General features: G+C 38.9%; 102 protein-coding genes, 1 tRNA gene, 2 pseudogenes and 1 riboswitch (2 of these 106 running past the window's edge). Of the genes and pseudogenes, 50 read left to right on the top strand and 55 right to left on the bottom strand.

The window, feature by feature from the left end; translation table 11 throughout:
• The 6 genes and pseudogenes from trpD to P3L37_RS09360 form a co-directional block, all read left to right on the top strand.
• A pseudogene (trpD, locus tag P3L37_RS09385) lies at positions 1 to 592 on the top strand (bifunctional anthranilate synthase glutamate amidotransferase component TrpG/anthranilate phosphoribosyltransferase TrpD); it begins 1,043 nt to the left of the window's first position.
• Position 593: 1 nt separating this feature from the next.
• Positions 594 to 1,970: a bifunctional indole-3-glycerol-phosphate synthase TrpC/phosphoribosylanthranilate isomerase TrpF gene (gene trpCF, locus P3L37_RS09380; RefSeq protein WP_110731955.1), complete on the top strand. Its 1,377-nt coding sequence runs from the start codon at positions 594 to 596 to the stop codon at positions 1,968 to 1,970.
• A gap of 63 nt (positions 1,971 to 2,033) precedes the next feature.
• The gene (gene trpB / locus P3L37_RS09375; protein WP_109912279.1) at positions 2,034 to 3,224 is read left to right on the top strand and encodes a tryptophan synthase subunit beta; all 1,191 of its coding nucleotides are present in this window, start codon (positions 2,034 to 2,036) and stop codon (positions 3,222 to 3,224) included.
• Positions 3,224 to 4,030 carry a tryptophan synthase subunit alpha gene (gene trpA / locus P3L37_RS09370; RefSeq protein WP_004911094.1) on the top strand — a complete coding sequence of 269 codons (807 nt, stop codon included), beginning with the start codon at positions 3,224 to 3,226 and terminating at the stop codon, positions 4,028 to 4,030. The genes trpB and trpA overlap by 1 nt, the downstream gene beginning before the upstream one ends.
• Positions 4,031 to 4,519: 489 nt before the next feature.
• Entirely contained in the window at positions 4,520 to 6,673 is a 2,154-nt protein-coding gene (locus P3L37_RS09365) for a filamentous hemagglutinin N-terminal domain-containing protein (protein ID WP_109913216.1), read from the top strand.
• A gap of 528 nt (positions 6,674 to 7,201) precedes the next feature.
• The gene (locus P3L37_RS09360) at positions 7,202 to 8,878 is read left to right on the top strand and encodes a ShlB/FhaC/HecB family hemolysin secretion/activation protein (protein ID WP_109913217.1); all 1,677 of its coding nucleotides are present in this window, start codon (positions 7,202 to 7,204) and stop codon (positions 8,876 to 8,878) included.
• A gap of 343 nt (positions 8,879 to 9,221) precedes the next feature.
• On the opposite strand, the gene ompW is transcribed toward P3L37_RS09360, so the two are convergent.
• Positions 9,222 to 9,857: an outer membrane protein OmpW gene (gene ompW / locus P3L37_RS09355; RefSeq protein WP_109913218.1), complete on the bottom strand. Its 636-nt coding sequence runs from the start codon at positions 9,855 to 9,857 to the stop codon at positions 9,222 to 9,224.
• A gap of 404 nt (positions 9,858 to 10,261) precedes the next feature.
• Between ompW and P3L37_RS09350 the strand changes: the two genes are divergently transcribed.
• A complete protein-coding gene (locus tag P3L37_RS09350) occupies positions 10,262 to 11,014 on the top strand; it encodes a YciC family protein (protein WP_109913219.1) in 753 nt (250 codons plus the stop codon).
• 104 nt (positions 11,015 to 11,118) lie between these two features.
• Here P3L37_RS09350 and P3L37_RS09345 read toward each other — a convergent pair whose 3' ends face one another.
• Positions 11,119 to 12,921: a SulP family inorganic anion transporter gene (locus P3L37_RS09345; protein ID WP_004911111.1), complete on the bottom strand. Its 1,803-nt coding sequence runs from the start codon at positions 12,919 to 12,921 to the stop codon at positions 11,119 to 11,121.
• Positions 12,922 to 13,146: 225 nt separating this feature from the next.
• On the opposite strand from P3L37_RS09345, the gene P3L37_RS09340 reads away from it, so the two are divergent.
• Positions 13,147 to 13,704: a septation protein A gene (locus P3L37_RS09340; protein ID WP_109913220.1), complete on the top strand. Its 558-nt coding sequence runs from the start codon at positions 13,147 to 13,149 to the stop codon at positions 13,702 to 13,704.
• 59 nt (positions 13,705 to 13,763) lie between these two features.
• On the opposite strand, the gene P3L37_RS09335 is transcribed toward P3L37_RS09340, so the two are convergent.
• A complete protein-coding gene (locus P3L37_RS09335; RefSeq protein ID WP_004911118.1) occupies positions 13,764 to 13,961 on the bottom strand; it encodes a YqaE/Pmp3 family membrane protein in 198 nt (65 codons plus the stop codon).
• 289 nt (positions 13,962 to 14,250) lie between these two features.
• On the opposite strand from P3L37_RS09335, the gene yciA reads away from it, so the two are divergent.
• The gene (gene yciA, locus P3L37_RS09330) at positions 14,251 to 14,679 is read left to right on the top strand and encodes an acyl-CoA thioester hydrolase YciA (protein ID WP_004911119.1); all 429 of its coding nucleotides are present in this window, start codon (positions 14,251 to 14,253) and stop codon (positions 14,677 to 14,679) included.
• A gap of 86 nt (positions 14,680 to 14,765) precedes the next feature.
• Here the strand turns inward: yciA and P3L37_RS09325 are convergent, their stop codons facing one another.
• Together P3L37_RS09325 and P3L37_RS09320 are read right to left on the bottom strand one after the other, a co-directional pair.
• On the bottom strand, positions 14,766 to 15,485 hold the full coding sequence (locus P3L37_RS09325) for a TonB family protein (protein ID WP_004911122.1): 720 nt from the start codon (positions 15,483 to 15,485) through the stop codon (positions 14,766 to 14,768).
• Positions 15,486 to 15,611: 126 nt separating this feature from the next.
• Positions 15,612 to 15,785: a YciY family protein gene (locus tag P3L37_RS09320; protein ID WP_004254127.1), complete on the bottom strand. Its 174-nt coding sequence runs from the start codon at positions 15,783 to 15,785 to the stop codon at positions 15,612 to 15,614.
• 289 nt (positions 15,786 to 16,074) lie between these two features.
• Between P3L37_RS09320 and cls the strand changes: the two genes are divergently transcribed.
• On the top strand, positions 16,075 to 17,535 hold the full coding sequence (gene cls / locus P3L37_RS09315) for a cardiolipin synthase (RefSeq protein ID WP_109913222.1): 1,461 nt from the start codon (positions 16,075 to 16,077) through the stop codon (positions 17,533 to 17,535).
• A gap of 22 nt (positions 17,536 to 17,557) precedes the next feature.
• Entirely contained in the window at positions 17,558 to 17,890 is a 333-nt protein-coding gene (locus tag P3L37_RS09310; protein ID WP_004911124.1) for an HI1450 family dsDNA-mimic protein, read from the top strand.
• A gap of 79 nt (positions 17,891 to 17,969) precedes the next feature.
• On the opposite strand, the gene oppF is transcribed toward P3L37_RS09310, so the two are convergent.
• The 7 genes from oppF to P3L37_RS09275 form a co-directional block, all read right to left on the bottom strand.
• Positions 17,970 to 18,971, bottom strand: coding sequence for a murein tripeptide/oligopeptide ABC transporter ATP binding protein OppF (oppF, locus tag P3L37_RS09305; RefSeq protein ID WP_272667383.1), 1,002 nt, complete (start codon positions 18,969 to 18,971; stop codon positions 17,970 to 17,972).
• Entirely contained in the window at positions 18,968 to 19,957 is a 990-nt protein-coding gene (locus P3L37_RS09300) for an ABC transporter ATP-binding protein (RefSeq protein WP_004911130.1), read from the bottom strand. Before P3L37_RS09300 ends, oppF begins: the two co-directional genes overlap by 4 nt.
• 10 nt (positions 19,958 to 19,967) lie before the next feature.
• Positions 19,968 to 20,876 carry an oligopeptide ABC transporter permease OppC gene (gene oppC, locus P3L37_RS09295; RefSeq protein WP_004911132.1) on the bottom strand — a complete coding sequence of 303 codons (909 nt, stop codon included), beginning with the start codon at positions 20,874 to 20,876 and terminating at the stop codon, positions 19,968 to 19,970.
• Positions 20,877 to 20,890: 14 nt separating this feature from the next.
• Positions 20,891 to 21,811: an oligopeptide ABC transporter permease OppB gene (gene oppB / locus P3L37_RS09290; protein ID WP_004254116.1), complete on the bottom strand. Its 921-nt coding sequence runs from the start codon at positions 21,809 to 21,811 to the stop codon at positions 20,891 to 20,893.
• Between the two features lie 71 nt (positions 21,812 to 21,882).
• Positions 21,883 to 23,523, bottom strand: a complete 1,641-nt coding sequence (gene oppA, locus P3L37_RS09285; RefSeq protein WP_210782523.1) for an oligopeptide ABC transporter substrate-binding protein OppA — start codon at positions 23,521 to 23,523, stop codon at positions 21,883 to 21,885.
• A gap of 92 nt (positions 23,524 to 23,615) precedes the next feature.
• Positions 23,616 to 25,229: an ABC transporter substrate-binding protein gene (locus P3L37_RS09280; protein WP_051128890.1), complete on the bottom strand. Its 1,614-nt coding sequence runs from the start codon at positions 25,227 to 25,229 to the stop codon at positions 23,616 to 23,618.
• A gap of 527 nt (positions 25,230 to 25,756) precedes the next feature.
• Positions 25,757 to 26,401: a YchE family NAAT transporter gene (locus P3L37_RS09275; protein ID WP_004254112.1), complete on the bottom strand. Its 645-nt coding sequence runs from the start codon at positions 26,399 to 26,401 to the stop codon at positions 25,757 to 25,759.
• 482 nt (positions 26,402 to 26,883) lie between these two features.
• Here P3L37_RS09275 and adhE point away from each other — a divergent pair, with 482 nt between their 5' ends.
• Positions 26,884 to 29,589: a bifunctional acetaldehyde-CoA/alcohol dehydrogenase gene (gene adhE, locus P3L37_RS09270; protein WP_109913226.1), complete on the top strand. Its 2,706-nt coding sequence runs from the start codon at positions 26,884 to 26,886 to the stop codon at positions 29,587 to 29,589.
• Between the two features lie 198 nt (positions 29,590 to 29,787).
• Here adhE and P3L37_RS09265 read toward each other — a convergent pair whose 3' ends face one another.
• Entirely contained in the window at positions 29,788 to 30,417 is a 630-nt protein-coding gene (locus tag P3L37_RS09265) for a thymidine kinase (RefSeq protein WP_109913227.1), read from the bottom strand.
• Between the two features lie 532 nt (positions 30,418 to 30,949).
• On the opposite strand from P3L37_RS09265, the gene hns reads away from it, so the two are divergent.
• On the top strand, positions 30,950 to 31,360 hold the full coding sequence (hns, locus tag P3L37_RS09260; protein ID WP_004254106.1) for a histone-like nucleoid-structuring protein H-NS: 411 nt from the start codon (positions 30,950 to 30,952) through the stop codon (positions 31,358 to 31,360).
• Positions 31,361 to 31,824: 464 nt separating this feature from the next.
• On the opposite strand, the gene galU is transcribed toward hns, so the two are convergent.
• Positions 31,825 to 32,745, bottom strand: coding sequence for a UTP--glucose-1-phosphate uridylyltransferase GalU (gene galU, locus P3L37_RS09255; protein WP_004911149.1), 921 nt, complete (start codon positions 32,743 to 32,745; stop codon positions 31,825 to 31,827).
• Between the two features lie 159 nt (positions 32,746 to 32,904).
• The gene (gene rssB / locus P3L37_RS09250) at positions 32,905 to 33,915 is read right to left on the bottom strand and encodes a two-component system response regulator RssB (RefSeq protein WP_110731960.1); all 1,011 of its coding nucleotides are present in this window, start codon (positions 33,913 to 33,915) and stop codon (positions 32,905 to 32,907) included.
• 125 nt (positions 33,916 to 34,040) lie between these two features.
• Here rssB and P3L37_RS09245 point away from each other — a divergent pair, with 125 nt between their 5' ends.
• From P3L37_RS09245 to P3L37_RS09235, 3 genes are all read left to right on the top strand, one after another.
• Entirely contained in the window at positions 34,041 to 34,520 is a 480-nt protein-coding gene (locus P3L37_RS09245; protein WP_004911157.1) for a YchJ family protein, read from the top strand.
• 94 nt (positions 34,521 to 34,614) lie between these two features.
• Positions 34,615 to 35,463, top strand: a complete 849-nt coding sequence (gene purU / locus P3L37_RS09240) for a formyltetrahydrofolate deformylase (RefSeq protein ID WP_110731961.1) — start codon at positions 34,615 to 34,617, stop codon at positions 35,461 to 35,463.
• 159 nt (positions 35,464 to 35,622) lie between these two features.
• Positions 35,623 to 35,707, top strand: a tRNA-Tyr gene (locus tag P3L37_RS09235).
• Position 35,708: 1 nt separating this feature from the next.
• Here the strand turns inward: P3L37_RS09235 and P3L37_RS09230 are convergent.
• A complete protein-coding gene (locus tag P3L37_RS09230) occupies positions 35,709 to 36,584 on the bottom strand; it encodes a LysR family transcriptional regulator (protein ID WP_004911163.1) in 876 nt (291 codons plus the stop codon).
• Positions 36,585 to 37,149: 565 nt separating this feature from the next.
• Here P3L37_RS09230 and xthA point away from each other — a divergent pair.
• Positions 37,150 to 37,962: an exodeoxyribonuclease III gene (gene xthA, locus P3L37_RS09225; RefSeq protein WP_109913251.1), complete on the top strand. Its 813-nt coding sequence runs from the start codon at positions 37,150 to 37,152 to the stop codon at positions 37,960 to 37,962.
• A gap of 65 nt (positions 37,963 to 38,027) precedes the next feature.
• Here the strand turns inward: xthA and P3L37_RS09220 are convergent, their stop codons facing one another.
• From P3L37_RS09220 to P3L37_RS09210, 3 genes are read right to left on the bottom strand one after another with little or no spacing between them, the layout of a single operon-like run.
• The gene (locus tag P3L37_RS09220; protein ID WP_110731962.1) at positions 38,028 to 39,956 is read right to left on the bottom strand and encodes a DNA topoisomerase III; all 1,929 of its coding nucleotides are present in this window, start codon (positions 39,954 to 39,956) and stop codon (positions 38,028 to 38,030) included.
• Positions 39,957 to 39,959: 3 nt separating this feature from the next.
• Positions 39,960 to 41,003, bottom strand: a complete 1,044-nt coding sequence (gene selD / locus P3L37_RS09215; RefSeq protein WP_109913253.1) for a selenide, water dikinase SelD — start codon at positions 41,001 to 41,003, stop codon at positions 39,960 to 39,962.
• A gap of 14 nt (positions 41,004 to 41,017) precedes the next feature.
• Entirely contained in the window at positions 41,018 to 41,569 is a 552-nt protein-coding gene (locus P3L37_RS09210) for an NAD(P)H nitroreductase (protein ID WP_109913254.1), read from the bottom strand.
• A 471-nt stretch (positions 41,570 to 42,040) separates the two neighbouring features.
• Between P3L37_RS09210 and sppA the strand changes: the two genes are divergently transcribed.
• The 3 genes from sppA to pncA all read left to right on the top strand — a co-directional run bounded on the left by sppA (position 42,041) and on the right by pncA (position 45,733).
• Complete coding sequence (sppA, locus tag P3L37_RS09205; protein ID WP_117162237.1) at positions 42,041 to 43,897, top strand: signal peptide peptidase SppA; 1,857 nt, start codon at positions 42,041 to 42,043, stop codon at positions 43,895 to 43,897.
• A gap of 167 nt (positions 43,898 to 44,064) precedes the next feature.
• Positions 44,065 to 45,084: an asparaginase gene (gene ansA / locus P3L37_RS09200; protein WP_004911183.1), complete on the top strand. Its 1,020-nt coding sequence runs from the start codon at positions 44,065 to 44,067 to the stop codon at positions 45,082 to 45,084.
• A 22-nt stretch (positions 45,085 to 45,106) separates the two neighbouring features.
• Positions 45,107 to 45,733 (top strand): bifunctional nicotinamidase/pyrazinamidase, encoded by a 627-nt coding sequence (gene pncA / locus P3L37_RS09195; RefSeq protein WP_109913256.1) that lies wholly within the window; start codon positions 45,107 to 45,109, stop codon positions 45,731 to 45,733.
• 118 nt (positions 45,734 to 45,851) lie between these two features.
• Here the strand turns inward: pncA and P3L37_RS09190 are convergent, their stop codons facing one another.
• On the bottom strand, positions 45,852 to 46,157 hold the full coding sequence (locus P3L37_RS09190; RefSeq protein ID WP_004911191.1) for a YeaC family protein: 306 nt from the start codon (positions 46,155 to 46,157) through the stop codon (positions 45,852 to 45,854).
• Between the two features lie 114 nt (positions 46,158 to 46,271).
• A complete protein-coding gene (gene msrB / locus P3L37_RS09185) occupies positions 46,272 to 46,685 on the bottom strand; it encodes a peptide-methionine (R)-S-oxide reductase MsrB (protein ID WP_004911195.1) in 414 nt (137 codons plus the stop codon).
• Between the two features lie 355 nt (positions 46,686 to 47,040).
• On the opposite strand from msrB, the gene gapA reads away from it, so the two are divergent.
• A complete protein-coding gene (gapA, locus tag P3L37_RS09180; RefSeq protein ID WP_004911198.1) occupies positions 47,041 to 48,036 on the top strand; it encodes a glyceraldehyde-3-phosphate dehydrogenase in 996 nt (331 codons plus the stop codon).
• A gap of 292 nt (positions 48,037 to 48,328) precedes the next feature.
• Entirely contained in the window at positions 48,329 to 49,210 is an 882-nt protein-coding gene (locus tag P3L37_RS09175; protein WP_109913257.1) for a D-hexose-6-phosphate mutarotase, read from the top strand.
• Positions 49,211 to 49,311: 101 nt separating this feature from the next.
• Here P3L37_RS09175 and P3L37_RS09170 read toward each other — a convergent pair whose 3' ends face one another.
• The 3 genes from P3L37_RS09170 to P3L37_RS09160 all read right to left on the bottom strand — a co-directional run bounded on the left by P3L37_RS09170 (position 49,312) and on the right by P3L37_RS09160 (position 52,639).
• The gene (locus P3L37_RS09170) at positions 49,312 to 50,064 is read right to left on the bottom strand and encodes a MipA/OmpV family protein (RefSeq protein ID WP_004911202.1); all 753 of its coding nucleotides are present in this window, start codon (positions 50,062 to 50,064) and stop codon (positions 49,312 to 49,314) included.
• A 133-nt stretch (positions 50,065 to 50,197) separates the two neighbouring features.
• Entirely contained in the window at positions 50,198 to 51,277 is a 1,080-nt protein-coding gene (gene alr, locus P3L37_RS09165; protein ID WP_004911204.1) for an alanine racemase, read from the bottom strand.
• Between the two features lie 60 nt (positions 51,278 to 51,337).
• On the bottom strand, positions 51,338 to 52,639 hold the full coding sequence (locus P3L37_RS09160; RefSeq protein ID WP_110731963.1) for a D-amino acid dehydrogenase: 1,302 nt from the start codon (positions 52,637 to 52,639) through the stop codon (positions 51,338 to 51,340).
• A 444-nt stretch (positions 52,640 to 53,083) separates the two neighbouring features.
• On the opposite strand from P3L37_RS09160, the gene P3L37_RS09155 reads away from it, so the two are divergent.
• Positions 53,084 to 53,434: a hypothetical protein gene (locus P3L37_RS09155; RefSeq protein WP_117162238.1), complete on the top strand. Its 351-nt coding sequence runs from the start codon at positions 53,084 to 53,086 to the stop codon at positions 53,432 to 53,434.
• Between the two features lie 93 nt (positions 53,435 to 53,527).
• On the opposite strand, the gene fadR is transcribed toward P3L37_RS09155, so the two are convergent.
• A complete protein-coding gene (fadR, locus tag P3L37_RS09150; protein ID WP_004911211.1) occupies positions 53,528 to 54,244 on the bottom strand; it encodes a fatty acid metabolism transcriptional regulator FadR in 717 nt (238 codons plus the stop codon).
• 221 nt (positions 54,245 to 54,465) lie between these two features.
• Between fadR and nhaB the strand changes: the two genes are divergently transcribed.
• Positions 54,466 to 56,016: a sodium/proton antiporter NhaB gene (nhaB, locus tag P3L37_RS09145; RefSeq protein ID WP_109913260.1), complete on the top strand. Its 1,551-nt coding sequence runs from the start codon at positions 54,466 to 54,468 to the stop codon at positions 56,014 to 56,016.
• Between the two features lie 150 nt (positions 56,017 to 56,166).
• Entirely contained in the window at positions 56,167 to 56,682 is a 516-nt protein-coding gene (gene dsbB / locus P3L37_RS09140; protein ID WP_004911215.1) for a disulfide bond formation protein DsbB, read from the top strand.
• Positions 56,683 to 56,739: 57 nt separating this feature from the next.
• Here the strand turns inward: dsbB and P3L37_RS09135 are convergent, their stop codons facing one another.
• The 4 genes from P3L37_RS09135 to P3L37_RS09120 all read right to left on the bottom strand — a co-directional run bounded on the left by P3L37_RS09135 (position 56,740) and on the right by P3L37_RS09120 (position 61,328).
• Positions 56,740 to 59,022, bottom strand: coding sequence for an FdhF/YdeP family oxidoreductase (locus P3L37_RS09135; RefSeq protein WP_004911217.1), 2,283 nt, complete (start codon positions 59,020 to 59,022; stop codon positions 56,740 to 56,742).
• A gap of 288 nt (positions 59,023 to 59,310) precedes the next feature.
• A complete protein-coding gene (locus tag P3L37_RS09130; RefSeq protein ID WP_004911219.1) occupies positions 59,311 to 59,610 on the bottom strand; it encodes a DUF333 domain-containing protein in 300 nt (99 codons plus the stop codon).
• A gap of 47 nt (positions 59,611 to 59,657) precedes the next feature.
• Positions 59,658 to 59,990 (bottom strand): SMR family transporter, encoded by a 333-nt coding sequence (locus tag P3L37_RS09125; RefSeq protein WP_004911220.1) that lies wholly within the window; start codon positions 59,988 to 59,990, stop codon positions 59,658 to 59,660.
• A gap of 138 nt (positions 59,991 to 60,128) precedes the next feature.
• Positions 60,129 to 61,328: a sugar transporter gene (locus tag P3L37_RS09120; RefSeq protein WP_109913261.1), complete on the bottom strand. Its 1,200-nt coding sequence runs from the start codon at positions 61,326 to 61,328 to the stop codon at positions 60,129 to 60,131.
• Between the two features lie 369 nt (positions 61,329 to 61,697).
• Between P3L37_RS09120 and P3L37_RS09115 the strand changes: the two genes are divergently transcribed.
• Positions 61,698 to 61,919 (top strand): DUF2594 family protein, encoded by a 222-nt coding sequence (locus P3L37_RS09115; RefSeq protein ID WP_102138673.1) that lies wholly within the window; start codon positions 61,698 to 61,700, stop codon positions 61,917 to 61,919.
• A gap of 176 nt (positions 61,920 to 62,095) precedes the next feature.
• On the opposite strand, the gene P3L37_RS09110 is transcribed toward P3L37_RS09115, so the two are convergent.
• The 7 genes from P3L37_RS09110 to P3L37_RS09080 all read right to left on the bottom strand — a co-directional run bounded on the left by P3L37_RS09110 (position 62,096) and on the right by P3L37_RS09080 (position 69,830).
• Positions 62,096 to 62,374 carry a hypothetical protein gene (locus P3L37_RS09110; RefSeq protein ID WP_004911225.1) on the bottom strand — a complete coding sequence of 93 codons (279 nt, stop codon included), beginning with the start codon at positions 62,372 to 62,374 and terminating at the stop codon, positions 62,096 to 62,098.
• Between the two features lie 198 nt (positions 62,375 to 62,572).
• Entirely contained in the window at positions 62,573 to 63,955 is a 1,383-nt protein-coding gene (locus P3L37_RS09105) for an alanine/glycine:cation symporter family protein (protein ID WP_042851602.1), read from the bottom strand.
• Between the two features lie 345 nt (positions 63,956 to 64,300).
• Positions 64,301 to 65,182, bottom strand: a complete 882-nt coding sequence (htpX, locus tag P3L37_RS09100) for a protease HtpX (RefSeq protein WP_004911228.1) — start codon at positions 65,180 to 65,182, stop codon at positions 64,301 to 64,303.
• A 418-nt stretch (positions 65,183 to 65,600) separates the two neighbouring features.
• Positions 65,601 to 66,200 carry a cell envelope biogenesis protein TolA gene (locus P3L37_RS09095; protein WP_109912507.1) on the bottom strand — a complete coding sequence of 200 codons (600 nt, stop codon included), beginning with the start codon at positions 66,198 to 66,200 and terminating at the stop codon, positions 65,601 to 65,603.
• Between the two features lie 285 nt (positions 66,201 to 66,485).
• Entirely contained in the window at positions 66,486 to 68,528 is a 2,043-nt protein-coding gene (gene prc, locus P3L37_RS09090) for a carboxy terminal-processing peptidase (protein WP_004911231.1), read from the bottom strand.
• 19 nt (positions 68,529 to 68,547) lie between these two features.
• Positions 68,548 to 69,237: an RNA chaperone ProQ gene (gene proQ, locus P3L37_RS09085; RefSeq protein WP_004911233.1), complete on the bottom strand. Its 690-nt coding sequence runs from the start codon at positions 69,235 to 69,237 to the stop codon at positions 68,548 to 68,550.
• Positions 69,238 to 69,347: 110 nt separating this feature from the next.
• Complete coding sequence (locus P3L37_RS09080; protein ID WP_004911236.1) at positions 69,348 to 69,830, bottom strand: GAF domain-containing protein; 483 nt, start codon at positions 69,828 to 69,830, stop codon at positions 69,348 to 69,350.
• Between the two features lie 132 nt (positions 69,831 to 69,962).
• On the opposite strand from P3L37_RS09080, the gene yebS reads away from it, so the two are divergent.
• The 3 genes from yebS (at position 69,963) to P3L37_RS09065 (ending at position 73,884) form a co-directional block, all read left to right on the top strand.
• On the top strand, positions 69,963 to 71,189 hold the full coding sequence (gene yebS / locus P3L37_RS09075) for a membrane integrity lipid transport subunit YebS (RefSeq protein ID WP_110731968.1): 1,227 nt from the start codon (positions 69,963 to 69,965) through the stop codon (positions 71,187 to 71,189).
• Complete coding sequence (locus P3L37_RS09070; RefSeq protein ID WP_110731969.1) at positions 71,164 to 73,503, top strand: PqiB family protein; 2,340 nt, start codon at positions 71,164 to 71,166, stop codon at positions 73,501 to 73,503. Before yebS ends, P3L37_RS09070 begins: the two co-directional genes overlap by 26 nt.
• A 147-nt stretch (positions 73,504 to 73,650) precedes the next feature.
• Positions 73,651 to 73,884, top strand: a complete 234-nt coding sequence (locus P3L37_RS09065; protein WP_004253902.1) for a DUF1480 family protein — start codon at positions 73,651 to 73,653, stop codon at positions 73,882 to 73,884.
• Positions 73,885 to 74,306: 422 nt separating this feature from the next.
• Here the strand turns inward: P3L37_RS09065 and P3L37_RS09060 are convergent, their stop codons facing one another.
• From P3L37_RS09060 to ftnA, 4 genes are all read right to left on the bottom strand, one after another.
• A complete protein-coding gene (locus P3L37_RS09060; RefSeq protein ID WP_042851603.1) occupies positions 74,307 to 74,654 on the bottom strand; it encodes a YebY family protein in 348 nt (115 codons plus the stop codon).
• Between the two features lie 64 nt (positions 74,655 to 74,718).
• Entirely contained in the window at positions 74,719 to 75,615 is an 897-nt protein-coding gene (gene copD, locus P3L37_RS09055; protein WP_109912504.1) for a copper homeostasis membrane protein CopD, read from the bottom strand.
• Position 75,616: 1 nt separating this feature from the next.
• Positions 75,617 to 76,003, bottom strand: coding sequence for a copper homeostasis periplasmic binding protein CopC (copC, locus tag P3L37_RS09050; RefSeq protein ID WP_109912503.1), 387 nt, complete (start codon positions 76,001 to 76,003; stop codon positions 75,617 to 75,619).
• 238 nt (positions 76,004 to 76,241) lie between these two features.
• Positions 76,242 to 76,745, bottom strand: coding sequence for a non-heme ferritin (ftnA, locus tag P3L37_RS09045; protein ID WP_004911254.1), 504 nt, complete (start codon positions 76,743 to 76,745; stop codon positions 76,242 to 76,244).
• A gap of 290 nt (positions 76,746 to 77,035) precedes the next feature.
• Between ftnA and P3L37_RS09040 the strand changes: the two genes are divergently transcribed.
• Positions 77,036 to 77,266: a DNA polymerase III subunit theta gene (locus P3L37_RS09040; protein WP_004253885.1), complete on the top strand. Its 231-nt coding sequence runs from the start codon at positions 77,036 to 77,038 to the stop codon at positions 77,264 to 77,266.
• Between the two features lie 75 nt (positions 77,267 to 77,341).
• On the opposite strand, the gene yebF is transcribed toward P3L37_RS09040, so the two are convergent.
• Both yebF and P3L37_RS09030 read right to left on the bottom strand, forming a co-directional pair.
• Positions 77,342 to 77,707, bottom strand: coding sequence for a protein YebF (yebF, locus tag P3L37_RS09035; RefSeq protein ID WP_109912502.1), 366 nt, complete (start codon positions 77,705 to 77,707; stop codon positions 77,342 to 77,344).
• 180 nt (positions 77,708 to 77,887) lie between these two features.
• Positions 77,888 to 78,067, bottom strand: coding sequence for a YoaH family protein (locus P3L37_RS09030; RefSeq protein ID WP_004911263.1), 180 nt, complete (start codon positions 78,065 to 78,067; stop codon positions 77,888 to 77,890).
• A gap of 124 nt (positions 78,068 to 78,191) precedes the next feature.
• Here P3L37_RS09030 and pabB point away from each other — a divergent pair, with 124 nt between their 5' ends.
• The 8 genes from pabB (at position 78,192) to mntP (ending at position 86,615) form a co-directional block, all read left to right on the top strand.
• A complete protein-coding gene (pabB, locus tag P3L37_RS09025) occupies positions 78,192 to 79,562 on the top strand; it encodes an aminodeoxychorismate synthase component 1 (RefSeq protein ID WP_110731971.1) in 1,371 nt (456 codons plus the stop codon).
• Positions 79,555 to 80,115, top strand: a complete 561-nt coding sequence (locus P3L37_RS09020) for a CoA pyrophosphatase (RefSeq protein ID WP_109912500.1) — start codon at positions 79,555 to 79,557, stop codon at positions 80,113 to 80,115. Before pabB ends, P3L37_RS09020 begins: the two co-directional genes overlap by 8 nt.
• 280 nt (positions 80,116 to 80,395) lie before the next feature.
• Positions 80,396 to 81,760 carry an L-serine ammonia-lyase gene (locus P3L37_RS09015; protein WP_272667381.1) on the top strand — a complete coding sequence of 455 codons (1,365 nt, stop codon included), beginning with the start codon at positions 80,396 to 80,398 and terminating at the stop codon, positions 81,758 to 81,760.
• A gap of 666 nt (positions 81,761 to 82,426) precedes the next feature.
• Positions 82,427 to 83,395, top strand: a complete 969-nt coding sequence (gene manX, locus P3L37_RS09010) for a PTS mannose transporter subunit IIAB (RefSeq protein WP_204163271.1) — start codon at positions 82,427 to 82,429, stop codon at positions 83,393 to 83,395.
• 80 nt (positions 83,396 to 83,475) lie between these two features.
• Positions 83,476 to 84,279: a PTS mannose/fructose/sorbose transporter subunit IIC gene (locus tag P3L37_RS09005; RefSeq protein WP_004253851.1), complete on the top strand. Its 804-nt coding sequence runs from the start codon at positions 83,476 to 83,478 to the stop codon at positions 84,277 to 84,279.
• 12 nt (positions 84,280 to 84,291) lie between these two features.
• Positions 84,292 to 85,143 (top strand): PTS mannose transporter subunit IID, encoded by an 852-nt coding sequence (locus P3L37_RS09000; protein ID WP_102138691.1) that lies wholly within the window; start codon positions 84,292 to 84,294, stop codon positions 85,141 to 85,143.
• Between the two features lie 89 nt (positions 85,144 to 85,232).
• Entirely contained in the window at positions 85,233 to 85,691 is a 459-nt protein-coding gene (locus P3L37_RS08995) for a DUF986 family protein (RefSeq protein WP_004911283.1), read from the top strand.
• Positions 85,692 to 85,842: 151 nt separating this feature from the next.
• A riboswitch (yybP-ykoY riboswitch) is annotated at positions 85,843 to 85,986 on the top strand.
• Between the two features lie 47 nt (positions 85,987 to 86,033).
• Entirely contained in the window at positions 86,034 to 86,615 is a 582-nt protein-coding gene (mntP, locus tag P3L37_RS08990) for a manganese efflux pump MntP (protein WP_004911288.1), read from the top strand.
• A 31-nt stretch (positions 86,616 to 86,646) separates the two neighbouring features.
• Here the strand turns inward: mntP and rlmA are convergent, their stop codons facing one another.
• Positions 86,647 to 87,471, bottom strand: coding sequence for a 23S rRNA (guanine(745)-N(1))-methyltransferase (gene rlmA / locus P3L37_RS08985; RefSeq protein WP_109912499.1), 825 nt, complete (start codon positions 87,469 to 87,471; stop codon positions 86,647 to 86,649).
• A gap of 133 nt (positions 87,472 to 87,604) precedes the next feature.
• Here rlmA and P3L37_RS08980 point away from each other — a divergent pair, with 133 nt between their 5' ends.
• Positions 87,605 to 88,075 (top strand): GNAT family N-acetyltransferase, encoded by a 471-nt coding sequence (locus P3L37_RS08980; RefSeq protein ID WP_272667386.1) that lies wholly within the window; start codon positions 87,605 to 87,607, stop codon positions 88,073 to 88,075.
• 112 nt (positions 88,076 to 88,187) lie between these two features.
• On the opposite strand, the gene P3L37_RS08975 is transcribed toward P3L37_RS08980, so the two are convergent.
• Positions 88,188 to 88,925, bottom strand: coding sequence for a phosphatase (locus P3L37_RS08975; protein ID WP_109912498.1), 738 nt, complete (start codon positions 88,923 to 88,925; stop codon positions 88,188 to 88,190).
• 218 nt (positions 88,926 to 89,143) lie between these two features.
• Positions 89,144 to 90,373, bottom strand: a complete 1,230-nt coding sequence (gene alr, locus P3L37_RS08970) for an alanine racemase (protein WP_109912497.1) — start codon at positions 90,371 to 90,373, stop codon at positions 89,144 to 89,146.
• A 366-nt stretch (positions 90,374 to 90,739) separates the two neighbouring features.
• Between alr (P3L37_RS08970) and P3L37_RS08965 the strand changes: the two genes are divergently transcribed.
• On the top strand, positions 90,740 to 91,834 hold the full coding sequence (locus P3L37_RS08965; protein WP_109912496.1) for a porin: 1,095 nt from the start codon (positions 90,740 to 90,742) through the stop codon (positions 91,832 to 91,834).
• Between the two features lie 561 nt (positions 91,835 to 92,395).
• On the opposite strand, the gene guaA is transcribed toward P3L37_RS08965, so the two are convergent.
• Together guaA and guaB are read right to left on the bottom strand one after the other, a co-directional pair.
• Positions 92,396 to 93,973, bottom strand: coding sequence for a glutamine-hydrolyzing GMP synthase (gene guaA / locus P3L37_RS08960; RefSeq protein ID WP_110731973.1), 1,578 nt, complete (start codon positions 93,971 to 93,973; stop codon positions 92,396 to 92,398).
• Between the two features lie 85 nt (positions 93,974 to 94,058).
• Positions 94,059 to 95,525 (bottom strand): annotated as a pseudogene (gene guaB / locus P3L37_RS08955) (IMP dehydrogenase).
• Between the two features lie 171 nt (positions 95,526 to 95,696).
• Here guaB and xseA point away from each other — a divergent pair.
• Positions 95,697 to 97,064, top strand: coding sequence for an exodeoxyribonuclease VII large subunit (xseA, locus tag P3L37_RS08950; RefSeq protein WP_109912449.1), 1,368 nt, complete (start codon positions 95,697 to 95,699; stop codon positions 97,062 to 97,064).
• Positions 97,065 to 97,126: 62 nt separating this feature from the next.
• Here xseA and P3L37_RS08945 read toward each other — a convergent pair whose 3' ends face one another.
• From P3L37_RS08945 to maeB, 5 genes are all read right to left on the bottom strand, one after another.
• The gene (locus P3L37_RS08945; RefSeq protein WP_222960634.1) at positions 97,127 to 99,385 is read right to left on the bottom strand and encodes a TonB-dependent receptor domain-containing protein; all 2,259 of its coding nucleotides are present in this window, start codon (positions 99,383 to 99,385) and stop codon (positions 97,127 to 97,129) included.
• A 140-nt stretch (positions 99,386 to 99,525) separates the two neighbouring features.
• Positions 99,526 to 101,658, bottom strand: coding sequence for a S9 family peptidase (locus tag P3L37_RS08940; RefSeq protein ID WP_110731975.1), 2,133 nt, complete (start codon positions 101,656 to 101,658; stop codon positions 99,526 to 99,528).
• Positions 101,659 to 101,670: 12 nt separating this feature from the next.
• A complete protein-coding gene (locus P3L37_RS08935; RefSeq protein WP_109912446.1) occupies positions 101,671 to 102,474 on the bottom strand; it encodes a cell envelope integrity protein TolA in 804 nt (267 codons plus the stop codon).
• A gap of 142 nt (positions 102,475 to 102,616) precedes the next feature.
• Positions 102,617 to 103,486: a ChaN family lipoprotein gene (locus P3L37_RS08930; protein ID WP_004911323.1), complete on the bottom strand. Its 870-nt coding sequence runs from the start codon at positions 103,484 to 103,486 to the stop codon at positions 102,617 to 102,619.
• A gap of 118 nt (positions 103,487 to 103,604) precedes the next feature.
• Entirely contained in the window at positions 103,605 to 105,884 is a 2,280-nt protein-coding gene (gene maeB, locus P3L37_RS08925) for an NADP-dependent oxaloacetate-decarboxylating malate dehydrogenase (RefSeq protein WP_109912445.1), read from the bottom strand.
• A gap of 544 nt (positions 105,885 to 106,428) precedes the next feature.
• Here maeB and P3L37_RS08920 point away from each other — a divergent pair.
• The 4 genes from P3L37_RS08920 to P3L37_RS08905 all read left to right on the top strand — a co-directional run bounded on the left by P3L37_RS08920 (position 106,429) and on the right by P3L37_RS08905 (position 109,376).
• Positions 106,429 to 107,049 (top strand): LuxR C-terminal-related transcriptional regulator, encoded by a 621-nt coding sequence (locus P3L37_RS08920; RefSeq protein ID WP_004911325.1) that lies wholly within the window; start codon positions 106,429 to 106,431, stop codon positions 107,047 to 107,049.
• Positions 107,050 to 107,195: 146 nt separating this feature from the next.
• Positions 107,196 to 107,567: an ArsC family reductase gene (locus P3L37_RS08915; RefSeq protein WP_164528763.1), complete on the top strand. Its 372-nt coding sequence runs from the start codon at positions 107,196 to 107,198 to the stop codon at positions 107,565 to 107,567.
• Between the two features lie 13 nt (positions 107,568 to 107,580).
• Positions 107,581 to 108,711: a succinyl-diaminopimelate desuccinylase gene (gene dapE / locus P3L37_RS08910; RefSeq protein WP_004911329.1), complete on the top strand. Its 1,131-nt coding sequence runs from the start codon at positions 107,581 to 107,583 to the stop codon at positions 108,709 to 108,711.
• Complete coding sequence (locus tag P3L37_RS08905) at positions 108,708 to 109,376, top strand: M15 family metallopeptidase (protein WP_109912444.1); 669 nt, start codon at positions 108,708 to 108,710, stop codon at positions 109,374 to 109,376. The genes dapE and P3L37_RS08905 overlap by 4 nt, the downstream gene beginning before the upstream one ends.
• A 60-nt stretch (positions 109,377 to 109,436) precedes the next feature.
• Here the strand turns inward: P3L37_RS08905 and P3L37_RS08900 are convergent, their stop codons facing one another.
• The gene (locus tag P3L37_RS08900; protein ID WP_181937038.1) at positions 109,437 to 109,829 is read right to left on the bottom strand and encodes a DUF454 family protein; all 393 of its coding nucleotides are present in this window, start codon (positions 109,827 to 109,829) and stop codon (positions 109,437 to 109,439) included.
• 244 nt (positions 109,830 to 110,073) lie between these two features.
• Here P3L37_RS08900 and P3L37_RS08895 point away from each other — a divergent pair, with 244 nt between their 5' ends.
• Both P3L37_RS08895 and P3L37_RS08890 read left to right on the top strand, forming a co-directional pair.
• Entirely contained in the window at positions 110,074 to 110,325 is a 252-nt protein-coding gene (locus P3L37_RS08895; protein WP_248445678.1) for a hypothetical protein, read from the top strand.
• 147 nt (positions 110,326 to 110,472) lie between these two features.
• Positions 110,473 to 110,664 (top strand): YpfN family protein, encoded by a 192-nt coding sequence (locus P3L37_RS08890; RefSeq protein WP_109912443.1) that lies wholly within the window; start codon positions 110,473 to 110,475, stop codon positions 110,662 to 110,664.
• On the opposite strand, the gene P3L37_RS08885 is transcribed toward P3L37_RS08890, so the two are convergent.
• Both P3L37_RS08885 and P3L37_RS08880 read right to left on the bottom strand, forming a co-directional pair.
• Positions 110,645 to 112,666: a tRNA(Met) cytidine acetyltransferase TmcA gene (locus tag P3L37_RS08885; RefSeq protein ID WP_109912442.1), complete on the bottom strand. Its 2,022-nt coding sequence runs from the start codon at positions 112,664 to 112,666 to the stop codon at positions 110,645 to 110,647. The genes P3L37_RS08890 and P3L37_RS08885 overlap by 20 nt on opposite strands.
• 7 nt (positions 112,667 to 112,673) lie before the next feature.
• Positions 112,674 to 113,126 (bottom strand): DUF441 domain-containing protein, encoded by a 453-nt coding sequence (locus P3L37_RS08880; RefSeq protein ID WP_004911348.1) that lies wholly within the window; start codon positions 113,124 to 113,126, stop codon positions 112,674 to 112,676.
• Between the two features lie 582 nt (positions 113,127 to 113,708).
• On the opposite strand from P3L37_RS08880, the gene P3L37_RS08875 reads away from it, so the two are divergent.
• The 3 genes in view from P3L37_RS08875 to P3L37_RS08865 are tightly spaced (at most 36 nt apart) and all read left to right on the top strand, a layout consistent with a single transcriptional unit that may run on beyond the window.
• The gene (locus P3L37_RS08875) at positions 113,709 to 114,134 is read left to right on the top strand and encodes a PPC domain-containing DNA-binding protein (RefSeq protein WP_109912441.1); all 426 of its coding nucleotides are present in this window, start codon (positions 113,709 to 113,711) and stop codon (positions 114,132 to 114,134) included.
• Positions 114,135 to 114,170: 36 nt separating this feature from the next.
• Positions 114,171 to 114,752, top strand: a complete 582-nt coding sequence (locus P3L37_RS08870) for a hypothetical protein (protein ID WP_004911353.1) — start codon at positions 114,171 to 114,173, stop codon at positions 114,750 to 114,752.
• A protein-coding gene (locus tag P3L37_RS08865) for an energy-coupling factor transporter transmembrane component T (RefSeq protein WP_164528761.1) crosses the window boundary here: on the top strand, positions 114,753 to 115,343 show its 5' portion. Its footprint extends 114 nt past the window's final position; only the first 591 of its 705 coding nucleotides appear in the window; it begins with the start codon at positions 114,753 to 114,755; its stop codon lies off the right edge, out of view.

Genomic DNA, 115,343 nt, shown 5'->3' with positions numbered 1-115,343 from the left:
TCGTGACGCATTAGATGAGCTTGGTGTTTGTTTTTTATTCGCACCACAATACCACAGTGGGTTCCGTCATGCTGCCCCTGTGCGTACTCAACTAAAAACTCGAACGTTATTTAATGTATTGGGGCCATTAATTAATCCAGCTCGCCCACCGATTGCCCTTATCGGTGTGTACCAAGGATCATTGGTAAAACCTGTGTCTGAAACACTACAGATGCTTGGTTTTACCCGTGCAGCTGTGGTACACAGTGGAGGGATGGATGAAGTTTCATTACATGCAGTCACTCAAGTCGCTGAATTAAAAGATGGCAAAGTACAACATTATCAATTAACTGCTGATGATTTTGGGCTAGCACCATATCAATTACGCGACTTAGAAGGCGGTACACCTGATGAAAACCGCGTATTGCTTAGTGATTTACTTCAAGGCCATGGCCAAGCGGCTCACGAAGCGGCTGTAGCGGCCAATGTTGCCATGCTGATGCGTATTAATGGCCATGAAGATTTAAAACAAAACAGCGAACACGCACTTGCAATTATTCGTAGCGGTAAAGCATTTGACCGCGTTACAGCTCTCGCGGCAAGGAACCAATAAAATGAAAGCGACAGTCTTACAAAAAATTGTTGATGATAAAGTTGACTATTTAATTGAACGCAAAGCCAAGCAGCCGTTAGAAAGCTTTATTGCTGAAGTTCAGCCTAGCCAGCGTAGTTTCTATAACGCACTAAGCGCTAAACGCCCTGTTTTTATTTTAGAGTGCAAAAAAGCGTCTCCTTCAAAGGGTTTGATCCGTGCTGATTTCGACCCTGCGATGATAGCCAAGACATATGCACCTTATGCGAGTGCGATTTCCGTTCTCACCGATGAAAAATATTTTCAAGGCAATATGGATTACTTAACGATTGTCAGTAATACCGTAAAGCAACCCGTATTATGCAAAGATTTTATCATTGACCCATACCAAATCTATCTTGCACGTTACTACCAAGCAGATGCCATTTTACTGATGTTATCTGTCTTAAATGATGATGAATATATCGCATTGGCTGAAGTTGCTCATCAACTGAGTATGGGGATATTAACGGAAGTCAGTAATGAAGAAGAATTAGAGCGAGCAATTCGGTTAAAAGCCAAAGTGGTTGGCATCAATAACCGGGATTTACGCGACCTTTCTATTGATTTAAATCGGACTCGTGAGCTCGCGCCTCGCTTAGCAAAAGAAACGATAGTGATCAGTGAGTCAGGCATTCATCAACACCAACATATTCAGTCACTGAGACAGTTTGCAAATGGTTTTTTAATTGGTAGCGCACTAATGGAGCAAGCTGACTTAGATAAAGCCATTCGAAACCTGCTAGTTGGGGAACATAAAGTCTGTGGTTTAACCCGCGAACAAGATGCAAAAGCCGCATTTAAAGCAGGAGCACACTACGGTGGATTAATTTTTGCTGAAACCTCCCCGAGAAAAGTGACGTTGTCACAGGCGCAAACTATCATCCATGCTGCGCCGTTAAAATATGTCGGTGTTTTCCGTAATCAGTCCGCCGATTTTGTTGCCCATATTGCCAAACAGCTTGCGTTATCTGCGGTGCAACTACATGGTGAAGAAGACTCTGCTTATATCAATACGTTAAAAACATTTTTACCAAACTACTGTGAAGTTTGGAAAGCGCTTGATATGTCAAGAACAACTTTAAATGACTATGACACACAAGACATTGATGTGTTACTACTGGATAATGGACAAGGTGGCACTGGTAAAACCTTCAATTGGTCAGAAATCCCTTCATCTGCAACACAAAAAATAATGATTGCGGGGGGACTTACACCAGATAACTGCCTAGATGCTGCAAAGTTACTGTGCAACGGATTAGACTTTAATTCAGGGGTTGAAATTGAACCTGGTATAAAAAGTGAACAAAAAATAAATTTGGTGTTGTCAGCGTTGTTAGCCGAATCAACGGCTCACTAATACACAACGAAAAGATAAAACTCCAACACCAATTAATGTAACTGTTAAAATGGACAATAAATAATGAGTAAATTAGATCCGTATTTTGGCGAGTTTGGTGGGCAATATGTCCCAGAAATTCTGATCCCTGCATTAAATCAATTAGAAGACGCGTTTATCGACGCACAGAATGATGCTGAGTTTATTCGTGAATTTCACGACTTACTAAAGAATTATGCAGGTCGCCCTACTGCACTAACATTATGTAAAAACTTAACTGCCGGTACGAAAACAAAACTCTATTTAAAACGCGAAGATTTACTGCACGGCGGCGCCCATAAAACCAACCAAGTATTAGGCCAAGCGCTACTGGCTAAGCGAATGGGAAAAAACGAAATTATTGCAGAAACCGGTGCTGGGCAACATGGAGTTGCAACCGCACTGGCTTGTGCATTATTGAATATGAAATGCCGTATCTACATGGGCGCTAAAGATGTTGAACGCCAGTCTCCCAATGTATTTCGTATGAAATTAATGGGTGCTGAAGTTATATCTGTTCATAGCGGTTCGGCAACCTTGAAAGATGCGTGTAATGAAGCATTAAGGGACTGGTCTGGCAGCTATGATAAAGCTCATTATTTATTAGGAACTGCGGCGGGTCCACACCCTTACCCAACAATTGTACGTGAATTCCAACGTATGATTGGTGATGAAGCAAAACAACAAATTCTTGAAAAAGAAGGCCGTTTACCCGATGCTGTCGTTGCCTGTATTGGTGGTGGTTCAAATGCAATCGGTTTATTTGCCTCTTTTATTCCAGAAGAACATGTGAAACTAATTGGTGTTGAACCTGCTGGATTAGGTATTGAATCAGGCCAACATGGTGCGCCATTAAAACATGGTCGTGTTGGGATTTATTTCGGTATGAAATCACCGATGATGCAAACTAGTGAAGGTCAAATTGAAGAGTCATATTCCATCTCTGCAGGATTAGATTTTCCTTCTGTTGGACCTCAACATGCTCATTTAAATAGTATTGGTCGCGCAGAATATGTTTCGATTACCGATGATGAAGCCCTGAATGCTTTTAAATTATTATCACGTAAAGAAGGAATAATTCCAGCATTAGAATCTTCTCATGCCCTCGCTTATGCATTAAAAATGGCAGAGCAAGAACCCAATAAAGAACAATTATTAATCGTCAATTTGTCTGGCCGTGGTGATAAAGATATTTTTACAGTGCATGATATTTTAGCCAGCAGAGGAGAAATTTAATGGAACGTTATACCCAACTTTTTAAACGTTTAACTCACGATAACCAAGGGGCATTTGTTCCATTTGTCACTTTAGGTGACCCTGATGCTGAATTATCATTAAACATTGTTGATGCTTTGATTGCTGGTGGCGCTGATGCATTAGAGATTGGTATTCCATTTTCTGATCCATTGGCGGATGGCCCAACCATCCAAAATGCAAATTTACGCGCATTTCAAAGTGAAATCACCCCGACTATTTGTTTCGAGTTACTAAGTCGTATTAGAGAAAAACACCCTACTATTCCGATTGGCTTATTAGTGTATGCAAATTTAGTTTTTACCAATGGTATTGAAAATTTTTATATTCGCTGCGAAAAAGCAGGTGTTGATTCCGTATTAGTTGCAGATGTCCCGATGTCCGAATCACAACCATTTCGTGAAGCTGCATTGGCACACAACATTGCTCCTATTTTTATTTGCCCACCCAATGCCAATGATGAATTACTGCAACAAATTGGGAAATATAGCCAAGGTTATACTTATTTGTTATCACGTGCAGGCGTAACAGGCACAGAAAAACGCGCTGAAACGCCATTAGCTCATTTATTGAGCCAATTAAATCAGTATAACGCGGCTCCTGCCCTACAAGGTTTTGGGATATCTGAACCTGAACAAGTCAAAGAAGCGATTAAAAATGGTGCAGCAGGTGCAATTTCTGGTTCAGCCGTGGTTAAAATCATCGAAAACAACTTAAATCGCCCTGATGTTATGCTTACATCATTAACTGAGTTTGTTGCAAAAATGAAAGCAGCAACACAGAAATAGGCTAAACAATAAATAGTAATCAAGTCATACTTAAGTTTATTGGCTTGATTACTTAAATCATATAATTAAATTTTGTCTGGGCGATTTTCAATCCTTTTAACGTTATTTTTAGAAATATTATTTAAATATATTCAGTATTTTTCAGTTTTAAAACTCTCAAATAGTCCAAAAAAACCAATCATAATATTTATTAATATAAACCACCAATATTAAAATCAACAGATACGTGTTATTACACTAGTACTTTCTCTTAATATATCTGTAGCAGAGTAAGTGTTACTATTTGATTAAATTAGCATTTTACGCACTAGATATATAAAACACTATTTATAGTATAATATGGGAGTATTACTCTCCCCATATTTTTATGACTCAACTTAAATACAATTAAATTTTAATGAAAATTAATATAACGCATAATCCCTATGCTTTAATGGAATTTTAATTAGCTATTTTTAATTTTATCTATAGTCTATTTTAGGGATATTTATGAAACATTCTACCAATCATTCTATCACTCATCCTATGATGAGAGTTAAGCCACTCTTTTTAAGTGTGTCTGTTATTTTAGGATCGATATCTATTGCTCACGGAGCAGTTGTTAATACCAATGGTGCTGGCGTAATAAATCAAAGTAATGGTCCTACTATCGTTCACATTAAAGGCGCAAGTGACAAAGGTGTTTCACACAACATTTATAGCCAATTTGATGTTGACCAAAAAGGGGTTATTTTAAATAACAGTACAGCCAACACGAATACCACTTTAGGGGGCCAAATTAATGGCAACTTAAATTTAAATAATGGTAATGGCCCTGCAAAAGTTATTTTGAATGAAGTTAATTCAAATAAAGCAAGTACTTTAGGCGGTATGATTGAAGTCGCTGGTGATAAAGCGCAAGTTATTGTTGCTAACGCATCAGGCATCACATGTAATAACTGTGGATTTATTAATACCGATCGGGTGACTTTAACAACAGGTAAGCCAATTGTTGCTGGTGGTGAAGTTCTTGGCTATAACGTTGAAAAAGGTCAGATTATTATTAATAGCCGCTTACAGTCAGATTCCCCTACTGATATTATCGCTCGCTCTGCAGTGATCCGTGGAGACATTCGCGCCAAAGAAATTAATGTTGTAGCAGGCAATAACTTTGTTGATGCAAAAGGTAATTACATTACCAAGGTACAAGGAGTTGGGTCTGCCACGCGAATCGGTGTTGATGTCGCGGCTATGGGAGGGATGTATGCCAATAAAATTACGCTAGTTTCCACGGAAAGTGGAACCGGTGTTTCTAATAACGGAAACTTAATTGCCGGAACTGGTGGAGTTAACATTGATTCAACGGGATTAGTGTATAACCAAGCAGGAAAAATGAATGCCAATGGTAATATCAATATAAAATCCAATGGGTTATATAATACAGCAACTATTGTAGCGAATGGTGATGTTGATATTAATGCACAAAACTCAGTTCTGAGTAATGTGAATGGACAGATTAAGTCTAATGATGGCAATCTCAAACTGGCTTCAGCTACGAGTGTTGATAACCGAAGTGGTATTATTCATGCTCAGCAAGACATGAACATCGCGACTGCAAATATTGTTAACACTAACGGTTCAATTAAAACTAATCGTGGAAATATTGCAATTCGTGCGACAGGTAAGATTGACAATAACTATACCCTACGTAATAACGTCATTAATGTAGACGAACGAGGAATTCGAGCAGGTGGTGATTTATCAATTGATACGACAACACTTGCAAATAATAACTCTACGTTATCAGGCCGTGATATCACAATAAATGCCCGTAATATTGTCGCGAATGATAATAGCTCGCAGATTCTAGCTAAAAGAAAAATCGATATCGATTCTGTTACGTTACAAAACAATAATTCACTGATTAAATCCACCAATGGACAGACCAATATCACCCTATCAAGTAACCTAGTAAATAACGGTTATGCTGCAATCGATAGTGGAAAGGCATTGAATATCAAAGCTAACATCATTTACAACCAAGGTTCACTCGCTTCGGGCGCAGGTAAATCAAAATTTGATCTTTATTCTCTTAATAATCAGTATGGATTTATCAAAGCCAATAACTTAGACATCAAAACCACCCATTTAGGTAATGGGAGAGGCTTAATCACTGCAGATTCAAATGTGGTTGTTAATGCAACAAGTGTTGATAATAGCTACGCTAATGGGTTTAATAGTTACGCGAGTAAATTTGGTGTTGCTGGCCAAACGGGTGGGATCTACGCGAAAGATGGTTCAGCGACTATCAAAGCAAATAGCTTAAATAACTATTCTGGTGTTATTGCTGCTAATCAAACACAAAAAGCGCCAAACGTAGGTGACATTGATATTACATTAAGAAATGACCTTGATAACCGTTATGGTAAAATCCAAGGTACAAATAATGTCACATTAGATGTAAATAAGTTAAATAATACTTACTCTGGTACTGTTGACGCTGGTAAAGATTTAACTATCGATACCTTTACTCGTGTAGATAATAATAATGGTCGCTTAAGCTCAATGGGAACGACTAAAATTACAAGTCCTGTAATTTACAATAGCCCTTATGGGCAAATTCTAGGTTCCATGATTATCTTAAATACACCTAATTATTACTAGTTAGGTAAAATAAGGAGGCAAATAGCCTCCTTATTTACTCCAAAGCAGAGTGTCAACAATATAATAAATAGAATTATTTTAGCACCATTAATGTTCCTTAAGCTACTTTAATTATTGCTCATATTAACAGTAAATAGAAGCGTTCTAAATCCAAGTAAAAATACCTATTCAATTTAATATAGAGCATTCTTTACTCATTGATTTTATTGGAGATAAATAAGCCACCATAGAATGAATTATATTGGTTGTATTTTCAGTAACAAACCCCAAAAGTATTTATACTAACTCAATCAGTTTAATTGATTTTTATTTCACATATATTTAAAGCATAATTAAAAATACTCAAAGGAAAAAATAACTTAATAATAGGTTTATTATAGGGATATAAATGAAAACCTTTTCAAAATAAAGCCCTGATGGCAAGTTAATAAGATAGTTCTGATAAAACATTGTTCATTAGCAATTTTCTTTATTATATTTCCTAACATAAAAATAACTTTAATATTTTTAAAAATTAATGTGGTGCACATGAATTTTCGATTTATTTTTTTATTGTCAACGCTATTACCTTTAGCTGTATCAGCTAATACCGCACAAATTATTGACCAACAAATCAATAATCAAGCTAGCCAAGATCGCTCTCGCCAACAACAGACTCAACTTGAAGCTAAAGATGCCTTAGGTAAAACCAGAGAACCCTCAAATAATATTTTAATTTTTGATGATGAGAAAGATTGTTTTGAAATGAAACAAGTAGTCTTACTTTCAGAACCTAAACTCCCCTCAATGAGACCTTTAGAAGCTTATGCAAGCCAAGTTGTCGGAGTATGTATCGGTATCAATGGAGTTGAAACCTTAGCAAAAGGCTTACAAGATAAAATAATTAAATCAGGTTACGTCACAACACGCGTTAATATTCCAGAACAAAACATCAGTGAAGGGACTTTAATGCTCCAAATTATTCCAGGTAAAGTTGCGAATGTTAAACTTGCCGAAGGCAGCGATACTTATATTACTTTAGGGGCAATTATGCCCGCTAAAGAAGGAGATATTCTAAATATTCGTGACATTGAACAAGGCCTAGAAAACCTTGAACGGATCCCTGGTGCGAAGGTGAATATTGAACTCGCACCAGGTAAAGAATTTTCCACCTCAGATATTTCCATACAACGAGAAAAGTCATCTCACTTTAATCTAGGAGGATATTACAATAACTCTGGAAGTCGCCAAACGGGTAAAGACCAAGTTGGAGTAACTCTGTATGCGAATAACCTAACGAGCTTAAACGATAGCTTATATGTCTCCGCCGGAAAAAATGCAAAAAACCAAGCACGAAACAGCACCAGTAATGCTTCTATTTATTATGCTGTTCCCTATAATTATTGGCTTTTCTCATTGTACGCAAGTAAAAGTGACTATAAACAAACTATTAATGACTCTGTACTTAGCTATAAATATTATGGTGACAGTAAATATTATAACGCTACGGCCAGTAATGTTTTTTTGCGCGGCCAAACGTTTAAAGATACAGCGTCAATCCAATTGATTAAAAGAAAATCAAAATATAAGTTAGAGGATGTCAGCCTACTTTCCCAACAACGAGACCTTACCAGTCTTAAACTGGGTATTAGCCATCGTCAAAATATCAACAATTCTACCATTGATGCATCATTATACCATCAACGTAACGTACCTTGGTTTGGTGCCGAAGAAAGTTGGGATATGAAATATGGTGATGTCAGCACAATGAGCCGTGTTTATACTGCCGATATTTCGGGAATGTTCCCCTTCTCATTTGACAATTTTATTATGAGTTATAACCCACAACTGTTTGTACAATATTCACGCGACCGCTTAACTATTCAAGATCAATTTTCGTTAGGTAACCGTTGGACTGTTCGTGGTTTCGATGAAGAGTTTTCACTGATCGGTGATAAGGGTTTTTACTTGCGAAATGAGTTTAACTTTTATATTCCTGGCTTTTCCTTTTATCCATACTACGCACTTGACTATGGCCGAATACTTGGAGGTGTTTATCCGCTAGGTCTCTATTCTGATGACCAACTATTAGGAACGGCTATTGGTATGAGAGGTAATGTTAATATATTCAGCTATGACTTATTTTTAGGCGCACCACTTTATAAACCTGATGAATATGAAACTAGTAGCGTCAATGCGGGGTTAAATGTGCAATGGTTTTGGTAAGTTAATATCTTAAAATTTAATCATACCTTAAAGCCGAATATCGCCCTTATATTCGGCTTTTTATTTTCATTTAGATAATACCGATATTCTGTTATTTAATCTTATTTATCTTAATAAAATAAGATAACCAATAAATGTATTTATTTTATTATCACGCTATAACCCCAATTAATCTATTAAACCAACGTCACCCTTTGCGTTACTGTTTTGTTGTTTTGTTGTTGATTGTATGTTTATAGTTAATAGAAATTGAAAAATCCGAGAATACGAATATTCTCGGATTTCCACTTCACTCTAATCCATCAGAATTCAGGTATTACCTGTATTGCTTCCTATCAAATTCTTAGAAACGGTAACCCGCACCAAACATAAATACAAATGGGTCTAAACGAGTATCGATTTTGTGTGTGTCATTACCCGCTTTAAATTTCACATCCGTTTCAATATTCATCCACCAAACAGAGGCGTTTAACATCCAGTTATCAGTTAGCATGTAATCCATACCAGCTTGCGCTGCAAAGCCCCAAGAGCTTGATAAATCAAGGTCTGATAAGCCCGCACCTTTCCCTGTTGAGTTAAATTTCTCATCAAAGAAGAAGGTATAGTTAACACCTGCACCTAAATAAGGGCGTAATTTATCTTCTTTACTACCAAAGTAATATTGCGCCATTAAAGTTGGTGGTAAATGTTTAACAGTTGCAATTGTACCTAAAGGCCCTACGCCAACTTTGTGTTCAAACGGAGTTGCTGCTAATAATTCCACACCGATATTATCAGTGATCATATACCCAAACGTTAAACCTAATTGAGTATTGTTATTAACATCAAATGAACCTAAACCTAATACATTTTCAGAACCTGCATTTGGGCGTACCGTTGCAGTACCTGTACGGAAAATAAAGTCGCCAGCTTCATGAGCAATAGAAACTGCTGGAGCTAAAGTTGCAGCAGCTAATACAAGCGCAGTGAGTTTTTTCATTATCAATCCCATTCCTGTGTTTTTATTTTAGGAAAATATACCTTATTATTTAAATTGATGTTCAAATCAAGATCACATCTTTTACTAATTTAGAGGTAAACCAATAAATATGGATTTATTATTTCATTTATTATTTTTTAAATTTTGATTTAAATCAATTTTTGGAAGATAACTAACAAAATAAAAATTTGATTTCGAAATATATATATTTATTTCGAAACTTAAACATATATTAAAAATACAACTTATATAGTTTCATTTCTTTGGCTAATTAAATTCAATCATTATGTCCATTATATTTGTCTTAACCTCCCGAATTTTATTATCTTTCTCTACCTCTAGGCGTGATACTCGGTTACAATTGGCATAAATTTTTGATCCCGTTTGTAGATAGGAGCAGTGTCATGTCCATTTCGGCCAACTCACTCATTAGTGATAGTATCAATTTCTTTAAAAATCAATTGAGTGGCCTCTTCACCATCGTGCTTTTAGCCACCGTAGTGAGCCTCGTTATCTATGCGGTGATGATCCCAAGTGAACAGATGATAGGTGTTCTGGCACAAGCACAAAGCCAGATGATTGAATCTGGTAATTCGGGGTTACAAGACTGGATTTTAGGTCTATCTGAAGAAGATAAAAGTAGTATTTTGCGTGTTTCTTTCGGGTTGATCCTCTCCGTCACTTTTGGAAGTTTGTTCCTTATTTGTGGTACATTGTCCTATATCTCTGGTATGTCTCGCGGTGAAGATATGACAGGGCTACAGGCAATAACATCATCACTGAACAAAGCACCTTCTATGTTCCTTCTATTGGTCGTCTGTTCTCTGCTTATCCAGTTAGGTATCACAATTATGGTTCTACCTGGTATTGTCTTAGCCATTGGTTTTTCCTTAGCACCAGCGATTTTAATAACAGAACGTACCAACCCTTTCAGTGCGATGGGAAAAAGCTGGAAAATGGCTTATGCGAATTGGCGTGTTGCCTTACCGATGATTTTAATTTGGATGGCGGCTCAAATGCTTATTAGTCTTCTATTGGGTAACCTTAATATGAATCATATTGTTATTAATGGCATCTCTTTTTTACTCAATAATGTTGTAGCGGCATTCGCTTTAATTTACTTTTATCGTTTATATATGCTAATCACTAAAAATTGATTTATTGATTTTCAGCTGATAACCCAAAGCGGGAAAACAACGCTTTATCCCGCTTTGGCAATAACTTCAAGTATCGAAAGATACCTTTTTATTTACATTATTTTTTAAGCATTATCTGAGCGAATATCCATCGGTGTAATTCGACTTTCACAATCATGTTCCAATATACCGAAATCTTTTTGGCACTCTTGTGCTTTTCTTTCTTCAACGCATTTCATTTGAATTTGTTGCTTACTTTGAATTAAACGGATTGCAAAATAGATATCCGGTACCACTAATAAGTCATCATCTGAACGATTGATTTTATTTTGTTCTAGCCAACGATTAAGCGACGTTCTGCGCCCTGCTAATACTAAAGTTACCCCTTTCGCCTTCAAAGATGTCACAATATCATTTAACGTGGAAAATACGCTCACATCATTGTGTGTGAAGCTGACGGCAGCATCCACAATCACCCAAGCAGGCCTCTTCCGTTGATTATCTAAATGTTTATTTAAACGTTCTTTAAAGTAATTCACATTGAAATAGGTAAGCGGAGAATTGAAACGATAAATCAGGACGCCATCAACTTCTTGAATATCATTTTCTGATGTCATCGAGTGCAACATACCATGTTCATCAACGCCTAGTAGTTGATCTGTAGGTCTAAATATAATTCGGATAAACTGCAACAAACCTAATAGAACAGCTAAGCCTACACCACTAATCAAACCAACCACCAGCACTGCACATAGCGTGAAAATACATAAGAAAAAAGCTTCTCTATTGCGTTTTCGCATTGATAAAATACTGCGAAAACTGAGTAATGAATACGTTGAAATAATCAAAACTATCCCTAAAGCAGGCATTGGGATATATTCCAATAAATTCATAGAAAAAAGTAAAACCGCTAAGATGGTTATTGCGGCAACAAGGGAAACTAATTGCGTTTTCCCCCCCATCATATCATTCACCGCAGTACGGCTACTCGCAGCACTAACAGCAAAACCCTGACCAAAAGCAGAAGCAATATTTGCCATACCTAACGCTTTTAGTTCTTGGTCTGCATCAACGGTATAACCGTTCTTGCTCGCAAAACTACGAGCCGTCATCATAAAGCTAACAAAACTGATCACAGACAAGTTTAATGATGGAATGACAAGGTCTCGAAGTAAGCCAGGTGGAAAATCAGGCATTGGGATATACGGAAGCCCTTCACCTAAATCCCCAACCGTACTAATTCCATATTGTTCGAGATTAAATAGGATACTTGCTGCTGTGGCCAACACCATTGCAATTAATAGCGATGGCCACTTGCTACGCACTCGCTTAATCAATAGAGTAATGACCAATGTTGCAATGGCAACTAATAATGTCGGAATATGTGTTTCCACTAACGCTAATGGTAATGCTATTAAGCGTTCAATAAACCCTGAAGGTAACGTACTGATACCAAATACTTTACTAATTTGGCTGACGATAATAGTGAGAGCAACCCCATTTAATAAGCCCTGTAATATCGGTCTGGATAAAAAATCGGCAAAGGTCCCTAAGCGAAATTTTGCTGCAATCAAACACCAAACCCCAGTCATAAAACTCATGACAATAATCAGCTGCCAACGAACAGTTTCATCCCCCATGGCAAGAGGTGCGACTGCGGCTGCAATTACAGCACATGTAGCGGCATCAGGACCGATAATCAATTGTTTAGACGTACCAAACAATGCATAAAAAAACATCGGTAAAATACACGAGTATAACCCGACAATTGCATTCACACCCATTAACTCAGCATAGGCAATAGCAACGGGCAAGGCAACAGCAGCGACAGATAGGCCAGCTTTAACATCAGAACCTAAATCTGAACGTTGATAGTTAAATAACGTTTTTAAACCTGGCATCCAGACAAATAGCTTTGCCTTTATCATCGGGGAAAAGTACCTATAAATTAGCAAGTTAAATTATTTTATATACTATATATATCCGAACTAATAAAGTTTATCTAGAAGTAAGTCAAATAATCGTAAAATAGTGCAAATATGATTGGTAACAAAGCATGTTTATTGGTAAAAAGGTGCAAACTTTTAACAATTAAAGCCAAAATCGGTTAAACTACTCCATTATCTTTACGTTGAGGCGCTGTATTCACTGTTATGAAACAACTTATTGATTTTATTCCTTTGATAATCTTTTTTATTGTCTATAAAAGATACGATATTTTCTATGCGAGTGGCGCATTAATGGTGACCACTCCTTTAGCGTTATTAGCAACTTATCTTATTTATAAGAAAGTTGAAAAAGTTGCAAAAATTACCTGTGCAATCGTAATGGGTTTTGCGGCTTTAACTCTTATTTTCCATAGTGATGCATTCATTAAATGGAAAGTCACTATTATCTATGCTGCATTTGCTGGTGCATTACTCTTTAGCCAATGGTTTACTGAAAAACCACTCATTCAGCGCATGTTAGGCAGTAACCAAGAAATAAAACTTGCAGATAGTTATTGGAATAAACTTAATAGTGCATGGGCTATTTTCTTTATTTTCTGTGCACTTCTGAATATTTATGTTGCTTTCTGGATGGCTCAAGATATCTGGGTTAACTTCAAAGTCTTTGGTCTAACAGCAGGAACATTAATATTTACAGTACTGAGTGTGGTCTATATTTTTAAAAATATGGTTAAAGAGCCTGTAGAAAAACACGAAGAATAATTTATAAATAGAGTTAAAAACCTGCTAATTGCATCTCGCTTAGCAGGTTTTTTTATATGTTAATAGCGCTTGTCACCAAATGCTTTTTCAATTTTTTTATCTGTATTGTACTGTGATAGTGCATATACCGACCAAATGGCGGCTGGTAACCAACCAATCAACGTGATCTGCAAAATTAAGCAAATAATCCCAGCAAAGGGGCGCCCTATCGTAAAAAATTGCAACCAAGGTAATAATATTGCCAATAACAATCTCATTTCATACCTCTAAATTAATCAATAATATTCATATTACTGAGTATAGCTAATTCAATCAGTTGACTAAATATAAAAAACACTTCTTGCTTTTTCTTTGCAAAAGTTGAGCTTTTTATCATATTTAGAAGCCGTTTATTAATAATAGATATCATATTTGTCTTATTTTTGCAGCAATTCACTCAAATAGTCATTATCAATCAATAACTACGAGGTTCAGGTTTACTATTACCTATGTAATTTGCTATAAATGCAAAATCAAAAGTAATAACCCTTTTAATAAGAGTCTGATATGCAATTGCCGAACGGTGAGTTGGTTTTACGTACATTAGCCATGCCCGCAGATACTAATGCGAATGGTGATATTTTTGGTGGCTGGCTGATGTCACAAATGGATATAGGTGGGGCTATATTAGCGAAAGAAATTGCGCTAGGACGAGTAGTTACTGTAGCGGTAAATGGGATTAAATTTCAAAAGCCTGTTGCCGTCGGTGATGTTGTTTGTTGCTACGCACGCTGCCTAAAAACAGGGAAAAGCTCAATTACAATTAATATTGAAGTTTGGGTAAAAAAAGTAGCAACCGAGCCCGTTGGCCACCGCTATCGTGCAACTGATGCTGTATTTACCTATGTTGCCGTTAATGACGATAGTACCTCTCGTTCATTACCCAAAGAAAAGCAGCATTTTCAATTAGCCAGTTCTGAGCAACACGCAGACTAAACTTTAATACCTATCTTAAAATATAAATAAAACAAAAAGCACCTCATTAATTAAAGGTGCTTTTTTATTTTGCAAGAAAAGAACACTTATACTTGGCTTACGGTTCCATCCAATTTGAAATAAATTTCGGTCACATAGCCTTTTGCAGGTTGCTTTTCAAAAGTCCAACGGTTCATAGCCCGTTTAACATCGCGCTCGAATAACCCTTTAGGTGAAGCTTCAACAAATTCAATATTTGTCACTCGCCCACCATCATCAATATCATAACGAACCTTCACATACCCTTCTTTACCTAAGCGACGTGCGCGTTCAGGATAGGAAGGAGCTTGTTTATGCAGAGCCCTAGGGCCACCCTTTTTGGTTGATTGACTATTACTTGCCCCAGTATTGTTAGCTGTCTTTATTGGGTTGTTATTCGTTTTCGGTGCAGTAACATCTGATTTTAGGTTATTCATAGCCAATTGCTTTTCAACCGGCTTAACATCTTCTTTAATCTTTTTCTTTTCTTCCTGTTTTGGCTTAGGTTTTTTCTTCACCTCAGGTTTTTTCTTAGGTAATGCAATAACGGGTTCAACCACCGGTTCAGGCTCTGGCTCAATAACGGGTTCAGGTTCTGGCTCTACCGGTGTTTCAACCTGCTCAACAGGTTCAGAAGCAGGTTCAGGGGCAGCAAAAGCAACCATAGCAATCGTCAATGGCTCAGGATCTCTAGCCAAATTAGGTTGATTAAAAATCCATGCCATTGCAAGGCCTGCATGAATAGATAATGAAATGACGATAATTAAAGTCCAACGCATCCAACGCATATGCAATTTCTACCCTACACCTGTCTACCAAAAAGAATATGACTGATAGTTTAAATGCAAATAGCAATCATATTCAATAAGGTTTGTCATACAAAGTGAAAAATGTGAGTGCGCGCTGTAATAACCTTACTCAATCCATTGGGTAAAAAGCAGGGAATGTCGACGATGGTAAATATCAATTTTACGCATTGCATAGATGCGCATGTTTCGCCTTGAATGCCCTTCTAGCCAGCGTCTGCGGCGGCGTAGGGATTGTCTTAACATACGCCAACGCCCTACTTCATGCCTACTACGTCTCATTTAATTGTGTCCTTTAATCGTCTAAAAATTATTAGAAAAAAATATTATATTCCTTTGAAAAAAAGAACCAAGAGGAACTTTTTATATACGCTTAGAGTACAATATTTAATTTCACAACAATAATATCACCTTACACAATCATTTTTTCCTTACGAATTACTCTATTTCACGAAGCTTTTACTGCAGAATTTTGCTAAATTCTATTAAGTTGATATTTTACTAATAGTTTTTTTAGCTAAACTATCTTTTTTTGAACCTTTTTTCTTATCAGTGAGGCATCTGACCCGTTATGGCAACCGTCTATACACTTATGAGTTGGCTTTTGTTCTTCCTATATTGGCTAATTATTGCAGCAATTACAGTCCGCATCTTAGTCAAAAGAAGGCCGGTCACCTCAGCCATGACATGGCTCCTGATCATTTATATCCTGCCATTAGTCGGTATTATTGCGTATGTCGCCTTCGGTGAACTTCACCTCGGTAAACGTCGAGTTGATAAAGCTCATGATATGTGGCCTTCTGTCGCAACATGGTTAGAAAATCTACGAAATTCAAAACATATCTTTGCCACTGATAACAGCCCCGTCGCTGAGCCATTATTTCAATTAGTTGAAAAACGCCAAGGCATTGCTGGGGTTAAAGGTAATAGGATTCAACTTTTAACCACTTGTGATGATTCATTAAAAGCGATAGTCAATGATATCAATAATGCTCAGCACTCAATTGAAATGGTCTTCTATATTTGGCAACCGGGTGGTTTAGTTGACGGAGTTACCGAAGCATTACTCAACGCTGCAAAACGAGGTGTTAAATGCCGTATTATGGTGGACTCTGCAGGAAGTTGGCACTTTTTCCGTAGTGATTATCCCGAAAAAATGCGTGCTGCAGGCATTGAGTTTATAGAATCACTAAAAGTTAATTTGATGCGTTTCTTCCTGCGTCGAATGGATTTACGTCAACATCGTAAAATAGTCGTTATCGATAACTATATTTCATATACAGGTAGTATGAATATGGTTGACCCTCGTTATTTTAAACAAGATTCAGGGGTTGGTGAATGGGTTGACATTTTAGTGCGTATGGAAGGCCCAGTGAGTACAACGTTAGGTATTGTGTATGCTTTTGACTGGGAGATGGAAACTGGCCAACGCGTACTTCCACCACCGCCTGATAGTAATATTATGCCTTTTGAACAAGCGAATGGGCATACAACACAAATTATCGCCTCCGGCCCTGGCTTCCCTGATGAGTTGATTCAACAATCGCTGATGACCGCCATGTTTTCTGCACGCAAACAACTGATCATGACGACTCCTTATTTTGTCCCTAGCGATGACCTTTTACATGCAATTTGCACGGCAGCAATGCGGGGTGTTGATGTCAGTATTATTATGCCAAGGCAGAATGACTCATTCCTTGTCCGCTGGGCAAGCCGTTCATTTTACAGTGAATTATTAGCTGCCGGTGTTAAGATTTACCAATTCGAAGATGGCTTATTGCACACCAAGAGTGTATTAGTTGATGGCGAGCTCAGCCTAGTTGGCTCAGTCAATCTTGATATGCGCAGTTTATGGCTCAATTTTGAAATCACCGTGGTCATTGACGATAAAAGTTTTGGTAGCGATCTCACGTTAGTTCAGTATGATTATATTGCGCGGTCAACACGTTTAGAAATCGAAGAGTGGGAACAACGCCCTTTCTGGAACCGTGTCGTTGAGCGCATTTGTTACTTCTTTAGTCCATTGTTATAAATTTAGTTTATTAGGAAAGGTCATGACTGAAATACAAAACACACCGTTAATCGATGAAGATGACATCATTGAAATCGCTTATGACCTTTTTCTTGAAGGGGCAATGGATAATTTAGAACCCGCTGACCAGTTAATTTTTGCTTTGCAGTTCGAAGAGTTAGGTGCTGCAGAAATTGTCCCCTTTAGTCATAACTGGCAAGATATTATTAATAATAACATTGAATTAGCGCAGTTTAGTGAAGTAGTTATCGGGTTAGCTCAAACCCCTGATGCCGAGCTAGAAGATATCTTTGCTCGCATATTAATTAGCCGCCACCCTTCTAAACCGTTTCACCATATTCTGTGGAAAAAATAGGAATATCACTATTCAGATTATTCGATAAAAAAACAGAGCACTTGGCTCTGTTTTTAATTTGTTGGGCATCTATAACAAACTAAAGAGGGTCAATTTTCAAACAAGACACCGCATGTTTGAAACTCCCTTCTAATAATGGCCTAGTTTTTGCGCACTCGCCATCGGCTAATGGGCAACGGGTTCTAAATACACAGCCTGAAGGCGGATTAATTGGCGATGGCAATTCACCTTCTAAAAGCTCTATCACCTTATTTTTTTCTTTATCGGGATCAGGAACTGGCACCGCTGACATCAATGCGCGTGTATAAGGGTGTAGTGGGTTATTATATACCTCATCATAGGTACCAAGCTCCACGGCATGCCCCAAATACATCACTAACACGCGGTCAGAAATATGCTTAACAACCGCCAAATCGTGTGCGATAAATATGAGAGATAATTTCATTTCACGTTGTAATTCTTGCAATAAATTAACAACTTGCGCTTGAATTGACACATCTAATGCAGAAACGGGCTCATCGCAAATTACCAATTTAGGTTCCAAAATCAATGCCCTTGCGATACCAATACGCTGACATTGCCCTCCGGAAAATTCATGGGGATAACGGTTAATTAAGTTTGGTAATAAACCAACCCGCATCATCATTTTTTTCACTTTTTCTGTGATTTGTGATGGCGGCATTTTAGGATGATATGTTTTTAATGGTTCGGCAATAATATCACCAATGGTCATTCGCGGATTAAGAGAAGCCAATGGATCTTGGAAAATCATTTGGATATCACTGCGAACACTGCGCCACTCTTTAGCGGTTTTACCTAATAAGTTCTGCCCAAGCCAACTTACAGTACCATCAGTCGCTTTCACTAACCCAATGAGCGCTCGAGCAAAAGTAGATTTTCCACACCCCGACTCCCCAACCACGCCTAATGTTTCACCTTCATATAAACGCAGTGTAACGCCGTCGACAGCTTTGAGGCTTTTGTTTGGCTGCCAAAACCACTGTTTTTTGTCTCTAATCTCAAAATGGACTTTAAGATCATTCACTTCTAACAATACTGGTCTATTTTCATGGGTACTCATACCAACTCCTCCAGCGGTTTAAAGCAGGCACGTAACCGCGTTTGACCAAAAGTGGTTAATGCAGGTTCTTGTTCAACACATTGCTGAACGGCGTATTGGCAACGAGGTGAAAATGGGCACCCTTTAGGTAAACGTAGTAAATTAGGCGGGTTACCTGGAATGGTCGCTAAACTCTCGTCATCCCCATCAAGGCGAGGAACGGCAGCTAACAAGCCAAGTGAATATGGATGAGATGGCTGATAAAAAATATCCTTAGCGGTACCATACTCCATCGTGCGTCCCGCATACATTACGAGAACTTTATCACATACCCCAGCGACGACCCCAAGGTCGTGAGTAATCAAAATAATCGCAGTATCAAACTCGTGTTTTAACTCATTGAGCAAAGTCATAATTTGCGCTTGCACTGTCACATCAAGTGCCGTCGTAGGTTCGTCAGCAATTAACAACTTGGGTTGGCACAATAATGCCATTGCAATCATGACTCGTTGTCTCATTCCTCCTGAAAATTCATGTGGATACATATTCATCCGCTTACGTGCTTCAGGCATTTTAACTGCATCTAACATACGAACTGATTCTTCGAAAGCCTCCCTTTTACTCATGCCTTTATGTAACATGAGAACTTCTGACAGCTGTGTACCAATTTTCAAATAAGGATTCAATGATGTCATTGGGTCTTGGAAGATCATTGAAATTTCTTCCGCTCGCATCCGATTTAATTCTTTTTCTCTTAAATTCAAGATCTCACGGCCGTTAAATATAGCAGAGCCATTAATCTTGCCATTTTTGGCAAGCAAGCCCATCAGAGCAAAAGCTGTTTGTGATTTTCCTGAACCGGATTCACCAACAATTCCTAGCGTTTCCCCCGCACTTAATTCAAAGTTCAATTTATTTACGGCGGTAACGTCACCATCTTGGGTCGCAAATGTCACGCTGAGATCTTTCACGGATAACAGAGGGCTTTTCATTGGGTTATTTGACATATTATTCCCTCTAGCGATCTTTCGGGTCGAGCGCGTCACGCAGCCCGTCACCGATGAAGTTAAAACAAAATAACGTAATGACTAAGAAACCTGCGGGGATCAGTAGCAACCATGGTGTGACCTCCATTGAGTTAGCTCCATCACTTAATAAAGCCCCCCAACTACTTAATGGCTCTTGTGTGCCTAAACCTAAAAAGCTTAAGAATGATTCAAACAAAATCATACTTGGAACTAATAATGAGGCATACACCACGACGACACCTAAAACGTTAGGAACAATATGACGTAAAATAATCTGTCGTGTACTAACGCCACAAACCAATGCCGCCTCAATGAATTCTTTGCGCTTTAATCCGAGTGTTTGCCCGCGAACAATACGCGCCATATCCAACCACGACACCATCCCAATGGCCACAAAGATCAGTAAGATATTGGTACCAAACAAGGTCACTAAGAGGATCACAAAAAACATAAATGGGAAGGAGTTTAAAATTTCTAATATCCTCATCATGATGGAATCCACTTTTCCACCCACATAGCCAGCTAATGAACCATATAAAGTTCCTACCACCACGGCAACTAGCGCAGCTGCAACGCCCACCATTAAGGAAATACGCCCACCAATCGCGACACGCACTAATAGATCTCGGCCTGAAGCATCTGTGCCAAAATAATGTCCAGTTGCCATATCAGGTGGCATTGACATCATTTCCCAGTCGGTATCATCGTACAAAAACGGCGATAACATGGGAGCAAAAATGACAAACAAAGTAATTAAAAATAAGACACATAAGCTGAAAATTGCCGCACGGTTGTGCATAAAACGGCGCCTTGCGTCTTGCCATAAACTGCGCCCTTCAATATCGAGCTGCTCTGAAAAATTCGCCAGAGCTTCACTATTTTTTTGATTCGATAGCATCGTGTTTCTCCGACTTAGTAACGAATTTTAGGGTCAATAACTGCATACAAAACATCGACAATTGCATTAAATGTAATTGTCAGTACCCCAACTAAAATCGTTAAGCTCAATACCAGTGAATAATCACGATTAAGTGCACCATTAACAAAGAGTTGGCCGATCCCTGGTAACCCAAAAATAGTTTCAATTACCATTGACCCGGTAATAATCCCCACAAAGGCGGGCCCCATGTATGAGAGTACGGGAAGCAACGCTGGTTTGAGTGCATGGCGTAAAATGATAGTTCTTAGCGGTAACCCTTTTGCTCGAGCAGTACGAATAAAATTAGAATGCATAATTTCGATCATCGAACCACGTGTAATACGGGAAATACTGGCGATATAAGCTAATGAAAGCGCAACCATGGGGAGCACCATATGTTTTAGGTTTCCTCCATCCCAACCACCGCCAGGAAACCATTTCAAATGAATGGCAAAAATCAGCACCAATAACGGTGCGACAACAAAGCTTGGGATAACAACTCCCGTCATGGCAAACCCCATGACTGTAAAGTCCCATTTGGTATTTTGGTTTAGTGCGGCTATCACCCCTGCGGATACCCCAAACAAAACAGCAACAATAAATGCCGTTGCCCCTAATTTTGCTGAGACCGGAAATGCTTTAGCAACTAAATCATTAACACTGTAATCCTTGTATTTAAATGATGGACCAAAGTCACCTTTGGAAAGCTGAATTAAATAATTAAAATACTGCTTATACATTGGGTCATTTAAATGATATTTAGCTTCAATATTTGCCATCACTTCCGGTGGCAATTTCCGCTCGCCAGTGAACGGACTCCCTGGGGCTAATCGCATCATAAAAAATGAAATGGTAATCAAAACCAAAAGAGTCGGGATGGCTTCTAACAACCGACGAAAAATAAATTTCAACATCGCTCTTTCCTACTTCTATTGCCTAAATAGGCGAATATCTGGCTCCAATAAATGGAGCCAGAGCAACTGTATTAGTGTTTAATAATGTATAAATCTTTTGTATGCAGGTTATCTAATGGGTCTTTGCCACTATAACCACCGACATAAGGTTTCACTAAACGCGTGTTAACATAGTAGTAAAGAGGAACAATACCGGAGTCTTTATCGAGTAATTTTTCGGCTTGTTGATAGAGTTCTGCACGTTCATCATCTGTTTTGACTTGCAATGTTTTTTTCATCACCGCATCAAAATCTGTATTTTTATAATGAACCGTATTATTACTGCTGTAGGAAAGTAACATATTCAGGAAGGAGGAAGGCTCGTTGTAGTCGGCACACCAGCCTGCACGCGCGACATCATAGTTACCTTGATGTCGGCTATCTAAGAAGGTTTTCCACTCTTGGTTCTCTAGTTTCACTTGCGCGCCAATATTTTTCTTCCACATAGAAGAAGCTGCGATGGCAATACGCTTATGTAAGTCTGAAGTATTATACAATAGATTGAATTTTAATGGGTTGGCTTTGTTATATCCCGCTTCTTCTAGCAACTGTTTCGCTTTTTCATTACGCTGCTCTTGGGTCATATTCGCATACCAATCCGGTTTTTCTGTTTTCATACCGCTGGTAAATGGTGGTGTGAAACCATATGCAGGAATATCCCCTTGCGCTTTGACCTTATATGTAATCGTATCTCTATCCATAGATAGCTTTAACGCTTCACGAACACGAGGGTCATTAAACGGCGGTTTTTCATTATTAATTTCATAATAGTAAATACAGAGATACGGGTTTACACGTAACTCATTCGGCATATTTTGTTGTAAGCTTTTAAACTGCTCGATAGGTAAGTTACTGTATGTCATATCAATTTCACCACTTCGATAGCGGTTAACATCAGTGACTTCTGAAGAAATAGGTAAAAATGTAACTTGATCAATAACCGTATTCGCATTATCCCAATAGCTTGGGCTACGTTCTAATACAATGCGCTCGTTTACCGTCCAATCTTTTAATTTATATGCCCCATTCCCCACAAAATTCTGTGGCTGCGTCCATTTAGCGCCATGTTGTTCAATGACTTTTTTATTGACTGGCGACATAGATGAGTGCGCTAATAATTTAGGAATATAAGGGACGGCTTCACTCAGTGTAATAACTAGGGTTTTATCATCAAGGGCTTTAATACCAAGTTCTTCCGGCTTTTTCTTACCCGCAATAACATCGTCAATATTCTGGATGTGAGCATATTGCAAATAACTTGCATAAGGCGATGCGGTATCAGGGTCAGCCAATCGTCGCCAACTATACACAAAATCCTCTGCCGTGACAGGGTCACCATTAGACCACTTAGCGCCATCACGAATTTTAAATGCCCACTCTGTAAAATCTTTATTTTCCCAGCTGGTTGCCGAACCAGGTAAAATTTCACCATCAGGCCCCACTATCGTGATCCCTTCGAAAAGATCTCTCGCTAAAGCGGATTCAGGCACCCCTTCAATTTTATGTGGGTCCAAAGATTGAGGTTCTGAACCATTATTACGAACCATTACCTGTTTTTCTGCCAGTTCAACACCAGCAGGAACCGTTGCAGCAAAACTTGTTGCTATAGAGCCCATTGCTAACCCAGCCATTACGCTAAGTGCAATAATCGATTTATTGATTGATTTACTCATCTTATCGGTTACTCCCATATATATTATTATGATTGTGTGTTGATGCATGTTCACCTACGAGATGAACACTTTTTATAATTATTTAGATATTATTAATTAGGTTCATTTATATATAACCGTTTAATATCCGTATAATCAAGAGGGTCATTACCTTTAAATCCACTAACACTCGGTTTTATCATTCGAGCACTGACACGATAATAAACAGGAACAATAGCCGAATCCTTGTCTAGCAAAGCTTCCGCTTGTTGGTATATCGCATGACGAGATGAAGGATCTGGTGCAATTAACGCTTTCTCAAGTAAGGCATCAAAGTCCGGATTATTATAAAAAGAGGTATTATTACTGTTTTGAGACAGCATCATATTCAAAAAGGCGGTTGGTTCGTTGTAATCTGCACACCATGTCGCCCTAGCAACATCGTAGTTTCCTTCATGACGACTTTGTAATGATGTTTTCCATTCTTGGTTTTGCAACGTAACTTGTGCGCCAATATTTTTCTGCCACATGGATGCCGCAACAATAGCTTGCTGCTTATTTTGATCTGAAGTGTTGTACAGTAAAGCAAATTTCAATGGGTTTTCTTTGTTATAACCGGCCTGTGAAAGCAAATCTTTTGCTCGTTGGTAACGTTGCTCCGCCGATAAATTTGCCCAATTAGGTAATGTAAAATTGCCATTATTAATAAAGGTTGGCGTAAAGCCATAAGCGACTTTTTGCCCTTGCGCAATAATTTTGTTAGTGATTGTTTCTCTATCTAACCCTAGTTTTATAGCTTCACGCACCCTCGGGTCATTAAACGGCGCTTTTTGATTATTAATTTCGTAATAGAACGTACACAAATAAGGCCGAACATATAACTCATTAGGCCTTTCTTGCTGCATTTTTTTATATAAAACAGGTGGGATTGCAGAATTAGATATGTCAATTTCACCACTACGATAACGATTAATATCGCTCACTTCGGAACTAATCGCTAAAAAGGTCGCTTGCTCAATACGGCTATTCTGGTTATCCCAGTAAAATGGATTTCTTTTGACAACAATACGTTCATTTACCACCCAGTTATCCAATACGTATGCCCCGTTCCCAATAAAATTTTGAGGCTGGGTCCATTTATCGCCATGTCGTTGAATTGCAGATTTATTCACGGGTTTCATAGATGTATGGGAAAGCATATCTACAAAATAAGGCACAGGGTGGCTAAGCGTTACTTGTAAATGTTGCGGGTCAAGCGCCTTCACTCCCAGCGCTGTTGCTGGCATTTTCCCTGCTAAAATTGCATCTGCATTTAAAATATATGCATTTTGTAAGTAACTAGAGTAAGGCGAGCCGGTATTTGGGTCAGACAAGCGTTGCCAGCTATACACAAAATCTTCAGCGGTTACTGGCGAACCATCACTCCACTTTGCATCATCTCGTAAAGTAAAAATCCACGTGGTGAAATTTTCATTACTCCAACTTTTAGCAACACCAGGAACCGATTTACCGTCTACATCGGTATACACTAGACCTTCTAATAAGTTTAATATCACATTGCTTTCTGGCACCCCTTCCACTTTGTGGGGGTCAAGTGAAGTCACTTCTGAGCCATTGTTAATTGTAATAACCTGTTTTACTTTTTCTGTGGCACTTGCCTGTAACGTAACAAATAATAAAGAGAGTACACCAAAACCAAGTGTTGATTTGAACATCCTATCCCTCATGATTCATTGATGGTGCTATAACCTCACTAGCAACCTTCTTTATGCTAATATTTAAGCCCTAGTACCGCTATTTCCTTATGGGCAATCCACTTAATGAACTCAAATAATTAAAACAATTAATTAACATTAGTTAGTTAAAAATTTTAAGTAAGTTTTAAAAAAACAGGTGGCATAATTATAATTCATTTACATTACAATGATTTAATAAAATATTGGTTATATACTATAAGATAGCCCCCAAGCACATTTCCAAACATATCATTAACAAACGCCAATTAGAATAGTGAATAAATTTACATAGCTCACAATTCCTTACTTTTTATCCCTGTTTTAGCAATAAATGCCACATATAATTACAGGCATCATTTTTTTAGACGTGATTATTGATAGCTAAAATTTTAGCCAGCCAATTAAAGAAAAGGGAAATATGCTATCTGAATAGCAAAACTGATATGTGTAATACGAGGTAAATTAGCAGTGGGTATGGCTGCAATAGGGCCGATTTGCAGCCATAAAAAGAAATGAGATTACAATAGGCCTGGGAATATGGCCTTAACACCCGTCACAATAAACTCTATTCCCAGCGACATCAGTAATAACCCCATGATACGAGTCACTACGTTGATCCCTGTTTGACCTAAGTAACGAACCAATAAAGACGCTGAACGAAATAATAACCAACAACAAAAGGCAAAAGCGATACTCGTCAACGCTAAGCCTAAAAAGTTTTGCCAACCATGCCAACGAGATGACCATACAATACAAGAACTTATTGCACCAGGCCCCGCCATTAGAGGTAAAGCTAAAGGTACAACACCAATGCTATCCCTAACCGCAGTTTCCGTTTTTTCTTGCTTGTTCTGTTTGTCTTCACCAATTTTACCGCTAATCATTGACATCGCGATTGTGACGATCAAAATCCCCCCAGCAATACGGAAGGAATCAATTGAAATACCAAATAATTGCAGTATTGAGTCACCAATTAATAATGATGTACATAAAATGATCGCAACTGAGGTATTTGCAATGGTGTTAGTCTTATTTCGCCCAGCATTACTTTGATAGTTTGTCATACTAATAAACACAGGTAATATGCCAACTGGGTTTACAAGTGCAAATAAACCAATAAAAAATTTAATATAACCCGATAAATCAAGTAATGCGCTACTCACCCATTCATTTCCTTAAGCAATTCTCTTTAGAGATTCATTGATACCTTTCATAATTTTACCACCGATGTTATTAATTTCCTTGAGTAAAACAATATTTTCTTTAACTTGCTAAATTTATTTAATATTTAGTTAGATAGACATAGATTATCCGCACGAATTGTTTTGATAATATTAAATTAAGTAATAGATGAACAACATTTATTCAACTTGTGCATAAATACACGTGCTGAAAGGAGTCAGCTTAGCATTTTCGTGATTTAGATCACTTTATTTAATTACCGTTTTGTTAATCTACTCTTAACTGATAGACAGAGCTAATTAGGATATTAACTCAATATTGAATAAGGTTTTTAAGCCAATAAGCGATGATGAGCAGCGTTATTATAGATTACATCTATACTTTCATCTTTAAGCATTTCTTCGTTCTATAGATGCATTGCTCATTGGCTTAAAAAGTTTAACATTTATCAGGAGTAATCTATATGTCCGTAACTAACGTTACCGAACTCAATGAACTCGTTGCTCGTGTCAAAAAAGCTCAACGTGAATTCGCAACTTTCTCCCAAGAAAAAGTTGATGAAATCTTTAGAGCCGCTGCCCTCGCTGCTGCTGACGCACGTATCCCCCTAGCAAAACTTGCTGTCGAAGAATCTGGAATGGGCATTGTTGAAGATAAAGTGATCAAAAACCACTTTGCTTCAGAGTATATCTACAATGCTTATAAAGACGAAAAAACCTGTGGTACGCTATCTGAAGACCCAACATTTGGGACAATTACAATAGCTGAGCCGATTGGTATTATCTGTGGTATTGTGCCAACAACTAACCCGACTTCAACCGCAATTTTTAAATCACTCATTAGCTTAAAAACACGTAACGCTATTATTTTTTCTCCGCACCCTCGCGCCAAAATTGCTACTAACCGTGCAGCACAAATCGTGCTGGATGCTGCTATTGCAGCGGGTGCACCAAAAGACATTATTGGCTGGATTGACTCCCCTTCTGTTGAGTTATCCAATGCCTTAATGCACCATCCTGATATTAACCTGATTTTAGCGACAGGTGGACCAGGCATGGTGAAAGCCGCTTATAGCTCAGGTAAACCCGCTATCGGAGTTGGTGCGGGTAACACCCCTGTGGTGATTGATGAAACGGCAGATATTAAACGTGCTGTCGCGTCTATTCTGATGTCAAAAACATTCGACAACGGGGTTATTTGTGCATCTGAACAATCCGTTGTAGTCGTGGATGAAATCTACAACCAAGTTCGCGAGCGTTTTTCCAGCCATGGTGGCTACCTGCTGCAAGGAAAAGAACTCAAAGCAGTTCAAGATATCATCTTAAAAAATGGCAACCTAAACGCCGCCATTGTTGGTCAACCTGCTTATAAAATTGCCGAAATGGCCGGTATTAGCGTGCCAAAAACAACTAAAATCTTAATTGGTGAAGTAAAAACTATTGATGAGTCAGAACCGTTCGCCCATGAAAAACTGTCTCCATTATTAGCCATGTATCGTGGTAAGAATTTTGAAGATGCCGTTGCAAAAGCAGAACAATTAGTTGAAATGGGGGGAATTGGCCATACCTCTTGCCTATATACTGACCAAGATAACCAACATGAGCGAGTTAACTATTTTGGCCAAAAAATGAAAACTGCGCGTATTTTAATCAATACGCCAGCGTCACAAGGCGGTATTGGTGACCTGTACAACTTTAAATTAGCGCCTTCTCTTACACTAGGTTGCGGTTCTTGGGGGGGTAACTCCATCTCTGAAAACGTCGGTCCAAAACACCTTATCAATACCAAAACTGTGGCGAAGAGAGCTGAAAATATGTTGTGGCATAAACTTCCGAACTCAATCTACTTCCGCCGTGGTTGTCTACCTATCGCCCTTGAAGAGATTGCAACTGACGGTGCAAAACGCGCCTTTATCGTAACCGATGGCTATCTATTCAATAATGGTTATGTTGATGAAGTCGTTAGCGTTCTCAAAAAACATCAGATTGAAACTGATGTTTTCTTTGAAGTTGAGGCAGACCCGACATTAACGGTTGTTCGTAAAGGTGCAGCACAAATGCAAGCATTCCAACCTGATGTCATTATTGCATTAGGTGGTGGTTCACCAATGGATGCGGCTAAAATTATGTGGGTTATGTATGAACACCCCGAAACTCATTTTGAGGAATTAGCATTACGTTTCATGGATATACGTAAACGTATCCACCGTTTCCCTAAAATGGGCGTTAAGGCTAAATTAGTTGCTATCACAACGACCTCCGGTACGGGTTCAGAAGTGACTCCATTTGCGGTAGTGACTGATGATAAAACAGGCCAAAAATATCCATTAGCGGATTATGCATTAACACCAAATATGGCAATTGTTGACGCGAACTTAGTCATGAATATGCCTAAATCGTTAACAGCTTTTGGTGGTTTAGATGCTGTCACCCATGCATTGGAAGCTTATGTTTCTGTTTTAGCAAATGAATTTACTGACGGACAAGCACTTAAAGCCCTGAGTTTATTAAAAGATTATTTACCAGCCAGTTACCACGAAGGCGCTAAAAACCCTGTTGCAAGAGAACGTGTACATAACGGAGCGACACTTGCGGGTATTGCATTTGCAAACGCATTCTTAGGTGTCTGTCACTCAATGGCTCACAAACTTGGTTCAGAGTTCCATATTCCTCATGGCCTTGCGAACGCATTATTAATTTGTAATGTTATCCGTTTTAATGCTAATGATAACCCAACAAAACAAACTGCGTTTAGCCAATACGATCGACCTCATGCACGCCGCCAATATGCAGAAATTGCAGATCATTTAGGGCTCACTAAAGTTGGAGATCGGACTGCTGAGAAAATTGAAAAATTACTCGCATGGTTGGAGGAAATGAAAGCTGATTTAGGCATTCCTAAATCTATTCGTGAGACTGGTGTAACTGAAGCCGACTTCTTAGCCCGTGTAGATAAACTTTCTGAAGATGCATTTGATGACCAATGTACAGGAGCAAACCCCCGCTATCCTTTAATCTCTGAAATTAAACAGTTATTACTGGATTCTTATTATGGTCGTGAGTTTGTTGAGCATCAAGATACGCCTGTGATTGATAAAGAGGAAAAAAAAGCGCCTCAGAAAAAAACAGCCGTAAAAAAAGAAGTAGAAAAGAAAAACGCTAAGAAATAATGTGTTAAACATTATTTAAAATAAAGGCACTACAATTATTGTAGTGCCTTTTGTTTCACTATTTTAAATGGATGACAGCAAGAATACATAAAATCAATATCATATAAAATAATTTAACCCACTGAGTTGATTTCATTAACTGCCGTAATAATCCGATAACCGAAGCCTATTTTAGTCCCTACACCAAAATATTTCTGCTCATCGAAAATGAAGTGGCTGCTTAGGTATAACGCCCTCATTCATCAACTGAGCTTGTTTTATTGCTTCTGAATAGTGCTTACGACAAACAGAGATATACTTTTCATTACCACCTATATCAACTTGTAAGCCTTCATATACAGGCACCCCATCACTTCCTATACGTAATACCTTGCTCGCCTTACGCCCGCAATAGCAAACCGTTTTTAGCTCAACTAATTTATCAGCCCAAGCAAGCAAATATTGACTACCCTCAAATAATTGTCCTGCAAAGTCGGTACGCAATCCATAACATAAAACCGGAATATCCTCGTTATCGACTATGTCACATAATTCTTCAACTTGTTTTTTTGTTAGAAACTGACATTCATCAATAAGAACACAATGTACTTTTTGTACACTATTTTCTTTTTTGATTAACTCGGCCATATTTGTTGTTGTTGAGTATAGTAACGCTTCCGCAGATAAACCTATTCGCGATGAGACTTTTCCTTGTTCAAAACGGTTATCTATCTCTGCCGTAAAAATAACCGTACGCATTCCTCTTTCATTATAGTTATACGATGATTGCAATAATGACGTTGATTTTCCCGCGTTCATTGCTGAATAATAAAAGTAAAGCTGAGCCATTTGGCTGTTCCCTCAAAATTAATATACATAATAATTTTACCATAAAACATACTTGAGGATTAACAATATTGGTGTAGATGCCCTTTACTTATTGAAAATTTAACTTTTTTTTGGGGCTCAACTTGTACCTTATTGCAAATATTACTTAGCACGTATGCAATAAAAATCAATTTGATATTAACTATAAACAGTTTCAACTAAAGCACATTCCGCTAAAAAGCATCATCAAAAAAAGAAAATTTAAGCCTGACCTTCCCTTCAATTCATTCCGAGTAAAAGTAAAATGAGACACGCCTCTTCTTTTTTGAATTATTTAATCACTAAGATTTTGGCTTATTCCTATTTTTCGTTTAGTTCAGTTATTGATAATAGCTATATATATATCTACGAAAAGTTTATTTTTCTTTTGTAAAAAAATTGCATTCGTTAAAGATTACTTTTAAACTAAGGAAGTAATTTAGCTATTGCAGAATTTAAAATAGCATTCTATTATTACTGTACACATGCCAACAAATAATTTGAGACCAGGAAAATGAGCGAATCATTAAAAGCGTTAAATAACATCCGTACTCTTCGTGCTCAAGCTCGCGAAGTAACTTTAGAATCTTTAGAAGAAATGCTGGAAAAATTAACCGTCGTTGTTGAAGAACGTCGTGATGAAGAGAGCCAAGCTCGCGCGGAATTAGAAGAACGTAACCGTAAATTGGAAAAAGTTCGTGAAATGATTCTTGAGCAAGGCGTCGATTTAAATGACCTTCTGCAAACAATGGACTCAGGTAAAAGCACTAGCACCCGTGCTAAACGTGCTGCACGTCCAGCTAAATATAAATATGTTGATGAAAATGGCGAAACTAAAACTTGGACAGGCCAAGGCCGTACTCCAGCAGTAATCAAAGTTGCCATTGAAGAACAAGGCAAATCTTTAGATGATTTCTTAATCTAATAGCCTATACATGTATTCTAAACACCCTTTTATAAGGGTGTTTTTGTTTCAACCTTTATATATTATTTTATATTAACCTCTACTAAGAAAAAGCGCTTAGCTATTATAGCTCCCTTTTTTAGCACTAAAGCCGCATAACTACTGCCCACTTCAATTAACTGTTCTGTTTAAGCCTTTGCGCTGTATTATACTACCAATCAAATAATCATGATAAATAAAACAGAGTAGTAAAGATATGTAAGCTTAATTAGATAAACTTAAATATTGTTCAGTGATTTTATTTATGTAATGGGGTTATATGTTAATTTTTGTACACCTCTCACTTATAATGAGTAGCAACTAAACAGTCTAAATCAGAGCGATACGCCTTAATACCTGACGTTTATTGTTAATAATTTATTTTTTCACGCATAAAAAAGGCTAACAAATTAAGTTAGCCTTTAATAAAAATTTATTGTGAAATTTTATTTTGCTGCATTCAATGACGCTGATAATTTCTTCAGCCACTGAGTAAACTCTTCACCCAACGCATCATGCTGCATTCCATATTCAACAAATGCTTTCATATAACCTAATTTATTTCCACAGTCATGACTTTTACCACATAAGTGGTAGGCCTCTACAGGCTCATTATTTTCCATCATTAATGCAATAGCATCAGTTAATTGTATTTCATCACCAGCACCGGGAGCTGTTTTAGCTAATGCATCCCAAATCTTTTCAGATAAAACATAACGACCAACAATAGATAAATTAGATGGAGCTTCTTCACGTTTTGGTTTTTCAACCATACGAACAATTCTTTTGCTATCCCCAGGTGCTAGCGTTTCTCCACTGCAATCCACAATACCATAGCTAGATACATCTTCTTCAGGGACTGGCTCAACTAAAATTTGACTTGCACCTGTTGATTCATATTGTTCGAGCATTTCACGCAAGTTAAATTTAGTTAAATCTGTACTGTAACGGTCTAAAATGACATCAGGTAAAATAACCGCAAAAGGTTCTTCACCGACTAACGGTTTAGCACACAAAATTGCATGCCCTAATCCTTTTGCTATTCCTTGTCGCGTTTGCATAATCGTTACATGACTTGGACAAATAGATTGAACCTCATCCAATAACTGGCGCTTAACACGCGCTTCTAAAATAGCTTCTAACTCAAAGCTTGTGTCAAAGTGGTTCTCAATGGAATTTTTTGATGAATGTGTTACTAAAACAATTTCATTGATCCCCGCAGCAATACACTCATTAACAACATATTGAATAAGTGGCTTATCGACTATTGGCAACATTTCTTTTGGAATAGCTTTTGTTGCAGGAAGCATACGAGTCCCTAAGCCTGCAACAGGGATTACCGCTTTACGCACCTTGCGCTGTGTCATTTTTATCACTCCAGATATCATCCTTGCCTCTCAAATTTCACTAAAGTATCAAGAGGCATTTTAAGTGCGCAAAAGTATATCAGGAAATATTTATGAATAAATAGCGACGAGTCTGAATAGGGTTATTTAGATGACACATGCATGCATTTTAGACATTAATTATGTCTCCGGGTTAAACATAAGTTTTATTTTCTGACTATTATTACGTATTAAACACTGCCAAGCATTTCCTTTTACCTCTAAATGGTTAGATTGATAAAATTTAAGTGTACCTAAAGGAAGACTTCTTGGTAACTTAACATGCGTATTTTCTGTCGTTATTTCCGCTTCTAAGCCCGCACTCGCCATTATAATTGCTTTATTCTGTGTATTAAAATACCCCAATAAGAGAGGAAATTGCCCACTAAACCCCGAATCCTCTAGTAAATAATTTATTTGATTAATAATCCTATCAATATTCGGTAATTTTTTTTCTGGGTAGCTTACCGCACTTTTTAATAGGTCATTGAACACCACACGAATCAAAAAAGCAGCCATAATACCTTCTTGGGGAGAGCGCTCAGTGTCAATGCAGTAAAATCCTATTTGGCTGTCTGAAATAGCAGCTAAGTCTAATAATAAACCAAAGCGGTTAGCTTCATTAAGTTGGCGATAGTTAATTCGGTAATTATTTATAATTTGGTTTACTGGCGGTTGTAACTGCTTCAACACCGTCAACATATCTTGAGTATGATCTTGCATTAATGTAGAAATCTGATGAATTTCCTCTCCCATTAGCTCTGTTAGGCTATTTTTCTCAGGATACAGTGCAGAAAGTAGGGTCACTTTAACTTCATCTAAATTTTTTATTGGCTTAAGCAAAGCATCTTTAGCCCCTAAACGAAACATTCTATCTAACTGAGTAAAATCAGTTGTTGCCGTAATCACAATGACTGGAATATCAATATTACGAGCAATAAGCTCTCGCATAAACGCTTCACCATTCATTATCGGCATATTAAGGTCACAGAGAATGATATCAGGGGTGATACCGTTTATTGTTAACATCTCTATTGCTAATTGACCATTATCTGCGGTATAGATCTCAATATCCAGCGTTTCGAGGTAATTTTTTAAAATTGTACAGAAGGTGATTTCGTCTTCTATTATGAGTACTTTTCTATTTTTCATAAGATACCTACTGCAAAAGCCTGGTTTAATTAACAATACAATTATTCATACGATAAAATCATTTATTCGCCATCATTTAAGTATAGTGACTTTTCAATCTTATACTTATTTTTATAGAGAGTGTTATGAAATCACAAGTAGAAGATAGGTGTTGCTGTGGCAACGAAGCACAATTTGAACAATGCTGCGCCCCTTTTTTACAAGGAAAATCTATTCCACAGACGCCTGAACAGCTTATGCGCTCCAGATATAGCGCTTATGTTCACCAAAATGCCGATTATCTGATTAAAACATGGCACCCGGATTGCCATGCTCAAGAATGGCACCACGAAATTGTAAATAGTTTTTCGAAGACACGCTGGTGTGGTCTTCGTGTTATTAGTTCTTCTTATGCTAAAAATCCCGATGAAGCTTATGTCGAATTTTCGGCTTGCTTTATTGATGAAAAAGCTGATCATAAGCAGCTTATTCATGAACGTTCGCGTTTTATTAAGATGGATTCGTGTTGGTATTATATAGACGGCATTACCCCAAAAATCGGTCGTAATGATTTATGTCCTTGTGGCTCTGGTCAAAAATATAAAAAGTGTGGGCACCCAGACTAATTACCCTTTATTTAATGCCTGTCTAATGAGACACATTTAATACACAATCTGTCGTTTTTTATATCGCTTTGTTAGTTAAGGATTAGGCTGTTTCATGCAACACAAAATTGTACAAAAGAAAATTCTCAGGACAATTTGCCCTGACGCGAAAGGATTAATCGCGAAAATCACCAATATTTGCTATAAACACCAACTCAATATCGTACAAAATAATGAATTTGTTGATCATCACACTGGCCGTTTCTTCATGAGAACTGAGTTAGAAGGCATTTTCAACGATGAAACATTATTAGCGGATCTCGACGATGCATTGCCTGTTGGGTCTCAACGTGAATTAAACACTGCAGGCCGGCGTCGTATTGTCGTCATGGTAACCAAAGAAGCACATTGTCTGGGCGACCTACTCATGAAAAGTGCTTATGATGGCTTGGATGTTGAAATTGCTGCTGTTATTGGAAACCACGATACGCTAAGAAACTTAGTCGAACAATTTGGCATCCCATTCCACCATATTAGTCATGAAGGCTTAACTCGCGAACAACATGACGAAAAAATGACAGCACAGATTGACCAGTATCAGCCTGACTACGTTGTGTTGGCTAAATATATGCGCGTATTAACGCCCGCATTTGTTCAGCATTATCCAAACCAGATTATCAATATTCACCATTCGTTTTTACCTGCCTTTATTGGTGCCCGTCCTTATCACCAAGCTTATGAGCGTGGCGTAAAAATTATTGGTGCTACAGCGCATTTTGTTAATGACAGCCTTGATGAAGGGCCAATCATTACACAGAACGTGATTAATGTAGACCATACATTCACAGCGGATGATATGATGCGTGCTGGACGTGACGTTGAAAAAAATGTACTAAGCCATGCCCTTTACTGGGTCTTAGCTCAACGTGTATTTGTATATGGTAATCGCACCATTATTTTATAAGCCAACACAGTGGCTTATTTAACAACACTTTGTAGATTTAACACGCATTAAGAATAAAAAAACAGCAAACGACCATTTTATTGAAAATTAATGCTTTACAGCGGCGCGTCATTTGATATGATGCCGCCCGCTGTCAATGATTACAGCAACTCAAAATCTGGTGGGATACCCAAGCGGCCAAAGGGAGCAGACTGTAAATCTGCCGTCACAGACTTCGAAGGTTCGAATCCTTCTCCCACCACCATTTAATTAACATCCCCCCCTAATTTATCAACAACACCCATAAAACGATTTAGTACACTAGAGTGTGATTTTGATTTATAAATGTAACAAACACTTTTCCCCAAAATCTTGTTTAATGGTATATAAATTAATGATTTATCAATTAATTCTTCTTCTGGATAGTGGTCTATAATACCTATAAAGTCACCATCTTGAATAAAACTTTGGCAACAGCCAATATTATCCATTTGTCTCACGCTCGTTTTATTATCAACCGTTTCAATTTTTGCTAATAAATCGCTCATTAAAGAACTTTTATAAAATGCGGGGTCACATAACCAGGTACTTTTTTGTAATAATGTAACAAGATCATAATGAAATTTTTCATACAGTTCTTTCCGACAATAAATACCTAATGGTGAATTTTCTATTATTTTTTGTAATGAAAACCGTTCGCTGACAACCTGCTCTGAACTAAGAATAAGTGTATTTCCATCATAATCGACAATTTCATCTACTTCATCATAATTAAACCTTAATATATTTACTTGTACATTATTTTGATGTGCTGATTGATATAAATTAATTAAATGATTTTCCTTTCCCCAGTCATAATAAATATTAGCCTCATTGATTATATAACCTGAAAAATGTTTTTTCGTTATTTCTTTCTCCTGTAAATAAAGATCTCTTAGATCGTTATAAAGCTCTTGGCCATCCTTAGTTAATGTCATTCCAAATTTTTCTCGTTTAAAAAGCCGTTTACCTAGGCTTGTCTCAAAGTCTTTGATTGACTTCGCGATGGGAGGTGTCGTACGGTTCATCACTCTTGCCGCTTTGCTTAACGAGCCATTCTCAACAACCGCCATAAACGCCTCTAATTTTCTTGAAAAGAACATATCTATGACCCCATTCCATTTATTAAAATGTTAATCAACATACTTAACTTTCTCATTAATAATTATATTGATTAGCCCATAAATTAATCCAAAAAATAAAAAGTCAAAGTTGATTTTTTATTGAATGATTAACAATATTTCATAAAAGTATTTTTATAATTTCCATCATTACAAAGCAATATATTATACTGTTTCGATTAATTATTTTTTATGCCTCCACTATTAAATCACATTAAAATATAAATAACCAATTGACTTTAAATGAAATTAAAACTAGTTAATATTGAAATTATTAATTTAATTTTAATCAGAAATTAAATTCTAGCCCCCATAATAAATTTAATTAATTATAATATTTTTTGTTTAACTAAATTTATTATAACTTTTATATTAAACGCTAAATTTTGATATTGTACCAAGAATGAGTTATGTAATGACCATTTTTATCATAATCGTTATTGGCTATAAAACAACCTAATCGTTGAAACATGCTACTCGGGGTTACAGTATTGCTACCATCTGGTAGAATACGCATAATAATCATAAAACTAGGTGATAAAAAACCATGAAATTCATATCGTTCAATATCAATGGCCTCCGAGCTCGTCCTCACCAACTCGCTGCAATCATCGAAAAACATCAACCTGAGGTTATTGGCTTACAAGAAACAAAAGTCCATGATGATATGTTCCCTTATGAAGAGGTTAGTCAGCTCGGCTATCATGTTTTTTATCACGGCCAAAAAGCCCATTATGGTGTGGCTCTTTTAACAAAAAATGAACCTATTGCTGTCCGCAAAGGCTTTCCAACTGACGATGATGACGCACAGCGCCGTATTATCATGGCTGACATTCAAACAGAGCGTGGCCCATTGACTGTTGTTAATGGTTATTTTCCTCAAGGGGAAAGCCGCGACCACCCAACTAAATTTCCAGCAAAAGAAAAATTCTATCAAGATTTACAAAATTACATTACATCAACACAAACGGCTGAGTCTCAATTACTCATTATGGGTGATATGAATATTAGCCCAACCGATCTGGATATCGGTATTGGTGATGCAAACCGCAAACGTTGGTTAAAAACCGGAAAATGTTCTTTTTTACCTGAAGAACGTGAATGGTTAGCTAAATTGTTAGGCTGGGGCTTGGTCGATACATACCGAGCTAAAAATCCTGATGTTGCTGATTGCTACTCTTGGTTTGACTACCGTTCTAAGGGCTTTGATGATAACCGCGGTTTACGTATTGATTTATTACTAGCCTCAAATAACCTTGCTGAACGTTGTATCGCAACGGGTATTGATTATGATATTCGCGGAATGGAAAAACCATCAGACCACGCACCGGTGTGGTCTGAGTTTGACCTAACAAAATAAATTTCCTCACTAGTTATCATGCAAAAAGGCGCTTAAAGCGCCTTTTATTGGTTTGCCAGACTCAACTAATCCTCTTTCTTTTTCGTTTTCTTCTTGCCTGTTTTTGCAGTTTTTTTCCCTGCTTTTACTGATGGGGCTGGTAACTCTCGAAATGCCCTCAAATTTGTAAATTGGCGTGCATGGTGAATTAATTGCATCAATGTTTGACCTAGCGGGTGCATAAAATCATCATAACGTGATTGTTTTTCACTAATTTGAGTCAGTACGGACTCCCAATGAGCAGTCATATCCGGTAATGTTGCCATATCGGGTAGAACATGAATTAGAGCCCTTCCTGCCGGAGAGGAATGAATGTAACGCCCTTTTTTGAAGAGAAATTGGCGCTTAAATAGTAAGTCAATGATGCCCGCCCTAGTCGCTTCCGTACCAAGCCCATCCGTTTCTCGCAATACTTTTTTTAATGCTTTATCTTGCACAAACCGAGCAATCCCAGTCATTGCTGATAATAGCGTTGCATCCGTAAAAGGGCGCGGAGGCTGCGTTTGCCGTTCGACAACTTCCCCTTTCTCACATAATAACTCATCACTTTTACTCACAACTGGCAAAGGCATACCATCATTTTCAGCATCGCGCTCTTTATTGCCTAATACAACTCGCCAGCCCGCTTCAGCAAGAAACCGAGCTTTTGCAATAAATTTACCCTTTTCAATTTCAAGATCAATAGTACACTTACGGTAAACCGCATCCGCCATGAACTGAATAATATATTGACGTGCAATCAGTTGGTAAATTTTACTTTCATTTTCCGTTAATTTTACTGCTGCCGTTTTTGCAGTTGGAATAATTGCATGGTGGGCGTCCACTTTTTTATCGTCCCAACAACGATTCTTTTTATCTAACTCTGGCAGTTCAAATTCAGTGAGATCAGGCTGATGCACAGCAATGGCATTCAATACACTGTGTCGCCCTGCAAAATGCTCATCCGGTAAATAGCGGCTATCCGAACGAGGATAAGTAATTAACTTATGTGTTTCATACAAGCGTTGGCATATATCCAATACTTCTTGTGCACTCAACGCATACTTTTTAGCGGCTTCAATCTGTAAAGACGACAAAGAGAAAGGCAATGGTGCAATTTCAGACTCGCGCTTGTCCTGATATTGCGTCACTATGGCAGGCTTCCCCTCAATACGCGATACCACATGGTCTGCAAGCGGCCGATGGAACAAACGCCCTTCTTCGTCTTGGTAATCAATACAGGAGTCACTTGGCTGCCATATTGCTACAAAACGCTCATCTTTTGGCGTAACAATATGGGCTTTCACCTCGAAATAATCTTTAGGGATAAAATTTTCTATTTCTTCATCGCGCCTAACAACTAGGCCCAAAACTGGCGTTTGTACCCGCCCAACAGAAAGAACACCTTGATATCCACCTCGTTGCCCTAATAGTGTATAAGCACGAGTCATATTGATGCCATATAGCCAATCTGCCCGTGCTCTCGCTAAGGCGGAGACACAAAGAGGGATAAACTCACGATTTTCTCTTAAGCGGTCAATTGCCCGCTCAACGGCTTGTGGGTTAAGGTCGTTGATCAAACAACGTTTTACGGCTTTGCGTTTCTCAGGATCGAGCTTTAAAAAATCAAGCACTTCGTCCACCAGCAGTTGACCTTCTCTATCGGGGTCTCCTGCATGGACGACTATTGAAGCTTGCTTCAGTAATGTTTCAATGGTTTTTAATTGTTTAGTTACTGCGGGACGGGGCTTCAATTGCCACTTATCCGGGATAATTGGCAAATCCTGAAGATTCCAACGTGCGTACCGAGGTTCATAAGCATCGGGTTCCGCCTGCTCTAAAAGGTGGCCAATGCACCATGTTACGGTTTGGCCATCACCACATTGAATAAAACCATCACCGCGTTTATGGGGTTTGGGTAATACATCTGCAATGGCCCTTGCAAGGCTCGGTTTTTCCGCAATAAACAAACGCATAAATTAATCTATCACTTCAACTAAAGGAACATTATCCTGATGGGGTAATAATTTACCGATAGACTGTAACAAAACACCTTGCTGCTGTGCAATCTCTTTAATTTTAGAGACTTCGGAAGGTTTTACTGCAATGAGTAAGCCACCAGAAGTTTGTGGGTCGCACAATAGCTGACGTTGCATATCACTCATTGGGCCAATAAGGTGACCATAGCTGTCGAAGTTACGGGTTGTTCCACCAGGAACGCAACCTGCTTCAATATATTTTTCGACGTTGGCTAATTTAGGGACTTTACTAAAGGAAATTTCAGCGCGAACTTTAGACCCTTCGCAAATCTCACTTAAATGTCCCAATAAACCGAAACCGGTTACATCCGTCATAGCCGTCACTCCCTCTAAAGGCGCAACCACCGCTCCTAACTTATTCATTTGGCACATGGTTTCTGCCGCTAAGTGTTGATGTTCCGGCGAAAGTACCCCTTTTTTCTCTGCCGTTGTCAAAACGCCAATCCCAAGCGGTTTAGTCAAGAACAGTTCGCAATCTGCTGTTGCAGCACTATTTTTCTTCACATATTCCGTATTCACAACACCTGTAACTGCCAAACCAAAAATAGGCTCAGGTGCATCAATAGAGTGCCCTCCAGCCAATGATATGCCAGCATCCGCACAAGCAGCACGGCCCCCCTCAATCACTTCACGAGCCACTTCAGGCGGTAACTTAGCAATTGGCCAGCCTAAAATAGCGATTGCCATAATCGGTTTTCCACCCATAGCAAAGATATCGCTAATCGCGTTAGTTGCAGCAATACGGCCAAACTCAAACGGAGAGTCAACGATCGGCATAAAAAAATCTGTCGTGCTGATGATACCAATCCCGTTACCGAGATCATAAACCGCCGCATCATCTTTCGTTTCATTTCCAACTAACAAATGTGGGTCATGAAATTTTGCTTGTTCCGTGTGTAAAATTTGCTCTAATACTTTCGGTGCAATTTTACAGCCGCAGCCTGCACCATGACTATATTGCGTTAATCTAATTTTTTCAGTCATTATTATTCTCTTTATTAGAAATAAGATACAAAGCCTGTCATATCAGGTGTTTGCACTTTTGCTGGTGCTTTAAGCTCTGGCGTACCTAAATAAAGAAATCCAACAATACGGTCGTTATCTCCACAACCTAATCCCGCACGAACCACGGCATCTTCTGTCCATGCTCCTGAGCGCCATATACCGCCAAAGCCTTGAGCAACCGCAGCCATCTGCATTGCTTGTACAGTGCAACTTGCAGCAACTAATTGTTCCCATTGTGGTATTTTCGGATGGTCTTTTAATTTCGCAATTACAGTAATAATGAGTGGAGCGCGAAAAGGTGCGTTACGTGCTTTTTCTTCTACTTCAGCACCTAATTGCCCTTCAATTGCCGCTTTTTCTAATAGCTCACTGAAGCGGTTAATACCTTCATTTTGCATAACAACAAAATGCCATGGTTTCAAAGCTCCGTGATCAGGTGCTCTCATCCCCGCAGCAAGTATATTGTTAAGTTCTTCACCTTGGGGTGCTGGTGATGTGAGTCTTGAAGCTGAACGGCGGTTCAACAAAAGGGTTAAAGCATCCATATTTGTCTCCGTTTAAGAGTAAACTGATATGATAATCATTCAATTAGATAATGATACCCACGCTATCTATTGTTTCAGCTTAAAGGAAAATCGCTTACACTAATACAATAATAACGGTTATTCGCTAGGTAAAATTACGTTATAAATTCATTGAATTGTATCATTTGTCACACATGAAAAATATCATTGAAGCATTGTACCTTGCTGATCATAATTTTGTTATGCATAAAAATAGCCCGCAGTTGCAACTAATTGTATTGATACAACTAAGACATCAACAATTCGATGTGATGATCGGGTAACGGATTTGCTTTTGAGTATACTGTCGTAAATTCATGCTACAGGCGGAAATAGCCCAACTGTAGAAAGACATATTTATGTAATATCCAAAAATAGTTTGTGCCATAAGTCAACGGCAAACCAGTGAAGCTAACACCCGTGTGGTGCAAAATATACAGGATAGGAGAAAACATGCGTCAACTTTGGGACATCATCGCTACCATCTTTAGAATTAGCTGGCGAGCACTAAACTTTATTAGGGAATTCGTTTTTAACGCCATTTTCTTAGTATTATTCTTTGTCGTTATTGGGTCAATTGCGCTTTACCAAACAGAAACTCAACCCGAAAAAAATTATTTTGGTGCTTTGTATGTTGATTTGCAGGGCGTTATCGTAGACCAAGTTTCTGCTCCAGACCCATTTGGTCGTATGAGCCGTGAACTACTTGGTACTTCAAATAGCCGCATGCAAGAAAATTCATTATTCGACATCGTTGATACTATTCGTACCGCCGCAAATGATGACCGTATTACAGGAATGGTATTACGCCTAGATGATTTAGTTGGCGCCGACCAACCTTCTCTGGCTTATATCGGTAAAGCAATCAATGAATTTAAAAGTTCAGGGAAACAGGTTTACGCCATCGGTAGCAGTTATAGCCAATCACAATACTATCTCGCCAGTTACGCTGATGATATCTACCTCACACCACAAGGTGCTGTTGGGGTATATGGTTTCGCAACTAATGGCCTTTATTACAAGTCACTGTTAGAAAAACTTAAAGTCAGTAGCCATATTTTCCGTGTTGGTACCTATAAATCAGCAGTTGAGCCATTAATGCGTGATGAAATGTCCCCTGAAGCACGTTTGGCCAATAAACAATGGTTGGATGCCCTGTGGAACAATTACCTCGCAGATATCGCCAAAAACCGCAATACAACTAGCACGCAAATTTTCCCTGGAGCTGATGCTATTTTAGAACAATTACGTTCTGTCAAAGGCGATAGCGCGCAATATGCTTTAAAACAAAAATTGGTTGATAAACTTTATACAAACGAAGAAGTTGAAGATTTACTCAGTAAACACTTTGGCTGGAATAAAGAAAATAAACAATTCAATAATATTAGTATCTATGATTACTCCGCTAAAATAACAGATACCAATGCGAATCAAAGTGGCAATATCGCCGTGATTGTTGTTCAAGGTGCTATCATGGATGGCCCGCAAACGGCTGGGATTGCAGGAGGCGATACCATCGCAGCACAAATTCGTGATGCTCGCCTTGATGATAATATTAAAGCAATTGTGTTACGCGTTAATAGCCCGGGTGGAAGTGTAAGCGCTTCTGATTTGATCCGCAGTGAACTGGCTTCGGCCCATGCTGCCGGTAAACCCGTGGTGGTTTCTATGGGGGGAATGGCAGCATCTGGCGGGTATTGGGTATCGACTCCAGCTGACTATATTATTGCCAGTGCAAACACACTGACAGGTTCAATTGGTATATTTGGTGTGATCAATACCTTTGAAAAATCTTTAGATTCTATTGGGGTGTATACTGATGGAGTATCAACATCACCATTAGCCGATATTTCTCTGACTAAAGGGATTAGCCCTCAATTTGCTGACATGATGCAAATTACTATTGAAAATGGTTATGAGACATTTATTGGCTTAGTCGCGAAAGCTCGCCATAAAACACCTGCAGAGATAGATAAAATCGCTCAAGGCCGTGTGTGGATCGGGCAAGACGCGCTTAAAAATGGCCTTGTAGACCAGCTAGGTGATTTTGATACTGCGATAGATAAAGCCGCAGAACTCGCTAAACTCACTGATGTTAAGCTAGATTGGATGAAGCCTGAGATGACTTTCATGGATCAATTGTTGCTTGAATTAACCACTAGCGTTCAAGCCGCGATGCCGGATGTACTACAGGTGTTTTTGCCCCCAGCAGTCGCAACGGATATCCGCCAGCAAGCTCAGTTTTTCTTAAAAATGAATGACCCTCAAAACCGCTACGCATTTTGCTTAAATTGCGCGGAAATTAACTGATCGCTAAATCCCCTTCAGCGTTAATGAAGGGGATTTCTCTCACAAACTCATCAATAACCCCATATCAATCTAATTATTCGCAAGTTAACGATAGTAATACGCTAACAAATGCGTCAAAATCCTGATAATCATTCTCCTTCGATAAGTTGGATAAATTAGGTAATAAGATGCAGAAGAAATCAATTTATGTAGTCTACACAGGCGGAACAATTGGCATGCGCCATTCACCACAGGGATATGTTCCTGTTTCTGGTCATTTGCAAACTCAGTTAGCTCAAATGCCCGAGTTTCACCGCCCTGAAATGCCTGAGTTTACCATCCGTGAGCATCAACCGTTGATTGATTCATCTGATATCACTCCTGAAGATTGGCAGCTCATCGCTGATGATATTCGGGAAAATTATCCACTTTATGATGGGTTTGTTATATTACATGGCACTGATACTATGGCTTTCACCGCCTCAGCCTTATCTTTCATGTTTGAAAACTTGAAAAAGCCAGTGATCGTGACAGGGTCACAAATACCATTAGAAGCATTACGTTCTGATGGGCAAACAAATCTATTAAATGCCTTATATTTAGCGGCCAATTACCCTGTTAATGAGGTCGGGCTGTTTTTTAATAACAAATTATATCGCGGTAACCGCACCGTTAAGGCTCATGCTGACGGCTTTGATGCTTTCAGCTCACCTAACTGCTCCCCCTTAATGGAGGCGGGTATCAATATTCGTACATTCAATACGTGCCCTGCACCTATTGGCATAGGTGAATTTAAAAGCCACCGAATTACACCTCAACCTATCGGTGTTGTTACACTTTATCCGGGACTCTCGGTTGAGATTGTTCGCAATATTCTCCAACAACCTGTCAAAGCGCTTATATTGCGCTCTTACGGTGTCGGTAATGCCCCTCAACAGCCTGAATTACTACGTATACTTCGCGAGGCAACGAACCGAGGCATTATTGTGGTGAACCTGACACAATGTATTTCTGGCCGTGTTAATATGGAAGGCTATGCCACAGGACACGCTCTTGCAGAAGCTGGTGTGATAAGTGGATACGACATGACTTTTGAAGCCGCCTTAAGTAAATTGCACTACTTACTAAGCCAAAATTATACCCCCGCTTTAATCCGAGAGTTAATGCAGAATAATTTACGCGGCGAGTTGAGCTATGCTGATGAATAACAGATAACATACTGAGGACACAATGAAAGCAGCATTACTGTTAGTCGATTTACAAAACGATTTTTGCACCGGTGGCACATTAGCAGTAAATGAAAGTGAACATGTTATTGATGTTGCTAATAAGGCGATGGCTATTTGCCAACAAAAACAGATAGACATCATTGCAAGCCAAGATTGGCATCCCGCGACACATCTTAGTTTTGCGGCTAATTCAAATACTCAAATTGGCGAAGTCGGTGAGCTAAATGGCATTACACAAGTTTGGTGGCCTATTCATTGCGTACAAGGTGAGCACGGCGCTAAATTACACTCAGATTTAAACCAATCACTGATTAGTGCAACTTTCACCAAAGGGGAAAACCCACAGGTTGATAGCTATAGTGCCTTTTTCGATAACGATAAAATTAGCCAAACCCGCCTGCATGCATGGTTACAAGAACAACACATTTCACATTTAATTATTATGGGAATTGCGACGGATTACTGTGTCAAATTTACCGTGTTAGATGCCCTAAAATTAGGCTATAGCGTAGATGTTCTAGTGGATGGATGTAGAGGTGTTAATCTTGCAGCCAATGACAGCCAAGAAGCTTTAGACGAAATGAAAAAGCAAGGCGCGAGGTTAATCACGTTAACTGACCTGCATTAACCCAGACTTTGTAGACAAGTTTTCTCATATCAATTGAGAAAACTTGTTTTAGTGACGCTGTCACTGTACAACACCCTATTGAATAACCAAACTATTCTACAGATCTACAGAGTAACTGTTACTCATCATTATTTTGCGGTTTTAATGTTGCCAACATTTCACCTTGAAACAGCGTTTTTAGCTCTTGTTTGCTCTTCATCGTAATTTCGCCATTAGTCCCTACCGTCATATGCTCTGGGTCATGGTTATGCCGCGACTGCCACAATAATACCATTTGCAAGCTATGCTCTTTTTGTTCTGGCGTTAACATCACCCCATCCGGCCATTTACCTAGCTCAACTGCGGTTACTAGGCGCTGATAGATTTCAGGTGTCATCACTGCTAATAATTGTTCAAGTTGCTCTGGATTAACTTCAACGCTCACGGTAAGGCTCCTTCAAGTACGCAATTAACACGTTATTTTATTATTCTTAATTTTAGCTGATAGCTGAATCGTTTTTGTCATTCTAATATTAAAATTTCAGCACCCTTCAGCTCTTTATCCACGGGTCTTTTCACCATTATCATCATCGATAAAGCTTAATGATGCTGAATTAATACAGTAACGCTGCCCCGTGGGCTGCGGACCATCGGGAAATACATGCCCTAAATGCGCATTACAGTGTTGACAGCGAACCTCAATGCGATGCATCCCATGCGAGAAATCCTCAATGTATTTGATAGCCTCTTCATTGACGGGTTGATAAAAGCTTGGCCAACCACAACCTGCATCAAATTTGCTCTCAGACATAAATAAAGGTGAACCACAGCATAAACATTCGTACACACCATCTTTACGGTTATGCAATAATTGGCCACTGAATGGCGGCTCGGTACCTGCTTGCTGTGTAACGTAACGCTGCATTTCATTTAATTCTGAAATATCAATAGGTTGGTTATCTTTTTTTGACATGTCACACCTAAATATTTAAATAACTAAAATGTTCAATGGTTATCATACATCAATTTCAATCAACAAAAAATTAACAACATTTTCTGTAAAACTATTCTAAACTAAGAAGCATCTTACTTTCCGTTTTGATTTGTGAACCGTATCACATATATCACTGATAGATGGTTTCATTATGCTGCACAATCCCGATAATACGTGCGGCTGTATTTGCCGCTGAAGTGGCTGACAAATAAGCAATTGGTGGTATCAGAATTGATTTTTTTCAATAATTGACACGATTCCGCTTGACGGCTGGCAAGGTTTTGGTAACTTTAACTACAACTTAATTCACGAATAAATAGCTGGTGGAAATACTATGACTATCAAAGTAGGTATTAATGGTTTTGGTCGTATTGGCCGTATCGTTTTCCGTGCTGCACAAGAGCGTTCTGACATCGAAATCGTTGCTATCAACGACCTGCTCGATGCAGAATACATGGCGTACATGCTGAAATACGACTCAACTCATGGTCGTTTCAACGGTACTGTTGAAGTTAAAGATGGTCACCTAGTTGTAAACGGCAAAAAAATCCGTGTAACAGCAGAAAAAGATCCTGCAAACCTGAAATGGAACGAAGTCGGTGTTGACGTCGTTGCTGAAGCTACAGGTATCTTCTTAACTGATGAAACTGCACGTAAACACATCCAAGCAGGTGCTAAGAAAGTTGTTCTGACTGGCCCTTCTAAAGATGATACTCCTATGTTCGTTATGGGCGTTAACCACAAAGCTTACGCAGGTCAAGAAATCGTTTCTAACGCATCTTGTACAACTAACTGCTTAGCTCCACTGGCTAAAGTTATCAACGACAAATTCGGTATCGTTGAAGGCCTGATGACAACTGTTCACGCAACAACTGCAACACAAAAAACTGTTGATGGCCCTTCACATAAAGACTGGCGTGGTGGTCGTGGTGCTGCGCAAAACATCATCCCATCATCAACCGGTGCGGCTAAAGCAGTAGGTAAAGTTATTCCAGAACTGAATGGCAAACTGACTGGTATGTCTTTCCGTGTACCTACTCCTAACGTTTCTGTAGTTGACTTAACTGTTCGTTTAGAAAAACCAGCAACTTACACTCAAATCTGTGATGCAATCAAAGAAGCAGCAGCAGGCGAGCTGAAAGGTGTTCTGGGTTACACTGAAGATGACGTTGTATCAACTGACTTCAACGGTGAGAAACTGACTTCAGTATTTGATGCTAAAGCTGGTATCGCACTGAACGACAACTTTGTTAAATTAGTTTCTTGGTATGACAACGAAACTGGTTACTCTAACAAAGTATTAGACTTGATCGCTCACATCTCTAAATAAGAGCTGTAACGAAATTTGTCTAACTGAGCCGCCGATTGGCGGCTCTTTTGTATCGTATCCAATAACAAATTAACACTTCATATTTTCTGCTATATCGCTTATGGTTGATCTCTTATTGGATACGCTATAAACATGACTTATTTTAGAATGAATACTATTCACCGCGTCACCGCGCCTTTAAATATACCGAATAGATACTCTAAATAATTCAAGTGAATGAACACAGTCAGCAATGCTGCAGTTTGAAAGATGACGAGTATTCACACTGTTCCATTAACACAGGCCTAATACCATGCACGACAAACTTTTTGCACTACCAGTCATTAAACAAGTCTCTGCTTACATCACTCAACGCCAACTCGGCGAGCTTCCACTCATTGTCATCTCGCACCCTAAGGTGCGTGGGGCCGTCAGTTTACAAGGTGCTCAACTTATTGATTGGCAACCTGCAGGGCAAAAACCTTGCTTATGGCTAAGTTCAGAAAGTGCTTTTAAAGAAGGTGTTGCAATCCGCGGTGGCATCCCTATTTGTTGGCCTTGGTTCGGCCCTGTTGCTAGTCCTAGCCATGGTTTTGCGCGAATTTTACCTTGGCAATTCACCGCACATAATGAGCATGAAGATGGCGTTATTTTAACCTTCACGTTAACGGATACCGACTATACCCGTAAATTATGGCCACATGAGTTCACTCTGATCCTCCGTATGAAACTCGGTGAAACATGTGAACTTGAACTAGAAAGTTATGGGGATTTCGAAACTACTGCCGCACTGCATAGTTATTTCAATATCAGTGATATTCAAAAAGCCACCGTCTATGGGTTAGGCGGTCACTATTTCGATAAAGTCGTAGATAAAGAAGTTTATGCCAATGAACCTCTCAAATTTAATAAACATACTGACCGTATTTATTCAGAACCGGATGAATATAGCTTATTACGTGATGATGGATGGGCTCGTACAATAGAAATTCATCATTACCATAATAGTGATGTTGTCTGTTGGAACCCTTGGGCAGAGTTATCATGCAGTATGGACGATATGCCAAATAATGGGTACAAACAAATGGCTTGTGTAGAAACGGCAAGGATTAATGTCCCAATGAAAAGTGAGGCACAGCACCCTGCTCGCCTTTCATTAGTGATGGTCAGTCGCGATAATAAACCGCAAGATTAATCATCCAGTCTAAGTGTATAAGATTTCTAAATAGATAAAATTGAGCCCCTGATAAACATAATGATATCAGGGGCTCAATAATTTAACTTTCGATAACAAACTTAGAATGTGTAAGTGACACCTGTCCACATAATGGCGGAAACATCTTTATTCACCATTGGGCTATCTTTCACTTCACTTGGTAGGCGGTCAACACGGCCCATTGCAAATACCGTCCAATTTTCATCAAAGCGATAATTTCCTGTCACTTCAACGTATGGTGTCCAACTTGAACCTGGGTTATAACGTTTTAAACCGCTATTACGTGATTCTTTTGAAGAAATACCATATTCATAACGGTTTTGGTTCTTGCTATCCCATTTAATACCAAGACCTGGGGTTATTGACCACTTATCACCTTCAAAACCATACAGATAGGCGAATTCACCACGAATACCATTACTGATACCTAGGATATCACCAGAAATATTCGTTCTCAGCGTACCCCAATCAGCGTTATGACGATAAGTCAGCCCCGTCATCACCGTATCACGGCGACGGTCTAATTCACGCATTGCTTTATCATCATTGTCTTTAGGTTTAAAAAATTGCGGGTAATAAAAAGCATCTAATGATAGTTGGTCTTGCGTATCATTCCATAGGTAATAACCAGCTGCTAATGTATGAAAATAGAAGTTCTCACTGTCATAATTAACAATAGGCACTGGCGTGACATAATCACGGCTCTTAATTCCTTTATAAGGTGTTGATTGCGCTAATACTGAACCCCCAACAGACCAAGTTCCAGCAAACGCGGCCCCAGATAACACACTCAAAGCCACAGCAAGTGTCGTTAATTTAATTGCTTTAGACATATATTTAACCTAAAAATAATGAGAAATAGATCACCGCTATATGTTATATCAATATAGCTATAATCCCAATATTCGTAATCAAAATCACATTTAAAGCTAAATTCTAACTGTTTTTAGCGTGATTGATTAATAATTATTCTACTTTATTTTTATAAGAAACAGGAACTCTTTTTGCAAGCGCACAGAGTAGCTCATAACCTATTGTCCCCGCGGCTTGCGCCACCTCATCAACCGGTAAATTTTGCCCCCACATCTCTACTCGCTCACCAAGCTTAACATCGTCACAATCACTGATGTCAATTGTCAGCATATCCATCGAAACCGCGCCCAATAGCGCACAACGTTTACCTTTACACCATACAGGCGTTCCATTTGCAGCATGCCGAGGGTAACCATCGGCATAACCACACGCCACTGTCGCAATACGCATCGGTTTAGTTGATGTAAACCGGCTACCATAACCAATTGATTGACCTGCTGGAATTTCATGGATAGCAATCACTTCTGATTGTAAAGTCATCGCTGCCTTCAAGCCCAACCCAGATATATCAGTAGCTTTTCCACTTGGAGACGCACCATACAGTAAAATACCCGTGCGGACCCAATCATATTGGGTGTGTTTATGCCACAGTGTTGCCCCTGAGTTTGCGATACAGGTTTCCAAAGATAAGTGTTCAAATTGCTGGATTTGTTGAAAAGGCTCAGCAACGCCGGTTTTGGTATCTGAATTAGCAAAGTGACTCATTAACGTTAAACTACGTACATTCGGCATTTTAGATAACCGTCGTACAACATTTTCGTAATCGTTCGGTGGAAAACCTAACCGATTCATTCCACTGTTTAGCTTAATATAGACTGAAATTGGTGATGAAAATTGGGCATTTTCAATGGCGAATAATTGCCACTCACTATGAACACTAGTTGTTAAATTATACTGGTCAATTAATTGTAAATCTTGAGGCTGGAAAAAACCCTCTAACAATAGAATTGGCCCTTTCCACCCTTCTTTTCGCAATAAAATGGCCTCATCAAAATCTAATACCCCAAAGCCATCCGTTTCTTTTAGCGCAGGCCAAATTTGCTTGATGCCGTGACCATAACCGTCTGCTTTCATAACTGACCAAATTTTTGATTTTCCAACATGTTGCCGTACGACAGACAAATTATGTTGTAAATTCTGTAGATGAATGACAGCACTTATTGGGCGCGGCATTTTAATTCCTTAGTACGTTTAATTAATTCTAAAATTACAATAGTATCAAATATCAAACACTTAACGTGCTGGTGTTAAATCACCATGAGTAGTCAGCTTGGTATTAAAACCATCAAGATACCTAAATACCGATAAATCATCAGACGCTATCTCCGGTGTATTCCCTGAAATTAAATCTGCCAGCAGTTTCCCTGCACCACAAGCCATTGTCCAACCCAGTGTCCCATGCCCAGTATTTAAATATAAATTACCGTATGCTGTCGGCCCAACTATTGGAGTACCATCTGGTGTCATTGGACGCAGGCCCGTCCAAAATTGTGCTTGTGCAATATCACCACCGCCTTGATACAAATCTTGTACCACCATTTTCAATGTTTCGCAGCGTTTTTTCAGGATATTCAAATTAAAACCAACAACTTCAGCCATTCCACCAACTCGAATGCGCTGATCAAACCGCGTTACTGCAATTTTGTATGTTTCATCCAAGATGGTGGACATTGGGGAACGCTGTTCATCGATAATTGGCATAGTCAATGAATAGCCTTTGAGTGGATAGACCGGAATTTGAACTAGGGTTTGTAGCATTGAAGTAGAATAAGAGCCCATTGCAACGACATATCTGTCCGCTTGCAAAATTTCACCATCAATTTTAATGCCACTAACTTTATTTCCTTCTGTTAAAATCTGTTCTACATGGCCACCAAATTTGAATTGAACTCCAGCATTTTGTGCCATCTTTGCCAATTTTTTGGTAAATTGCTGGCAATCCCCTGTTTCATCATTGGGTAATCGCAGCCCACCGGTGAGCTTGTGTTTGACAAATTCTAACGCAGGTTCCGCTTTAACTAATTCATTTGATGCTAATAGTTCGTACGGAACACCTTCTTGCTGTAAGACTGCAATGTCATTCGCTGCATTATCGAACTGCTCAGTAGTACGAAAAAGCTGTAAGGTACCACCCTGACGAGCTTCATATTCGATACCTGTATCTGCTCTTAATTGGCGAATACAATCGCGACTGTATTCGGCGATACGTACCATACGACTTTTATTCATTGCATAATGTTGAATATCGCAATTTTTTAACATCTGCCACATCCAGCGCAACTGAAATAACGTTCCATCTGGGCGTATCGCCAGAGGTGCATGTTTTTCAAACATCCATTTCACGGCTTTAAGGGGGATCCCGGGAGCTCCCCATGGGGTTGCATACCCAGGGGATACTTGCCCTGCATTTGCTGCACTTGTTTCTTCTGCGACATCATGTTGTCTATCCACCACCAGCACTTCGTGCCCTTCTTGTGCTAAATACCATGCTGTTGTTACACCGATCACTCCTGCACCTAACACTAGAATTTTCATAGCTTCCCCACAAAATAAAAGTATGCATCATTTATTTTAGGATAATATTCTAGAAATTATTTGCCAATATGGTGAATTAACACTTTTAACAATACAGATAATAAATCCATTTTAATTCACATCTCATTTACATTACAGATGAATATTCTCACTGAAGATTTTAAGGTTATTTAATATCCTATTGATTTTCAATGCATTAACCCAATAAAATCAATTATTGATGATTTCTTTAACTAATAAATTCAGTATTTAATACTTTAATATTGAAACATTATGTCGCTAACCATTTTTAACAACATTTAACAAAACTAATGATGCTATTTTTTTATCTCTTTAAATTATGATTGTATAGATAATTTGACTGCTCCATCGAATTAGTCATCTTAATAATGAAATAAACTAACCAAATCATCTTATTAATCAATTAGAATTTAGGGTATCCCCATGATTAGAAAAAGAAAATTATTTACCTTATTTATTATTTTATTTTTATCTGCAGGGATGAGTCTTGCCGATGAACTTTGTAAATCATCTCTCGCTTTAAGAACACAAGTTTATGATAAAGGAGATATTATCTGTTTAAGCACTAAACCTATTTCTGTATGCCTCAGCCCTGCCATCGTCATAGACAGTTATCCAGTAAGGGTTGATTACCATTGTTTATTTAAAACTGACCATCCGCTTCCCGATGGTCTGGATTGGACTGATAGAGTGGATTTGGACCTATCACACAAGAAAGTGGATTATTCAGACACGACACTTGCTGCTAAGTCCTGTGCGTGCCCCAATAATTGACAACTAGCCTCAAGCCGTTTTAAAGCTTAAAAAACAAAAAAACCAGCCGCAAAAATTATCAGCTGGTTTAATTGGTGATAGAGTCATTCGAATTTAGCGGATGTGTGCTAAGTCGCTAGGCATATTACCTTGCATACTATGCCAAATAGTGCCACTTTCCTTACCATAATTTCTGACACATTCCATAATACGGTCATAAGCTTGTTCACGACACAAATTAGCCAGTTGCTGATAAAAGTTCAGCGCTAAACGCCTCGCATCTGGGTTAGAAAAATAATAACGGCCTACCCTTGTGTAGAGCCCCTTGAGGCCATTAATGATCAATCCATAGATGGGATTACCTGATGCAAAAGCCAGCCCACGGAACACGTTATAATCCAAATCACTAAAGGCATCTGAATTATCTTCAACTTTTTCCCTACCCGCTAAAACCTCCAATGACTGCTCAGGGTTGTTACGAAATGCAGTACGAATAAAAATTGCAGCGATATTGGTACGTACAGCCAAGAGATTATCAATTAGCTGTGGCACTCTATCGTGATCTAACCGAGCCAATGTCTCCAAAATATTTAGGCCAGACGTTTCCCAATAGTTATTCACTTTAGTTGGCTTACCATGCTGAATGGTTAGCCAGCCGTCACGAGCCAAACGTTGTAACACTTCACGTAAGGTTGTTCGTGTCACACCGATTAATTCCGAGAGCTCGCGCTCCGCGGGTAAAATTGAACCTGGTGGAAAGCGGTTGTTCCATATGCTCTCAATAATATACTCTTCCGCGAAACCAGCCGGACTTTGAGCTTTAATAACCATATTTTTATTATTCCAAACATTTAGACGGATATTGGGCAAATCATACCAGATTGTCATCACCTGATATAGTTAGACTAAAAATAAAGAGTGAAGCAAATCATAGAATTTCCATATAATTCATACATTATCAATTAGCAAATAAGCTTAAAATCCGTAAAAGATAAGAGTAGTATGTATAGCACAATACACGACATCCGCATAAAAGAGGATAACGAACCATAATGGATTTTAGTTTAAAAACGGCTTTTTTGAAAAATTTTCTGGGAAACTCGCCTGATTGGTACAAATTAGCAATTATTATATTTTTAATAATTAACCCTATTATCTTCTATTTTATCAGTCCCTTCGTCGCAGGCTGGTTATTAGTTGTTGAATTTATATTCACATTAGCAATGGCTCTCAAATGTTACCCATTGCAACCCGGTGGCCTTCTCGCTATAGAAGCCGTAATTATCGGCATGACCACCCCTGCACAAATTTCACATGAAATTAGCAATAACCTTGAAGTTATCTTGTTACTGATTTTTATGGTAGCTGGTATCTATTTCATGAAACAATTGCTGCTGTTTGTATTCACCAAACTGTTGATAAACGTGCGTTCTAAACGCATTCTTTCCCTTGCTTTTTGTATGGCGAGTGCATTTTTATCTGCATTTTTAGATGCACTGACCGTTATTGCTGTCGTCATTAGTGTTTCAATTGGTTTTTATTCTATCTATCACCAATATGCCTCTAATCAACCTAGCAACACAGACTTGCAAAATGATGGTTTCATTAAAAGTGCAGAACAAAAACAAACCCTCGAACAATTTAGGGCTTTTTTACGTAGTTTAATGATGCATGCTGGTATTGGTACCGCGCTAGGTGGTGTCATGACTATGGTTGGTGAGCCACAAAATCTCATCATTGCTAAACATGTTGACTGGGATTTCATTACCTTTTATATCCGCATGGCGCCTGTCACTATACCTGTTTTTATTTGTGGCTTAGTCGTCTGTTTTGTTGTGGAAAAATTCAAGTTATTTGGCTACGGTGCTGAACTTCCAGACTCTGTGCGTCAGATTTTAACTGAGCACGATAAAAAACTGACGGCGAAACGCACCAAAAAAGATCTTGCGCAGTTGGTCATTCAGGGCTTAATTGGTATTTGGCTAATTGTCGCCCTTGCTTTCCATTTAGCGGAAGTTGGTCTTATTGGCCTATCCGTCATCGTACTGACAACCGCATTTTGTGGTATCACAGAGGAGCACGCGCTGGGTAAAGCCTTTGAGGAAGCGTTACCATTTACCGCATTACTGACCGTATTCTTTAGCATTGTTGCTGTAATCATTGACCAGCAATTATTCACTCCATTTATTCAGTTTGTGTTGCAATCCTCTGAATCGTCACAATTATCATTGTTCTATCTGTTTAATGGCCTACTTTCTGCCGTGTCAGATAACGTATTTGTAGGGACGGTTTATATTACTGAAGCCTTAAAAGCGGCAAATGAAGGTTTAGTATCAACGGAACAATACCAATTATTAGCTGTCGCAATAAATACAGGGACTAACCTCCCTTCTGTTGCAACACCTAATGGGCAAGCTGCCTTCTTGTTTTTATTAACGTCTGCGTTATCACCTCTGATCCGTTTATCTTACGGCCGCATGGTGTGGATGGCACTGCCATATACCTTCGTAATGACCATTGTTGGGCTATTAGGGGTTGAATTCTGGCTAGTTCCCATCACACATTGGATGGAAAGCATCGGGTTGATTACGTTCGCACAATAACTATACTTTAAACAATTAGCCGTGCACCAATACGGCTAATTGTAATGTTAGGTAAAACCCTCTCTAAAATTGCATTATTTCACTTTAATTGCTTTTTTTATCGGGCCGATAGGGGCAAAATGTGCGCATTACTCAATTAGGATACTAAGTATGTTCAGATTTTTTAACTACTGTTCGCAAGGAAGAGGCGCTTGGCTACTCATGGCATTTATTGCCTTTATGCTCGAGTGCGCGGCTTTATATTTTCAGCATGTTATGAAACTACAACCCTGTGTTATGTGTATCTATGAACGTGTTGCATTACTTGGCATTATGGTTGCTGGCTTAATTGGAGCGATAGCACCACGGAACATGGTCATACGCTGGGTTGCTATTCTTATTTGGGTTTATTCTGCTTGGCGCGGTTTAGACCTTGCATGGGAGCATACCATGCTACAACTTTATCCTTCACCATTTGCATCATGTGATTTCTTCGTTAATTTCCCTGATTGGTTACCATTACAAGAGTGGGTACCAGCAGTATTCGAAGCTACGGGTGACTGTGCCGTTAGGCAGTGGGCATTCTTAGGGCTTGATATGCCACAATGGTTAATTGGTATCTTCGTGGCTTATCTCTTAGTTGCAATCATTGTTATCATCAGCCAGTTCTTCCCAGCCAAAAAATAGCCTTTAAACCCCAAATGTTATATTCAACATTTGGGGTTCCTAAGTAATAAAATTAACCTATTGAATGACTCGTTCTAATTTCACAGGGATATTTTTATACGCAGGAATACCACATTGCGGGTCGAAATTATCCAACGAAATTAAATTATTAGCTTCAGGGAAATAAGTGGCAACACTACGGTCTGCCATATCATAAATCACCACAGTGAGGTTATCTAAACGGCGTTTTGTTGGTTTCTGCTCGCGGTCTAATGCGATGAGATTCACTTTATCTCCCGCTTGTAACTTCTGTTTTTGGGCTTCTGCACCACTGATGAAAACAACATCTCGTTGTCCAAACACACCGCGATATCGGTCATTTAATCCATAAATTGTAGTATTATATTGGTCATGGCTACGTAATGTTGCCAAAATGAGTTCACTGTTAACTGCTGAGTTCGGGTCTTCAATAACACCTTCTGTCGGTACAAAGTTAGCTTTGCCTGATTGCGTTAACCAACGACGCTCAGAAGCCGCATTAGTCAGATGGAATCCTCCGGGTATTTTAATGCGTGCATTATAATCATCAAAACCAGGTAATACCGCTTCCATTGCGTCACGAATTAAATCGTAATTGCCGATAAAATCATCCCATTCAACTTTACTCTGCGGTATTGTCGCTTTAGCTATCCCTGCAATAATCGCACACTCAGATTTAAGATAAGGGCTACACGGTTTAAGTAAACCTTTTGAAGCGTGAACCATCGACATTGAGTCTTCTACGGTCACACATTGCACACCACTGCTTTGCCTGTCTATTTCACTGCGACCTAATACAGGTAATAAAAATGTCTGCTTAGCGGTTAATAAATGGGAGCGATTTAGTTTAGTTGCTGTGTGCACCGCTAAATCAAGCTTTTTCATACCTGCAAAACAAGCGTCTTTATCTGGCATGGCAACTGCTAAGTTTCCGCCCATGCAGATTAAAGCCTTCGCTTTTCCTTCAGAAATGGCTTGCATGCTCGCGACGGCTGCATGACCAAATTCGCTTGGTGGTTTAAAACCAAATCGTTGTTCAATTTTGTCTAAAAAGCTTTTTGACGGTTTTTCCGTAATACCAACGGTTCTATCACCCTGAACATTCGAATGACCACGCAGAGGGCAAATTCCCGCACCTTCCCGACCAATATTACCTTTCAGTAGTAATAAATTAACGAGTTGCTGAACGTTTTGCGTACCATGCTCGTGCTGAGTGATCCCCATGCCATAACAAATAATGGTACTTTTTGCCTCAATATAAAGATCCGCAATCTCTTCGATAGACTCACGCGGTAAGCCAGAAACCCTTAAAATATCTTTCCAACTCGTTGTCAGTAAGTCATTTTTTAAAGCTTCATAACCCTGTGTGTGAGTTGATATAAATTCAGTATCAAGAATAGGCTCTTTTCCTGCATCGACTGCAGCTTGGTGTTTTTCAATCAATAACTTCATCACACCTTTAAGTAACGCAGTGTCTCCACCAACACGAACTTTATAATAGTGTCCAGCTAAAGGAGTAGACTCTAACGTGAGCATTTCTACCACGTCTTGCGGGTAGGTAAAACGTTCAAGACCACGCTCTCTTAAAGGATTTATGGCAATGATTTTAGCACCACGTTTAGAAACTTCACGCAATGAGCTCAACATCCTCGGGTGGTTAGTCCCAGGGTTATGACCTATACATATAACTAAATCCGCTTTATCAAAATCGTCCAACAATACTGTCGCCTTGCCGACACCAATAGAGTCAGCAAGACCAACACTCGTTGGTTCATGGCACATATTTGAACAATCAGGGAAATTGTTTGTGCCATATTCACGAGCAAGTAGCTGATATAAGAATGCGGCTTCATTTGAAGTTCGACCTGATGTATAAAATTCAACAGTATTTGGGTCTGAATAACTTTGTAAACGCGTACCTATTTGTTGAAATGCATCTTCCCATTCGATAGGTTCATATTTATCTGTTTGTGAATTGTATTTCATGGGGTGAGTTAAACGCCCTTCATCCTCTAAATGAAAATCATCCCACTCAAGTAATTCTGTTACAGTATATTTAGAAAAAAATTCCGGCGTTGTTTTTTTAGATGTTGCTTCCCAAGCAATTGCTTTTGCACCATTCTCACAAATATCAAATGACGCCGTATGTACTGGGTCAGGCCACGCACAGCCAGGGCAATCAAAGCCGTCTACCTTATTCATTTCAAACATCGCAATTATGTCATGACCCACTTTCATTTGGCCACGTAATGCTTCTGCAACTGCTTTTACCGCCCCCCAACCGGCAGCGGGGCCATCATACTCTTCAATTTTCTTTTTCATTTGGCATTACTCTTTAATAAATGTAAATGTCTTTATATGTGCTTTTATAATTATCTAAAATATTCTTTGTTATTTAATATTAGTAATATCATCGTTAAATATCAATAATTAAAATAAGCACTTAAATAGATGCTCGTAATTAGACGACTTAAGAATAAGAAATGAAAATACAACTCAATAAATGAAAAGATAAATATTAAAACAAAACTAATTTAAATGAATACATATAGTTAATTAACCTCATATTAATGATTAATAAAAGGTTAATTAACTTCATAAAAAGAAGAGTTATATACATGCACCCGATTGTATAATGTCAACAGCACAACGTTTACCATTCGCAAATTGGCATACAGCTGTTTGTGACCCATTTAATTCTAATGTGAGCGCTGGTAACCCACCCGCTGAAACACAGGCCTCTTGTGCCCCAGGGCCTAAATTGACCACTTGTTGAGCATATTGACTCGCAGAATGTTCCACAGAGTTATCTATGTTTGAGCTACCACACGCAGATAGCATGACAGATATAGCCCCAGTGAGTAACATTGTTAGTACTGGTTTAAAAAATTGATTAACCCTATGCCTCATTTTCCTGCTTCTCCAAAGATGCTGCCTGAACATTCTGCAATAACCGCTTAGTGCCCGCCGCTTTTTGAATATAGATTGATGACTAAGACACCAATAATAATTAATAGCATACCAATAATTGCAGGTAAATCGAGTTTTTGGTTGTAAATAAAAATTGCAGCGACAGAAACCAATACAATTCCTAAACCTGACCAAATTGCATAAGCAATACCCAATGGCATGATTTTTACTACCTGCGAAAGCCCCCAAAAAGAGACTGCATAACCGATAATAACAATCAACGATGGCCAAAAACGACTAAAACCATCAGACGCCTTCAGTGTTGTCGTTGCAATGACTTCGGCAATAATAGACATTAATAAAAAACCCAGCCCCTTCATTATATTTCCTTGTTATTAGAATTAGTTATGATAAAACTTATCACTTTTTTGATTATTTACTCAGATAACGATAAAAAGCTCTGTTTATCATTAAAATAACACAGAGCTTTCATCTCGACTTCATGATGAGAATGCGAGTTAGTGATTTGCGGCAACGTCTACTCTATCGTTAAGAGACTCACTATAGCGCTTGAATAAATAGACACACAAAATGAATGCTATGACACCAATCGCACCGCCAATATAACCAATCTGGGTCATTCCCATATGAACAATAACTTGATTGCCTAACAGTGCGCCAGCACCAATGCCAATGTTAAAAATTCCAGAGAAAATTGACATAGCCAAGTCGGTGGCATCTGGAGATAAATCAATGACCTTAACTTGCATTCCTAAACCAATACACATCATGGCCATTCCCCAGAACACTGATAACATAATCAACGACCAAACATCTCTACCTAATGGCATCAATAATAATAAGCAAATCGTCATAAATGCGATTGCTGCAGGTAAAAATGATAATGAAAATTTGCTGCTGTAGCGACTAAATATTACACTTCCAACAATACCCGCTCCACCAAAAATCAGTAGTAGTAAAGTGGCAAAGTTTTGGCTTTGTAAGGCAACTTCGCGAACAAAAGGTTCAATATAACTGTAAGCCGTAAAATGCGCAGTAACTGCCAAAACGGTTAACGCAAACATTCCAACGAGTGCTGGCCGGTGGAATAGCATCGGCACACTTTTTAACGAGCCTGAATGTTCACTTGGTAAGCGTGGTAAAAAGCGAATCAACACAACCATAGTGAACAATGCTATAACACCAATACCTAAAAATGTCGCTCGCCAACCTAAGAATTGCCCAACTACACGGCCAAGAGGAAGACCTAATACTGTTGCCAATGCCGTTCCCGTCGCTAATAACCCAAGTGCTTGAGCTTTTTTACCCGCAGGAGCAACCCGAATAGCTAAAGATGCCGTAATTGACCAAAAGACTGCGTGAGATAAAGCGACACCAATACGCCCTGCTATTAAAATATCAAAACTCCACGCAAACCCTGAAATGATGTGACTAACAATAAAGATAACAAATAAGAAAGCTAATAATTTGCGACGCTCTATTTTACTGGTTAATAGCATCAAAGGTAACGACATCAAAGCCACAACCCACGCGTAGATTGTTATCATTAATCCAGTATGTGCGACCGTCATGTCAAAGCTTTTTGCAATATCACTGAGTAATGCAACAGGCACAAACTCTGTTGTGTTAAAAACAAATGCAGCAACTGCTAATGCTATTACACGGATCCAAGCTGTTTTTCTAGAAACTTGCGTCATATTTCTCTTAGCCTTCACTTTCCCACAAATAATAGATGCCAACGGCTTAACCGTATGTAAAAAATGCTGCGAAAGGATATTGGTATTTAGTACAGGATTGAGTCGTTACTGAGCAATCTATATTGCTAACAACACTTTTTTGTGAATTGTATCACGATTTTTCATTACTCATAAAGGTTCCCTTGAGCTATTGGCAAGAAAAATATCATGCCTACTTATTTTTATTTCCCCAACTATACCATTTAACTATTTGTTTAAATTTAAGCCACTTACCTGAATATTTATTACATTCAGTTATCTGAAAACACATCGCATTACTTTCTATGCTACAATCTCACTATTATTTTTTATGCTCAAAGGACCGCTTTAATGAAAAACCATTTTCCAACTGAACCTAACGTTAATACTTTAGCGGATGAAGTGACTTGTCTTAAAAATTTACTGACACATATGCTAAAAGCTATCGGCCAAGCGGATGCAGGTAAAATCTTAATTAAGATGCAGCGCGAAATTGCACAAATGGAAGACGAAAAGCAAGCAGAAACCTACAAAAATACGTTAGAACAGATAAAAACAGGGTATCGCCAATAGATTATTTAGCGATAAATGCTATTTTAAGGATATACCTACTGTTAAGTGGTTTAAACTGCACAAATAACTAAGTTTTAATCGTGAAAATCATCTATCTTTATTCATGAATTAAACCATTCTTTATTCATTTAGCTCCCCCTTCAGAACCCTATGAAGGGGGCTTTTTTTTCTACAGCTTATGTATTATTGCGTTTATAAATATCTTGGCAATGCTGAATGTATTCATCAACTGTTGTATCGTCGGTTTGCTTATCCCAACTTTTTTGCTCTTCAAAAGCCCACACTTGAAACGTTTGTCCAAAGTTAGCCCCTGACATACCAACTTGCTTATACACCCGATGGTAAAAACCTTGCTCAGAACGATAGATCTCAAATTTAAACGGAACTAACCTAGCGGGGTTTGTCGTTGTCAAAAAATCATTACCAAATAATAACGTTTTCTCAAGAATATCCATTCTATCCCCTTGTTTAATTTATAAAATACGTATGGTTTACACGATCTATTATAAGCATAGCGCATTTAACGCAATTCCGTGATTTTACCTATAAAAATATATGATTTACATACTATCCATAGAGAAGATTGATGAATAACGGGAGATATTGACGAAATAATAAGCTTCACTATTAAAATGAAGCTTATTATCGCTGGTTTATGATTTGTTGTCGTAGAACTGTTTTGCCATATCAATGCTGTCTGCATTCACATCTTTTATATGGTCACGTGTTAACCGATAAACAACGGGGCTTAACAGCAACAAGGCAATCAAATTAGGGATCGCCATCATGGCATTTAATGTATCTGCCAATAACCAAACAAAATCAAGTGATTGTGTTGCACCGATAGGTAAAGCAATCAACCATAACACTCTATATGGCTTTATCGCACGCAACCCAAATAAATATTGCACACATTTTTCGCCATAAAAACTCCAACCCAGAATAGTGGTAAATGCAAATATGGCTAATGCGATAGCAACAATATAATTTCCACCTGGTATTGCCGTTTGGAATGATGATGCGGTTAATGTCGCTCCTGTTTCACTAGTCAACCACCCACCAGTTATAATGATAGTTAACCCCGTGACAGAACACACAATGATAGTATCAATAAATGTCCCTAACATCGCAATAAGTCCTTGGCGAATAGGGTTTTGTGTTTTTGCAGCGGCATGGGCGATAGGTGCACTACCCAAACCAGCTTCATTGGAAAATACGCCTCGTGCAACCCCAAAACGGATTGCAGCCCATACTGCCGCCCCCGCAAACCCACCTTGGGCAGCAACTGGGTTAAAGGCCGAAGTAACAACCAGTGAAAGTGCCGCAGGGATCTCAGTAAAATAAATGCCAAGTACAATGACACCCGCACCAAAATAGGCAACGGTCATAAATGGGACAAGTTTTCCTGCAACATCAGAGATACGTTGCAGCCCACCAATCAACACCGCACCAACTAATAAAACTAAAACCCCGGCGGTCAACCATTTATGCACACCAAAGTTACTTTCTAGTACATCTGCCACTGAGTTCGCTTGTACTGTATTTCCGATACCAAAACTGGCACATGCACCAAAAAAGGCAAACAATGTTCCCAACCAAATCCATTTAGGGCCTAAGCCATTTTTAATGTAGTACATTGGCCCACCAATATACTGGCCATATTTATCCACTTCACGAAAACGAACAGCTAACACAGCCTCAGAGTATTTTGTTGCCATTCCTACCAATGCCGTCATCCACATCCAAAATAATGCGCCAGGCCCGCCCATGACAACTGCCGTCGCAACCCCGGCAATATTCCCCGTACCGATAGTTGCTGATAACGCTGTCATTAATGCATTAAAAGGTGATATTTGCCCCTCACCGCGTGATTCGTTCTTTTGAAATAATAACTTAAAACCTGTTCCAATTTTTCTTATCGGTAAAAATGCGAGCCGGATTTGCATATATATACCAACGCCTAAGATCCCAACAAGCATTGGTACTCCCCATACCACCCCATTTAGTTCACTTAACCACGTAGTTATCAAATCCATCCTACCCCCAATTAACTTGTATTAATTAACAAAGCAATCAAATTAATAACAATTTCTTATCAATTTAATAAAGATTAAAAGTGGCATAAAAGCGAATTAAATTTCAATAATTCATCATTTAAAGTAGAAGATTGTGAGTAAGCTCACTTGTGGTTTATCGATTACAGTTATTAATACAATTAATTGCGAATCGAAATTAAGATTGAGTTTGTTAGATACGAATGAGTATTTTGAGGGAATATATTTTACATATTGTATCAATAAAAATGCCCAGTAATTAAACTATTACTGGGCAGATGCTAAAATTATTGTCTGTATAAAGCTAACTTAGACTCATTATCTCGGCTACTTTAAATATTCACCTGAGCGCAATGCTTCAATACGTTTGTCTAATGGCGGGTGTGATAAAAATAACTCACTAAATGCTTTACCACGACCATTAATACAAAACGCCATCAAACGGCCTTCTTCTTGTGGCTCATAGCTCGTTTTTAACCGTTGCAAAGCAGCTATCATCTTTTCACGACCAACTAATTTCGCCGAACCAGCATCCGCATGGAACTCACGATAACGAGAGAACCACATAGTGATGATGCTCGCCAAAATACCGAATACGATTTCAAGCACCATAGAAACCGCGAAATAAACCATTGGGTTACCATTGCTACTCTCACTTTCGTTATCACTGTTGGACATAAAACCTGCCGCAACCTGTGCAATTATACGCGAAATAAAGATAACGAACGTATTCACGACACCTTGTAATAAAGTCATCGTCACCATGTCGCCATTGGCAATATGGCTAATTTCATGAGCAATAACCGCTTCCGCTTCATCACGGCTCATATTTTCTAATAACCCAGTACTCACCGCGACAAGTGAAGCATCTCGACGGGCACCTGTTGCGAACGCGTTGATATCTGGCGCATGATAGATAGCCACTTGTGGCATTTGAATGCCAACTTGTTGTGCTTGGCGCTCAACGGTTGAGACTAACCATTGTTCCGTTTGGTTACGTGGAGTTTCGATAACTTCGCCACCGACTGATTTCAGCGCCATCCATTTAGACATTAATAGTGATATGAAAGCACCACCAAAGCCAAATAGACCAGCCATGATCATCAGACCTTGAACACTACTACCACGGATCCCAGTTAAGCTTAGGATTATCCCAAACACAAACATAACCGCTAAGTTCGTGAGTAAGAATAAAGCAATTCTCATCATTTTTTATGTATTCCTTGGTAAAAACAAATATACGTAGAATTTACTTTATAAATAAGGTTTTTTCACACTTTTTCAAGTGCATTAACGCGAAAACCCTAAAAAATAACATAACTTTACATAGCTATGCTAAAAACTCATTATCATAATCTAAATAAATTATAACTTCTTACGATAAAAATTTAACCATTTGTTTTTAAAGGTTCATTTAATAACCATTTAAATTTAAAGTTAATTTTAATTGAAACGATAAAGCTGTTTGGTCAATCACCAAAAGCAATTTAGTGTATTTATCTATCTTATCACTCATTTTGTTCACCAAATGAATGAATATTCATTTTTACTTTCATTCTATTAAAAAATAATGCCACATTAAGTGGCACTATTTTGTTCTATCTCGATCTGTTGTTTTGTTCTAAGGCTAATTAGTTTTTTCTTTAGTCGATTTTGTTACTTTATCTTTTGCTGTTTTAGCCGATTCTTTATCTTTGGCTTTAGACGCTTTTTCTTTTACTGCTTTGGCCGACTCTTTATCTGCGGCTTTAGGCGCTTTTTCTTTTACTGCTTTAGCTGACTCTTTATCTTTGGCTTTAGGCGCTTTTTCTTTCACCTCTTTAACTTCTTTATCCGCTGTTTTAGAGGCCTTTTCTTTTACTGTTTTAGCAGTACCAGATGCTTTGTCACTGGCCTTGTTGGCTTTATCAGAAGCTGTTTTGCCGGCTTTATCACTCGTACTTTTTATTGAATCAGATACAGACGGTTTACTTGGTTGCTTGGCAACACCTGCACCAATCACAGCACCAGCGGCTTTCGCTTTGCTGTTGATATCATTTTTTAGTTCAATAGTACACACTTGCTCTGAGCGACTCGTAGAACCATCATTACAAATAAATTTACCACCTTCACAGCGATCAATTCCCCCTTTACTTCCAGAACAAGGGTAGTTTCTTGCATTCGCTGTGTTAATAGATGCAACCATCATTACACTCACTGCTATTAATCCTACAAATAATTTACGCATGGTATTGCCTCGTTGCTAAGGAATCTATACCAAAAGTTTAGGATAAATTAAGTAAAGGTAAAGAAACCTATAGTTAATTATTAATTTCAGTCAGTCATTTTAAAAAATAAAGTAAACACAGCATAAAACTGCATCTATCTAGGGGATACTTGCTAAAAAAATTCAAATTAACAATACGTTATTGTTCAGTTTCTGTTTTGCTGTATGTATTTAGATTGTATTGAAAAGACACAAAAATTAAGCCAGCTTAATGCTGGCTTAACCCGACAAATAATAAGAGGGATATTATTTATTATTTGATAATAGCTTAGTGTGCTGATTCGCTAAGTCGATCGCCATTTTCACCGTTTCATCAAGGTATGGGTCTGGTCCTTCATAATCTTTTGGCAGATCATCAATTGATTTCAATAGCGGCTTGCCTTCCCGAGTATTACGTTCGTTTATACGTTTCAGTTTTGTCGCTTCAATTTCAGAATCTTCTTTTTGACGTTCAGCATAGTTGAGTGAAATAAGATTCTTACTTTCTTTGTTTACTTTATAGCGTGCAATGTCTTCATCAATATAATTGAATTCAGGGTCTTTGCTAATACGCGCCAAATGCTGCGTTTTTATTAACGATAAATCAGAAGAAACATCACCAACAGGCGTGTATTTTGCCGGTGGAATGCTATCCCATGGCAATGCGTTGTCCTCGAAACTTTCACCCGTTTCTGCGGGATCTTGGCCTGTTGGCATGACTACATCAGGGGTGACCCCTTCACGCTGTGTACTACCACCATTAACCCGATAAAACTTCTGAATAGTATACTGAACAGAACCTAAGGAAGGCCATTCTGGCTTCAGCATTTGGTCGTAAACACGACTCAAACTACGGTGTTGCTGAACTGTTCCCTTACCAAATGTCGGCTCACCAACAATCATCGCCCTACCATAATCTTGCATTGCCGCAGCAAAAATCTCAGATGCAGATGCACTAAAACGGTCAACTAAAACAACGAGAGGACCTTTATAGTAAATAACGTCGTCGTCATCGATATCTTGGCGAACTTGGCCATTGTTATCACGAACTTGGACAATCGGCCCTTGTGGAATGAACAAACCAGATAAAGAGACTGCTTCAGTTAATGCTCCGCCACCATTACCACGTAAATCAATAATCAATGCGGAAACATTATCTTTTGCCATGTTTTGCAATTGAGTTTTAACATCATTCGTTAAACCAACATAAAAACCTGGAATATCCAAAACAGCAATTTTATCTTTACCTTGCTGTTTTATTGTCAGCTTGACAGCTCGGTCTTCTAGCCGGATCTGCTCCCGAACTATGGTGACTATATGAGGTTTCGCCCCTTTAGTATCAGAAACGACTTCCAACCGAACTTTACTTCCTTTCGGGCCTTTAATTAAAGCAACCACATCATCAAGCCGCCAGCCAACCACATCAACAATAGGTTTACCCGTTTGGCCTACACCGATAATTTTATCGCCGACTTTTAGCTCTTTGCTTTTAGCTGCTGGGCCCCCAGCAACCAATGAGTTGATAACCGTATTTTCATCATCTTGCTGTAAGACCGCACCAATTCCTTCTAATGATAAACTCATTTCTGAATTGAATTGTTCAGTATTACGAGGCGATAGATAACTTGTGTGTGGATCGATTTCACGAGCAAAAGAGTTAACTATCAATTGAAAAACATCTTCACTTTGCGCTTGCGTTAAACGTCGCAACGCAAAATTATAACGTTTCGTCAATTTTTCTTTGATTTCTTTATCATCTTTGCCTGATAGTTTTAAATTCAACCAGTCATAACGGACTTTTTGGTCCCATAGACGATCAAGTTCTTGCTTATCTTTAGGCCACGGTGCTTTAGAACGGTCAACTTCAATGGAGTCTGTCGCATTTAAATCGATAGGTTGCTCTAAACGAGCCAACGCATATTTAAAACGCTCGAAACGTCTTTCCTGAGACAGATTATACAGGTCATAGAACGTATCTAATTTGCCATCCTCAAGCCACTGACCTGCTTTGCCCTTATCTTTGGCATATTGGTCAATATCGGATTGAAGTAAAACATTATGGCCGAAATCTAACATATTAAGATAACGATCAAATATTTTCTCAGAAAACGCACTGTCTAAATCAAATTGGCGGTAATGTGAACGAGTGAACCGAGATGTCACTCTCTCACTCACCGTACCGTGCTGTGCACTCTGCTTTAAGACTGGTAACTGAGCCGCAGTGACCGGAGTCACTGCTTGAGTATTAGCTATTGCACTGCCAAAAGTCGCTAGGCTGACCACCAGTGCAATTTTAAGAAGTTTGTTCATGACCTGATTGACCTCCGTATCAGAACTTTAAATGTTCCGCGCGTACAATCATTGCCAGCCCTGTTGGCAATTGAACCCTAACACCATCTTTCGCAATTTCTAAAACAGAGGCGTCCATCACACTGGTACCGACTTTGACTTTCAAAGTTTGACCAATTTGGAGTGTGTTGATGTCAGTCACTGATTTCAGATTTTGCTCTGGTGCAGGTGTATTACGGCGAGGGGCTTTAGCTGATGTATTTTGCGAGCGTTCTTTATTGTCTGTTGGACGGCGGCGAGGCGCTTTTTGTTTAGTTGCGTCTTGTGTACGTGGTGTTTTATCACCCGTTTTTTGTGCAACTGGACGTTTTTGCGCTTTTTGTTCAGCACGCTGTGCTTGAACGCGAGCTTTCGCCTCGGCTAATTGTTGGCGCGCATGTGCAATATGTTCTGCATCTAATTCACCACAATCTTCACCGTTTAGGTCAACTCGTTTAGCGCCCTCTTTAACACCGTAGAGATAACGCCAGCTAGAAGTGTACATGCGTAATGCAGAACGCAATTGCGTTTTGCTAATACCATCTTCTTCTTTTAAGCACCCTACGATATCTTGAAAAATTCCGACTTTTAACGGACGTGCTTCGCCTTCAGCGATAAAACAGCGAGGAAAACGCTCTGCTAGAAATGCGATAACTTCTTTACTACTATTCAACTTAGGTTGATTTTCCATGAAATTTCCTGATAACAACGATTTTGCCAACCTCACGGGCATGAACAAGCCGACATTATAATCGTGTTGCTGACAATTGCCACGTTACTATTAATTTAACTGACCATTATTTAGTGATATTTAGGCATAGAACACATTGCCAGGTGTTGACACAACTGGTTTACAAGGTGCTGTAGCCCTTTTTCGTCTTCATGGTCGAATTGGCTAATATTTGGGCTGTCTATATCTAAAACCCCGATAATTTGCCCATTAACTACCAAAGGAAAGACAATTTCAGCGTTACTTGCTGCATCACAGGCAATATGACCTGGGAATGCATGAACATCTTCGATACGCTGAACTTGGTTATTGCTAAACGCTGTTCCACACACGCCTTTACCAAAAGGGATCCGAACACACGCAACTTTACCTTGGAAAGGACCCAGTACTAATTCTTGCCCATTACTGAGATAAAAACCAGCCCAGTTAACCCCTTCTAAACAGTCATATAATAATGCACTGGTATTTGCTAAGGTTGCAATTAAATCATATTCCCCTGCAAGTAGCGCAGAGAGATTGTCTGAAAGTTCGTGATAATACTTCTTTTTATCCATAATTATTTCTTGTAATAATCAAGTAATTAATCAAATATTTGTAAGCGTAGCCCTAAGGTTACCAATTTGTCACTTTGAGGTAAATTTTTTTACACTAGATTACATCGAGGTAACCAACTAAAATGAGTCAATATGAACCACATTAATCACACTGATTTGCTTTTTCAACGTTGTAATCATTGCGATCAGAAGTTACTAACTCCTCGATTCAACATACGGCAAGTTGTTGTTTGCCCTCGCTGTTTTAGTCAACTTAATGATGGGCGTTCTTGGTCACTCAACCGTTTATCAATACTGGCTATCACTTTATTGATGCTTGCCCCTATTGCATTTTGGCAACCACTCATTTCTATTCACTTATTAGGAAGCCAAATCAATGCAAATGTCATTGAAGGTATTCGCTTAATTAATCAACAAGGGGATCCATTTACGGCCAGTATAGTGGCTTTTTGTGCTATTGCAGCCCCATTAATATTACCCATTTTGATTTTATTGTTATCTATTGGTCAGTATATCAATTTGAATCTCCGGCCTATTCTTTTAGTATTAAGTCACATTAAAGAATGGGTTATGTTAGATGTTTACCTTATCGCGCTAGGCATTGCTGCGATTAAAATGCAAGATTATGCGAGTGTTTTCATTGGACATGGTTTAATCGCTTTTATTACCATGTCTATTCTCAGTATATTAATCCTCATCCACATAAACTTAGATGAGCTATGGAACAAATTTTATCCCATTAATAATAAAAAAGTACAAGATAACTTACTGGTCTGTACAGCATGTCATTATTGCGGCCCTACAACTAGCAATGAAAAATGCCAACGCTGTCATCGCCCTCTTCACTATCGTGAACCGCATAGTTTACAAAAAACATGGGCCGCACTAATTGCTGCCATGGTGCTATTATTTCCTGCTAATTTAATGCCAATCTCTATTTTTTATCTCAATGGGCAACGTTTAGAGGACACTATTTATTCTGGAGTCGTTTCTTTAATTGATTCAGGTAATTGGCCAATTGCAATTATTGTATTCATCGCCAGTATATTGGTTCCCTTTATTAAGATTATTATTATGATATTGCTACTGTTTTCCATCCACTTCAAAAGCAATACTGACCCTATTTTACGTATGAAATTACTTAGGTTTGTTTCATGGATTGGTCGTTGGTCCATGCTAGATTTATTTGTCATTGCTTTGATGATGACACTCGTTAATCGCGATCAATTGATGTCTTTTACTATGGGGCCTGCCGCACTGTATTTTGGTACAGCCGTTATTTTAACAATTTTGGCTGTTGAGTGGTTAGATAGCCGTTTAATTTGGGATTCTTATGGAAAATCAAAACCCGCAAAGTGAACCCTCTGAAGAAATATCAGAAGCTCTATTACGTAAACGCAAACATATTTCGCCTTTCTGGTTTTTGCCTTTAGTCGCTATTTTCATTGCCGGTTGGCTTTTGTTTCAGCATTGGGTTGAACGAGGAACGGATATTACTATTGAGTTCACATCTGCACCCGGAGTAGTTGCTAACCGAACACCTATCCGCTACCAAGGTGTTGAAGTTGGTTTGGTGCAATCTGTTGCTATCAGTAAAAATATGAAAACCATTATTGTTACTGCTAGTGTGAATAAAGACATGCGTCCAGCCTTGAATTCAGGAACTAAATTTTGGTTAGTGACCCCCAAGGCATCATTAGCAGGCGTTTCTGGCCTTGATGCGTTAGTTGGTGGGAACTACATTGGTATGTTACCAAGCACGGGAACAGAGCAATTCTCTTTTGTTGCACAGGATACGCCACCGCAGCTAAACATAGATAAAGGTGAATTACTTATTCACCTTACTGCGCCAGATTTAGGTTCATTAAACGAAAACTCTCCGATTTATTACCGGAAAGTACCTGTTGGTTATATTTCAGACTATACCATTTTGCCAGATAACCAAGGTGTTTCCATTTCTGCTGTTATCAAAAAACCGTATGCTCACTTAGTACGTAAAGAGAGTCAGTTTTGGAATGTATCTGGGTTACAAGGTAGCTTCGACCTTAAATCTGGAGCCAGTGTAAAAATGGAAAGCCTTTCTGCTGTGATAAATGGCGCCATTGCTTTTGACTCACCACAAAGCAGTCCTCAAGCAGAAGAAGGACAACAATTTGTTCTGCAAGATAGTAAAAAAATAGCCAAAACTGCAGAACAAGACGGTAAAGACCCACTCATGCTAACACTTTGGGCACATGACACTTATGGTGTCGATAAAGGCCAGCCCATTGTTTATAAAGGCATTCAAGTTGGTGAGGTGTTACAGCGTCACCTGGCAACTGAAAAAGTGAATTTTAGTATCTTAATCTATGATGAGTTCCAGCACCTTGTCCGTGAAGACAGTAAATTTGTTGCAAATAGCCGAGTGGATATCCAATTAGGCCTTAATGGATTACAATTCCAAGGCGCTACCCCCCAAGAATGGTTAGATGGCGGGATTCACCTGATAGCTGGTCAAAGCCAAGATAAACTTCCCGAAACCTTTCCTTTATATCGTAGTGATGATAATGCAAAAGCGGGTATTTTAGGCGCTTTACCGCCTACAACTATCACCCTAAATACCACGACACTACCAGACATTCAGGCCGGTTCTATTGTTCTTTATCGCCAATTTGCAGTCGGCAAAATCATTGACATTAAACCAACTAAAGCTGGGTTTGCTATCAATGTAAATATTTCAAATGAATATCTTCATTTACTCACAGAAAATAGTGTATTTTGGGCTGAAGGCGGCGCCAAAGTTCAGCTTAATAGCAATGGTTTAACCGTTCAAGCTGCGCCTCTGAGCCGAGCGATTAGCGGTGCAATTAGCTTTGATAACCTAGATGGTGGCGTCGCCAATACTGCTCGACAACACACACTTTACCCAAATGAAACCTCTGCGAAGGCAATAGGAAGCATTATTACGCTAACCACGTTTGATGCATCAAAGCTTTCCGAAGGCATGCCAATCCGTTATTTAGGTATTAATATTGGTCAAATTGAATCATTAAAATTGTCATCTGACAAACGTGAAGTACAAGCAAAAGCAATTCTATACCCCGAATATGTCAGTACCTTTACCCGGTTAGGAAGTCGCTTCGCTGTGGTAACACCTGAATTATCCCCTGCGGGTTTAAATAATTTAGATAGCATATTGCAGCCTTATATCAGTGCTGAACCTGGACGTAACAGTAAAAGCCGTTATCAATTTGAATTACAAACTGCCAATATTACAGACTCGCGTTATCTAGACGGTTTAACTATTTACCTTGATGCTATTGATGTAGGCGCAATCCAAATTGGTACACCTATTTTGTTTAGGGGCCTAGAAGTCGGTGTTGTTACAGGTCTCTATTTGGGAGAGCTTTCCGATCGCGTATATGTTGCGACACGTATTGGCAAGGAATACCAATATCTTATTCGCAATAATACCGAGTTTTGGCAGTCTTCCGGTTTTAACTTTTCATTTGGTTTAACCGGTGGCGTTGCCAAAAGCGGGACTTTCAAGCAATTTGTACGTGGCGGTATTTCCCTTGCTACACCGCCGTCAGTGCCTCTAGCCCCACAAGCTAGGCCTGAACAGCATTTCATCCTAAAATTAGAGCCCCCTAAAGATTACGTGGACTGGGGGACATCTATCCCGAAAAAATAATCACTATTAGGGTGCATATTAACCATATATAGCACCCTTTCCTCACAAGCACCTTAAAAATTATTTTGGAAATTAATTCCATTTATACTATGCTTAAATTCGTTGAGCTGATTATATATGGTTAAAATCGATGAATGAGGTGCTGTTATGTGTATTGTAAAATTGAAAATATCTTCCTATGAAATTAATGATGCGGTTATGGCTTCCCATAAAAGTGATACAGTAAGTATTCCATGTGATTCTGATACAGACTTTTGCATGCAACTTGATGGCTGGGACGAGCATACAAGTATTCCTGCCACTTTAGATGAAAAACCGGTTCTACTCTACCGTGATCGTTATGACAAAGAAAATCACCATTGGGTGATGAAACTTGCTTAATAGTTTTGTTAGTACTCTTAGGTTATTTACTAAGCATATAAATAGGTAGGAACCGATAAGCTGATATGAAATGAGAACTGACAAAATAATAGGCAAAAAAAGAGGCCTGGTAGATTCCGATTACCGGGCCTTGGGAAATGGCTCTGGCAGAGCCGTGCGCTAAAATTGCCATTGAGACGTTACAAAGTACACTCTAATACTAGTTTTCAATGCACGTTCTTACCATGTTTATTATCAAATATTTTACATATTATTAACACAATTTATTTCTTAATTTTCTAAAATTGAACTATTTGTTTAATAGGTTATACCTATACATACAATCACTCAAACCTTTCAATTAATCAATGCATTGAATAATAACAATAATTTATTGTTTTCCACATCCCTTCTAGATTGAACATTTTAACTGAACGATAAATTTAATTGCTCGCACACAATTTTGCAGCAGCTTCTTTTATAGGTAATATTCTTTCCTCAACTGTTTTGGTGCTATCGGTAGGCTTAAGCAGCACATCAATAGGCTGTGCTTTAATTTCTTTTTTGATCATCAATTCAGTCGCTATGTCGTTTAATGGGTATTGCATTAGCGTGGCAGGGTTAATGACGACCAAAGCCCCATTATGACGGCACTCTAACATGACTTCCTCTCGAGTAAATGGCCAATCATCACCAAATTGTTTTTTACTCACGGATGTTAACGGTGCAGAAAAAGCAGTGCTCACGGTTCCACCCAATAACAGTGAGCAAATAATGAGTTTAAATTTCATGGTAGTGACCTTATTAAACATTGAAGATATCTTTACATATTATCAATTAAATATAAAAGTTTAGCTAGATTGGTTGGTAGCTTGCAAAAATTGCCACAGAAAGAATCGCCATCGTACCTAACAGTAACTCAACCCAACTGTTAATGATTAGGTAATTGACTCGCCCTTTTTGCTTAATAATAGGTACGATGTAATAACGATTGATAATCGCTAATAAAAGCATTCCTCCCACTAAAATGATCTTAAACCAAAGTAGTGATTGGTATTCTGACCCTGAATAATTTAATGGCCAGCCAGGTAAAAGTGTTATTGCACTAATGATCCCTGTAATGACCACCAGTACAACAGCGATATGGCCGAAGCGCGAAAAACGCATCATGGTATTCACAATTTGTTTGTCCATCCCTTCTGCCATTTCTTTTTTATTGCGCAAAAATTGGATGCAAATTAAAAATGGCCACAAACCGCCAAACCAATATGCAGAGCTAATGAGATGAATAAATTGATTAATACGATGGAATGTTCCGAGTAGGCCATCATGCATGGCCGCGTGCCCAATAAAGGCATGCAAACCAAGCAGGATCACTGAAAAAACTAATATTAGTTTCAATCGTAATTGAATTGATTTTATAAATAAGACCAATAGCAATAATACAGATGACAAAAGTTCCCAACGCCATACTTGGCCGAATGACGTCCCTAAAACCCCTTGCCATATCTGCCAATCAATACTATCTTCCCAACCATCACCCATCAGACCCGCTTGCGCAATCATCCAGCTGAAGGCTGTTAAGACAGTAACAATGGCACAAAAGAAAATGCCTTTATTCAAATAGCGGCTTAATAAATAATTAAATGAGCCGCGACTAAGTACCACTGCAAATATTGACATTCCACACATCAATATTGCAGCGATAAAATGAATAAAGCGAATAAGGGTATAAAAAGCTTCTAGTGACATATTATTTCACTGTAAAGCTATACGTTCCTTTTGTTTTGTGTCCGTCGACAGAAACGACGCTCCAATTAACATCATATTTCCCAGCAATGAGCTTGTCTTCCACAGGAACGACCACTTTAGTGTCGTTACTCGGGTCTAACGTTGCTTTACCGGTTTTTACTATTTTATTTTCAGGCCCGATAATACTGACCTTAGTGAAATTAACTTCGATACCTTCAGAAAAGCTTAATGAGATTGACTCTGGCGCTTGCTCCACTGCCGTACCTTCAGCAGGAAGCTGGTCTTTTAAATGTGCATGGGCAAATGCTTGTTGGAAAGACATGCCTAAAAATAGAACGGCGACAGCGCTAAGTTTGCGCCATGAAGATTTAATAGGGTTAATTGGCATAGTAACCTCTTAATTTGCAGGTGAATTTAGAATAATTGCCAATCATTATACGGAAAACAAACCATTTTACCGCTTAAAAATGGGTTTTATCGGCCTATCCTGTGAGTTTTCACACAAAATGAAAAGAAAAAGACTTATGAACATTGAATTACAGAATTCATGCCCATAAGCCTAGAGAGGTCTTTATGCATCAAGTAGAGAGAAAAACTAGATTTCTATCTACTTACTGGTGTGTAGATTAGACATGCGTTGCCGCAGACAGGTTTTTCAAATCTTTATCTAACAAGAATAGTGCTTTACCAGACTCACCCACCATATCCAGTTTATCCAGTACTGATTTAAATAATTTCTCTTCTTCATGTTGCTCTGCAACATACCATTGTAAGAAATTAAATGTAGAATAATCTTGTGTTGTCATTGCTAAATGAGCCAATTTATTAATTTCACGAGTAATTAATTGCTCATGTTCATAAGTTTGGGTGAATACATCACTAATTGATTTGAAATCAACGGGCGGCGCAGCAATTTGCCCTAACAGTGGCAACGCCCCAGTGTCACTAAGATAATCAAATAAACGCTGCATATGTTCCATTTCTTCTTGTGAGTGTGCTTTTAAGAACGCTGCAGCGCCTTCATAGCCTTTATCACTACACCAAGCACTCATTTGCAAATAGAGATTTGCAGAATAAAACTCAAGATTTAATTGCTCGTTTAATTTTTTGACCATATCTGTAGTTAACATATTTAAGCCTTATCGGTTAATCATTCATGCGTATATTATGCACAGTATTACAATAATTAAAACCCTAAAACAATCTTAAAACAAAAAAATCCAATTTACTGATAATTAATAACTTTTGTTAAAAACAATAATAATCAATCTCATTATCTTTCCCTGTTTTTCTATTAATAGCTAAATATATAAATAGATAAATTTAACTCTTATTTTTATTATTACAATTAATGTAATGAGATTTTTTCTCATTATCCAGTTACAATAATAAGGTATGAATTTAACCGTAGAGATCAAATATGAGTCACAACCTTGCTTTATTGCCTAAAGATGAAATGGATAAGGTCAATGTCGACCTTTTGGCTTCTGGTGTTGCATTTAAAGAACGCTATAACATTGCCATCATTGCTGAAGCTGTTGAGCGAGAACAACCTGAACACTTAAGGGAATACTTCAGAGAGCGATTAGTATACTACCGTCAGCTGTCACAAAATTTTGCTCGTATGCCTTATGAACCACGTAATCGCTAGGCTCACGGATACACAGAAAAAATGACACAAAAAAGGGATAACCTTAATGGTTATCCCTTAATATTCAATAAAAATTTATTTAGTTGTATTATATGTCACGGTATTATTTTGGCAGTCTACCGCAACTGAATAATGCAAATCGGATTTTGCACCTCGAACAACCAACGGCACGGTGTAACCTGTTTCAGTTTTAGTGACTTCACTATCATTGACCCAAGCAACCGCTTTTTTGCCTAAAGCCGCTTTTTCATCTGTCCAACGAGGCAAACGATTATGCATAAAGTCACTTTTCACCTGTGCTGCAATTTGTGGCTCAGTTAGCGTACCACAACTGACGAAAGGCGCAGCTTTACCTTCTTCATTATTTGCGCTTAACGCAAAAGAACTAAAAACCAGAGCACAAGCACCTAAAATTACAGCAATTTTTCGATTCGCTTCCATACCATCCTCCGATACCTATTACTAGGTAAAGATTTTTGATTAGTTTAGCGGCTTATTTCAGCCTACCAGATACCAGTTATCTTCTGGTTATTATCTAGTCTTCATTGATAAATAGAATGACTTAACTAATATTAATCTATCAGATTTATGCATGAATGTTAATAGTATGTTTATAGATTATTAATTTTCATCATCGAAACGAACGTGGATCTGTTCTTTACCTTGGTGCTTTTCTCTAATTTCATGAGCGACTATTGCAATCGCCTCACCACTACTCATACCTTCCGCCATCAATTGATGAATTTTTTCAACAGCTTCTTGCTGTTCTTCGTGATTAAGTGCTGGCATACCAGAAAACATGGTTTAAACCTCATGAATAAAAGACTAAAATCAATGATTAAGATTTTAACATTTCTTCGACTATTAAGATAAGAATATATGTTAACCTGTATTGATTCACTTGCGGAAATTTAAACTCATCATTATGGTTATCAAAAAAATCCAACTACCTTATAGCCCAAATGCAGCCATTGATTATTTTACCCCATTGGCACACCTGCCATGGGCGATGTTATTACATTCAGGTAATGCAAAACACTCACATAATCGCTTTGATATTATCGTTGCTGACCCGATTGCCACACTGACGACTTATCAGCTTAAAACAACTATTACAGAACAAAATCACGCCTCTCTCGTTTCTGAGTCAGACCCTTTTAAACTCCTTCAAGGATTGCTGGATAAATACCAACCAAAACGCCAGGAAGAGACCGAGTGTCCCTTCAACGGGGGGGCTCTCGGCCTTTGGAGTTACGATTTAGGGCGCCGCATTGAAAAATTACCTGAAATTTCGACCGCAGAGCTACAATTTCCAGACATGGCAGTTGGCATCTACTTATGGGCTCTCATTGTTGATCATCATGATAAAACCACTACATTAATTAGTTATGATGATGCTGATGCCCGGTTAGCTTGGCTAAACAACCAAAAAAGGCCACGTAAAAATAAATTTCAATTAACCTCTGCATGGCAATCCAATATGTCAGAAGAGGCATATCATCATAATATTGCGCGCATCCATGAATATTTACGTAATGGTGATTGCTATCAAATCAATTTAGCGCAAAGATTTAAAGCCAAGTATAAAGGGGATGAATGGAATGCATTTTTAGCACTACTTGATCGCAATGGTGCTCCCTTCTCTTCTTTTATACGTCTTCCCGAAAATGCGGTTATCAGTATTTCACCTGAACGCTTTATCTTTTTGCAAGATGGAGATATTCAAACCCGCCCAATCAAAGGAACGCTTCCGCGCTTAGACAATGAACAAGATGACCTTGCTCAAGTAGCAAAATTGTCTAATTCAGTAAAAGATCGCGCAGAGAACTTAATGATTGTCGACTTGCTGCGTAATGATATTGGCCGCGTCGCCAAACCGGGTACGGTCAGTGTTCCTGAATTATTTGCTGTTGAAGCTTTCCCGGCAGTACATCATCTGGTTAGTACCGTCACGGCAAAGTTAGATAGCCAATACCGTGCAACTGATTTATTACGAGCGTGTTTTCCTGGTGGGTCAATAACCGGCGCACCGAAAGTCCGTGCAATGGAGATAATTGAAGAATTAGAACCCCATCGCCGACATGGCTATTGTGGAGCAATAGGCTATATTAGTTTCAATGGCAATATGGATAGCAATATTACTATTCGTACTTTACTGACATATAAAAAACAGGTTTATTGTTGGGCTGGCGGTGGTATTGTTGCCGATAGCCAAGCAGACAAAGAGTATCAAGAAACCTTTGATAAATTAAGCCTGATCTTACCTTTATTAGGAGCACTCAATAACGATGACTGAACTGAATAACTTTATCAATCGTTTTCAGTTTACTTTACCGGCTACCCGCCAATTTGAAGCTAAGGCGGGTAAATCGGCGGCTGTTCTTTTACCCATTATCAATAAACCAAACCCAACATTACTTCTCACCCAAAGGTCTCCTTTTTTACGCTCCCATGCAGGCCAAGTCGCCTTTCCTGGCGGGGCTAGTGACCCAGAGGATGGAACGCTTGTGAATACCGCTTTACGTGAAGCTTATGAAGAAGTCGCCATCCCACCGGAAAAAGTCACCGTACTGGGTCAGTTAAGCCCTTTACAAAGTTATGGTGGTTATGAAGTTACGCCAATCGTTGGGCTTGTACCAAATAATATTCAATATCAGGCTAACCCCAGTGAAGTCGCTGACATCTTTGAAGTTCCATTGTTTGATGCGCTTTCATTGCAACATCATAAATATGTCGATATTAAGCGTTCAGGACAGCATAACCGCATCTTTTTTTATTGGTATAAAGGCCATTTGGTTTGGGGATTAACCGCTTCGATTATTCACCAACTTGCCTTGCAGTTAGATTAACGGCTAACACAACTTTTCACCATACAATGCCACTATTGCAGTAAAATCTATTTAAGATGACAAGATATCGCGTCATATATGACAAAATTTACCTCTACCACATGTTGTTTTTTTAGCCACATCACAGACATTTTGTGCTATTTACAATCAATTACCCTTCAGCAACTACCTTATTTCAAAAAATACTTTAAACTTACTGGTTAACACTACTAAATAACAGTAAAGTAGCGTCTTTTAAAATAATGCACTACATTTTCATCTTTTTTTTAAGGAGTCCTGCGTGATAAGCGTTTTCGACATGTTTAAAGTGGGCATAGGCCCTTCAAGCTCTCATACCGTTGGTCCAATGAAAGCTGGGAAAGAATTTGTCGATGATTTAGTAAGCAAAAATTTATTACCTAACGTCACACGTATTTCAGTGGATGTTTATGGGTCATTATCGCTTACTGGAAAAGGGCACCATACTGATATCGCCATTATTATGGGGCTAGCAGGTAATTTGCCTGCCACTGTCGACATTGAATCCATCCCAACTTTTATCAAGAATGTAGAAGAAACAGAAAAGTTATCATTAGCAAATGGCCTTCAAGTCGTTGATTTCCCTAATGAGGGTGGCATGAATTTTCGTCAAGATAACCTGCCATTACATGAAAATGGCATGACCATTCATGCTTTTACCGATAATGATGAAATTTACACCAAAACCTATTATTCCATTGGTGGTGGTTTCATTGTCGATGCAGAGCATTTTGGCGAATCAACGCTTGATAGCAAACCCGTCTCTTATCCATTTAATTCCGCGGAAGAGCTACTATTAAATTGCAAAAAATCCGGTCTTTCTATTTCTAGCTTAATGATGAAAAACGAGTTAGACCTTCATACCAAAGAAGAAATTGAAGCCTATTTTGCTGATGTATGGCATACCATGCAAGCCTGTATCGAGCGTGGTTTAAACACCGAAGGTGTTTTACCGGGCCCATTACGAGTACCTCGTCGTGCACCGGCACTTAACCGAATGGTGACCTCAACAAGTAAGCTATCTAATGACCCAATGAATGTGGTTGACCTGATCAATATGTATGCCTTAGCCGTGAATGAGGAAAATGCTGCAGGTGGTCGCGTTGTCACAGCCCCGACTAACGGTGCATGTGGTATCGTCCCTGCCGTATTAGCTTACTATAACCATTGTATAGAACCTGTAACGCCTGAGTTATATATGCGCTATTTCTTAGCTTCAGGCGCTATTGGTATTTTATACAAAATGAATGCGTCCATTTCAGGTGCTGAAGTTGGCTGCCAAGGTGAAGTCGGTGTGGCATGTTCGATGGCCGCGGCTGGCCTGGCCGAATTATTCGGTGGTAGCCCTGAGCAAGTGTGTATTGCTGCTGAAATCGGCATGGAGCACAATTTAGGTTTAACTTGTGACCCTGTCGCTGGCCAAGTTCAAGTTCCTTGCATTGAACGAAATGCAATCGCCTCTGTTAAAGCAGTGAATGCCACACGTATGGCTCTACGTCGAACAAGCGAACCACGAGTTTCACTTGATAAAGTCATTGAAACTATGTACGAAACAGGGAAAGACATGAATGCAAAATATCGTGAGACATCCCGAGGCGGGTTAGCCATCAAAGTACAATGTGACTAATTTTTAATCCTTAAGCACCCTTTTCTATTCTGTTATCACTTTAAACAGGATTTTGAGGGTGCTTTTTTAGCATGCATTAAAAAGTTTTTTCTATTTTTGCTATGCTTCTCTTCCCATATAGTCCAATTCAACTAATCAATTACCCACAGTTTTTTTCATTGAATTAACTCAATTTTCTTATACTCAACAAACCACATCAAAACAAAATTCATACTATTTTGTGCTAAAGACTGTTTTGACATGACGGAGAGACAACCATTCCCCATTGAAATTTGGTTGTTTTTCACTCTAAAAATCAATATTACACTATTTTTTTGGCTATTTTTGTTACCGATAACAAAATTATATACCAATAAATGATAAATATTTAGTTTATTGATTTTTTCAAATAAAAATAAACAGCAACTAACTGCAATTTAATATCATTTTTTAGATGTATTCTTATTTTTCTGACGCGAAACAAGTTTTTAGGATAACACGAGATGATATGCTAATAATGTAATTGATACTAACAACACCATGAGTTAGCTCATGAATATTATGAGACGTTTGTAATTATTCAGCTAAAATTATCTTACAGGGGAAACTGATAAAAAGGAGTCTAACTTAAGTGTCCATTTTATCAACAGATGATATTTTGTTTTATCTATCTATGAGGGAAAAATAGTGAGTATAGCTATTATGATTGGTACACACGGAGTCGCTGCAGAGCAGCTTCTTCGAACAACCGAGATGTTAATAGGCGAACAAGAAAATGTGTCGTTTATTGATTTTATCCCTGGGGAAAACGCAGACACCCTATTTGATAAGTACACCCAAAAGCTAACTGATTTAGATACATCAAAGGGTGTCTTATTCCTTGTTGATACATGGGGAGGCAGTCCATTTAACGCCGCTAGTCGCATTGTTAATGAAAATAGTAATTATGACATTATCACAGGCGTGAATGTTCCAATGTTAGTTGAAACCTTCATGTGCCGTGATGATGATCCATCTATGAATGAGCTAATCACTGTCGCACTTGAAACAGGACGCGGGGGGGTTCGTTCATTTAAATTCAAAGAAGCTGAAGTAGAAGTAGAACCCGCTCCTGTAGCAGCCAGTACCCCTGCCCCAGCACCAGTGAAAGCTGGCCCTGGCGAACATATGGTGATCGCACTTGCCCGTGTGGATGACAGATTAATTCATGGACAAGTCGCAACACGCTGGACGAAAGAAACTCAAGTTAAACGCATTATTGTGGTCAGTGATGACGTGGCTAAAGACCAAGTTCGCTCAACATTGCTGAAACAAGTCGCACCACCAGGTGTCACCGCGCATGTTGTCGATGTGGCTAAATGTATTCGCGTTTATAACAACCCGAAATATGCCGGTGAGCGTGTTATGTTGCTTTTCACTAACCCAACTGATGTTAAACGTATCGTCGAAGAAGGCGTTGACGTGAAATCCGTGAATATTGGTGGCATGGCATACCATGATGGGAAAACCATGGTTACAAATGCCGTTTCTATCAACCAAGAAGACATTGATGCATTTAACTATTTGAACGACAAAAATATTGAACTTGAAGTCAGGAAAGTTTCATCAGATAGCAAAGTTTACATGATGGACTTGATTAATAAGCTCAAAAAATAATTTCTATCGCAATTTTTATATTGATTTTAATCCATTACTCAAAACAGATTTTAAAACTTTTGGTTACAGGAGATTAAACAATGGAACTTACCGTTGTTCAAATAGTAATGGTCTTTATCGTCGCGTGTATCGCGGGGATGGGATCAATCCTTGATGAATTCCAATTTCACCGTCCTCTCATTGCTTGTACACTTATAGGTATCGTTCTGGGAGATATGAAAACGGGTATCATCATCGGTGGTACATTAGAAATGATCGCACTTGGGTGGATGAATATCGGTGCTGCTGTTGCACCTGATGCCGCTTTAGCCTCGATTATTTCAACTATCCTCGTCATTGCCGGTGGTCAAAGTATTGGTGCAGGTATTGCCATTGCCATCCCACTTGCAGCAGCCGGTCAAGTATTAACCATTATCGTTCGTACTGTGACAGTTGCATTCCAACATGCTGCCGATAAAGCCGCCCTCAATGGCAATTTAACGGCTATTGGCTTTATTCATATATCTGCATTACTACTGCAAGCGATGCGTATCGCAATACCCGCGTTGATTGTTGCCATTTCGGTTGGTACATCAGAAGTACAACAAATGTTGGATTCTATCCCACAAGTTGTTACTGATGGTCTTAATATTGCGGGTGGTATGATTGTCGTTGTCGGTTATGCGATGGTCATCAATATGATGCGCGCAGGCTACTTAATGCCATTCTTCTACTTAGGTTTTGTTACCGCGGCATTTACTGACTTCAACCTAGTTGCACTTGGGGTAATCGGTACTGTGATGGCTATTTTATATATCCAACTCAGTCCAAAATACAATAAATCACAAACTGTTGTTACCCAAGGAAATAGTAGCAATAACAACCTTGATAATGAGCTAGACTAGGAGGAACGTATAATGGTAGATATCACAAAACCGACAGCTAAAAAGCTTACACAAAGCGATATTCGCGGCGTATTCTTACGGTCTAACCTATTGCAAGGTTCTTGGAACTTTGAACGTATGCAAGCCCTAGGCTTCTGCTATTCAATGGTTCCGGTTATTCGTCGTCTTTATCCAGAAAATAATGATGATAGGAAACAAGCAATTAAACGCCATCTTGAGTTCTTCAATACCCATCCATATGTTGCAGCGCCTGTTCTGGGTGTCACAATGGCAATGGAAGAGCAACGTGCCAATGGTGCAGACATTGATGACGGTGCAATAAATGGTATCAAAGTCGGTCTAATGGGGCCATTAGCCGGTGTTGGTGACCCAATTTTCTGGGGAACTGTTCGCCCTGTATTTGCGGCTCTCGGTGCCGGTATCGCAATGACAGGTAGCTTACTTGGCCCTCTACTGTTCTTTGTTTTGTTTAACCTTGTACGTTTATTAACCCTTTACTATGGTGTTTCATATGGCTACAAAAAAGGGATTGATATTGTTCAAGATATTGGTGGCGGTTTCCTACAAAAGCTCACCGAAGGAGCATCCATTCTCGGTTTGTTTGTCATGGGGGCATTGGTAAACAAATGGACACATGTCAATATCCCACTTGAAGTTTCACGGATCAAAAACCCAACAACGGGCACTGAAGATATTACCACGGTCCAAATGATCCTTGATCAACTCATGCCGGGCTTAGTCCCGCTATTGCTAACCTTCGCCTGCATGTGGCTGTTGCGTCGTAAAGTCAACGCGTTGTGGATTATTATCGGCTTCTTTGGCTTGGGTATCCTTGGTGCTTGGCTGAACTTCTTGGCGCCATAATTTTCCATCATTATTTGAATTGGGAGGTTGCAGCCTCCCTTTTTTAATTTTAAGCTCTGCATTATGTTTACTTATCCAAGGGCTCACAAATGACCTTCAATGATGCCATTCTTGCTATAATCATTTTGATCATGCTTGTTTATGCGATTTATGATGAATTCATTCAGCATTTGTTAAAGGGTAAAACCTTATTAAAAATTAATCTAAAAAGAAAACATCGAGCAGATGCTATTATTTTTATTGTTCTAATTTGTATCGTTATTTATACAAATATTGTACGCCATGGTAATTTATTAACCACTTACTTATTATTGATTACTATTTTCATGTCAATTTATTTGGCATTTATAAGAACACCAAAGCTATTCTTTAAACAAACTGGTTTTTATTTTGCCAATGCCTTTATATTATATGACAGAATAAAAACAATGAACTTATCCGAAGACGGTGTATTAATAATAGGTTTAGAAAAAAAGAAAATTAACATCCAAGTTTCACATCTTGATGATTTACAACGAATTTATGAATTCCTTATTAATCATAAGTAAATAAATTTTATATTGTCACTAAAAACAAGGTTAATTATTAATTTAATTAACCTTGTTTTTACCAATAACCTTGTTGATAATAATTCTCACTACCGTTTAATATCCACAATTAATTAAGTGTTGCCTTTAATATAAATTATGGTATCTTTCTTTCCACGTCATTGGGGAGTAGCCTGTTCTGGTTTCATATATAATACCAGAAAGTCCGTATCAACATACTCGTTTGGTTTCAAACGTGGTGCGGACACCAAAATTCGGTTGGCAAGACCATAGACACATAAATAAGCCTTTTGGTTGGGGGTAATTTATGTGTATATGGAATCACCCAACCGAGGTTCTGTTATGAGTTTCTATGCTACCCTTATCTTAGCCCTTGCCCTGTCAATGGACGCCTTCGCTGTTGCTATTTGTAAAGGTGCAGTGCTTCATAAACCCCGCTTTAGAGAAATTCTCCGTACTGGTTTTATCTTTGGTTTTATTGAAGCCATTACCCCCATTATTGGTTGGGGCATCGGTATTTTAGCCAGCCAATATGTTATCCGCTGGGATCATTGGATTGCATTTGGTTTATTATTTGTTTTAGGTGCTAGGATGATCTGGCAGAGCATTAAAACAAAAGATGAAGAATGCTGTTCTAAACCTTCTAGTCATAGCTCAACAAGCCTGATTTTTTCTGCAATAGCCACCAGCCTTGATGCGATGGCCATCGGCTTAGGCTTAGCATTCTTACAAGTAGATATCGTTCATACTGCAATGACTATTGGCTTAATGACAATGATCATGGCCACTATCGGTATGATGATTGGCCGTTATGTAGGCCCATTACTCGGAAAAAAAGCAGAAATTATCGGTGGATTGGTACTAATAGGTATTGGTTTTAATATCTTATTTGAGCACCTTGAATTATTTATGTATGCCCATTAGTTTTTGTGCCCCCTATATGGGGGCAATAGCTCTACTCTGCATTAGATTGATAAACACGAATTAAAAAATCAGCCGTATATTCTTTCACCTCTGCTTTCTGTAAATCCTCTTTAACCTGTTCTGATGCACGCCAAGCAAATGGTGTCATCATCAATAATTCATAAGCTTCTTGCCCAGTCAGCGCCATCTTATAATTTAGTTGGCAACTATCTATTAACGAAAAATTTGTCAGATCTTCATCTTTCGCTGGGTGTAACTTAACCTCATCGTAGATTAACGCTTTTAATTCTTGCAGATGTTCCGCCGCAGGCGTAACGGTTATTAACATACCTTTAGAAACTAATACACGACTTAATTCTTGTGCCTTGCAGGGTGCGTAAATTCGTACAATTCCCCCCAAGCTGTTATCAGAAAATGGCAAGCGATGACTTGTACCAACGCAAAAACGAACGGATTTATAGCGTTTCGCCGCATAACGAATCGCAGCCTTCGAAACATCTAGGCCTAAAACTGTATATTTTTCAAAATGTTTTGCAAGTTCTCGTGAAAAATAGTCTGTGTAATACCCTTCTCCGCACCCAATATCCAGCAGGCTAGTACAAGATGATGGAATAAACTGAATAAGTTTTTCTGCCACCTTTCCACGCATAGGGTGGTAATGCCCTGCATCAAGAAATTGCCTACGCGCTTGCATCATTTCAGCATTATCACCGGGGTCTTTAGAACGTTTATGCTGTACAGGTAACAAGTTAACATAGCCTTCTTTTGCACAATCGAACTGATGATTTTCTGCACAACGATAACTGTTATTAGCAAGATTTAGTGGTGTAAAACAGAGAGGACATTGATAATTCATAGCAGTCACTGATTTAAAAATAAGGGGGAGTATACCATATTCAAATTAGTTTTCTTTCTGTTATATATCTTGCTTTTTAACTGTATTTTTTGTTCTCTAAAAGTAATAAAAAAACATTAGCGGGTGTCTCATGATAAAAATTAGGTTAGCAACCCCCGATGAAGCCGAACTTCTTTGGTCTATACGTAACCAAGCCATTCGCCATGGTTGCACAACGAGTTTTGATACAAAAACGATCCGTGCCTGGACACCTGATGAAATGCCGGTAAGTTATATACACATTGTGAGGAATAACCCATTCTTTGTCGCGGTAAATAACAATGACGAGCCCGTTGCAACTGGTTATCTTAATTTAGAGGCTAACAGTGTTGATGCCATATTTACCTTACCACAATACACTGGCGGTGGAGCTGCTAGCTTAATATTAGATGCCATTAAAGCTGAAGCCAAAAAGAGAAATATTAAAAAATTGGTATTAGATTCATCACCAAATGCTGAACGCTTTTATCAGAAACATGGTTTTACTTCGATTAAACATGCTAGCTACTACTCTTGTCTCGCACAAGTCGAGTTAGATTGTGTTCAAATGGAAATTGAAATATAACTTTCAATTTAATTGGAGTTAAAAGCCACTAAGCTATTCTGTGGCTTTATTCTATTTAATATTGACTGTATTTTAGGCTAACTGTATTTGTGAATGCAGTTTTGAATAACAACTAAAAATCAGCAAATTCGGCAATAGGCTTACGCCCATGGGACACTAAAAAGTCCAATACACGACGTGGAGAAACATTTAAAATTTGTGATTGTGGAAAACTAATTGATTCCAACATTTCAACTACGCGATCAAAACGGCCGAGATACCCGGCAAAATGTGAGTCTGAACCTAATGCAACCCACCCGCCAGTTTCTTTAACTGCCTTAGCTATTTCTAAGCAATTCTGTTGACTACCCGCTCTTGAATGTAGGAATGAAGAGTTATTCATTTCCAAAGCAACATTACACTCTTTCGCGGCTTGCGCTACTGCTTTGATATCAATAGGATATTTAGGGTTGCCTGGATGGGTAATTATTTGCACTTTACCACTACGGATCGTGGCAATCATAGCTTCTGTATTATCAGCTAAACTTTGGGGCTCAAGAACCGGTTCATGAAAACCAGCTAAAATAATATCTAAATGACGAGCGATCTTTTCATTGCAGTCTGTCTCACCCAACTTGTTCTTTATATTTGCTTCAATACCGTACAATAAACCAACACCATCAACAATTCTCGGCAAGATAGGCATATTACCAAAATGCCACTCATGTGGAGCATCTTGCATTTCAGGCCCGTGGTCGGTAATCGCAAATAGTTTGACACCACGGCTTGCGGCCTCAGCGAAATATTCATTAACTGTACTATAAGCATGGGTGCTGGCAATAGTATGCGCATGTAAATCAACTTGATACATAAATGATATCCTTCTATTTTTTCTACTTGCCTTCCGAGCCTACCTGCTCAGGAAAGATTCAACCAAGCTAACATATCAATTTAAAAGTTTCGATAGTCATTCACCTAAACAGCATTTTATCAACATATTGCAATATATTAGATAATATCCTAAGAAACTTTCAGGATAAAAAAACCCGCGATTATTGCGGGTTAAAATACACAGAATTAAAAATTAACTTAATCAACTAAGATACGTTTATTAGTCGCTCCCCACAAAATTGACATTTCGGTAAATAATGCACCACTGATATCCTCAACCTCTTCGGCAGTAATTTCAGCATTACCTTGTTTACCAAAAAATACAACTTCATCTCCTGGGCTAACGTTTTTTAAATCAGTAACATCAACCATGACTGTATTCATTGATGTTTTTCCTAAAACAGGAACTGTTTGGCCATTAATTAATGCATGTCCCGCATTGCTAAATACACGGCGATAGCCATCCGCATAACCTACAGGGATATTTGCTAATACAGAATCACGTTTCAAGGTATACGTTCTATCATAACCCACTGTATTTCCCTTTGGATAATGATTCACAGAGGCAATGCTCGATTTCAGTGTCATCACGCGTTTATAGTCATTTGTCGCAACGGTATCGCCGTAGAAAATGCCACCGACACGTACCATATCCAACCATGATTCAGGTACCGTAATAGTTGCATAAGTATTCGCGACATGTAATGTAATGTCTTCACGCTTTAGCCCTGTCGTATTCAATACTTGTTGAGATTCTTTCTTGAATTTTTTGAGGTCCTTACGGATCTGAGTTTCATCCTCTTCTGGATAATGAGACATAATACCGACGATTTTTAACTGAGGTAATTGTGAAATCAGCTTAGCTTCATTAAGGCCAGCAAGTGTACTCACCTCTAAACCGTTGCGCGACATCCCGGCTGAGTTCAGTGCCAGATGAATAGGAATCACTTTATTCTGCTTTTTCGCAATCGCATTTAAGCGCTGCGCCATTTCTAAATTACCGATTAACTCTTCCGTTTCATATTGTGTAGCCTGAGCCATTTCTTGCTCTGTCGCACTTCTCACTCGCATTAATCGGCCTTTAAAACCTAAATCTCTCACGGTCTTAAGCTCTTGATTATTTGTTACCCCAATGCATTGCACATTATTTTCAATCATTATTGGTGTAACTAAAGAAAGGTCATGCCCATATGCATCTCCTTTCAAAACGGCACACAGCGAAGATTTATCTCCTAGTAGGTTTTGTACTTTCTTAATATTAAAATCTAATGCGCTGCGAGATATTTCAATCCATGCGTTATTAACCACCACCGGTTGGTTTTGTGTCGCATATGTTTCTACCGGTGTTGTGATATTGTTTGGCTGTTGACAAGCTGTTGCAGCAACCAGTAAAGGGAGTAATGCCAGATACTTCAAACGAAAAGCCACGTGTTGTTCCTTATCTCTAGTGATTTTTACCAAGACATTATTTTTATAATTCTAGGTGGAAATAGACAAAATATGTATCGGTTTTAAATAATACCAACCTTCATACCCCGAACAAGTAATAATTCACTTTTTTTGCATAAAAAGACAAAATATCTTTTTCGAGTTAATTTTTCTTTTTTAGAAATAAAACATTTGGTTGAAATCATCGTAAATCAAATTATTTTTATTATTTAATAGGTTATGGCAATAATTTCACTAACATTTACTTTTGTTACACTTTTTATTTGGCGAATTAACATGCTTAAATGATAATAACTATCAATTAGGAATTTTTACTAAATATCACTCAATCCATAAGGCTATGTTATGAAGTACAAATTACTCACACTCATTATTCCAACACTACTTACTGTCAATGTTGCTAACTCCGCTGAAATGTACAATAAAGATGGTAATAAACTTGATGTATACGGACAAATTGATGTCCGCCATCATATTGCCAAAAACCGTAGTGGCGAAGATGGTGACGACTCACGTGTCAGACTAGGGCTAAAAGGTGATTCGCAAATCACCGACCAGCTCATTGGCTTTGGGCGTTTTGAATGGGAAACGAAAACTAACCAATCGGAATCAACTGAAGAAAATAGCAATCGTTTAGCTTATGCAGGCTTAAAATTTGCAGATTACGGCTCCCTTGATTATGGCCGCAATTATGGTGTTATTTATGATACCAATGCTTGGACAGACGTATTACCACTCTGGGGAGCGGATACGATGGATCAAGAAGATAATTACATGCTAAGCCGTAACCGCAATTTACTCACTTATCGCAATAATAATGCTTTTGGTTACATTGACGGTTTAAGCTTCGCACTACAATATCAGGGTAAAAATGGTGAAAAAAACCTATCATCCGGAGATGAATTAACCGATAACGGCGATGGTTTTGGCTTATCGACTGCTTATGAATTAGGTTATGGTATTTCCCTTGGCGGTGGTTACTCCTCATCTTCCCGCACACCAAAACAAAAAGATGCCACAACCAGTAGTGCAACGGGTAAACGCGCCGAAGCATGGAACGTAGGAGGGAAATTTGAATACGAAGACCTCTATCTCGCCGTCATGTATGGCCAAACACTTAATATGAGCCGTTTTGGTAATGATGATATGGAGTCAATAGCAAATAAAACTCAGAATCTTGAAGTGGTGGCCTTATATTCTTTTGACTTCGGTCTAACCCCATCAATTGGCTATAACTATTCCAAAGGTAAAAACTTAGGCAACTTTGGGGATAAAGAATTAGTGAATTATATTGCCATCGGCTCAGCTTATGACTTTAATAAAAATTTGAGTGCTGTTATCGATTATAAAATCAACTTGTTAAACGATAATGATTTTACTGACCATTACAAAGTGAATACTGATAACGTGCTTGGCTTAGGGTTAGTGTATCAATTCTAAAATTATTATCCCTAGCGTAAAGTAAAAGCATCCGTTATAGACGGATTGCTTTTACTTTATAATCCTGTTGCTCAATCATGCATTAAATATCTAACTGAATTTAATATATCAGTAAGCCCTACTTTCCCCTCATTAAAATTATCTCTCATCATTTTATAAAAGTTTTAAAATTCGTAATCAGGTAAAAATTTATTATTGCTACAGCATGGCTTCAAAAATACCACTTTAGGTGATATTTATTATCCCTCATCGATAAGTATATATTGACCTAATATCCATTTTATTACCGTTACGATAGACGTCATTGAAGCACAGATATAGTATTTACGAGTACTCTATTGAAGTGCTTTTTAGGTTACCTAAAAATCTAAGAGCATCTATTATAACCATTGTTACTTTTTTCATTCCAGTTCCACCTATAAGCATATTAATCAATAAAGTGATCATCACTTAACCAAAGTAAAATGACCTACTCGTCACCAAAAAACAAAAAGGCACCAGTAACTAACTGATGCCTTTGAATTTATCGATAACTAAAAACTGTTATCAACAATTGCTATATTATTCCCACTCAATTGTTGCAGGCGGTTTACCGCTGATATCATAAACAACACGGGAAATGCCATCGACCTCATTAATAATACGGTTTGAAACTCGGCCTAGGAAATCATATGGTAAGTGCGCCCAATGCGCGGTCATAAAGTCGATAGTTTCTACTGCACGTAATGAAACCACCCAGTCGTATTTACGGCCATCACCCATGACGCCAACAGAGCGGACAGGTAAGAATACGGTAAACGCTTGGCTAACTTTATGATATAAATCCGCGTTGTGCAGTTCTTCAATAAAGATAGCATCTGCGCGACGTAATAAGTCACAGTACTCTTTCTTCACTTCACCTAATACGCGAACCCCTAAACCTGGGCCAGGGAATGGGTGGCGATACAGCATGTCGTACGGGAGACCTAACTCGAGACCAATTTTACGGACTTCATCTTTAAACAATTCTTTTAATGGCTCAACTAAACCAAGTTTCATGTCATCCGGCAGACCACCGACGTTATGGTGAGACTTAATAACATGCGCTTTGCCAGTTGCTGATGCCGCTGACTCAATAACGTCTGGATAAATAGTCCCTTGAGCCAACCATTTGATATTAGGCAGCTTAGATGACTCTTCATCAAATACTTCGATAAATACATGACCAATTTTCTTACGTTTAGCTTCTGGATCGCTGATCCCAGCTAACGCATTTAAGAAGCGATCTTCTGCTTTAGCATGGATAATGTTCAGGTCAAATTTACCTGCAAACATTTCCATCACTTGGTCTGCTTCGTTTAAACGTAATAAACCGTTATCAACAAATACACAGGTTAAACGTTTACCAATTGCGCGGTTTAATAGCAACGCAGTAACCGATGAGTCAACACCACCCGATAGCGCGAGCAGTACATGGTCATCACCAATTTGCTCTTTTAAACGGGCTACCGTGTCTTCAATAATTGCAGCTGGCGTCCACAGTGCCTCACATTGGCAAATATCTTTCACAAAGCGCGTTAAAATATTTAGGCCTTGGTGAGTGTGAGTCACTTCTGGGTGGAATTGAACACCATAGAATTTTTTCTCTTCATTTGCCATGATGGCATATGGGCAGCTTGGCGTGCTGGCAATAGTTTTAAAATCCGCAGGAATAGCGGTAACTTTATCACCATGGCTCATCCAGACATCAAGTACTGGCTTGCCAGCTTCGTTCAGAGAGTCATGAATATCACGGAATAATTCACATTGCTCAGTGATTTCAACATTGGCATAACCGAACTCACGTTCACCAGAGACCTCAACTGCGCCACCCAGTTGCATTGACATGGTTTGCATGCCATAACAAATACCTAATACAGGAACACCTGCATTAAATACGTAATCAGGAGCACGTGGACTATCTGATTCAGTCGTACTTTCTGGCCCACCAGAAAGAATGATACCGTTTGGATTAAATTCTCGAATTTGTTCTTCTGTAACGTCCCACGCCCAGAGTTCACAGTAAACGCCAATTTCACGGATACGACGGGCGATCAGCTGTGTATATTGCGAGCCGAAATCAAGAATAAGAATGCGATGTTTATGGATATTTGTTGTCATTTGAGGAGAATTCCAAAAATTCAAGTCAAAAATAAGAATCGGTGACGCAATCGAACGAATGCGCCACCCTGAGAAATTTTATCGATTATTGCCCCAAACGATAGTTTGGAGATTCTTTCGTGATAGTAACATCATGGACGTGGCTTTCTTGGATACCGGCTCCACTGATACGAACAAATTCTGCTTTTGTTCTCAATGCATCAATAGTACCACAACCTGTCAGCCCCATACAGGAGCGTAAGCCACCCATTTGTTGATGAATGATTTCTTTTAATCGGCCTTTATACGCTACGCGGCCTTCAATACCTTCTGGCACTAATTTGTCTGCCGCATTATCTGATTGGAAGTAACGGTCTGACGAGCCTTTAGACATTGCACCAAGTGAGCCCATACCACGGTATGCTTTGTAAGTACGGCCTTGGAATAAAATAGTTTCTCCTGGAGACTCTTCAGTTCCTGCGAACATTGAGCCGACCATCACACACGCAGCGCCTGCCGCGATAGCTTTAGAGATGTCACCGGAGAAACGAATCCCACCATCCGCAATAACAGGAATACCCGTACCTTCAAGTGCTTCCGCCGCTTCAGCAATAGCCGTGATTTGTGGTACACCCACGCCAGTGACGATACGCGTAGTACAGATTGAACCCGGACCAATTCCCACTTTAACCGCGCTAACACCTGCATCCGCTAAGGCTTTCGCCCCTTCCGCTGTTGCAACGTTACCACCAATAATTTGTAAGTCAGGGTATTTTTGGCGAGTTTCCCGGATACGTTGTAGTACGCCTTCTGAATGACCATGTGATGAGTCAATTAATAAAACATCAACGCCAGCAGCCACCAGCGCGTCAACACGTTCTTCATTCCCTGCGCCTGCACCAACCGCAGCACCAACACGTAAACGGCCTTGCTCGTCTTTACACGCGTTTGGCTTACGTTCTGCTTTTTGGAAGTCTTTAACCGTGATCATCCCTAACAAATGAAAGTTATCATCGATCACTAAGGCTTTTTCTACGCGCTTTTCGTGCATTTTTTGCAAAACGATTTCGCGTGCTTCGCCTTATTTCACGGTGACTAAACGTTCTTTTGGCGTCATCACCGCAGTAACAGGTTGGTCTAAATCTGTCACGAAACGAACATCACGGCCTGTAATAATACCAACTAATGAGTTATCGTTTGCCACGACTGGATAACCAGCAAAACCATTGCGCTCAGCCATTTCTTGCACTTCACGAATAGTGGTATCCGGCGTTACTGTAACAGGGTCCGTTACGACACCACTTTCATGTTTTTTTACGCGGCGAACTTCTTCCGCTTGGCGCTCAATAGTCATATTTTTATGGATGAAACCAATGCCACCTTCTTGTGCTAAAGCAATAGCAAGGTCAGATTCTGTGACAGTATCCATGGCTGCAGAAAGCATAGGAATGTTCAGGCGGATGTTTGCAGTCAGTTGAGTTGATAAGTCTGCGGTATTCGGTAATACCGTTGAGTGTGCAGGAACGAGTAAAACGTCGTCGAAAGTTAGTGCTTCTTTTTTAATGCGTAACATAGGCAATATCCCACCAGGCAGCGTTATGGAAAGGTATAAAATATTGCCGCGGCATTATACACACCGAAAACGGTTGCTTCCAGCACTTTTTTGAAAAAAAACTTGATAACTCCTATAGCTGCGTTAGTATCTATCGATTAAGTCATTGTTTTAAAATTTGATCTGGCTCACATGTCGACTTCACAAAATAGCGCAATTTACTCTGTTAGTAAGCTTAACCAATCGGTTCGAGAACTTCTCGATAGCCAAATGGGGCGTATTTGGTTAACAGCTGAAATTTCCAATTTTTCACAACCCAGTTCAGGTCATTGGTACTTAACCTTAAAAGATGACCGAGCGCAGGTGCGAGCGGCCATGTTCCGTGGGCAAAATGCACGAGTCACTTTCCGCCCACAAAATGGCCAGCAAGTTTTAGTTCGAGCGACAGTGACCTTATATGAACCTAGAGGTGACTATCAATTAATCCTTGAGAGCATGCAACCAGCCGGTGAAGGCTTACTGCAACAACGTTTTGAGCTATTAAAACAAACACTAAGTGCCCAAGGTTTGTTTGATATTATTCATAAAAAACCACTACCTAGCCCAGCTAAATCCGTCGGTATCATTACCTCGGCAACGGGTGCAGCCCTACATGATATTTTAAATATTTTACGTCGTCGCGACCCTTCCCTGCCTATCATTATCTACCCAACGGCCGTTCAAGGTGAGATGGCACCAGCACAAATTGCTCGGATGATTGAGCTAGCAAATTTGCGTCAAGAATGTGATGTGTTGATCGTCGGTCGCGGGGGCGGTTCACTTGAAGATTTATGGGCATTTAATGAAGAAATCGTTGCTAGAGCCATTTTTGCTAGTCAACTGCCTATAATTAGCGCTGTTGGTCATGAGACCGATGTGACGATTGCCGACTATGTGGCGGACGTAAGAGCACCCACCCCATCTGCAGCGGCCGAGCTTGTTAGCCGTAACCAGTTAGAAATGCTCCGTCAGCTAAAATCTGCGCAGCAACACCTTGAAATGGCAATGGATTATTATGTAGCAGGTCGACAACAAAGGTTTGCTCGTTTGCATCACCGTTTACAGCAACAACACCCACAATTACGTTTGGCACGGCAACATAATCAACTTAATTTATTGCAACAAAAACTTGCGCAGTCGATGACTCGACAACTACAAAATTCAACATCTAAGTTCGAAAGGCTCGACCGTCGTTTACTGCAAAATGATTTGCGCCCTCAATTGCAAAAACAGCAACGTCAGTTGCAGCAGACACAGTATCATTTGCAGAATATGGTCACGAGTTTGGTTAACAGTTACCGCCAACGTTTCGCTGTCGCTTGTTCAAAAATGGAAGCAGTTAGCCCATTAGCCACCTTAGCTCGCGGGTTTAGTATCAGTGAAACCGCTAAAGGCACCGTACTGAAAAAAACCAGCCAAGTGAAAGTTGGCCAACCACTGAAAACTCGCCTGAATGATGGCTGGGTTGAAAGCCAAGTTACTCATATTGAGAAGGTTAAAGTAAAAAGAATATCGAAATAATTATTTTAACCACTTATCTCGATAAAAATAACGGGATAAGTGGTGTTAAATTTATACGTTGATTAGAAACGCACCTGTCCACCAATCATATAAGTACGCCCTCTTGCTGTTGCATTATTTTTACCGCGTTCTTCCATAATAGCGGTAGAATTTGCACGATTTAATGCATCCGAATAATTTTTATTCGTGATATTATTAACCGTCATCATCAATTTAAAGTTTTTATTAACTTCATAGTCTGTATATAAATCAATGATTGTAGGTTGTTTTTCATACTTATCTTTTAGTGCATTTCCATCGTTATCAACGATAGACTCTACACCAATTCGTTTTGAAGGGCCGGTCCATGTAATAGTTGTACCTACGGTTAATTTTTCATCCAATAAACGCACACCTGAATCCAAGGTCACATAATAATCAGGAAGCTCAGTGAAATCTCCCGCACTAAAATCAGCAACCTTAGCTATGGAGTTAGGTTGATCCCCAGTTTCTTTGGTATAGGATAATGTTGAATAAACTATACCTGCATCATAATTAGCCTGTAATTCATAGCCACGAAGATTAACATCATGAGGCTCATTGACATACATATAACTTTTACGCATAAATTCTGGGAATTCTTTGTCCCATACATCATCATTCATTAAACACCAAGCCAGTTCAGCATTTGATCTTGGGCGACAAAGTAAATAAGGCTTACTCGTAATATAGTCTTTAATTTTTGTATGGAACCATAATGCCTTCATATTAAATTGGTCACCTTCAAAAATTAAATCCGGTTTAAAGCTATTAAAACCAACTTGCCATGTCTGTGATTTCTCTTCTTTTAAGAATGGGTTCATTGAATTACCACCTTCTTGAGAATAAAAAACTTCTTGCGTATTCGGCGCTCTCATTGAATGCGCATAACTGACAAATGGCTGGAATTCAGGAATAATTTCTGCTGATAATAAAACTCCGGGGTTAAAACCATTACCCCGTAAATTTAAAGTTGCAGCTTCCTGTGGAAAACAAAAATCTTGATCACCACATGCAGGTTTAAAACCTTTTAAGTGATAATTCATATAATTCAAATCAAAAATTGCTGTATAGATCCCATACTTGGCTTCCAATTGTGTATATGCGCTCGCAAGATCTAACGACCCACTTGGCGAGAATGGATTATAGTTCAACGTATCTTGGTCAATAACAGAACTAACCTCTCGCTCATACTTCGTTTTAGATAACTTAGAACCTATTTTCCATTCAAAATCAATATCACCATAGGAAAACCGGCTTGTATTAGAAAGATTAAGACCATCGCCAATATTTTTGGATTTACCTTGCCTTAATGCCCAACCTAATGAGTCACCTTCAAATTGTTGGTCATTTTTTCCATGACTCGCTAAAACCTCAACATCAATTAATTCATTTAGCGGCGTATATTTATATTTAATATAATAATCTTCACTATTAATCTTTCTTCGTGTGAGCTTATTTTGTAAGAAACGACCACTGAATTCTAATTCATGGCTGTCATTAGGTTTATATTTCAATTTAGCTAATTGCGATTGTGGCTTTTGTTTGAAAGTGGGGTCGGTGGCAAATTCATCACTATCAAACCCATCACCATTTTTATAACTGCCAGGAATATTATGGCCGCTAACCGCAATTAAACCGCCAAAATAGCCATCATCTTGCAATAATGTCTTTCCTGCGACCGCTACCATGCCATTATAACCGAGACCATTATCTCCCCAGCTAGCTTTACTACGCAGCCCATATACATTATCTTTAAAAATCACATCATCAATACCGATAGTACGAAAATTTGCACTCCCTGCTAAAGCGTTAACACTATTGCCTCCATTTAATTGCCCTTTCTCTACTTCAACTTCAACAATAAAATTTGGGTCAATTAAAGCGCCAAAATCATTATTTGGCTGTTGTCCATGTGTATATTGACTTGGGGAAATTCCATAATAACTTTGCGTGACACCATCCACCATCATATTCACGCGACCAAAACCACTCAACCCGCGAATATTGACATTAACGGTACCTTGGCTGGCATCCATTTGAGTATAGGTTCCGGGCATGGTACGAATAATTTTATCCATCGACTGCAATTTATTTTCCGTACCCACCGCGCTATAAGCACCCGGTTTTTCCAATGCTTTGACTAATGGCGTTTGTTTCTGCGCACCTGAGACTTTTAATTGGCTAAAATTAACCACACCTTCTTTCTGCTTATTCTGCTGCTGCGTATTTTCAGCCAAAGCAATCCCTTGGGAGCTAGTGGCAATAATGCTAGCAACCATAATTATTGTTTTATTATTCATTAAACCATTCCTGTAAACGTACTGTGTGTCATACGCTCACACTGCTAGCACAGACCAAATAAAGCCTGTGAAGAGGCCCAGCAACAATGTCATTAATATTGTTGCTGGCCTGAAATCACCTAAATTTTATAGGTTAATTATTATTTTAAATATGGAAAATATTTATCTTTATTTTCAAGCATGAGAATAAAACTATATTCTTGGGCGATATCATCTAGTGCATTAAAACGCCCTGATTTACCACCATGCCCCGCATTCATATTAGTTTCTAATAATAATAATGAATTGCCTTGTTTAATATCTCGTAATTTAGCTACCCATTTTGCAGGTTCCCAATATTGAACTTGAGAGTCATGTAACCCTGTCGTCACTAAAATATGTGGGTAATGTTGTGCTTTGATATTGTCATAAGGGCTATACGCTTTAATTCTCCAGTAATCTTCTTCATTTTCAGGGTTACCCCACTCATCGTATTCCCCGGTGGTCAGAGGGATTGATGGGTCTAACATTGTGGTTACCACATCAACAAATGGAACAGCGGAAACAACCCCCTCGTATAAATCAGGCGCCATATTCACAACCGCTCCCATTAATAGGCCACCCGCACTGCCCCCCATGGCATACACATGTCCTGCTTTACCATAACCTTCTGATAATAACCCTTTGGTTGCATCAATAAAGTCAGTAAAGGTATTCATCTTGTGGATTGTTTTGCCTTGTATGTACCAATTTTTACCTAAATCACCACCACCACGAATATGTGCAATCGCGTAAACAAAGCCACGATCCAATAAAGACAAACGAGATGAACTAAATGAAGGATCAATGCCATACCCATAAGCGCCATAACCATAGACTAACAATGGATTTTGGCCATGTTTGAATAGATCTTTACGGTAAACTAAAGAAACCGGGACTTTTACCCCATCTTGTGCAGTAACCCAAATACGCTCACTTTGGTAGTTTTGCTTATTAAAGTCTTTAACTTCTTCTTGTTTTAACAGCTGCTTTTCTTGAGTCAGCATATTAATTTCATATACTGAAGACGGTGTGGTCATTGATGAGTAACCGTAGCGTAGTTTATCCGTATCTGGCTCAGGGTTATTTCCGATCCACGCCATGTATGTTGGGTCATCAAAGCTCACTTGGTTTTCTTTATTAGTTAACCAACTGATTTGGCGAATATTCACTAAACCATTTTGGCGTTCTTCCACAACTAACCAATTATTAAATAAAGCAAAACCTTCAAGATCAACCCCATCACGCGGTGCAATAAAGCTTACCCATGGTGCTGAAATATTGTCTGCAATATATAAACCAAATAATGGATGCTGGTGATTAGAACGAATATAGAATTTACCATTGAAATGGTCAGGATAGTACTCAACCCCCGTTTGACGTGGTTTTAAAATTTTAACGTCATTTTGTGGCTGATTGGCATCAATTAAACGGTACTCAGAGGTTTCAGTACTCGTGATCCCCATTAAAATAAAATCTTTTGAAGTCGATTTCGCTAAACTAACGTAAAAAGTATCATCCTTTTCTTCATACACCAGTTTATCTTGAGTTTGCTGTGTACCATATAGATGTTTAACCACTTGATAAGGTAGCAATGTTTGCTTGTCCTTATTCACATAGAATAGCGTTTGGTTGTCATTAGCCCAGACAATATTACCTGAAGTATTGGTTAATACATTTTCCTGCCACTTGCTCTCATCAATTTTGCGAAATGATACTGCAAATTCATTACGTCCTTGGCGATCTTCAGCAATCGCTAGCGTGGTATTATCCGGCGAAATCGCTAACGCTCCCATACGATAATATTCAGTGCCTTCGGCTCGTTCATTACCATCAACTAATACAACCCATTCATCTTGGCTATTTACAGGGCGTCTTTCAAAGATAGAATAATTTTTCCCCGCGACAACTCGTGAACGGTAGGTATAACCATTATAATCATAGGGAACTGACTCATCGTCCTGCTTCATACGTGAAAACAATTCATCGTAAATTTCTTTTTTTAACGATTCACCTTTTGCAAGTTGCTGCTGCGTATAATTATTCTCTTGCGTTAAATATTCAATGATTTCTGGAGACTCGCGTTGATCATCTCTTAACCAATAATAGTTATCTACACGGGCATCTCCGTGAGTGGTGATAGTATAAGGTTGTTTTTTGGCTATTGGTGCTGACATTCTATCCTCCGCAGCACTGGTTGCTGCATATAAACCAAGTAATGTAATAAAACAAAACTCAGTGAGTTTATTACGCATAATTTATCCAATCTATTTTTCATTAAGAGTAAAATCAATAGGTATCCTGACAGTTACCCGCCCATTGATTAAAATTTCAGCTGGGGGTTCAGGTAAAGGTGCTGCTCTCGATAGCACCTGCAATGCTTCTCTATCCAAAGATCGTGTTCCTGATGAACTTACTAGGTCGCTACCAAGCAAAAAACCTTGTGGGTCAACCGTAAATGTTACTGTTGATTGACCGACTCGCCCCCGCCTTACGGCGTCTTCAGGAAACCGCTTGTATTTATTTAGTTTCCCCAATACTTGTGCTTCCCATAGCCTTTTCGCGTTATCTACCGATTGTGACTGGCTATTAAATTCTGCGGCAATTTTTTGAGTTTGTAATGGCGCTGCAGCATCACTGGTGACAGGGGCATCATTGGCTTTTGAATCAGTCGCTTGTTTTTGTTCAACCGCCTGCTTTTCATGCTTTTGTTTTTTGACTTCAGCAGTTCGTTTTGTACTCACCGCTTTAGCGACTTGCACTTCAGCCTGCTCATTGATGGCTAATGATGGGATAATTTTCTCTTCCGATGGGGCTTCATGAGCCTGGCTCGCCACCGATAACTCTTGTAGTTGGCCAATGTTAGCTTCTGTCAATTGTTCGGCTTGCGATTCAATCGAAATCTCCATCACCACTGATGGCGGAGGCAATAACTCATCCCATTGTTGATTGTGAGTTACCCATATATACAACCCAACAACCCCAATATGAAGAGCAATTGCCAATGCGAAGCCCCCACTTATCTTCGTTGTTCGCTTTAAATACTCATTTTCAAATGTTGTTATAATCATTTTTATCTTATGCACTGACGTATTTATGTATAAATGCAAATGATAATTAATAACAAATGAAAATGGAAATCATTTCTTACTGGAAATAAAGATTACTTCACAAAATTAACTTTTTTGAAATCATTAGCTTGCTATTACTTAGTCATCCTTTAGGCGTGTACCACACAAAATCAGCATGTAAATGGTCTATTTCTTCACCTCTTTCTGAAATAATTAATACTTTTACGGGTTCTTCGGGCGCTAGGTCTTGCACATGTAAAGGCACACCAATTGCTCTTGTTGCATGATAGCCACCTGCGAATAGAAGCGCGGGTGTAGGTGCATTTAATAACGACTCTGCCATACGACGGTCACGCAACTGCTGTATAAAGGTCATTTTAGCCACTTGTTCCGCTGTCAGTTCCCCACCATGAGAACTTTCAATCGTTTTACTGATAAGTTCTTGAACAATGGGTTGAGCTGAATATTGCCCCGTTACTGATGACGGGTTAGCGTAGGCGGCAAGTACCTCTTTTTTATCTAGGTTTGCCGACAGTAGCGGATAAGGCGAGCTCAGCAAATGGCGGATTAAAGCCCCATATTGCTCCCAAGGCCAACCACTATTCCAATTTAAGGCGGACTGTAGCTTTTCGTCACGAATATAAGGGTTATTTTGCATCTGCGCCTGTACACGGTTCACACTATTTTGCTGCGACGGTGTCAACATTTCGAGTAGAACCGCACCTTGAGGCCGTATTTTTGGCATTTCTTGTGCAAGCCATTGCTCAATTTGGTGGTGATAATGGTTATCATGCTTTTCTCCGACAATGACGCGTGGAGATTGAGCAAGCTGCTCGATTAATTGCTGAGGTGTTAAAGACTTACCTGTTGCTAAGTCAATAATTTGGTTGCTTACTGTTAGTTGGCTATCTAATTGTACGATTGTCGGTTCAATTTTTTGTGTACAACCGATAAGGAAAAATAACCCAACCATTAAAGTGGCTATTTGAGAGGTCAATCTTATTGAAATCATTATGCTTTCCATCTTATGTTGTCAAGCTAATAAGATACAGATAATGATAATCATTTTCAATAAAAAGGCTCCTATAAAATCATAGAAGCCTTTAATACGTATTAATTAATATTAACCGTTAGAGTGGATTGGTTTGCGCTTCAACCACTGCTAATGCCACCATATTCACGATACGGCGTACCGACGCAATTGGTGTCAAGATATGTACCGGCTTCGCAACCCCCATCAATACCGGGCCGACCGTCACGCCATCAGAGCTTGTCACGCGCAGTAAGTTATAACTAATACGTGCAGCTTCCATATTTGGCATAATTAATAAATTTGCTGAACCTTTTAATGGGCTATCAGGCATCACATCTTTACGGATCGATTCAACTAATGCGGCATCCGCATGCATTTCACCATCAATTTCAAGATGAGGGTCACGTGCTTTGATCATCGAGAGCGTATCACGCATTTTTTGTGCTGATGCGCAGTCTGAAGAACCAAAGCTAGAACGCGATAACAGAGCCACTTTTGGCTCAATACCGAAGCGTCTTACCGTATCCGCTGCCATTAACGTGATTTCTGTTAGCTCTTCCGGAGAAGGGTCTTCATTAACATAAGTGTCTGCGATAAACGTATTACCCGTTGGTAATAACAATGCATTCATTGCACCGGCAGCATGAACACCTTCGCGGAAACCAAATAAATCTTTAACAACTTCATAATGTTCACCATAGCTGCCCACGGTACCACAAATCATCCCGTCAGCTTCACCGCGTAACACCATGATCCCACCAATTAAGGTTGGGTTATTAATCACTGCACGACGTGCCATTTCTTGTGAAACACCACGACGTTTCATGATTTGGTAGTATTCTTGCCAGTATTCTTTATAACGCGGGTCGTTTTCGTTATTGACCACTTCAAAATCTTTACCTAACTCAATGTGTAGGCCAAGTTTTTGAATACGCATTTCAATCACACTTGGACGCCCAACTAAGATTGGGAAAGCCAAACCTAAAGAAACCAGCTCTTGTGTGGCATGTAATACACGCTCTTCTTCCCCTTCAGCTAAAACAATACGTTTTTTGGCAGTCTTAGCTTGAGAGAAGATAGGTTTCATGAATAAATTTGTCTTATAAACAAACTGATTTAATTTTTCGATATAGACATCGAAGTCTTCAATTGGACGCGTTGCTACCCCTGAGTCCATTGCTGCTTTTGCCACAGCAGGTGCAATTTTAACAATCAAACGTGGGTCAAATGGCTTCGGAATAATGTATTCAGGGCCAAAGAATAAATCTTGGTTACCATAGGCTGAAGCCACTTCTTCACTTTGCTCTGCCAATGCAAGGTCTGCAATGGCATACACACAAGCCAGTTTCATTTCTTCATTAATCGTTGTTGCACCGACATCTAACGCACCACGGAAAATGAATGGGAAACACAACACGTTATTAACCTGATTTGGGTAATCAGAGCGGCCAGTACAGATGATGGCATCAGGACGAACTTCTTTCGCCAATGGTGGCAAAATTTCAGGCTCAGGATTTGCTAGCGCTAGGATCAGTGGATCTTGCGCCATGGTTTTCACCATTTCCGGCGTTAAAAGACGTGGACCTGAACAACCTAAGAAAATATCCGCATTAGGAATAGCATCCGCCAAAGTACGTTGGCCGTTATCTTCAATGGCATACGCAGCTTTGGTGACATCCATGCGTTCATCACGCCCCTTATAAATCACCCCCTTAGAATCACAGACGGTGATATGTTCACGTTTCAGTCCCAACGCGACTAATAAATTCATACAAGCGATTGATGCTGCGCCAGCGCCAGAAACCACAAGGCGGACATCACCAATTTCTTTTTTTACAATTCGTAATCCATTGATAACAGCAGCTGTACAAATGATAGCGGTTCCGTGTTGGTCATCATGGAACACAGGGATTTTCATGCGCTCACGGAGCTTTTGTTCAATATAAAAGCATTCTGGTGCTTTGATATCTTCTAAGTTAATACCACCAAAAGTCGGCTCAAGAGACGCAATGATATCAACTAATTTGTCTGGATCTGTTTCATCAACTTCAATATCAAAGACATCAACACCAGAAAACTTTTTAAATAGTACACCTTTTCCTTCCATGACTGGTTTACCAGCCAAGGCACCAATATTACCTAACCCAAGGACGGCAGTACCATTAGAGACAACCCCGACAAGGTTACCTTTAGCAGTGTAACGATAAGCTTTAAGTGGGTCATCTGCAATTTCAAGACATGGAACTGCAACACCTGGTGAGTATGCTAATGCGAGATCTCTCTGGGTTGTTAGTGGTTTAGTTGGGGTAACCGTAATTTTCCCAGGATGTGGAAACTCATGAAAATCAAGAGCACTTTGTTTTAATTTGTCATCCATCGTCAAGTCCTTTCAAAATAAGTAAGGTAAGAGCGATAACAGTATAAACACATCTCACTAGCAAATCATGATCATACCGGCAATTTCCAGAAAAATCTTTCAATTACAATAGAGTTAGGTCACTGTCCGAGTAAAACATAGTCACCTTGGTTATATTGTTCATAGCGCAACCCTGCTTTAATTTTAAAAAGCACGACTAAAAATAATTTATTATTAATTTTATTAGGTTAATATATATAAATAATTAATTGCATAATAACACAATGAAACCCCACCTTAAATATGTTCATCTGTTTAACTTTAATTTAACTATTCGATATTATTTTTTCTATTTTAATGTATTATCAACAAGCACAATATTATTAGTATGGAACTATAAAATATTAAGCAAACGATTAATATCAATCTCACTTCTCCATACTGCTGATTATATAATTATTAAAACTCCAATTAAATATAATAAACGTACCGAAATTAAATTGTCTATTTTATAGGAAATACCTGAGTAGACGTTGGCATTTGAGACATAAAAAAGGAACCCTCTATGTCTAAATATACAGTAATGATTATTGACGATCACCCTATTATACGCTTAGGATTGCGGCAGCTCATAAATACCGACACACACTTTATTATCACAGCAGAGTGCGCTTGTTGTTATGAAGCTTTAAGCATGGCAAAGCAGTTAAAACCTAATTTAATTATTATAGATACCAATATTCAAGGTATTAAAACATTTGAAACTATACGATTACTTCGTAAACACTGCAATGATAGCTACTTATTAGTGTTATCTGCATCGACAATTAAAACAGATATATATGGTGCTATTGACGCAGGAGCACAAGGTTATTTATTAAAAAACAGTGAACTTGATATGCTATTCTACAGTATGAAGAAAGCCTCTAAAGGGCAATTGGTTTTTAGTGAAAAAATTTATCAACATCTTATTTCACGTCATCATTATAGTGACCCACTATCCGCATTGACAAAACGAGAGTCTGAAATTTTGCATGAAATGGCTGTGGGTTTAAAAAATCGTGAAATATCTAACTTACTTTTTATTTCAGAGGAAACCGTTAAAGTTCACATTCGAAATATTCTTAAAAAATTACGCGTTCGATCTCGCCTTGAGGCTAGCTTAATTTATATGCGTTCAAGATAATCTATTTTTAATATATTAATTATCGGGGCTAAATTACATTTAATGTAATTATAAGGTTATTATAGATTTCTCACATTTGGGCTAGATCCCAAGTGAGTTTTGCCGCATTATGTAAGGATTATCGCTAGTTTTTTGAGGAAAATCATATGCCCAATACACCTAACTCTCCTTATATTATGTACGGAATTAAAAACTGTGACACCATTAAAAAAGCACGCCGTTACTTAGAAGACAATGGAGTTAACTATCAATTTCATGATTATCGTGTTGATGGTATTAGCGATGAACTGCTTTCTATCTTTATGGAACATATTGATTGGGAAGTGTTAGTCAATAAACGAGGAACAACTTGGCGAAAATTGACTGATGATGAAAAAAATGCAGTTATTGACGCAGATAGTGCTAAAAAAGTGCTAATTGCAGAGCCTGCCATGATCAAAAGACCCGTACTTGTTTCTCCAGATAACCGATACTTAGTTGGGTTTAACGCTAATGACTACCAAAACTTCATTCGATAATCAGGTGGATTTAATGGATTGTCCCGTTATTCAGCTTGCCAAAGAACTAATTGCACGCCCTTCTATCAGCCCCGATGACCAAGGCTGCCAAGCGATCCTTACCGAGCGCTTAAACCAACTTGGTTTTACCATTGAACCAATGCATTTTGGTAGCACATTAAATTTTTGGGCTCATCGAGGCACTCAAGGACCAACCCTCGCATTTGCAGGTCATACCGATGTTGTACCAGCAGGCAATAGCGAAAATTGGCAAACCCCTCCGTTTAACCCAACAATTATTAATCAACATCTGTATGGCCGTGGTGCAGCTGATATGAAAGGTTCTGTCGCAGCAATGGTTGTCGCAGCAGAGCGCTTTGTCGAAAAACACCCTCACCATCAAGGGCGCTTGGCCTTTTTAATCACATCAGATGAAGAAGCTGATGCATTAGATGGCACGGTTAAAGTTGTTGAAACATTAATGGCTCGTAATGAGCGTGTTGATTATTGTTTAGTCGGTGAGCCATCAAGCCAATCTCATTTAGGTGACATCATAAAAAATGGGCGTAGAGGCTCTATTACAGCAAATTTGACTATTTTAGGAACGCAGGGGCATGTAGCTTATCCACATCTAGCTGACAACCCGGTGCACCGAGCAACCGCTTTTTTGCAAGAGCTCACTTCAACTATCTGGGATAACGGCAACGAATTCTTCCCTGCTACCACCATGCAAATTGCCAATATTCATGCGGGTACTGGGGCAAGTAATGTAATCCCCGGTGAGTTATTTGTTCAATTTAATTTTCGTTTCAGCACAGAATTAACCGACACACAAATACGTGACAGGGTCACAAGTATGTTAGACCGTCATGGCCTCGTATATAAAATAGAATGGTCATTATCTGGTCAGCCATTTTTGACTGAAAAACAAGAACTTGTCACTGCAACCTTGCAGGCAATCCATGAACTAACGGGTCTTAACGCAGAGCTATCTACCAGTGGTGGTACATCTGATGGTCGTTTTATCGCTCAAATGGGCACTCAAGTAATTGAGCTTGGCCCATTGAATGCCACTATACATAAAGTTGATGAATGCGTTAGTGTCAAAGACTTGCAACAACTGGCCTTAATTTATGAGCGAGTCATGGAGCTATTGTTATTATGATCACCATCGCAATGTTAACAGGCCGTTCAACGGACCATTTAGTGACACTTGGCGGCACTCATCGTCTACAATTTAATGCCACTAAGGCATTTTTAGCCATGCAACAAGCTGCAGTAAAAGCGGGCTTCAAGTTACAATCTGCAAGTGCATTTCGCGATTTTTCACGTCAACAGTTAATTTGGAATGAAAAATTCACTGGTCTCCGCCCTGTTCTTGATGCACAAAGCCAACCTTTAGATATTACAACGCTTTCAGAAGGTGAGCTGTGTGAAGCTATTTTACATTGGTCTGCATTACCCGGAGCAAGCCGTCATCATTGGGGAACCGAAATAGATGTTTATGACCCATTACGGATCCCAGCAGGGCAAACTTTGCAATTAGAGCCTTGGGAATATGAAACTGGCGGCTATTTTGCTGAATTAAACCACTGGCTCACGGATAACATGGCGACATTTGATTTTTACCGTCCCTTCACGGCAAAAAATGCAGGGGTTGCCTATGAACCTTGGCATATTAGTTACTGGCCGTTATCCCATGAAGCTGAACAGCTGTTAACGCCAGAAGTCATTACGCAAGTTCTTGAGCAAGAAGATATTCGTGGGAAAAATTGGTTAAGCACTAACTTAGATTATGTATTCGAACGCTATATTAGAGCTCCTGAATAATTTCTAAGCTAACAAAGCAATTTCTATAGCGCCAATGCCCCATAGATGATGCGACATCATTTATGGGGCTTCTTTATTTTGTTTGGAAATTTGTTCATCAACAACTGGAAGCCGATACATAAAAATAAGCAGCCAACACAACAGTGCCAATAAACCAATTTTTAACCATACATAACTAACAACCCAGATTGATAGTGAAAAAGTGAGAACTATCAATATAATTGCTTTTGGTTTTGCCCCTTTCGGTAACCCTTTATGCTTTTGCCAGTGACGAATATACCCCCCAAACCAAGAGCGATATAATAACCAATGATGAAAACGTGGAGATGAACGAGAAAAGCACCATGCCGCCAATAATAAGAAAGGTGTGGTAGGCAAAACAGGAAGAACGACGCCAGCAAAAGCCAGCGCAACGGCTAACCATCCAATAACAATGAGGAACAATTTTTTCAAAATCACCCCTCCTCCCGAATAAATAAATTAAATGGTAAAAACCGCATAAAATCTGTGGTAACTCATAATAATATCAATGGTATACTCTAATGGTAAACAAGCTTAATGAAAAGTCGCTTTTGCCTGTTGATGCGATTATTATTCTCTTGTTCTACGACGAAAAGAGCGCTAATAGCCCCAGTCATTGACTTGCAAAGCCTGAGAAAATGACAGGAGCCTAAACTTAAGACTATTAGGAAGCCCCATGAATCATTACTCTTTTTTTATGAAGGACGGAAAGGTAATTGCTATCGTTACACCAAATGAGCAAGAGACCCAAAAGCTAATTGCTGCCGGATATGAAAAGCAATTTGAAGAGATTGAAGCCGTTTCAACAGAAAAAGCACTTGAACGCTTTGCTAATATTCGCGGTGAAGAGGTTAAAAATATCTACGCACTTACAGGCTCTGATATTTTGCTTGGCATTGTTGGTGCATTTGCCATGGTATTTAAATAAACAGTAAGCTCTGTAGGTATATTTTCTGTAGCTATCTCTAAAAAAACACACAGTTTCATATAAAGTGTAAATGGTACTCTAATGGTATAAATTTTAAATAATTTAAAATCAACATTTAGCTTTTACCCAATTTCATAGAGGTAATGTATGCAATGGTTAGCCGACTACTGGTGGATAATTTTACTCTTATTGGTAGGTATTATCTGGAATTCAGTCAAAGAAATGATGAAATTGGACCCCAAAAAGTTTTTAGATGACAAGCCAGAAATTCCCCCACATCAAGATAATAACCACCTTTGGGATGATGAAGACGATTGGCCTAAAGACAAGAAGAAATAACCTTTTGCTTTATTTCAGCTAAAAGCGCCGGTTGGTATTGTTTTACCTGTATACCAACCTCTTCTCTTACTCGTTGTAACCATTGCTTTTGCCCTGTCATACCAATATCCGCACAAATCTGTGCGATAGGCTCGCCTGACAGCAAGTGCCGTCTGAGCAGCGCAAGCCCGGCTGTTTCTTCCCTTAATAAACGCATAATCGCACTTTGGCTCGCAGAAATAGGCCGTTTAAACTCACTAAAACCGATCAGTTCTATCCAATCATCAGGGGTTAATTGCTGCTGCTCACTGGTTTCTAAAGCAAACTCAGACAGATCATTTCGCCAATAAATATCGCGTTTTAATTGCATTTCCCCTTGCTGGCAAAGTCGCCTTGCTCGATCTGATAGCGGTAATATCGCCATTGCCGTGAAACAGCCACTACTCGCTTCTTTGTGCGAACCTATTCGCATTAACCGAAAGCCCGCTTTTTGCCAAAATGCGACTAAGTCTGGTGTTAATCCAAAACTAACAGACAAAAAATCTAACCCTTGCTCTGTAGCAATTGCTTTCTGTTTTTCTAAAAGCGTTAAACCAATTTGGCGCCTACGGTGGTTCGCATCAACGGCAATACGCATCACTCGGCGAGATAGCCATTGTGCCGCAATAGGGAAATAACTATGAGCTGCTAAAGATTGGACAACTAAATTTCCTCTTGGTCGACGAAGCCCAGCCCATATTTGCCAGCTCAATGATTCGGTCAACTGTCCTTCATCTACCATCCATAATGCACCTATATAAGCACAATTATGAGACTCGGTTTTTGCCACCATAAAATGTTGCTGTTGGGCATCCAATAGACGTCGTAAATCTAATGGTGACGTTCGATAATGTGCACTCATCAATAAGCCATAAAACGCTTTTAATTGCTCATTATTTTCCGCTAATGATGCCTGGGTTAACGCTTTATATTCAATATTTCCAGCAAAAACCGTTTGAGTGACGGGTTCTTGCAGCAATAAAGCCTCATTGCCCCATAATTCTAAGGGGTCATTAGCCGCATAGCGCATTGGGTTATCAAGTTGCAGTAAAGTGAAATGGGCTAAACTTGCACAGAATTTTAGCGTAAATCCACGCCCTGTTCCTTCATAGCCATCGACTGTCGTGGTTAATAAAACCCGAGGGAAATACCCCACTAGTTCTCGTAAAATATAATTAGGAATTGCAGAAGCTTCATCTATGATCAGCCAATCTGCGGTTATATTTTCATTGCTACGGCAGTATGCGAGTAAGCTATCTGGAGACCAAAAATTAATCTTTTTACCTGCATGCCGGCTTAAGACTTCCGTCGCCACTTTTGCAGGAGCACAACACCAACACTCCCCTGCAAAATGCTGTATTAACATCCCTGCTATTGCCGATTTACCGCGCCCCCTCGGCGCTATCAAGCCCCAAACTCCATGTTCCGCGCTTAATAATCGGCTAATTATTTGCTGCTGCTGTTCTGTTGGCTGGCCTGTCGGTGCTTGCCATAATGGTTTGTTTTTTAGTAATGAAAAATCAGGTTCATTCCCTTGTTTATAAAATAAAATATCGGGAGATGTTTGGAAAGTTCGCTGCAAGTGATGTACAAAATTCGGTGTCGAAATGAGCCCCAATTGTTCATTCCAGCGCAAGCTGTCTAGATCGGTATTTGTCGCCCACTCTTTTTGAGGCGCCGTACATAAAACTAACAAGCTCCCTGCTTTTAATGTGCCAGCAAGCATGGCTAGTGCTTCACTATGAAACCCTTTACGTACATCAAAAATGCCATGTAAAAATTCACGGCCCAATAATAGATGCGCATTTTCAGGGGAAACCCCTTGCGGTAAGTTTGATGAAATCGTTAACCAATCGCCATCAATAGCAACTTGAAGTTGTTTGAGTTGTTGTTCTACCCATGCATCGTCGCCAGAAAGAACCATAAGACGACGCATACCAACTATATGTAGTTGTTCTATAATGACAGTAAGTAATTTCACCATCGTAATACTATGATTTACCAATTAATAGTGACAAAATCCCAGCAGCGATTAAGGGTCCTACCGGTACACCACGGAATAAAGCAACGCCAATGACGGTTCCAACCAGTAAGCCTGCAACCGTAGACGGTTGATGGGACATTAATGTGACGCCCCTACTACCCAACCAAGAAACTGCGATCCCAATAACAATTGCCAAAATCGATTTCCAATTCAAAAATGAGCTTAATACCTCATTAGCCGTTATTTTACCACTCGCAATTGGAGCCATAACACCGATTGTTAAGATAAGTATCCCAATGGTTAAGCCATATTTTTCAATCCATGGAAAATAATTATTTAATGGTGTTATTCTGACCACCAATAAAAATAGCATCGCAAGGGTGACTGTCATATTATGACTAATGATACCTAACCCGGCTAAGACCAGTAAAATGATTAATGTTGGATCAACATGACTCATAGATTTGTCCCTGTAAAACGCACAATTATAATTTATTAGCAGCAACTAGGCTGATTTAAAAACATGTTATTGGCTCATCATCAAAGAAGCAAATATTAACGCCAACTCTTTTTATTTTTACGGCGACGATATTTTTAATTAATAAAAAATCTCACTATCTCCACACAATTAATTAACTAAAATGCGACATTTTAGCTGTTCTTTATTATCTATTTAATACTTTTTAAAAGATGTATTCTCAGCATATTTCACGGTAACAAGCTTAATTATACAAAAATTAGCATGGCAATACAGATAATCCCCACCACCAGTAAAACTTAAGCTAAATATTCGGAGTATTCATCACTGTTTATTTTTTTATTTCTGCGTTTTTCTTATATTTATCATGATAAAAACCAACTTGTAGTGCCTTTTGCTGAAGATAGCCCTGAATACCTTTACAACCAGACAATCCATCTCAATTGCGTATAATAATCACAGATAATTAATACAGAAAAATCATAACTTAGCATTATTTATAATTTTAATGATTTAAATGGTTGTGCGACGCTCTGCATAAGCACAATTATTAGGATTAAGAATATGAACCAATCTTTATCACCCTATTCAAACGCGCGTTTTATTGCTATTCGTTTAATCCCTGGCGAAGACGCACTTTTAACATTAAGACATAAAATTGAGCAACATGGCCTACAAGCTGCGTTCATTGCTAGCAGTGTCGGCAGCTTAACTGACGTTGCACTACGTTTTGCAGGCCAAGAAGAGACCTTTCAAACAACAGGTAAATTTGAAATTGTTTCATTAATTGGCACTTTAGATGCCAAAGGCGAACACCTGCATTTAGCTGTCTCTGATGAGCAAGGGCAAGTCCTCGGTGGTCATATGATGCCAGGTTGTACGGTCAGAACAACATTAGAGCTGATTATTGGGGAACTGGAAAAGGTAAATTTCATTCGTGAACCTTGCCCGTTATCAGGTTATGAAGAACTTATCATCACTTCTCGCTAATTTTATTATTCCATTACTGTAAGGAATGACTTTGTCATGGGTAAAACGTCGATTATTTCTAGTCGTACACTGACTTTAATTGTTTTTTCTATTGCCATTAATATGGTTATTGGCCAATTAAGTTCAATGCTAAAACTGCCTATTTTTCTGGATTCTATAGGAACGTTAATTTGTGCGTTATTAGCAGGCCCTTGGGTTGCGTTATTAAGTGGTTTATTAACTAATTTATTATGGGGTTTACTCAGTGGGCCAATTGCCGCTGCATTTGCACCTGTTGCGATGATGATTGGACTCAGCGCTGGGTTATTAGCTCGCGCAGGTGGTTTTCGCACCTTACCAAGAGTGGTTTTATCCGGTGTAGTGATTACTTTTGCATTAATGATAGTTGCTGTTCCTATACGTACATACTTATTTGCAGGAACAACCGGTAGCGGAGCAGACTTTTTTGTCGCGTATTTCCATGCTGTTGGCGATAACTTATTAGAATCAGTGGCAATTACGGTATTAGGCGCCAATATTGCGGACAAAGTTGCATCTGCCATTATTGCTTGGCTACTCGTTCGACAATTACCAGAACGTGTCCAACGTAATTATCCAAATATGGCGAAGGTCAGTTAAATGCATCCATTCACCTCGCTGACAATTTGGTTTTGGCTCAGTGTAAGTTCGCTTTTCTTACCTCTGAACTGGCTATTAATTGTGCTAGGTTGCAGTACTTTCGCTGCTTTATTATTTTGGCGACCTGCACGTCATCGTTGGCGCATTGTTGCATGGATTATGCTCCCCATGGCGGCAGGGCTTTGGTTAATTCACGGGGGTTGGCTAGCTCAACAATTAACCGGGGATGCTTTAAAAAATAGCCGTCCTGAATTTGCACTAGCATTGTGGTTTAAGTTATTAACGATTATTAGCGCTTCTCAGCTTTGGTTGCAATATGTACCGACTGAACGCTTTATTCGTGCGTTATTTGCTAGCCGTTTACCTGCTAGTTTTGCATATCTACTCGCGGGTCCGTTATTGCTTGCAGAACAATTTCGTCAGCAATTAAACACCATCCGTGAGGCACAATTGGCAAGAGGCGTCCCTCTTGACGGGCGCTTTTGGCAACGTGTTACATCATTACCGGCCCTATTATTTCCACTTGCCAGTAATACTCTTAGTGATCTGAGTATTCGTGGAGCCGCATTAGATATGCGTGGTTTTCGCTAT

It is taken from the genome of Providencia sp. PROV114 (assembly GCF_032704305.1).
GTDB lineage: Bacteria > Pseudomonadota > Gammaproteobacteria > Enterobacterales > Enterobacteriaceae > Providencia > Providencia rettgeri.
The sequence above is the reverse complement of the archived record's forward strand: the minus strand, read 5'-3'. Positions and strand labels throughout refer to the sequence as shown.

What these genes read in the sequence shown, in the direction of transcription:
- xseA (WP_109912449.1), top strand. Translation starts at nt 95,697, where the DNA reads ATGTCGACTTCACAAAATAGCGCAATTTACTCTGTTAGTAAGCTTAAC.
- P3L37_RS09020 (WP_109912500.1), top strand. Translation starts at nt 79,555, where the DNA reads ATGACTGAACTGAATAACTTTATCAATCGTTTTCAGTTTACTTTACCG.
- rlmA (WP_109912499.1), bottom strand. Translation starts at nt 87,471, where the DNA reads ATGAATTATCAATGTCCTCTCTGTTTTACACCACTAAATCTTGCTAAT.
- P3L37_RS09230 (WP_004911163.1), bottom strand. Translation starts at nt 36,584, where the DNA reads ATGTTCTTTTCAAGAAAATTAGAGGCGTTTATGGCGGTTGTTGAGAAT.
- P3L37_RS09130 (WP_004911219.1), bottom strand. Translation starts at nt 59,610, where the DNA reads ATGAGGCATAGGGTTAATCAATTTTTTAAACCAGTACTAACAATGTTA.
- P3L37_RS08940 (WP_110731975.1), bottom strand. Translation starts at nt 101,658, where the DNA reads ATGCGTAATAAACTCACTGAGTTTTGTTTTATTACATTACTTGGTTTA.
- copD (WP_109912504.1), bottom strand. Translation starts at nt 75,615, where the DNA reads ATGTCACTAGAAGCTTTTTATACCCTTATTCGCTTTATTCATTTTATC.
- P3L37_RS08965 (WP_109912496.1), top strand. Translation starts at nt 90,740, where the DNA reads ATGAAGTACAAATTACTCACACTCATTATTCCAACACTACTTACTGTC.
- cls (WP_109913222.1), top strand. Translation starts at nt 16,075, where the DNA reads ATGGCAACCGTCTATACACTTATGAGTTGGCTTTTGTTCTTCCTATAT.
- maeB (WP_109912445.1), bottom strand. Translation starts at nt 105,884, where the DNA reads ATGGATGACAAATTAAAACAAAGTGCTCTTGATTTTCATGAGTTTCCA.
- P3L37_RS09000 (WP_102138691.1), top strand. Translation starts at nt 84,292, where the DNA reads ATGGTAGATATCACAAAACCGACAGCTAAAAAGCTTACACAAAGCGAT.
- P3L37_RS09105 (WP_042851602.1), bottom strand. Translation starts at nt 63,955, where the DNA reads ATGGATTTGATAACTACGTGGTTAAGTGAACTAAATGGGGTGGTATGG.
- P3L37_RS09320 (WP_004254127.1), bottom strand. Translation starts at nt 15,785, where the DNA reads ATGAGACGTAGTAGGCATGAAGTAGGGCGTTGGCGTATGTTAAGACAA.
- oppC (WP_004911132.1), bottom strand. Translation starts at nt 20,876, where the DNA reads ATGCTATCGAATCAAAAAAATAGTGAAGCTCTGGCGAATTTTTCAGAG.
- P3L37_RS09005 (WP_004253851.1), top strand. Translation starts at nt 83,476, where the DNA reads ATGGAACTTACCGTTGTTCAAATAGTAATGGTCTTTATCGTCGCGTGT.
- P3L37_RS09360 (WP_109913217.1), top strand. Translation starts at nt 7,202, where the DNA reads ATGAATTTTCGATTTATTTTTTTATTGTCAACGCTATTACCTTTAGCT.
- P3L37_RS08875 (WP_109912441.1), top strand. Translation starts at nt 113,709, where the DNA reads ATGAACCAATCTTTATCACCCTATTCAAACGCGCGTTTTATTGCTATT.
- xthA (WP_109913251.1), top strand. Translation starts at nt 37,150, where the DNA reads ATGAAATTCATATCGTTCAATATCAATGGCCTCCGAGCTCGTCCTCAC.
- P3L37_RS08895 (WP_248445678.1), top strand. Translation starts at nt 110,074, where the DNA reads ATGAATCATTACTCTTTTTTTATGAAGGACGGAAAGGTAATTGCTATC.
- guaA (WP_110731973.1), bottom strand. Translation starts at nt 93,973, where the DNA reads ATGACAACAAATATCCATAAACATCGCATTCTTATTCTTGATTTCGGC.
- msrB (WP_004911195.1), bottom strand. Translation starts at nt 46,685, where the DNA reads ATGTCAAAAAAAGATAACCAACCTATTGATATTTCAGAATTAAATGAA.
- dsbB (WP_004911215.1), top strand. Translation starts at nt 56,167, where the DNA reads ATGTTCAGATTTTTTAACTACTGTTCGCAAGGAAGAGGCGCTTGGCTA.
- P3L37_RS09280 (WP_051128890.1), bottom strand. Translation starts at nt 25,229, where the DNA reads ATGAGGGATAGGATGTTCAAATCAACACTTGGTTTTGGTGTACTCTCT.
- P3L37_RS09175 (WP_109913257.1), top strand. Translation starts at nt 48,329, where the DNA reads ATGCACGACAAACTTTTTGCACTACCAGTCATTAAACAAGTCTCTGCT.
- P3L37_RS08890 (WP_109912443.1), top strand. Translation starts at nt 110,473, where the DNA reads ATGCAATGGTTAGCCGACTACTGGTGGATAATTTTACTCTTATTGGTA.
- trpB (WP_109912279.1), top strand. Translation starts at nt 2,034, where the DNA reads ATGAGTAAATTAGATCCGTATTTTGGCGAGTTTGGTGGGCAATATGTC.
- P3L37_RS08870 (WP_004911353.1), top strand. Translation starts at nt 114,171, where the DNA reads ATGGGTAAAACGTCGATTATTTCTAGTCGTACACTGACTTTAATTGTT.
- P3L37_RS08915 (WP_164528763.1), top strand. Translation starts at nt 107,196, where the DNA reads ATGCCCAATACACCTAACTCTCCTTATATTATGTACGGAATTAAAAAC.
- P3L37_RS09115 (WP_102138673.1), top strand. Translation starts at nt 61,698, where the DNA reads ATGAAAAACCATTTTCCAACTGAACCTAACGTTAATACTTTAGCGGAT.
- ansA (WP_004911183.1), top strand. Translation starts at nt 44,065, where the DNA reads ATGCAGAAGAAATCAATTTATGTAGTCTACACAGGCGGAACAATTGGC.
- P3L37_RS09345 (WP_004911111.1), bottom strand. Translation starts at nt 12,921, where the DNA reads ATGATAAAGGCAAAGCTATTTGTCTGGATGCCAGGTTTAAAAACGTTA.
- selD (WP_109913253.1), bottom strand. Translation starts at nt 41,003, where the DNA reads ATGACTGAAAAAATTAGATTAACGCAATATAGTCATGGTGCAGGCTGC.
- P3L37_RS09125 (WP_004911220.1), bottom strand. Translation starts at nt 59,990, where the DNA reads ATGAAGGGGCTGGGTTTTTTATTAATGTCTATTATTGCCGAAGTCATT.
- purU (WP_110731961.1), top strand. Translation starts at nt 34,615, where the DNA reads ATGCAACACAAAATTGTACAAAAGAAAATTCTCAGGACAATTTGCCCT.
- P3L37_RS08945 (WP_222960634.1), bottom strand. Translation starts at nt 99,385, where the DNA reads ATGAATAATAAAACAATAATTATGGTTGCTAGCATTATTGCCACTAGC.
- P3L37_RS09340 (WP_109913220.1), top strand. Translation starts at nt 13,147, where the DNA reads ATGAAACAACTTATTGATTTTATTCCTTTGATAATCTTTTTTATTGTC.
- P3L37_RS09160 (WP_110731963.1), bottom strand. Translation starts at nt 52,639, where the DNA reads ATGAAAATTCTAGTGTTAGGTGCAGGAGTGATCGGTGTAACAACAGCA.
- P3L37_RS09350 (WP_109913219.1), top strand. Translation starts at nt 10,262, where the DNA reads ATGTCCATTTCGGCCAACTCACTCATTAGTGATAGTATCAATTTCTTT.
- yebF (WP_109912502.1), bottom strand. Translation starts at nt 77,707, where the DNA reads ATGGAAGCGAATCGAAAAATTGCTGTAATTTTAGGTGCTTGTGCTCTG.
- rssB (WP_110731960.1), bottom strand. Translation starts at nt 33,915, where the DNA reads ATGAAAAATAGAAAAGTACTCATAATAGAAGACGAAATCACCTTCTGT.
- oppB (WP_004254116.1), bottom strand. Translation starts at nt 21,811, where the DNA reads ATGTTGAAATTTATTTTTCGTCGGTTGTTAGAAGCCATCCCGACTCTT.
- P3L37_RS09040 (WP_004253885.1), top strand. Translation starts at nt 77,036, where the DNA reads ATGAGTCACAACCTTGCTTTATTGCCTAAAGATGAAATGGATAAGGTC.
- galU (WP_004911149.1), bottom strand. Translation starts at nt 32,745, where the DNA reads ATGACACAGCGCAAGGTGCGTAAAGCGGTAATCCCTGTTGCAGGCTTA.
- hns (WP_004254106.1), top strand. Translation starts at nt 30,950, where the DNA reads ATGAGCGAATCATTAAAAGCGTTAAATAACATCCGTACTCTTCGTGCT.
- proQ (WP_004911233.1), bottom strand. Translation starts at nt 69,237, where the DNA reads ATGGAAAATCAACCTAAGTTGAATAGTAGTAAAGAAGTTATCGCATTT.
- P3L37_RS09325 (WP_004911122.1), bottom strand. Translation starts at nt 15,485, where the DNA reads ATGCGTTGGATGCGTTGGACTTTAATTATCGTCATTTCATTATCTATT.
- P3L37_RS09065 (WP_004253902.1), top strand. Translation starts at nt 73,651, where the DNA reads ATGTGTATTGTAAAATTGAAAATATCTTCCTATGAAATTAATGATGCG.
- P3L37_RS08880 (WP_004911348.1), bottom strand. Translation starts at nt 113,126, where the DNA reads ATGAGTCATGTTGATCCAACATTAATCATTTTACTGGTCTTAGCCGGG.
- P3L37_RS09060 (WP_042851603.1), bottom strand. Translation starts at nt 74,654, where the DNA reads ATGAAATTTAAACTCATTATTTGCTCACTGTTATTGGGTGGAACCGTG.
- sppA (WP_117162237.1), top strand. Translation starts at nt 42,041, where the DNA reads ATGCGTCAACTTTGGGACATCATCGCTACCATCTTTAGAATTAGCTGG.
- mntP (WP_004911288.1), top strand. Translation starts at nt 86,034, where the DNA reads ATGAGTTTCTATGCTACCCTTATCTTAGCCCTTGCCCTGTCAATGGAC.
- P3L37_RS09265 (WP_109913227.1), bottom strand. Translation starts at nt 30,417, where the DNA reads ATGGCTCAGCTTTACTTTTATTATTCAGCAATGAACGCGGGAAAATCA.
- P3L37_RS09220 (WP_110731962.1), bottom strand. Translation starts at nt 39,956, where the DNA reads ATGCGTTTGTTTATTGCGGAAAAACCGAGCCTTGCAAGGGCCATTGCA.
- trpCF (WP_110731955.1), top strand. Translation starts at nt 594, where the DNA reads ATGAAAGCGACAGTCTTACAAAAAATTGTTGATGATAAAGTTGACTAT.
- ftnA (WP_004911254.1), bottom strand. Translation starts at nt 76,745, where the DNA reads ATGTTAACTACAGATATGGTCAAAAAATTAAACGAGCAATTAAATCTT.
- P3L37_RS09365 (WP_109913216.1), top strand. Translation starts at nt 4,520, where the DNA reads ATGAAACATTCTACCAATCATTCTATCACTCATCCTATGATGAGAGTT.
- alr (WP_004911204.1), bottom strand. Translation starts at nt 51,277, where the DNA reads ATGCCGCGCCCAATAAGTGCTGTCATTCATCTACAGAATTTACAACAT.
- P3L37_RS08905 (WP_109912444.1), top strand. Translation starts at nt 108,708, where the DNA reads ATGATCACCATCGCAATGTTAACAGGCCGTTCAACGGACCATTTAGTG.
- P3L37_RS09120 (WP_109913261.1), bottom strand. Translation starts at nt 61,328, where the DNA reads ATGACGCAAGTTTCTAGAAAAACAGCTTGGATCCGTGTAATAGCATTA.
- trpA (WP_004911094.1), top strand. Translation starts at nt 3,224, where the DNA reads ATGGAACGTTATACCCAACTTTTTAAACGTTTAACTCACGATAACCAA.
- prc (WP_004911231.1), bottom strand. Translation starts at nt 68,528, where the DNA reads ATGAACAAACTTCTTAAAATTGCACTGGTGGTCAGCCTAGCGACTTTT.
- P3L37_RS08920 (WP_004911325.1), top strand. Translation starts at nt 106,429, where the DNA reads ATGTCTAAATATACAGTAATGATTATTGACGATCACCCTATTATACGC.
- copC (WP_109912503.1), bottom strand. Translation starts at nt 76,003, where the DNA reads ATGCCAATTAACCCTATTAAATCTTCATGGCGCAAACTTAGCGCTGTC.
- dapE (WP_004911329.1), top strand. Translation starts at nt 107,581, where the DNA reads ATGGATTGTCCCGTTATTCAGCTTGCCAAAGAACTAATTGCACGCCCT.
- P3L37_RS09155 (WP_117162238.1), top strand. Translation starts at nt 53,084, where the DNA reads ATGATTAGAAAAAGAAAATTATTTACCTTATTTATTATTTTATTTTTA.
- yciA (WP_004911119.1), top strand. Translation starts at nt 14,251, where the DNA reads ATGCAATTGCCGAACGGTGAGTTGGTTTTACGTACATTAGCCATGCCC.
- yebS (WP_110731968.1), top strand. Translation starts at nt 69,963, where the DNA reads ATGAACCACATTAATCACACTGATTTGCTTTTTCAACGTTGTAATCAT.
- P3L37_RS09310 (WP_004911124.1), top strand. Translation starts at nt 17,558, where the DNA reads ATGACTGAAATACAAAACACACCGTTAATCGATGAAGATGACATCATT.
- P3L37_RS09245 (WP_004911157.1), top strand. Translation starts at nt 34,041, where the DNA reads ATGAAATCACAAGTAGAAGATAGGTGTTGCTGTGGCAACGAAGCACAA.
- P3L37_RS09335 (WP_004911118.1), bottom strand. Translation starts at nt 13,961, where the DNA reads ATGAGATTGTTATTGGCAATATTATTACCTTGGTTGCAATTTTTTACG.
- ompW (WP_109913218.1), bottom strand. Translation starts at nt 9,857, where the DNA reads ATGAAAAAACTCACTGCGCTTGTATTAGCTGCTGCAACTTTAGCTCCA.
- adhE (WP_109913226.1), top strand. Translation starts at nt 26,884, where the DNA reads ATGTCCGTAACTAACGTTACCGAACTCAATGAACTCGTTGCTCGTGTC.
- nhaB (WP_109913260.1), top strand. Translation starts at nt 54,466, where the DNA reads ATGGATTTTAGTTTAAAAACGGCTTTTTTGAAAAATTTTCTGGGAAAC.
- P3L37_RS08975 (WP_109912498.1), bottom strand. Translation starts at nt 88,925, where the DNA reads ATGTATCAAGTTGATTTACATGCGCATACTATTGCCAGCACCCATGCT.
- P3L37_RS09135 (WP_004911217.1), bottom strand. Translation starts at nt 59,022, where the DNA reads ATGAAAAAGAAAATTGAAGAGTATGATGGCCCCGCTGCCGGTTGGGGG.
- P3L37_RS09070 (WP_110731969.1), top strand. Translation starts at nt 71,164, where the DNA reads ATGGAAAATCAAAACCCGCAAAGTGAACCCTCTGAAGAAATATCAGAA.
- P3L37_RS09110 (WP_004911225.1), bottom strand. Translation starts at nt 62,374, where the DNA reads ATGGATATTCTTGAGAAAACGTTATTATTTGGTAATGATTTTTTGACA.
- P3L37_RS09080 (WP_004911236.1), bottom strand. Translation starts at nt 69,830, where the DNA reads ATGGATAAAAAGAAGTATTATCACGAACTTTCAGACAATCTCTCTGCG.
- P3L37_RS09300 (WP_004911130.1), bottom strand. Translation starts at nt 19,957, where the DNA reads ATGTCAAATAACCCAATGAAAAGCCCTCTGTTATCCGTGAAAGATCTC.
- oppF (WP_272667383.1), bottom strand. Translation starts at nt 18,971, where the DNA reads ATGAGTACCCATGAAAATAGACCAGTATTGTTAGAAGTGAATGATCTT.
- P3L37_RS09030 (WP_004911263.1), bottom strand. Translation starts at nt 78,067, where the DNA reads ATGTTTTCTGGTATGCCAGCACTTAATCACGAAGAACAGCAAGAAGCT.
- htpX (WP_004911228.1), bottom strand. Translation starts at nt 65,182, where the DNA reads ATGATGAGAATTGCTTTATTCTTACTCACGAACTTAGCGGTTATGTTT.
- pncA (WP_109913256.1), top strand. Translation starts at nt 45,107, where the DNA reads ATGAAAGCAGCATTACTGTTAGTCGATTTACAAAACGATTTTTGCACC.
- P3L37_RS08885 (WP_109912442.1), bottom strand. Translation starts at nt 112,666, where the DNA reads ATGGTGAAATTACTTACTGTCATTATAGAACAACTACATATAGTTGGT.
- P3L37_RS08930 (WP_004911323.1), bottom strand. Translation starts at nt 103,486, where the DNA reads ATGATTTCAATAAGATTGACCTCTCAAATAGCCACTTTAATGGTTGGG.
- P3L37_RS09170 (WP_004911202.1), bottom strand. Translation starts at nt 50,064, where the DNA reads ATGTCTAAAGCAATTAAATTAACGACACTTGCTGTGGCTTTGAGTGTG.
- P3L37_RS08995 (WP_004911283.1), top strand. Translation starts at nt 85,233, where the DNA reads ATGACCTTCAATGATGCCATTCTTGCTATAATCATTTTGATCATGCTT.
- fadR (WP_004911211.1), bottom strand. Translation starts at nt 54,244, where the DNA reads ATGGTTATTAAAGCTCAAAGTCCGGCTGGTTTCGCGGAAGAGTATATT.
- pabB (WP_110731971.1), top strand. Translation starts at nt 78,192, where the DNA reads ATGGTTATCAAAAAAATCCAACTACCTTATAGCCCAAATGCAGCCATT.
- P3L37_RS09095 (WP_109912507.1), bottom strand. Translation starts at nt 66,200, where the DNA reads ATGCGTAAATTATTTGTAGGATTAATAGCAGTGAGTGTAATGATGGTT.
- oppA (WP_210782523.1), bottom strand. Translation starts at nt 23,523, where the DNA reads ATGAGTAAATCAATCAATAAATCGATTATTGCACTTAGCGTAATGGCT.
- gapA (WP_004911198.1), top strand. Translation starts at nt 47,041, where the DNA reads ATGACTATCAAAGTAGGTATTAATGGTTTTGGTCGTATTGGCCGTATC.
- P3L37_RS09210 (WP_109913254.1), bottom strand. Translation starts at nt 41,569, where the DNA reads ATGGATGCTTTAACCCTTTTGTTGAACCGCCGTTCAGCTTCAAGACTC.
- P3L37_RS08935 (WP_109912446.1), bottom strand. Translation starts at nt 102,474, where the DNA reads ATGATTATAACAACATTTGAAAATGAGTATTTAAAGCGAACAACGAAG.